Source organism: Acanthopleuribacter pedis (assembly GCF_017377855.1).
GTDB classification, from domain to species: Bacteria; Acidobacteriota; Holophagae; order Acanthopleuribacterales; family Acanthopleuribacteraceae; genus Acanthopleuribacter; species Acanthopleuribacter pedis.
Genome location: NZ_JAFREP010000002.1, coordinates 230,685 through 346,027, shown reverse-complemented (window position 1 = coordinate 346,027; position 115,343 = coordinate 230,685). Strand labels below are relative to the sequence as shown.

52 protein-coding genes (2 of these 52 cut by a window edge) are annotated in these 115,343 nt (G+C 59.5%); 28 read left to right on the top strand and 24 right to left on the bottom strand.

Annotated elements, in window-relative coordinates; translation table 11 throughout:
* Positions 1–600, bottom strand: the beginning of a protein-coding gene (locus J3U88_RS02925; RefSeq protein ID WP_207856634.1) for an aryl-sulfate sulfotransferase. It extends 636 nt beyond the left edge of the window; 600 of the gene's 1,236 nt are visible here — the first part of the coding sequence; it begins with the start codon at positions 598–600; its stop codon lies beyond the left edge, outside the window.
* A gap of 780 nt (positions 601–1,380) precedes the next feature.
* Between J3U88_RS02925 and J3U88_RS34920 the strand changes: the two genes are divergently transcribed.
* Positions 1,381–5,580 (top strand): DUF4114 domain-containing protein, encoded by a 4,200-nt coding sequence (locus tag J3U88_RS34920; protein WP_207856633.1) that lies wholly within the window; start codon positions 1,381–1,383, stop codon positions 5,578–5,580.
* 365 nt (positions 5,581–5,945) lie between these two features.
* Here J3U88_RS34920 and J3U88_RS02915 read toward each other — a convergent pair whose 3' ends face one another.
* The 3 genes from J3U88_RS02915 to J3U88_RS02905 all read right to left on the bottom strand — a co-directional run bounded on the left by J3U88_RS02915 (position 5,946) and on the right by J3U88_RS02905 (position 7,506).
* Positions 5,946–6,377 carry a hypothetical protein gene (locus J3U88_RS02915; RefSeq protein WP_207856632.1) on the bottom strand — a complete coding sequence of 144 codons (432 nt, stop codon included), beginning with the start codon at positions 6,375–6,377 and terminating at the stop codon, positions 5,946–5,948.
* A gap of 246 nt (positions 6,378–6,623) precedes the next feature.
* Positions 6,624–7,205, bottom strand: a complete 582-nt coding sequence (locus tag J3U88_RS02910) for a hypothetical protein (RefSeq protein ID WP_207856631.1) — start codon at positions 7,203–7,205, stop codon at positions 6,624–6,626.
* A gap of 130 nt (positions 7,206–7,335) precedes the next feature.
* Positions 7,336–7,506: a hypothetical protein gene (locus J3U88_RS02905; RefSeq protein ID WP_207856630.1), complete on the bottom strand. Its 171-nt coding sequence runs from the start codon at positions 7,504–7,506 to the stop codon at positions 7,336–7,338.
* 480 nt (positions 7,507–7,986) lie between these two features.
* On the opposite strand from J3U88_RS02905, the gene J3U88_RS02900 reads away from it, so the two are divergent.
* Complete coding sequence (locus tag J3U88_RS02900; RefSeq protein WP_207856629.1) at positions 7,987–10,578, top strand: collagenase; 2,592 nt, start codon at positions 7,987–7,989, stop codon at positions 10,576–10,578.
* 679 nt (positions 10,579–11,257) lie between these two features.
* On the opposite strand, the gene J3U88_RS02895 is transcribed toward J3U88_RS02900, so the two are convergent.
* Complete coding sequence (locus J3U88_RS02895) at positions 11,258–11,770, bottom strand: MarR family winged helix-turn-helix transcriptional regulator (protein WP_207856628.1); 513 nt, start codon at positions 11,768–11,770, stop codon at positions 11,258–11,260.
* Positions 11,771–11,884: 114 nt separating this feature from the next.
* Here J3U88_RS02895 and J3U88_RS02890 point away from each other — a divergent pair, with 114 nt between their 5' ends.
* The 6 genes from J3U88_RS02890 (at position 11,885) to J3U88_RS02865 (ending at position 17,530) form a co-directional block, all read left to right on the top strand.
* Positions 11,885–12,502 carry a nitroreductase family protein gene (locus J3U88_RS02890; RefSeq protein WP_207856627.1) on the top strand — a complete coding sequence of 206 codons (618 nt, stop codon included), beginning with the start codon at positions 11,885–11,887 and terminating at the stop codon, positions 12,500–12,502.
* The gene (locus J3U88_RS02885) at positions 12,499–13,467 is read left to right on the top strand and encodes a DMT family transporter (RefSeq protein ID WP_207856626.1); all 969 of its coding nucleotides are present in this window, start codon (positions 12,499–12,501) and stop codon (positions 13,465–13,467) included. The genes J3U88_RS02890 and J3U88_RS02885 overlap by 4 nt, the downstream gene beginning before the upstream one ends.
* 477 nt (positions 13,468–13,944) lie before the next feature.
* Positions 13,945–14,631, top strand: coding sequence for an SDR family NAD(P)-dependent oxidoreductase (locus tag J3U88_RS02880; RefSeq protein WP_207856625.1), 687 nt, complete (start codon positions 13,945–13,947; stop codon positions 14,629–14,631).
* On the top strand, positions 14,631–15,305 hold the full coding sequence (locus tag J3U88_RS02875; RefSeq protein WP_207856624.1) for a cupin domain-containing protein: 675 nt from the start codon (positions 14,631–14,633) through the stop codon (positions 15,303–15,305). The genes J3U88_RS02880 and J3U88_RS02875 overlap by 1 nt, the downstream gene beginning before the upstream one ends.
* A gap of 628 nt (positions 15,306–15,933) precedes the next feature.
* Complete coding sequence (locus tag J3U88_RS02870; RefSeq protein ID WP_207856623.1) at positions 15,934–16,404, top strand: type VI secretion system tube protein Hcp; 471 nt, start codon at positions 15,934–15,936, stop codon at positions 16,402–16,404.
* 481 nt (positions 16,405–16,885) lie between these two features.
* On the top strand, positions 16,886–17,530 hold the full coding sequence (locus tag J3U88_RS02865) for a hypothetical protein (RefSeq protein WP_207856622.1): 645 nt from the start codon (positions 16,886–16,888) through the stop codon (positions 17,528–17,530).
* A 32-nt stretch (positions 17,531–17,562) separates the two neighbouring features.
* Here J3U88_RS02865 and J3U88_RS02860 read toward each other — a convergent pair whose 3' ends face one another.
* From J3U88_RS02860 to J3U88_RS02845, 4 genes are all read right to left on the bottom strand, one after another.
* Entirely contained in the window at positions 17,563–21,516 is a 3,954-nt protein-coding gene (locus J3U88_RS02860) for an LVIVD repeat-containing protein (RefSeq protein WP_207856621.1), read from the bottom strand.
* 149 nt (positions 21,517–21,665) lie between these two features.
* Complete coding sequence (locus J3U88_RS02855; RefSeq protein ID WP_207856620.1) at positions 21,666–25,622, bottom strand: LVIVD repeat-containing protein; 3,957 nt, start codon at positions 25,620–25,622, stop codon at positions 21,666–21,668.
* Between the two features lie 408 nt (positions 25,623–26,030).
* On the bottom strand, positions 26,031–27,392 hold the full coding sequence (hisS, locus tag J3U88_RS02850) for a histidine--tRNA ligase (protein ID WP_207856619.1): 1,362 nt from the start codon (positions 27,390–27,392) through the stop codon (positions 26,031–26,033).
* A gap of 73 nt (positions 27,393–27,465) precedes the next feature.
* Positions 27,466–28,152: an ATP-binding cassette domain-containing protein gene (locus J3U88_RS02845; RefSeq protein WP_207856618.1), complete on the bottom strand. Its 687-nt coding sequence runs from the start codon at positions 28,150–28,152 to the stop codon at positions 27,466–27,468.
* A 145-nt stretch (positions 28,153–28,297) separates the two neighbouring features.
* Between J3U88_RS02845 and J3U88_RS02840 the strand changes: the two genes are divergently transcribed.
* The 3 genes from J3U88_RS02840 (at position 28,298) to J3U88_RS02830 (ending at position 30,548) form a co-directional block, all read left to right on the top strand.
* Complete coding sequence (locus J3U88_RS02840) at positions 28,298–28,690, top strand: translation initiation factor (protein WP_207856617.1); 393 nt, start codon at positions 28,298–28,300, stop codon at positions 28,688–28,690.
* 188 nt (positions 28,691–28,878) lie between these two features.
* Positions 28,879–30,273, top strand: a complete 1,395-nt coding sequence (locus J3U88_RS02835; RefSeq protein ID WP_207856616.1) for an MATE family efflux transporter — start codon at positions 28,879–28,881, stop codon at positions 30,271–30,273.
* Positions 30,273–30,548 (top strand): DUF1905 domain-containing protein, encoded by a 276-nt coding sequence (locus J3U88_RS02830; protein WP_207856615.1) that lies wholly within the window; start codon positions 30,273–30,275, stop codon positions 30,546–30,548. The genes J3U88_RS02835 and J3U88_RS02830 overlap by 1 nt, the downstream gene beginning before the upstream one ends.
* A 312-nt stretch (positions 30,549–30,860) precedes the next feature.
* Here the strand turns inward: J3U88_RS02830 and J3U88_RS02825 are convergent, their stop codons facing one another.
* The 6 genes from J3U88_RS02825 to J3U88_RS02800 form a co-directional block, all read right to left on the bottom strand.
* Entirely contained in the window at positions 30,861–31,244 is a 384-nt protein-coding gene (locus tag J3U88_RS02825) for a hypothetical protein (RefSeq protein WP_207856614.1), read from the bottom strand.
* A gap of 888 nt (positions 31,245–32,132) precedes the next feature.
* A complete protein-coding gene (locus J3U88_RS34140; protein WP_243435759.1) occupies positions 32,133–32,795 on the bottom strand; it encodes a hypothetical protein in 663 nt (220 codons plus the stop codon).
* A 223-nt stretch (positions 32,796–33,018) separates the two neighbouring features.
* Complete coding sequence (locus J3U88_RS02815) at positions 33,019–38,334, bottom strand: RHS repeat domain-containing protein (RefSeq protein ID WP_207856613.1); 5,316 nt, start codon at positions 38,332–38,334, stop codon at positions 33,019–33,021.
* A 1,153-nt stretch (positions 38,335–39,487) separates the two neighbouring features.
* Positions 39,488–40,456 (bottom strand): DUF2169 family type VI secretion system accessory protein, encoded by a 969-nt coding sequence (locus tag J3U88_RS02810; protein WP_207856612.1) that lies wholly within the window; start codon positions 40,454–40,456, stop codon positions 39,488–39,490.
* A gap of 67 nt (positions 40,457–40,523) precedes the next feature.
* A complete protein-coding gene (locus J3U88_RS02805; RefSeq protein WP_207856611.1) occupies positions 40,524–40,898 on the bottom strand; it encodes a hypothetical protein in 375 nt (124 codons plus the stop codon).
* Positions 40,895–45,556, bottom strand: a complete 4,662-nt coding sequence (locus J3U88_RS02800) for an RHS repeat-associated core domain-containing protein (RefSeq protein ID WP_207856610.1) — start codon at positions 45,554–45,556, stop codon at positions 40,895–40,897. Before J3U88_RS02800 ends, J3U88_RS02805 begins: the two co-directional genes overlap by 4 nt.
* Before the next feature lie 1,130 nt (positions 45,557–46,686).
* Here J3U88_RS02800 and J3U88_RS02795 point away from each other — a divergent pair.
* Complete coding sequence (locus J3U88_RS02795) at positions 46,687–48,147, top strand: sialidase family protein (RefSeq protein ID WP_207856609.1); 1,461 nt, start codon at positions 46,687–46,689, stop codon at positions 48,145–48,147.
* Positions 48,148–48,491: 344 nt separating this feature from the next.
* Here J3U88_RS02795 and J3U88_RS02790 read toward each other — a convergent pair whose 3' ends face one another.
* The 3 genes from J3U88_RS02790 to J3U88_RS02780 form a co-directional block, all read right to left on the bottom strand.
* Positions 48,492–49,565, bottom strand: a complete 1,074-nt coding sequence (locus J3U88_RS02790; RefSeq protein ID WP_207856608.1) for a hypothetical protein — start codon at positions 49,563–49,565, stop codon at positions 48,492–48,494.
* A gap of 68 nt (positions 49,566–49,633) precedes the next feature.
* Positions 49,634–50,149, bottom strand: a complete 516-nt coding sequence (locus J3U88_RS02785) for a TlpA family protein disulfide reductase (RefSeq protein WP_207856607.1) — start codon at positions 50,147–50,149, stop codon at positions 49,634–49,636.
* Positions 50,150–50,259: 110 nt separating this feature from the next.
* Positions 50,260–55,233 carry a response regulator gene (locus J3U88_RS02780; protein WP_207856606.1) on the bottom strand — a complete coding sequence of 1,658 codons (4,974 nt, stop codon included), beginning with the start codon at positions 55,231–55,233 and terminating at the stop codon, positions 50,260–50,262.
* Here J3U88_RS02780 and J3U88_RS02775 point away from each other — a divergent pair.
* From J3U88_RS02775 to J3U88_RS02755, 5 genes are all read left to right on the top strand, one after another.
* Positions 55,219–56,058, top strand: coding sequence for a hypothetical protein (locus tag J3U88_RS02775; RefSeq protein WP_207856605.1), 840 nt, complete (start codon positions 55,219–55,221; stop codon positions 56,056–56,058). The two genes, J3U88_RS02780 and J3U88_RS02775, sit on opposite strands and share 15 nt — an antisense overlap.
* Before the next feature lie 622 nt (positions 56,059–56,680).
* Complete coding sequence (locus tag J3U88_RS02770) at positions 56,681–58,054, top strand: radical SAM/SPASM domain-containing protein (protein WP_207856604.1); 1,374 nt, start codon at positions 56,681–56,683, stop codon at positions 58,052–58,054.
* A gap of 96 nt (positions 58,055–58,150) precedes the next feature.
* Positions 58,151–59,326, top strand: a complete 1,176-nt coding sequence (locus J3U88_RS02765) for an HlyD family secretion protein (protein ID WP_207856603.1) — start codon at positions 58,151–58,153, stop codon at positions 59,324–59,326.
* Complete coding sequence (locus J3U88_RS02760) at positions 59,323–61,959, top strand: ATP-binding cassette domain-containing protein (protein ID WP_207856602.1); 2,637 nt, start codon at positions 59,323–59,325, stop codon at positions 61,957–61,959. The genes J3U88_RS02765 and J3U88_RS02760 overlap by 4 nt, the downstream gene beginning before the upstream one ends.
* The gene (locus tag J3U88_RS02755) at positions 61,956–64,094 is read left to right on the top strand and encodes an ATP-binding cassette domain-containing protein (RefSeq protein ID WP_207856601.1); all 2,139 of its coding nucleotides are present in this window, start codon (positions 61,956–61,958) and stop codon (positions 64,092–64,094) included. The genes J3U88_RS02760 and J3U88_RS02755 overlap by 4 nt, the downstream gene beginning before the upstream one ends.
* On the opposite strand, the gene J3U88_RS35215 is transcribed toward J3U88_RS02755, so the two are convergent.
* On the bottom strand, positions 64,078–64,380 hold the full coding sequence (locus J3U88_RS35215; protein ID WP_423842028.1) for an IS66 family transposase: 303 nt from the start codon (positions 64,378–64,380) through the stop codon (positions 64,078–64,080). The genes J3U88_RS02755 and J3U88_RS35215 overlap by 17 nt on opposite strands.
* Before the next feature lie 132 nt (positions 64,381–64,512).
* On the opposite strand from J3U88_RS35215, the gene J3U88_RS34135 reads away from it, so the two are divergent.
* The 4 genes from J3U88_RS34135 to ltrA all read left to right on the top strand — a co-directional run bounded on the left by J3U88_RS34135 (position 64,513) and on the right by ltrA (position 71,509).
* Positions 64,513–66,618: a P-loop ATPase, Sll1717 family gene (locus tag J3U88_RS34135; RefSeq protein ID WP_243435758.1), complete on the top strand. Its 2,106-nt coding sequence runs from the start codon at positions 64,513–64,515 to the stop codon at positions 66,616–66,618.
* A 312-nt stretch (positions 66,619–66,930) separates the two neighbouring features.
* Positions 66,931–67,431 carry a DUF6283 family protein gene (locus J3U88_RS02740; protein ID WP_243435757.1) on the top strand — a complete coding sequence of 167 codons (501 nt, stop codon included), beginning with the start codon at positions 66,931–66,933 and terminating at the stop codon, positions 67,429–67,431.
* Between the two features lie 172 nt (positions 67,432–67,603).
* Positions 67,604–69,046: a pentapeptide repeat-containing protein gene (locus J3U88_RS02735; RefSeq protein WP_207856598.1), complete on the top strand. Its 1,443-nt coding sequence runs from the start codon at positions 67,604–67,606 to the stop codon at positions 69,044–69,046.
* A gap of 1,062 nt (positions 69,047–70,108) precedes the next feature.
* Positions 70,109–71,509 carry a group II intron reverse transcriptase/maturase gene (ltrA, locus tag J3U88_RS02730; RefSeq protein ID WP_207856597.1) on the top strand — a complete coding sequence of 467 codons (1,401 nt, stop codon included), beginning with the start codon at positions 70,109–70,111 and terminating at the stop codon, positions 71,507–71,509.
* A gap of 73 nt (positions 71,510–71,582) precedes the next feature.
* Here the strand turns inward: ltrA and J3U88_RS02725 are convergent, their stop codons facing one another.
* From J3U88_RS02725 to J3U88_RS02710, 4 genes are all read right to left on the bottom strand, one after another.
* Positions 71,583–72,089 carry a M48 metallopeptidase family protein gene (locus J3U88_RS02725; protein WP_207856596.1) on the bottom strand — a complete coding sequence of 169 codons (507 nt, stop codon included), beginning with the start codon at positions 72,087–72,089 and terminating at the stop codon, positions 71,583–71,585.
* Between the two features lie 122 nt (positions 72,090–72,211).
* A complete protein-coding gene (locus tag J3U88_RS02720; RefSeq protein ID WP_207856595.1) occupies positions 72,212–73,786 on the bottom strand; it encodes an MATE family efflux transporter in 1,575 nt (524 codons plus the stop codon).
* The gene (gene asnB / locus J3U88_RS02715; protein WP_207856594.1) at positions 73,779–75,671 is read right to left on the bottom strand and encodes an asparagine synthase (glutamine-hydrolyzing); all 1,893 of its coding nucleotides are present in this window, start codon (positions 75,669–75,671) and stop codon (positions 73,779–73,781) included. Before asnB ends, J3U88_RS02720 begins: the two co-directional genes overlap by 8 nt.
* A gap of 343 nt (positions 75,672–76,014) precedes the next feature.
* The gene (locus tag J3U88_RS02710) at positions 76,015–76,797 is read right to left on the bottom strand and encodes a class I SAM-dependent methyltransferase (protein ID WP_207856593.1); all 783 of its coding nucleotides are present in this window, start codon (positions 76,795–76,797) and stop codon (positions 76,015–76,017) included.
* A gap of 264 nt (positions 76,798–77,061) precedes the next feature.
* Between J3U88_RS02710 and J3U88_RS02705 the strand changes: the two genes are divergently transcribed.
* Both J3U88_RS02705 and J3U88_RS02700 read left to right on the top strand, forming a co-directional pair.
* A complete protein-coding gene (locus J3U88_RS02705; protein WP_207856592.1) occupies positions 77,062–78,342 on the top strand; it encodes a winged helix-turn-helix domain-containing protein in 1,281 nt (426 codons plus the stop codon).
* 79 nt (positions 78,343–78,421) lie between these two features.
* A complete protein-coding gene (locus J3U88_RS02700; RefSeq protein WP_207856591.1) occupies positions 78,422–78,994 on the top strand; it encodes a sigma-70 family RNA polymerase sigma factor in 573 nt (190 codons plus the stop codon).
* A gap of 244 nt (positions 78,995–79,238) precedes the next feature.
* Here J3U88_RS02700 and J3U88_RS02695 read toward each other — a convergent pair whose 3' ends face one another.
* On the bottom strand, positions 79,239–79,568 hold the full coding sequence (locus J3U88_RS02695) for a hypothetical protein (RefSeq protein WP_207856590.1): 330 nt from the start codon (positions 79,566–79,568) through the stop codon (positions 79,239–79,241).
* Positions 79,569–79,824: 256 nt separating this feature from the next.
* Here J3U88_RS02695 and J3U88_RS02690 point away from each other — a divergent pair, with 256 nt between their 5' ends.
* From J3U88_RS02690 to J3U88_RS02670, 5 genes are all read left to right on the top strand, one after another.
* Positions 79,825–80,454, top strand: coding sequence for a hypothetical protein (locus J3U88_RS02690; protein WP_207856589.1), 630 nt, complete (start codon positions 79,825–79,827; stop codon positions 80,452–80,454).
* 469 nt (positions 80,455–80,923) lie between these two features.
* Positions 80,924–89,236: a non-ribosomal peptide synthetase gene (locus J3U88_RS02685; RefSeq protein WP_207856588.1), complete on the top strand. Its 8,313-nt coding sequence runs from the start codon at positions 80,924–80,926 to the stop codon at positions 89,234–89,236.
* Positions 89,237–89,244: 8 nt separating this feature from the next.
* Positions 89,245–93,804, top strand: coding sequence for a type I polyketide synthase (locus J3U88_RS02680; RefSeq protein WP_207856587.1), 4,560 nt, complete (start codon positions 89,245–89,247; stop codon positions 93,802–93,804).
* Positions 93,801–102,905: a non-ribosomal peptide synthetase/type I polyketide synthase gene (locus J3U88_RS02675; protein ID WP_207856586.1), complete on the top strand. Its 9,105-nt coding sequence runs from the start codon at positions 93,801–93,803 to the stop codon at positions 102,903–102,905. Before J3U88_RS02680 ends, J3U88_RS02675 begins: the two co-directional genes overlap by 4 nt.
* A protein-coding gene (locus J3U88_RS02670; protein WP_207856585.1) for a non-ribosomal peptide synthetase/type I polyketide synthase crosses the window boundary here: on the top strand, positions 102,902–115,343 show its 5' portion. Its footprint extends 1,265 nt past the window's final position; 12,442 of the gene's 13,707 nt are visible here — the first part of the coding sequence; its start codon is at positions 102,902–102,904; the stop codon falls past the right edge of the window. Before J3U88_RS02675 ends, J3U88_RS02670 begins: the two co-directional genes overlap by 4 nt.

Genomic DNA, 115,343 nt, shown 5'->3' with positions numbered 1-115,343 from the left:
ATTCACATCAATGCGACGCGGGTTGTCGGCGGGATTGCCGAAATTGGGGCGGCGTTCCGCCACATCCTGCACGAGGTGGTCCCACACCCGCCAACGCCACACAATCTCACCGCCGCTTCCATTGCGGGCAACTTCAATAATGGTATCGGCCCAAATTTCACCGGCACCCAGGTTGGCGCGGGTACGGCCGGCGGCCAGCGCTTCTTCCTCGCTAATTAACTCCCAGGCAATCATTAAAATATTGCCGTTGGGCATGACCTCAATATCGTGGTGCAAGAGCCCGACAAACTCGGTCAATTCGAAGGACCAAACCACCTCGCCTTCCGGGGTGATTTCTTCGACGATCCCGCCGGCACCACCACCGTCAAAATAGGGGTCGTTGATTTTGCCGGCGCGCAAGATGTTGCCGTTGTCCAAAAGGTAGGCAATCAAACCGGCGCGGTAGGCGCTCTCCCAGGTTTGAACAATGTTGCCGTCATTGTCCATCAGGTAGGTGGTGGTTTCACTGTTGGGCGAAAAAAGGTTCAGGCCGGGCGCGGGTTCAGCCGCGAATGCAGGGATCAAAAACAAGCAAGCAACAAAAAAGGAACGAAGGTTCATGTTGGTATCCTCGGTAAGTGAAAATCGAAAACGAAACGGGGAAAAACCATCCGCTTCGTTGCAGGCTGACCGAGACAGTCGCGGCTTGGTTTATCGGTAACGCCGCAAAGGTAACCCATTTCACCAACCCCGAAATCACCTGTTAGATCACACGGCTTGCCGGCTCACGGATGATTTTTCGAGTATGAAAATGGGAGGGATCGCCAGAAGCCCACGGTCATGCATTTTTTTGCACCCCGCAAGCGGCAAAAGCCGCCCGATCTTACAGCCGTTTTGCCACATTCTCTTAACCCCCTCTATTTAATTCACTTAAAAAATGGCACACGATCTGCAAAAAGGGCTGGTGTTCGACCAATCACACCCTTCGACGGCGCACCTTCATGCAGGCCTCTAAGGCAACGCGCTTATAACCAAGGGCTTACAATGATCGGCTCGATCCCTTAATCCCTATTCATCACTTCGTCCTTTTGATACCCGCGGCCGTTTGCCTCAATCCATCGCAACAAACCCGGTATCACCGACATCCACGCCGCTACCAAAGCGCGTCCCGACACGACGGTTCAGCGTCCCGGCCAAGGTGTGTCCACTTCCCGACCCGCCTGTTCGCTTTCCGCCCAACCGATTCGTGACCCTAGCCGAATGCATCGGCATGGCACCGGTCTGCCCAGAAATGGGTAAACCGAGCCCCAGCACCCTTGTCTTCGTCTCAGGCCGCTGCTTTCCATCTCGATTGAACCCTATGGTTCTCATGCGGTTATCTTTTCATTCTGCGAGGTACTTGTGAATCACGCCACCCAAAACCTGCCGGTTTTTACCGCCCTCTTCCTGGCGGCCCTGTCCTTCTCAGCCCATGCCCAAATCAACAGCGACGATTGCAACGAAGTCACGGTGACTTACCATGAGGACGGTTTCAACCCCGACGATTTCCTCCGGCCCGACGCCGGGGTAGTCCTCGGCGACACGGTCCGCCTCAACACCGACCAAGAACTGAACACGGACGAACTGCTGCTCGGCCTCGACCAACCGTTTTTGGTTGATTTCCTCTCCGAGGGCGCGGGCGCCAACCACATGTTCGGTTTCTTTTTCCTCGACATCGACACCAACAAAGACGGTTTACCCGATTTCTTTCAGGTGGGTGACAACGACGATCTCGACGGCGACGGCATCCCCAACATCGACGATCTCGACGACGACAACGACGGCATCCCCGACGCAAGCGACCGCCAACCCAACAACGTTACGTCCGCGCCGGCCACGCTGTTTCGCAACGGCACGGTGGCCGCGGCGGCGGGCATCCACCCCGGCGATTACTGGCAGTTCGTTCCCAACAGCGTTCGCACGTCCGGTCCTTACGCGGGCACCTACGAACACCCCGGCGCGTACCTGTACGTGGACAACCACGGTCCGAACCAACTCAATGTACCCAACGGCGTGCCCGACATGCTGGAACGCGAGGATCGCCAAGATTTCGAAGGCAAGATCCCCCCTTACGTGATCGACCGCGGCTACAACGGCAGCAACGTGGCGGGCGGTCATCAACTGGGTTTCCTCGGGCATTTTGATTACGCGGGCACCCCGGCCGACAGCATCGGTGGTTTGTCCCACTGGACCGGTGCGACGATTTTCTACCTTGCCGACGATGATCCCGGATCCGGTGTGAACGGCCACTACAGCACGCACACCCCCTACGCTGACAAAAACATCGCCGACCAATCCGGAATCACCAACGCGGAACTGGATTACCACCTGTACGGCAGCCCCAACTTCGAAGATTCGACCGCACCCGACCTGCTGCGCAATCCCGACGGCACGCCCCGCGAGGCACCCAACGGCGACGAATACTGGAAATTCCGCTGGTACGAAAGCAATGTGTCCGGTGCCCGCGAACTGGTATTTTTCCTGACGGTTTTTTATTACGAGGAGGATCGCACCAACAACGACGACGTCAATACCTACTATTCGAAATCCGCGTTTAACCCCGATCCAGTTGACATGAACAACATCGCCTGTTGCCACGACGCCGACGATCCCAACCCCGAGCACAACACCACCGGCGACGCCTACGCGGGCACCGCCACCCAAAACTGGTACCCCGATTATCAGAGCGAAGACGGTCACAACGCGATTGCGGCGGCTGAATTCGGCGGGTCGACGGTTTGGTCCGACATTGCGACCGCGCCCGGCAACGGTGCGCCCCCGCAAGCCCATAACCCCGCCAACCAAGCCTGGGTCGACACCTGGGGCAACTACGACCAAAATCGCGTCAATCTCCAGTATCGCGCCCTACGCGATTGGTTCAGCGAAGCCGATATCGACGCCAACACGGTCATCAATGAACGCTACCGAATCAACATGGACGCGGAAAACGACAGTTCGGTGATCCGCGCGGTGAACGGACGCATGGTTCACCTGATGGTGGGCGCACCCGAAAGCAGTCGCGACGCCTGGCTGCTGGGCTGGGAGGACTTGTTCGGCGGCGGTGACCGCGACTACGAAGACGTGGTTTTTTACGTCAAACGCGAGGCGGGCGGCATTTTGCAATCCCACAACGTGGCCCGTGAGGCGGCCGAACGTTTTGACGATTTCACCATTACCCAGGTCAGTTTCGATTTTGTCGACAACTTCACCAGCGGCAACTGGGGTATTGAAGGGCGCTACATCACCTATTCCTACAGCTACGACGGCGACCACTGGATCCCCTTGCTCGGCACCGAGACGCCGGGCAACGAACACAATCCCGAAATCGACCGTTTCCGCCCGAATTCCGGCGGCGCAACCGATGACGACGGCACCCGCGTGCGGCGAACCCTTACGCTAACCATTCCGGTCCGCACCACCGAGGTGTACTGGCGGGTGGAAATGGCGACGGACAACGTCGACCTCTTTTCACCGGTTGTCTTCGAGGCCGAGGTGGGTTACCAAACCCTGCCCCACGATTTCTTTTACAACGCGGCGGTGATCTCCAGTTCCAACATGCGTTACGTGCCCGCGGCGGAAACGCCGTCCTACGATTGGGACGACCGCTTCCGCAACCGCGGCCACCTCTACGCGCAGCGCTGGTTCCTACACGGGCCGACCCCCACGCCGACCAGCTACACGGTCAACCCGGAATCGGCACCGGAGGCAGCGCCCAGCGATCCCCACATTCTTTGGGACGCGGGTATTGTGATGCGCGACCGGCTGGGAGTTCACGAACGCACCATCTACACCGGCCTGCCCAACGAAGGCGACGTCCCCTTCAGCAACAACCTAACCCGCTACGGGCTCGCCCGCGACAACACCGAGGCCGCGATCATCAACGCCTATGACTTTAATGACACCCGCATCGACGGTTTCTGGATCCACAATTTCCACGATCCAGCAGCCGATACACCCGACCACGCCTCGGCCGGTCTGTGGTTGCAGAACTGGTTGCACGGCTTCGGCGACCCGGTTGTTTCCGGCGGCAGCTTGGCGGCGGACGGCCCCACCCGCGAATGGGTGTTGGGCGGCATCAACCGCTCGGCGGTCGACGTGGTGCGCGCCCCCGGCATTCCCGCTTGGATGAACGGCAACGCGGTGCCGGCGGCCACGAAGCGCAGCTATTTCGAGTTCATGACCGACAGCGAACGCGCGAGCGAGCGCACCCGCTTGCTGGTCGGTTCCGAATCGGGTTTGGTCCACTGCATTGACGCGGGCGCATGGCGCCCCACGGTCTCAGCCACCGGCGACGCGCCCAGCGACGGCCACTACGCCGACGACGACTTCGGAACCGGTCGGGAACGATGGGCTTATTTGCCGGGGCACCTGTTGGACGATTTGAAGCACAATGTGGCGCGGGACAGTGACGTGACCGCCATGGTCGACGCCACCGTACATAGCCGCATCATTTACGACGGCGCCAACTGGCGCCGGATCGCCGTGATCGTACAGGGCTATCGCGCGGGTCGCGACAACGGCCCGAACGGCGACCGCACCGGCAACATCGTTACCGCCCTGGACATCACCGACCTCGACAACGAACCCATCCCGCTCTGGCAACGGCGCGAGGACGAGATGCAAGACATCGTGATGATTCCCAGCATCGGCTGGGTTGAAACCAGTGACGACGACCGCGTCTGGGCCGTGGCTTATTCCTCGGGGGCCACCCCGGTCACCGGCAGCGCGCCCTCCTTCCGCGTGCTCAACATCGCCACCGGTGCCGATTTGGGCCTGTCTCAGAGCGTGGGGTCAAGCAGCGGCAACCACGTGATGCTCGGCTCCCCGGCGATGCTGGACACGGACAAGAACGGGTTCATCGACCACTTGGCCGGCGCCACTTCCGAGGGCTTGTTGTGGATCAAACCCACCAAGGGAACGGCGCCCCTGGCGACCCAAGCCGTGGCCGGCGCACGGTTCTTCCACACCCCTAACGCGCGCGCCAACGGGTCGATCATCCAACTCTTCATCGCGAGCAGCGACTCCCCTTTTGTTTACGATGAAGATCAGTACGGCAGCACCAACTTCGTCAATCACGTCTTCAGCTACCAATTCGATACGGAAGCGGGCACCTTCGACGCCATGGGATCCAACGCCCTGCCCCCGCGCCACAAGGTATTCGGCCGGCCGGCGTTGGTCGGCAACCGTTTGATCGTGGGTACGGCTACCGGCGACACCACCAGCATTTGCGATTTCGACCGCGCCGACCCCGGCGACTTGTTTAATTTCGCCGCATCGCGAATCGGCGAGAACGACGCGGTGGTGGAAACCGTGGCCGACCTGAGCGCCCCCATTGTGGGTGCACTCATTGTGCGCGACGGCGCCTTGGAAGTTCACAGCAACATGCAATCCTCATCCCACGATGTGGACGACCCTGTCGCGGCGCTTAAACCACCGGCCCGCCCCGGTCAATCGCGGGTCATGAGCCTGAGCGGCGCCTCGGTGTTCGGCGTCCTCGGCTGGGAAGACCTGTTCCTAGGCCGAATCAGCCGACTGTTCCCGACACCCGCTTCAACCCCTTGACCCGCGTTTCTCACCAAGGATTCGTCGCAGAATTCCTTGTGTGAAATGCAGGTTCACCCAAACACGCCCATACCCAGGCCCCACCGGCCAAGCCCGTCAGGGCACTCCTCTGCCCGATCACCCCATGGTGGTCGGGCTTTTTTTAGGGTGGCTATGCGGGCCGGCGGCGGTTTTGCCGGCGATGTTGTAGAAGTCCGCGGCGGATGATGCCGTCCTTTCATCCTTTTTCAAGATGTTAGGCAGTGCATGCCGGCGCTTTCCCCGCGGTCTTTTTTTAACGGGGCCACGTCGCGAAACATGCCGTCACCTCGTTGGTCTGCTTTGGTTCGTCGAGACCATCAAACCCGGGTACACGAAATTCCCGCTTACGAAAGCGACGCCCTACCCTGATCAAAGAAAAGGTATTCAACCTCGCCTTTGTCGTTGGCGTGGATGTTGGCCAAGCCGTTTCCGTGGCACTCATCCAGTAATTTTTTGACTTCTTGGGACGGCATGTTGAGGTGCATGGTGGCCAAGGCAACCGTCAGCCTTCCGCCGTTATCGTGGGCCAGCCGCAACAAACGCCGCTCCATGACTTCACCCGAATTCTGTTTCATTCGTTTGCGCGAGGCCATGATCATCAAGCTGCCACCCACCATGGGGGCAATCCCGAACAGCGAAATCATGATCACGTTTTCGATGACTTTATCCGCCTTCTCCGGGTCATTCAGCGCAATCACCCCGCCGAGCGTGAGGAGCGATCCAAAACCAAACATGGCGACGCCGACCAGGATCAGCAACACATTGACTGCTTTCACAACGATCACCTGTATTTTGGGTAGTTAACCTGATTATACCCGATGCCGAGGTGAAACCCAGAATCAATCCACCGCCGAGCAGATCCGACAACAGTACCCCCTATCATAAGCATCTTATTCCATACAGGTTAACGCCAAAAAAAACGACAACGAGAGAAGCCCGAAGATTCCTAAGTTAGACCTACCAAACACAAAAAGCGGCATCCCACGGGGGAACACCGCTTCTTGGTTCTTTACCATCTCTTACTATGGGAATTCGCTAATTAGCGCCTGAAGGTCGAAAACCGAACCGCCTGAGGCGATAGGGTTGAAGGTGTCACCCCAACCTTCGCGGAAAACGCCCGCCCCGAAAATCCGCGCACCGCTCAGGTGGACCTCACTTTCGAAGGTTCGCCACAATTGGGCGCTGAAGCGAAAGGAATCACCACCCAGGTTGAAGACCTGAGCCATGCGGCTGTGGACGAAACCGTTGACTTCTTGGAACACCACCTCGGCTTCGCCGACGGTGTGGTAACCGCCCAGGTGATCGAAGGCGACACCGCGGTTTTCGATGCGCGTTTTGAGGGTACCCCGCTGAGCTTCCGCGTAACCGTTGGCGAACACGTGATGGGCCGCGGCCTCCAGAAAAAGTTGACGTTGCGCCTCAGCGCCGCCGGCGTGGTAGATGATTTTGCCCATCGCCAACGTAGAACCGGAAACGTTGCCAAAGGCGCCCCAACTGCCAAAGGCCGGAAAATCGTCTTGGCCGATGAGCGCGCGGGCATCCCAAGCGCCGTTGTGGTTTCGACCGTCGATGATGATGGTGCGGCGCCGTTCCGAGGCCGGCAACGCGGCCAGGTTGTTGGCAAAATTTTAATCAAAGCCGCGTCGGTTGCTGTCTCTGCTTATGTAGTGAACGCCCGCGCCGGGCCGACGGTTAAACACATGAACCTGGATGTCCCAACCGTCGGCAGCCCAATTAATTCCAACGCTTGTAAGCGAGGGTGCGCACCGAGGCGATTTGGCCGGCGGCAACCGTCAAGGTAACCGGGTTGGTCACGCGCTCGGGCGTGGTGAGACGCAGCACGGGTTGCGCGGCGAGGCCGGGAAGGATCAAAGAAAAATACAACAAGAAACGAAGACAAGACATGTTGGTAGGCATTCCTTGGGAATCGGGATAAAGCGGAAAAAAGGTGCGCGTGTCTCGTGGGCGAAAAAATCAAAAAACACAATCATGATGGGGCCCGGCAGGCGCGGTTAAGAAAAACAAACCGCGATGGACCGGATTCTGACACATACGTCATCTTTCACCAGGAAAAAAATCAACCTTCATTGCGAATGGTGAAATGATTTTTTCACCATAATCATTTTTTTCTTCTATCAAAAAGAGAACCTCATAAAAGTTGAGAGATTGTTTGTGAGTCCCATCTTTTTTCAATCCACTCAAATCGCTCAATTAAATAGGTTTAACTCTGTTTTTGGAATACAAGCCAAACGACCTCAATGGCGGCTTAGTTCACAAAACCAAAAAGAATGCTTGAAAAATGAAGCGGACCGCCAGATAATACGCCACTGATATATCAATTCAATCTCACGCTCCTGCTCCACCAACTTCCCCAGGAGAACTAAAATGCACCTTTCCGCTTTTGTCGTTTTACTCATATCGCCGTTTTCTCTTTTTTCATCGATTCCGCCGCACCCCGCGCCCCAAACCCAACACCATGCCTGTGCCGTCAAACAACCCACACCGAGCGCGAAACACCACAGCCCCGCGTCCTTTGCACCCCTCCCCCACCAAGTGGGCCCCGTGCGCAAAGGTGAGCTACCCTGTTCCCGTTCCGATTGGGCAGAACTGGAACCGGCCGCGGCCGCCGCGGCCATTGCGACCGCCGACGACAGTTGCCTTTATCCCCTGTGGACCTTCGACAATGATTTATTGGCGGCGGCGGCACCCGCGCGGATCACCGCCGTGCTCGACCTCATCGAAACCCATACGGCCGACCTGAGCAACCGCAGCGCGGAAATTCAAAAACTGCTCTATTTTCTTCAAATCGGCTTTTACCACGAATGGTATCAAGCAGCCCTCGAATACGACGACACACTGACCGCCCGCGCCGGCCAGGTCGTCGCCGCCGTGGGACTGCAGCCCGGATTTATCGCCGAATCAAGCGCGCTCACCAACCTGCGCTACCAATGGTCGATCACCATCGACAGCACCAACGGCAGCGTGCGCTGCCACGATGTTTTGTTCCAACTCATCGACCGTTTCCACCGCAATCCCGAACTTGCAAGTGACTGGTACGAACGCAGCGCGGCCTTTAACCTGTTTTTCACCCTGTCGCGCCAAATCACCATGGCCGCCGGGCCCAACAGTCCCTGGAACAACTTGATCACAGCCGAACAGTTGGCTCTGGTCGAAGCGGTCGCCACCACCACCACCTACAACGAAAACACCGAAGCCTTCATTAACAACGCCATTTACGCGCTCGGCAATTTCAGCAACCTCGACGAAACGACCGCCACGGCGGCCCACGCCGCGATTACCAACGCCTACCAAACCCAAGCGCGTTACAGCGGCCCCTGGTTCCGCGCGCTGCAGGACATCGACACCTACTACAACGGGCGCCTCGGCGACGGTACCCAACTCGACATGGACGCGGTCCGCGCCGAGGCCAAAAACTTCGCTTTACCCAACCGCTTCGTCTACGACGACGGTCGCCTGATTTTCGAAACCGCCGTCAGCCGCGCCCAGGCCGACGCGCTTTACGACGCCATGCAGGAAGTTGAAGCCCAATTTTTCCGCAAAACCACCTTCCTCGATCCCACGCCCGGCGACCCCAACGACATCCTGACCCTGGTCATTTACGGCAGCCCCGCCGACTACCAAACCTTCCAGCCCTTCCTCAACAACCTCAGCACGGATAACGGCGGCATTTACATCGAAAGCTGGAGCACCCTTTTCACCTACGACCGCACCCCCGCCGACAGCTACCTCTCCTTGGAAGAGCTGCTGCGCCACGAATACGTGCATTACCTGGACGGCCGCTACGTGGTCGTGCCCAGCTTCGGCGAAGGCGACATGTACCAGAGCAGCCGCCTCGATTGGTACGCGGAAGGTCTGGCTGAGTTTTTGGCAGGATCACGTCGCACCGACGGTGTTCTGCCACGCCGCATCTACGTCGACATCATCTCCCGCGACGAGGAACGCATGACCGTCGCGCAAATCGTGAACGCAAGCTACAGCGGCGGCTGGAAGTTTTACCGCTACGGCGGCCTGCTCTACAACTACCTCGACGAACACCAACCCGCGCTGATGATGGACTTGTTCAATCGCGTGCGCGGCAACGACGCGACCGAGGTCGACGCACTTTACAGCGCCATGGCGGCCGACAGCGCCCTACAGCAGGGCTACAGCGAATACCTCGACCGCATGGTCGCGGGCCTCACGGATAACAGCGTGGTTTTCGCCGAGGATATTCCCACCTCACGGGTACCGGCCGACCTGCCCTACGGCAACGAAACCCAATTAGAAACCTTCCTCAGCAGCAACCTTCCCGGCGCCTACCAATCCTTCACCACCTGGCCAGGTCGCTATCAAGCGGTGTTTGAATTAACCGTTGCCGCGAGCGGCACGGAGAGCGCGCAACGTCGGGCCTTGGCAACCCAACTCGACACCTACCTGGGTAACATCGAGGACCAAGGTCCCAACTACCGCATCGCGGCAGCTTGGTTCGGTAACCTCACCCAAGTGGAAAACGAGGTACGCGCCACCTGTTTGATTGAAGGCCCTTACTTGTCCTTGGACCAAGCCCCCGCGCCGACCATCACACCACGTGTGGCCGCCCAGGGTTTAAACCGGCTGAACTTCTCGGCACAGGTCGCCAACGTAGCCGGCTGGTCGTGGGACTGGCGCCTGCTGCCCGATGAGGTGCCGATGGGCGGCGGTCAAACCGACATGACCTTCGACATCTTTACGGAAACCACACGCATCGCGGTGGCGGTCAGCGACACGGAAACCGAGGTGCGACGCGCCGAAGCCTTGGTGCTGGTCGCGGACGACAGCCGTTTCAGCGACCTCAACGGCGACGGCTGTAACACCGCGGCGGATTTGCGTTTTGCGCTAAGCGCGTGGCGTGGCACGGACCTCGACGCGGACGGCGACCAACGCACCACGGTCCTTGATCTGTTCTACATCAATACCGACCTTGAGAACTGCCGTTAACGCTTGACTCGTTCCTCTGCGACCAAGGAACTTTGGCCGACAATGCGTGGGAATCGCGCGTTGTCGGCCCTTTTTCATAGGCATCCAGCACACCCCCGGCCGAGGCCAAAACCTTGCCGCGGTTCCATCAGCGTGAGGATTCAGTGCTCACCCGCATTGCCAACTACCTAAAGAAGCGCGGTAATTTTCGCGAAACCACTGAGAAAGATGATCTTGGTAATGGGAAGCAGCCTGATCTCGGGAGAACCCTGTCGCTGCTTGAGCGAAGGCGGCAAGAAACACCCCGCGGCAAGTTAACCTCGGTCTCTCGCCGACCTCAATCCCAACAGCATTGCCCCCTCAAAAGCCTTTCACATAAAGAAGGTTTTTGAGGAGAAAACCCACCCCCGCTGAACGCGGTTGTTGCATCGGCCGATCAGCCGGAATCTGCCCGGATCTAACAAAAACGGTGGAACCTCAGATTCCCCATGCAATCAAACCCAATACACACTTTTAGGACTGCACCGACCGGCAAAATGCGCAGGGCCGGCGAGTACTGACCCGCGCGACCCCGGCCCACTTTTTCAAGCCTAATCGCCCCAAAGCTTTAGCAAAAACCCCGCGCTTCAGCGCCGTTAGGGTAGGAACGCGGCGATCACAACGATCATCGCGCGGGAGCGTCCCTCGAGCGCATGGTGGGTTAAGGCCGGTCCGCGATTTTTTCGAGCAGTCGGCGCAAGGTGGCCCGCTCTTCCTCGTCCAACGCCCCCAGCATGGCTTCCTGGGCGGCGACGTGGCTCGCCACCAAACGGTCGGCGAGTGCAAAACCTTCCTCGGTCAACACAATGCGCAACCCACGCCGATCACCCGGATCACTGCGCCGTTCGATCAGCCCCTTTTTTTCCAAGCGATCCAACCGGTTGGTCATGGCCGAGGTGGACAACATGATTTCTTTTGCCAAACCCGAGGGCGACAAAGCCCGACCTTTGCCCTGACGGCGCAAGGTCAACAGCACATCAAACCCCGGACGATCCAAACCCGCCGGGCTGATGTTGGCCAATAGGCCCTGGCGCAAACGTTCATAGGCGCGCCAAACGGCACCGCAGACGGCCATGGGCGCGGGATCCAGGTCGGGCCGCTCGCGGCGCCACTGCGCGAGCAACGCGTCGAGGGGCACGCCGGCCGGGTTCGATGATTTTTTTCCTTGACTCATGGAAAACTCCAATATAGATTACGTCACATCAAATAGTTTGATATCAAACTATTTGATGTGACGTAATCCGTCTCTTGCTTTTCCCAGCATACCGCAAACACACCAGGAGTGCCCATGTCTGATTTACGCCGTCCCAATTTTCCGATTGAACCGTTGATCCTCAACCGTTGGTCGCCCCGCGCTTTTGTCCCACAATCCATGCCCTACAACGACCTCGCGACCATGTTTGAGGCGGCCCGCTGGGCACCCTCGGCCTACAACCAACAACCGTGGCGCTTTCATTACGCCTTGCGCGACGACGCCAACTGGCTCAGCTTCCTCGACCTGCTCGATCCCTTTAACCGCGGCTGGGCGCAGCATGCCTCGGCCCTGGTATTCGTTTTTTCGGCACGCTCCAGCCGCGGCCGCGACGACAAGGTACGCGCCATTCCGAGCCACAGCTTCGATACCGGCGCGGCCTGCACCTTGTTTTCACTCCAAGCAACCGCGCTCGGTTACCACGCCCACACGGTCGCCGGGCTTGATTACGAGGCCGCCCGCCAACAACTGGCCGTCCCCCAGAACATGGCGGTTGAGGTCGCCATCGCCGTGGGCCGTCGCGCCAACCCCGAAACCTTACCCACGGAACTGCAACAACGCGAGCGCCCCAGTACCCGCCTGCCCCTCAGCGAACGTTTTTTTGCCGGCCCCTTCGCCGGCGAGCCCCAAACCCAAAGGGAGCTTCCCCAATGATTCATATAATAATGTATGCAAAAAACCGTGCCGGTACGGCGCCCCTGTTTCTGCTTTTCACGACGGGCGCCTTACTCGGCGCCAACTTCCCACTCGGCAAAGTGGCCGCCACCCACGGCTTCAGTCCCCTGGCTTGGGCCTGGGTGGTTTCCATGGGCGCGGTCCTGTTCCTCGGCCTCACCCGTTTAGCCAGTGGCCGACCAACACGACTCAGGCGCGACCATGTGCGTTTCGTGGTGGTGTCCGGCGTGCTTTCCTTCGTTTTACCCAATCTGCTGCTTTTTAGTGTGATCCCCCACATCGGCGCCGGTTTCAGCGGCCTGATGTTCGCGCTTTCGCCGGTGTTTACGACGGTGCTCAGCGTCGCGGTCGGCTGGGAACGGATCAGCAAATTGGGTTTGGTCGCGGTGGCGCTCGGCCTGATCGGCGCGGCGCTGGTTTCTTGGTTCCGCGCGAGCGACCTGCACGGGCCGTCACCCGGTTGGCTGGCGGCGGCCCTGGCGATCCCGGTCATCTTAGCGGTGGGGAATGTCTACCGCAGTTGGGATTGGCCCGCCGGCGCGGAACCAGACCAACTGGCCCTGTGGAGCCAAATCCTCGCGGCCGTTTTGTTCACCACCTTGTTACTTGCCGATGGACAAACCCAAAACACCGTGTTGTTCGCCGCCCACCCCGTGCCGGTCCTGATGCAAGCAGCGGCGGCGGGCCTGATGTTTCCCCTGCTGTTCCGTTTACAGCAAGTCGGCGGCCCCATCCTGCTCAGTCAAATCGGCTACGTGGCGGCGGGCGTCGGTTTGGTCCTGGCGACGGTCGTGCTTGGCGAACGCTACCCGGCCCCCATCTGGATCGGTGCGGCCCTACTTGCTTTCGGATTAGCGCTGACCACGCTGGAACGCACCAAGCTGCCAGTGCGCTTGCGCAAGGCGGTTTGGCATAAAACGGCCTCAATCCGTTGTTTAAGCTAAAGTGAGCAATTCTTGGCGGCGGCCTCGCGCAACCTGCCGGGCTACAACGTGCATTTTTGCAGGCCGTTGCAGCCCAGGTTGGGTGTTGTGGATTTGATTGCAAGGGGTAACCTCAGGTTCCACCGTTTTTGTCAGATCCGGGCAGGCTGCGGCCTATCGGCCGATGCAACAACCGCGTTCAGCGGGGGTGGTTTATCTCCTCAAAAACCTTCTTTTTGTCGAAGGCTTTTGAGGGGGCAATGCTGTTGGGATGGAGGTCGGCTAGAGACTGAGGTTCACTTGCCGCGGTGCGTTCCTTGCAGCTTTTTTTCGAGAAGCGATACGGTTCTCCCGAGATCAGGATACCGCGCATTACCAAAATCATCTTTCTCATCACTGCACCAAAGGGTTCGCTAAAATCACCGCGCTTCAGCGCTTCTTAGGTGTTAGGCTTGAGGAATCCCATACCGACAGCATCCAACCTAATCAGGAGCACCCATGTCCGACATCATCGTGATTAGTGGCTTTAACCAAGGGCTCGGCAGTGAATGTGCCGCCCGCTTACTCGCCCGCGGCGACCGCGTTTTCGGACTCTCCCGGTCCGGTCGCACCCTCGCAACGCCCCACGCGCGCTTCCATGCCGAAACCTGTGACCTCACATCCGAAACAGCCGTCCAGGAAACCTTTTTGCGGATCAAAAAAGATTTCGGTGCACCCGGCGTGCTGATCCACAACGCCGCCCGCCTGCTGCTCGACGACTTTACCCAAATCGGAACCGAGGCCTTTGAAGCGGTTTTGCGCACCAACGTGACCAGTGCATTCCTCTGCGCCCAAGCGGTCCTGCCCGACATGCTTGCAGCAGGCAAAGGGACCCTCATTTTTTCCGGGGCGACGGCATCGGTGAAAGCCGGCGCTCGATCCGGCGCTTTCGCGGCTTCCAAGTTCGCATTGCGCGGCATGGCCCAATCACTGGCCCGCGCTTACCAGAAACAAGGTATCCACGTGGTGCATCCGATCATCGACGGTGTGATTTGGGGCGAACGGGCGGAAAAGGTGTTCGGCATGGACCGCAACGCCTGCATCGCGCCGGCCCACCTCGCCGACATCTACCTCAACCTCATCGAACAACCCCGGTCCTGCTGGACCCACGAACTGGATATCCGGCCTGCTCTGGAGGTGTTTTAATGGGCGACGTCAATCTCAACATGGATTTCAACCAACAGCTTGCCATCGAAACCACGGCCATGGCCTGGTCTCCCTCGCCGGCAGCGGGCGTCGAACGCAAACGCCTGGAACGCGAAAACGCGGAATCGGGACGGGCCACCAGCGTGGTGCGTTACGGTGCGGGCTCCTCCTTCCCCACCCACGTCCACGGCGGCGGCGAAGAATTTTTGGTGTTGGAAGGGGTTTTTTCCGACGAAAACGGGCACTACCCGGTAGGCTCCTACGTCCGCAATCCACCGGGCTCCAGCCACGCGCCCTTTAGCGACGGGGGCTGCACGATTTTGGTCAAACTCCACCAAATGGACGCAAGCGATCAAATCACGGTGGTCCATCGCACGACCGACGAACCCTGGTCAGCGGGTGAGGTGGCGGGCCACGCGCGCCAACAGCTCAACGACAACCCACGCGAACGGGTCAGCTTCGAAAAATTGGCGGCCGGTACGGCATTGCCACCGATCAAGGACCCCAACGGTCAAGAGTTCTACGTGGTTTCAGGCTCACTCAGGGTCAACGGCGGCGAACACCCTGCAGGCACCTGGCTGCGCTTTCCCCCCGGCGAAACAACCCGGATCAGCGCAACAACGGCGACGGTCTTCTGGCACAAACGCGGCCATTTGGCCGAGCCACCACGGTGATCAAGCCCGCATTTCTCACCAGAATTCGTCGCGAGGCCTTGAAATCGCGGTGAGGAAACAGGTTACGACCGATGGCAAACGCGGCGGGTCCGACCATTCCGGGGTCCGACCATTCAGGGATCGACCATTCGGGGTCCGACCATTCGGGGTCCGACCATTCGGGGTCCGACCATTCGGGGTCCGACCATTCGGCGTTGCAGCGCTACCGTGAAGGCGGCTCGACCGAGTAAGGCGGACGGCCGTCCCCTCGTCATCACAAGGCTTGCCCCGTAGCAGAATTCCTTGTGAGAAATGCGGGTTAACCCGAAAGAAGTCGGCTCAGATCTGTCCGGGATTGAAATGGGCGGTGTTCCAATATGAGACACCGCCCATTTTGCGTTTTTCCGTTATCAAGAACACCCTGTTTGACCCACCAAACAAATGCCGACTTTTTTGGCGAACAGACCATGAAAACAAGAGGAATGAACCGGCCCGTGAAAATCCACACGACACAATCCACGGTAAATAACCCTATAAAAATCATATGCTTAAATATTTTTAAAAATTTCCCAACGGGTTACACCAAAAGCCGGCACGCGGCCTGCAATAACCTCAAGCGTCGAAGCGAATCATACTAAGGAGACCTACCATGACCGTTTATTCTTTTATCAACTGCGGCGCCATTCCCGGCAAGGAAGCAGAAACCGGCCACGAGAGCCACATCCGCGTTCACGAATTGCAACTCAGCTCCAACCTGCCCGTTTCCGAGCTGGACAACAAAGTAAAGTCCAAGCGCTCACGTCAACCCTTGACCTACGTTTCCGAAATGGGCAAACACACCCCGGTTACCTTCCAACACCTGTTCAACAACCTTGAAATCCCCGACCTCGAAGTCCTGTTCTACCGCCCCGACATCACCAACGGCGACATGGTCAACTACTTCACCATCAAATTCAAACGCCTTAAAGTGGTTTACTCCGGCATCACCAAACGCAACGTGTACCTGCCCGAAAGCGACAGCTTCCCCGATGAGCACACCACCAAAATGGTCTACGGCAACGTGGTTTACAGCTACAACGAAGACGGCATCGAAGCCGAGGACGAAGTTAACGATCACTAGAAAACGGCGCGCTCGGCTGAGGCCACCCCATCCGAGTGAACCCTGCAACGCCGGCTTATCCTGAAACCGAATATCGGTCTCCCGGCGCAAGTGTTCATCCTATCTAAAAAGGTCCCACATCCGTGGGGCCTTTTTTCGTTTGGTCCAGGCCGTGGAGCCCATGGGAATACAAACTATTGCCTAAGAAGCACGATTAGCGTGAGGGATTTTGGTTAAAGATCTGGAGCGAAATGGCTTGGAAAAAGCGGACCGGGGTCGCGCGCGACCGCACCCGGTGGTCCTGAGCATTTTTACAGGCCGTTGCAGCCCAGATGTTTAGCCAAAATCGCCGCGTCAGCGCTTCTTAGGTTTTGACCCAGGGGTTGGCGGTATGCGATAGTGGCAAGCATTGTGTGTATCACACCAGGTAACGCGCGCAACAGCCCCGACGGAACAGCAGCGCCGCGGCCAATCGCGCCAATGGTGGGGAGCTTTCTTTGCCATGACCGATCAGCCGTCTTCTCCCTTTGACATACTCCAACAGCAGGTAGAAAAACAAAACCTAAGCCTCGACACCGATTGGTGCGGTTTTGATGAAATCTATCCCTATTTAGAGATGATGACCCTGGACGGCTGGGTGACCTGCCTCACCTGTGACCCACTCACCAATGAACCCGCCTACACCTTTAATTTGAGCCCCGGCAGCGCGGGAACCGAACCCATGACAGGGTACGCGGAAGAACGCGACAGCATGTTGGCCCAGGTGGTCGCTGCTTACCTTGTGACCCTTCCCGCAAACCATGCCGTGCCAACCACGCAACCATGGGACCCTCAACCCACGGAACTGCAGGCACGCGCCATGATGACACTCGCTCAAATTCAAGGCATTCCGATGTCCATGTACTGGCATGGGGTCAATGATCTGTGGCCTTTGATTGAGGCGGTCCGGGACGACGGCTGCAGCCTGTTTCTCAAATTCGACGGTCAACGCAATCGAAACCAGATGACCCTTCTCATCTACGGCGGGGCCTTAGGCGACGTGCGCCTGCGCCGCGACGGCGACAATCTTCTCGACACCCTGGTCCAATTGATGTTGGATTATGCGGGGGTAGTCCCACCGCGCTACCGCACCAATCCAAGTTACTAAATCGAAATCGATGCGTGCGCGATGGGCCGGGTTTAACGAACGCGGGTCGCGACAAGGCCTTGGGTGACGCTCCCGTTCCGTTCCAGCGCGATCACGGCGGTAAGCCGCGCATCCGTTTGGCCTTTAACGCTTAATGCGGTTGCCGCCTCACGCACGGATGTCTCGAAGATCGCGGCTAAGTCCAGCGTGACGGGTTGATCGGGTGACGGGGTGAAGGTGTGGCTTGCCGCACGGCCCGTCTCGCTCAACAGTTGCAGGGTGACCTTCCCCTCGGCACCGCGTTGCAGAAGGGTCACCGTTCCTGTTGCTTGGGAAAGCGGCAGCGATAGGTGCGTGCCCAAGGCCGCGTCCGGCACGGTCGGCAGCCAAGTCGCGGTTGCACTTTGCAGCCAAGCCGCGCTGGGTCGCACCGCATCCAGACGTACCGCCTCGGCAGACAGCGCATCGGCGGCAAAGACGTCGCGCCGTTGCGTTGACGGCAGCATTTCACCACCACCGGTCAGTTGGGTTTCAACCGCGGCACCCTGGTGCACTTCTAAGCGCAAGCCGGAAACCTGACCGGGCACCGGAACCACGTGGAATTGAGGTTGGGCGCGATCCCGTTCAAGCGCGACCAGTTCACCCGCGGCGGCATCAATCGCCCACAAGCGGTCGTCGGCGGCGGCGACATGGGAAGCCTGAAGATCGAGCAACCGATCCACGACGTTCAAATCGAAGGGGTTGCTCGAATCCACCAAGGCCAAGCCATTGTGCTGGTCCGCCACTAAGACGCTGTCAGCCAGTACCACCGCGGTGTCGGTTAAAAAGTGAGGGCTGTAGCCGTGGCCGTAATAGCTGTAATCGGGAAACCATGGCTCATGAACGCTTAACAAACCATTTCCCGGGTACAACCAAAACAATTGTTCCCCGCGTCGCAGCAGTTGGTGATAACCCCTGTTGACAAAAACGTTATAGCGAAGTTCCTTGACCCGGGTCACCACCGGGGCATCGCGTAAGTCCAAAACATCGATTTGACTAAAGTCCTGAAAAACGGAAAGGAACCCGTCTTCAAAGGAAAAGGACGACAGGTCCTGAAAATAATCTTCGGCCAACAGCCGCGGGACGGCGGGTTCACCTAAATCGTAGAGCTTCCACAGCGACTCGGCGTAAGGAGTGGAACAGCCGAGCACCATCCGTCGGTTCGGGAAGGTCGCGGTTTCGATTTGGATCACCCCGCTTTCCGGTAACGAAGCGGCGCGCTGAAGAACCCCTTGGCCGTCGGGCACAAAAAGCACCACGGCATCTTGGTCGGCGACGATTAAAATTTCATCGACCCAAGCCAGGTCGCCAACTAAATCGAATCCAGTCAGTGCGGATTCGGCGAGCACACCCTGTTCGGTGTGGCGGAACAATTGAACGCGGTCCCCGACGGCAACCGCGATCCGATCAGCTTGCGCCGCCACGGCAGCGACCGTCTCAGCCGAAGCCAGGGGCACCCGTTCGCTGACACGCAAGCCGCCCTGTTGGGCGTCGGCGGCATCAAAAGATTGCGGTAACACGCTTTGGTGGCTCAAATCTTCGCCGAATTGGAACTGTTCACCCAGCAACAGCTTGTCGGTTTCGGCTTGGAGACGGAAGCTGAAATCACCCGCGGGCAAAACCACCACATTGGGTTCAAGCGGGTCTAATTCCACGAGACGCTCACCGGCCACATCGCCGTTTTGGTTCAACCAGAACAAACGCGCATGGAACCCGTAAACGTCTTCCTGCAAAGGGGTAACCACCAAGGCACGGAACCCGTTTTGATCTTGAAACGCGGGAAACACCAAATCACTACCCAGTTGGGCCTCGGTTAACGCGGCGTGAATGACGGCCCCGGCGGGGTCGCGTCGTTCCAGAAAAACAGGCACCTTTTGGGTATCGCCCTCAATTTTTAGACTGTAACCGGTGGCACCGGGAAACAAATCAGCCGCATTCCACTGCTGGGCACGGTTGGGTGGCAGGGTCAAACGATGGGTTTGGGCGGGGAGGCCGCGTTTCAACGCGGTCAAGTGCAGGGTTTGCGGTACGGCGCTTTCGTTAACGAAGGTCAGCTTGCTTTCAAACGGCGGGTTTTGACTGACCCAAGGCAGGTATTGAGTTTCAACCGCGTTTTTGACCCGAACCACTTCCAGGCGACCGGTGTTACCGCCGGACACAAACATCAGGTTGCCCAACCACAGCGTATCGGCCACACCGCCCATGGGCAGGCGTCCGACTTCAGCGGGGGCATAAGGGTCGGCGGCATCCATGATGACCAAATCGCGACCCACAAGCACCACCCGGTCTCCCTTAATGGTCAGCCGTGTGGGTTCATTGGCAAAGGTCCCGGCCACGGTTTTCTGCGTGGTACGGCGCAAACCGTTCTGTTGGTCAAACAGCATTCCGCTCAAATTGCCGGTTACCCAATGGGTAAGCACCTGGTCGCCCATCACGGCAAAACCTTGGTGGAAGAGGTGCCCGGTGCCGCTGTACGCATTACTCAGCAGCGTCAAGCGCCGGCATTCGGATGACCAGTGGTAACGGGTCACCGAATCCATTTGCAGGGTCGTGAGCCGCTCGCCGTCAAAGTCGATGCCGACAGGATAATCCCGAATGCCAAAAACGCTGATAATCTGGGGCGATTGGGGCACGCTCAGGTCCAGCACTTCAATGCGTCCCTCGCGGCTGAGGTCGACGGCGGCGGCCATCAGCAGCTTGCCGGTTACCGGATCGGTGTTCACATCCACGGTGGTGTAGGCGGTCTCGATGGTCGCGCGCGGCGACGGCTGCTCGGGGTTCTGAATATCGAAAAGAAAACAATCATCACCCAGCACAACCAAAAGATCGCCGACGACGTGTAATTGGCGAACACGGGCGATTTGCAGGGTGGTGATGGGTTTCAAAGCAAAGGGATCGCGGCGGTCAAACAACCACAGGGCATCGCCCTTCACCCAGTAAAGAACATGGTCCTTCACGGCCAATTCACCGGCAATGCCACCCTGTTCGAGTCGGGCCGTCACCTCTTGACCGGCGGCGTTTTCCCGCCAAACCTGCACACCCCGAAAGTCGCCGGTTAACCAACCGCCGTCACCCAAATTCAAAACATCCTGGTGGGAAACCCCGCCGCGGCGGGCAGTCAAGGTCGGGGCCGCGTTGCCGGTACGTTCGAAGAACCAAAGGTCCTCGTCCTGGTCACCAACCACCAATTGGTCGGGGCCGACGGCGAGCAATTGCGGTGGGTCGGTATCGTCACCTAAGGACACGGGGGTGCCCAATTGCCAACCCTCGGGACCTCGGTCCCAATACAGCAATTGTCGGCTGTCCTGATCGACGGCATAGAGGCTTTGCGCCGTGTGACCGAGCCCGCCTACGCTGAAATCGGCGCCTTGAGGTACTTCCAAAGCAACAGCATCCTCGATGCTTTCAGCCGATGGGGGCAGGTGCAGCAGCCTGTCGCGATCCAAAATGAACAGGTCCTCGCCTACAAGCGCGAGTTCCCCGGAAGCGCCCGGCCAGTCAAAGCTACGCTGGAGGGCGATTTCGCCGCTATCACGTACCTGGTAAATGGCCAGGCGACCGAACGCGCGAACCACGAGCTGATGCCGCGTACCCGTCCATTGGCGGGCATCGCCTTGGGTGTCAAATTCGGCCACGATTTGAACCGATTGCTCGCCTAATTGAACCAAGCGCAAGGTAAAGCGGTCACCGACCCACATATAGGCGCCGTCGCGAACGACATGAAGAATGTGATGGTTGGTCAGATTCACCTGCCTGGTAACCCGTGGTTGGCCGGCCTCGTCCAGTGCCAGGAAATCCAAACCGTTCCTGGCCACGCCAATCAGGCCAACCGGACTGTCCTCCAAATAGCGATAACCGTTATAACCCCAAGTACTAAGGCGCTCAAGGCCAAGCTTACCGGCAAATAAAGCGCCGTTGGCAAGCCATAGCAGCAGGACAAATGTGGTTGCATGATGCAGTGTTTTCATGAATGACCCTTTCATTGAATAAATGTTGAAGGACGAGGTCTCTAATCTTAAACGCCCGGAAGCAGGGAAAATCCGTTCAATCTTTTTGCAAAATCGCGAAAAAACAGGAATTGCCGCCCGCACGCGCGGCAACGCCCATCGCCTTTTTATCAGCGACGCACTTCCGCCGCCATTAATTGCCGCAAGCTTCCGTTTTCTACACGATGAAGGACGGCCCCCAATCGTGAACCCCCGGGGCCGGACAGACGCAGGCCCCGCGCGTCGCTCAGTTCCGCCGCGTCGAAAAGCTCGGCCAGATCGACCGTTTGCGATGCGCCGGCGTCAGCGCGCACAAAACGCGCGTTGCCGAGGCCGTTCTCTCGCAGCAGCCGCAGTTGGAGCGACGGCACCGATTCAGCACCCACATTGACGATGGTCACGGCCGAGGCGGCGGCCGAAAGCGGGAGGTGCAGTTGGGAACCAAATTGGTTGTCGCGTAACCCGGGGGTGAGGTATTCGGGTTTATCGGCGAAAGGAAACCAAGCGTGGAGCGGATGATCGGCATCGAGCGCCAAGGTGGTCCACGGAAGGCTCTCCGCCCCTTCCTCGCCCAGAGTAAAGGAACCAAATCGATTTACCAGCATGCCTTCAGTTGCATTTCCGTTTTCCCAGATTCGGTAGCGGGTCGCCGTGGCACTGTTTTGATGGAGATCCAATACAGGCGTGGTGCGCCCTAAAGGAACGTAGGGGAACACAACCTGAGGCACGGTTTCTTGCGTAGGCCCCTGCACCTGAACCCTGCCGTCCCCGTCAACGAGCCACAAAACATCGGCGGCGGCGGCGATGAATTCGGACTGCAGATTGGGGGACAACGCGAGCGGTGTGAGCGGGTTGGGGCCGCCAATCGCGTAGGTTTTGAGACCGTTGCCACCGTCGGCGACAAAAACACGGCCGCCGCCAACCGCAACGGCCGCGGCGAGGGGTGCGTCGATGGGGCACAAAACGGCTGATTCGCCATCACGCTGCTCCAGCGCAAACAGGCCGCGCCCCGGTTCGAGCAAAAGCACCCAATCGCCCGACACCACCAGCTTCGGCTCAGCCGCGGTCAGCGGGTTTTCAAAATCGTAGCGCTTCAGCGGCAGCTGCCTTGCCGGATCACGCAAATCAAAAACATCCACCCTTTGTACATCGGTGATCACGGCGGCAAGACCGTCGCCAAGGCCGAAACGCGTTCCCGGCAACATGGCGCGGCGGTTCTGTAAACGGGGCGCACCCTCTTCGCCAAGGTCGTACAGGCCCCAATGATCGCCCGCGCCGACCACCAGGGAGGAAGCTTCACCCTCGAGGAGCGCGACCTGGACGGCACCGTCAATCGGCATCAGGGCGGGACGATGGGTGTCTTGCAAACCCCGGCGTGGGTAAACCAAAACCCCTTGCTCATGATCGAGGACCACCAACCAGGTTTCGTTCATGGCCAGATCGCGAATATCGGCAAAACCCTCGAGCCGGGTTTCAACCACAACCCCGTCGGCCACGGTGGTCAACAGGAACAGGGTATCGCTGCCCGCGAGCGCCAGGCTTGAACCGGATGCAGCGACGGCCCGCCGTTCCTGTTCGGGCAGCGGATGGTCCCATTGTGCGCGCGGCTCAAACGCGGGACGAGCTTGGCGAGAACGGTCGGGGGACCAAGCGTGTAGGCTGTAGTGTGAGAAATTGGCGCGAACGTGGGTTTCCTCGCCGAGCAAAGCCACGCCGGGTTCGGCGGTGATCCGGTAGCGACGCGTTCTTTCCGAAGTATTCTGGAAAACCGCGTTGGCTCGATTGGCTTTGAGGGTGATTTCGGAGGAATCGTACACCACGACGCCGTCGGCCGCATAAGTATCGACGCGAACGGTGACCTGCTCGCGATCAGGCGCCAGGGGCAGCACCACCATCACCCGTGATCGCAGGTGCGCCGCCAAGCTTGGGAAAACCAGTTCGGATCCGGCCTGATCCGCGCGCATCGCGGGCAACACCAAGGTCTCATCCCTAACCTGACGCGTGTAATACACGGTCACCGGTGGACCGGCCGAGGTGATTTCCAGGGCGTAACCATATTGAACGGGAAACAGTTCGTCGGCATCCCATTCACTTACGGAAAAGGCCGCAACCTCACGCTGTAAGGAATGCGAAAGGTTGGGATCGTCGCTTTTGGGTCGCAGGGTCACCAACGCGGGTCGGATGTTGGGATTCATGATTTTTAGTTTGGTGGTGTAGGGGTAACGGTTGCTGACCCAAGGCACATAAAGCGGTGCTTGCCGGGGCTCGGGTTGGTAAAGTCGCAGCAGGCCGCTTTCCCGTTCGGAAACCAAAAGGGTGGACCCGCTAAAAGCGAAACCGGCAACGCCGTCGCTGGGTACCACGCCGACAAGACGGGGTTCACCGAATGGCTGTTGGTCAAAAATGCGCAAATCGCGACCCCCCAACCACAGGCGATTGTCGCGAAGCCGGGGCCGCAACGGGGATGGATCGTCCGGTGTCGCATAGGCGCGATCCCAAACGGGAACCCAAACCCCATCGCTGTTGGCGGCAAGGGAATAAACGCCGCCGTTTTCGCGGCGAATCAGAACACCCGTGTCCTCAACAACGAGCCAGGCATTGTCGCCATGACGAGTGACAACAGCTTCAACGTCGTTAAATTGTTGCCGGTCGGCATCCCAGAGATCGAATGCGACCTGATCGGCACCCAACACATGCAGCCGGCGCCCGTCCCAAACGAGATCGCGCGGCGCAAAGGACAAAGGGAGACCCGCGATCAAGCGCGGCCCGCCGGCATGGCTCAGGTCGTAAAGGGCGAGTTGCCCCTCCCCCAAACGGTTCACCCCGGCCGCAACCAGGGTTTCCCCGGCGGTGTCGAAGGTGTCGAAACGTCCGCTTAACACGGACTGGAGTCGGGGTTGCGCGGGGTTCGAAACGTCGACCAGGTGCAATCCGTCACCCATGGCCACCAACAGATCGTCGGCCAAGCGCAACCGCGAAACGGTGCCGAGTTGCAGCGATGCAAGCACCACCGGCGCCGCGGGGTTGGCGATATCAACCACCTGTAACGCGCCGCCATGCAACCAAAAAGCGGTGTTGTCGCGACAGACCAGATCGCCACCCTTACCGCTCTCGGCAAGCACCGCAAGGTGCCCAAGCTGATTGGGGCCGGCCACGGTGGTGCGCACAACCTGTCCGTTTTGCACCATCAACCAAGTACCATCCTCAAGCGGCGCCAAGTCTTCGAACACACGTCGTGTCTGGCGCAACCGCAACACGGGCGGCCCCTCGGCGGGCAGGTCAAACAGCCATAAGGTATCGGCGGCGTCGGTTAAGGCGAGCCGGTGTTGGTCCAGGTAGCGAATGCGCACGGTGCCGCGCGCGCCGGTCAGGGGCACCTGTTGCGGTGGCTGCCAGGTAAAAAGCTGTTTGCGCCACTGGTAGAGCGCGTGGGCGCCCTGGTCGACGGCGACAACCGTCCCTTCAAATCCGCCAAAACCATCGCGTTCCCAGCGTGCGCCGGGCGCGGCTTCCAACTGGGCGGCTTCGGCGTCGGGTCGGCTGTTGACGATCTGGACGTGTAAGTGATCCCTGGTTTGAATGACGACATCGGAACCGGCAAGCGCGGAAGACGCGATGGGAAAACGCCAGGGAAAACGATAGCGCAGGGTCATTTCTCGGCGCCCGCCAGGTTCGTAAACCAAAAATTCGCCGTTGCCCCAAATCACCAAATAGGATCGGTTGCCGTGCCACCAACGGACCTCGCCGCGTTGGCGAAGGCTTTGCGGCACGGAGACAGTCTCGTCGTCAAAAGTGACCAACAGGAACTGACTGCCAAACTGCACCCAGGCCTGGTCGCCGTCCCGTTGAAAAGCGTCCAACCCGGCCAGGGACCAAGGCTGGGTGGCCGCGAGGTTGAGGCGCTCCGGTTCGGGACTTTGCAAAAAGCCGATCCGGTCGGGGGACAAAGCAACACCGCTGTCACCGGCCGGAACCACATACCGCCATCCTGGCTGTCCCACGCTGCCTAGTGTTTGATAAGTTTGTTCGCCTGCACCCAACAGGGAGGTGATAAAAAATAAGGGTAACAGGCTGAATCGATATAACATAAGCGCTCCATCTAAAAACAAGGTCTGGTTCACGAAAAAACAACACGGCTGGATGCACCGCTTCCTACCGGGGCGAACCCGTAACCAGAGACAGAAACAACGAAAAAAGAATTTTTCCGCGCGGGCTCAATCAAGAAGGTGCATTTTCTTGCCATCATGGGAAAGGGGCAAAATAAAGGCCGGCTTGGTTATTTAGATGAAAGAAAAGAAGGTTTTGGCCACCACGTCGGGTTTGGTCTCCCAAACCCGACGTCTCTTGTTAAGGGTGCCAACGGGGCATCACTTTCTAAATGAAAGGAATGCACAAACATGATGACAAGCGGGGAAGTCGCCACACAGGATCCTGGTTTGGTCCTGTACGGTGCTCATACGCCATCGATGTGCTAAAAAAAGGGCTAATTCAAACCGTTAGCCGTCGATCAAAGCTTGCAGGCGTGCCACCAGTTGGTCGCGGGGAATCTCGAGTTGCTCGCCCTTCGTCAAATCTTTGACCGTCACGTAACCCTCGGCTTTTTCTTTTTCACCCATGATCAGGGTGAAACGAATCCCGGAGCGATCCGCGAACTTGAGCTGTTTCTGGAACTTGCCACCCTCAACCATCAGTTGGGTATTGATCCCGCCGGCACGCAAGGCGGCGGTGATCTGCAGGTAGTCTTCCTGGAGCGAGGGGTCCATCTGGGTCACCAGCACCTTGACCGAGTTTTGCCCGAGGTTCACCAAGCCCGCGTCCATCAGCTGGAAAAACAGGCGGGTGGCGCCGATGGAGATACCGACACCCGGCAGCTTGGATTTGGTGTAGTAACCGGCCAAATTCTCGTAACGGCCGCCGGAACACACGCTGCCCAGCTTGGGGTGGTCGTCGAGCAGGGTTTCGTAAACGGTACCGGTGTAGTAATCCAGACCGCGCGCGATGGCAAGGTTGATGTTGACGTAATCCTCGGGCACATCCAGTTGTTCCAATTGGGTGATGACCTGGGTCAATTCATTTAAACCCACCAACCATTGTTCCTGCTCAATACCCAGTTCACGCAAGGCGGCCAAGGTCTCGCGGTTGGTGCGCCCCTCGCCGCTGCCAACGAAATTCATCAGTTGGTCAACGGTATCTTGCGCCAGAGAGAAGGGTTCGGCCAGCAGCGTCTCGACGACTTTGCCGCGACCGCGTTTGTCGAGTTTGTCGACCTCGCGCAGCACCAGCATTTGCTGTTGGGCGTCTTCAATCCCGAGGTGCGCGAAAAAACCGGCCAAGAGTTTGCGGTTGTTCATGTGGATGGTGAACTTGCCGAAATCCAGTTCGCGGAACAAGGTGTAAATGGCGGCGGGAATCTCGGCGTCGTAGTAGAGGTCGAGTTTGTCTTTGCCGATGACATCGATGTCGCACTGGTAAAACTCGCGGAAACGACCGCGCTGGGCGCTTTCACCGCGGTACACGCGCTGAATCTGGTACCGGCGAAAGGGGAAAATCAACTTGCGTTCGTGTTCGGCGACATAACGCGCGAGCGGCACGGTCAGGTCAAAACGCATCGCCAGCTCGGGTTGGCGCTCCTGTTGCAACGCGCCGGTCGATTGCGCAAAGTAAACCTGGCGCTCGGTTTCACCGCCGCTTTTGGTGAGCAGCACCTTGGTGTATTCCATCACGGGGGTTTCGACGGGCAGAAACCCAAAACGTTCGTAGGTTCGACGAATTGTGTCGAGCATGTTCTGGAAGGCAATTTGTTCCAGGGGCAGCAATTCCATGACGCCCGGCATTGTTTTCGGCTTAATCAAATCCATGCAAGAACCATCCTATGCAGTATCGCGTTCGAACCGATGATGATAGACCGGAGCGACCCGGTTTTCAAGAGGGTCAACCCACGGGCGCAACCGGCTCGAGGCGGCCGTCGACGAGGCGCATGCACTGCTGCATGCGCGCGGCCAGCGCTTCGCTGTGGGTGACCACGATCAGGATGTTGTTGGCCTCGCGGTGCAGTTCCAGCAGCAGGTCGCCCGCCTGTTGTGCGGTTTCGCCGTCGAGGTTACCGGTTGGTTCGTCGGCCAGCAGGAGCGGCGGGTTCATGATCTGGGCACGGGCCAAGGCGGTGCGCTGGCGTTCGCCTCCCGACAGTTTTTCGGGGCGGTAGTCGAGGCGGTGCCCCAAACCGACGCGGTCCAACAGGGATTTGGCGCGCGCCAAGAAGGTGTCGTTGACGTTGCCGAAGGCCAGCACGGGCAGCAACACGTTTTCCATAACGCTGTACTGGGGCAACAGGTGGTGGTCCTGAAAAACAAAACCCACCGCGTTGTTGCGGAACCGCGCCAGATCGGGTTCGTCAAGGCTGAACGGGTCGCGACCGGAGAGTTCCAAGGCGCCTTGATCGGGCGTGTCGAGGGTGCCGATGATGTTGAGCAAGGTACTTTTGCCGGAACCGGACGGACCGATCACGGCCAAGGAATCACCGCCGCTCAGGGACAAGTTCAAATCGCACAGCACCGGTTTGTCGGCGGATTCAAAGGTTTTGTGAATCGCGCGCACCTCAAGCTTGGCTTCAACCACGGGTCTCCTCCCCTGTTTGGTTTTTTCGGGATTCTAACCTAGCCCCGAGGCGACCGCGACAAGAAAGCGCGCGGTGATTCCCTGCTTGACGGGTGGAAAGCCGCCTCTTAGGCTAGGACAAGCATTTGAAAAGCGGGGTTGATCCATGGCGAAAAAGAAAAAAAAGGACGACGGGAAACTGGATTTTTCGGGGATGGATGAACTAAAACACAATCCCTTCGCCGCGCTCGGCCAAAGCTTGGGTGTGTCGCCCGAGGCAACCCCAAAGGACGCGGCAACCACGGCAGCCGCGTCGGCCAAAAAAGAACCGGAACGGGCCACTTTGTTGGTGCGTATGGAAAAACGGGCCAAGGGCAAGCAGGTCACCTGTGTGTACCACCTGGAACGGGATCACCAAAAAATGCTGAAACAACTGAAGGCGCAACTGGGCACCGGCGGTACCTTGCAGGACGACACGCTGGAAATTCGCGGTGATTTTCGCGAAAAAATCGGCAACTTTTTTCGCGAGAAAGGGTACAAAGTTCGTCTGGGGAACTGATTCGCGACGGATGCAGCGGCTTTTTTCTTTTTTCCCAATATGGGAAGATCCTTGGTTCAACGCGTGTTCTTGTTTGGACGTTATGGTTATACCTCCATTTAGAACTTAGGACCGGCCGCATCGCAACCGAAACACTTATTGATTAGGACCTGTCCACAAACGTCACCTTTTATCGCCAAGGGAGCCCTATGAGCCGTAGCTTCGACTCGATGTTAACCGAGGGGCCGGTTAGCACCCACCTGATCAAAATGACCGTGCCCATGGCCCTGGCGCTTTCAGCCACGATGGCGTTTAACCTGGCCGATACCTATTTCGTCGGCCAACTCGGCGACGCCCAACTCACCGCCCTTTCCTTCACCTTCCCACCGATTATGTTGTTGATCTCGCTCACCATCGGCATCGGCGCGGGCACCTCCTCGGTGATCGCACGCGCCATCGGCGAACGCAACGAACGCAAGGTGCGCCACCTCACCACCGACAGCCTGTTGCTCTCCACGCTGCTTTCGCTTTTTTTCACTGCCCTCGGTCTGTTCACCCTCGAGCCCGTGTTTCGCATGTTGGGCGCCGACGATACCACCATGCCCTACATTAAAGAGTTCATGATCATTTGGTATCTGGGTTTTATCACGGTGATGGTGCCGATGGTCGGCATGGCGGCCCTGCGCGCCACCGGCGACGTCAAAACACCCGCCACCATCATGGTGGGCGTGGCCATCGCCAACATGTTCCTCGACCCGCTGCTGATCTTCGGACTCGGCCCAATCCCCGCGCTGGGCATTGAAGGCGCGGCCCTGGCCACGCTGATCACCCGCGGGGTTTCCCTGATTTGGGTGTTTTACCTGCTCAGCGCCAAACACCACATGTTGCGCCACAGCCTGCCCTCCCTGGGCGACGTGGCGGCCAACTGGCGCGCCATCCTGCACGTGGGCCTCCCGGCCTCGGCCACCAACATGATCATCCCGCTTTGTATCAGCGTGGCGGTCGCCCTGCTGGCCACCCACGGCAACGATGCGGTTGCGGCGCACGGTGTCGCCTCGCGCGTCGAGTCCATGTCGCTGGTGATTTTTTATGCGATGTCCGCCATTATCGGCCCATTTGTCGGCCAGAATTTTGGCGCCGGCCGCTTCGACCGCATCCGAGAATCGCTGATCGGGAGTTTCCTGTTTTGCTTGGGTTTCACCGTGCTGCTGGCGTTGGCCCTCGGGTTCGGCGCCGATTGGACGGCTCGCCGTTTTACCGAGGACGAGGCCATCATCCACTGGGTCGTGGTGTACCTCACGCTGGTGCCGCTTTCCTACGGCTGTCACGGCATCATCATGGTGGCCAACGCGGCCTTTAACGCGCTCGGCCGCCCCTTCCCCGCCACCGTCATTTCCACGATGCGCATGGTGGTGGTCTACACGCCGGCGATCCTGATCGGCAGCAAGTTCTTCGGGGTCACCGGGATTTTTGTAGCAACCACCATCGCCAATGTCAGCGTGAGCATCGTGGCCTGGCTATGGGTGGTGTACTTCCTACGCCGGCGCCAAGAGGACAACCCCGAACCCACGGCGCCGACCGACACGGTCCCCGAGGCGGGTTAGTGAACCCGTCCAACCAGCCATTTGAAGCGGAACTCTTCCGTTATCCGGGCAAAGGCGGCTGGACCTTCGCGCCGGTACCCGACAGCCATTCGCCGCCGGTGACCCACGGCTGGGGGCGCACGCCGGTAACGGCGACGGTCGACGGCAAAAGCTGGGAAACCAGCGTGTGGCGCGACAAATCGGGGCAAACCCTGCTGCCGGTCCCCAAAAAAATACGCGGCAACAAAGGCGACGGCGACAGGGTCACCGTCAGCCTAAAATTACGCATGAGATGAACCCATCTTTTAAAGGCGGTCAACCGAATCAAGACATTGTCGAGAGAAAATCGATCCGATTTTTCTCCGACAGGAAGCAAGACGCGGGGCTAAAAGCCCCGCGTCTTGCTTGGCTGGGTCCTCCACCCCTGTGTTTTCGGGTGATGCTTTGTGTTTATGTAAATGGATGGATTAAGTAAGGAAGCCAAGACAAGCTTCTTCGTAATCCCATTTTTCTTCCAATACACCCTGGGGTTTTTTGCGCGCCGTAAAGAATCGCTCAATTTACGTGTTAGCATGTTTGTTTGGTTCGAGTCTCGGTTGTTCATTTTCTTAAAATGGAGAGCCCAGTAGTAAAGTTGAGCCAAGACGATGGATCGTATTTTGGCAGATATAATATGTTCTTTGATTGGTGGTTACTTTTTGTGAGCCCTTCTTAGCGAATCGAATTGCTTCTTTATACACTTTTTTAATTTGGCTAGATGTCTTAACGTGAGTTTCTCTCTCGTAATCCCAATAATTACCATGCAGACCAGGAAAGCCAGAGGGAAGGTAATTGCAATTTTTTTCTTGGAACTCTAAGGGGGCATACAAGTGAATAAAGGGGCCGCCACTTCTTTGCCGAATGAAATAGATAGATTTTCCGTCCTTGATGATGTTAGAAAGTTCAAGTGGCATCTCCAGCCAGCTCTCGTTTACAATAAAAAAAGCGAACACGCCTTCTTTTTGCGAATGGAAATAACTTCCTCAAGGTTATTGATTGACTCAACCTTTGGCTCGAAATAATTTAAATCAGGAACAAAGAAGCATGATTTTTTTAGAAAAAATTCAACAATGCCTCTAAAATCTTCCTCTTCGATGAAAAAATCACACTCTGCCATCTCTCTGTCCTTGTGCCAATCTTGGGAAATTTGACTTTTTGAGTCTTGTTTGCTAATTATAGACCATGGGTCTCGTTCTCGACTTTCAAGCTGTTGTATTCAGCTTCCCTTTTCTTATTTCGTTTGCTATTTGGCTTTCTCTCTGCCTCGAAAACCTTGCGTGTGTTGCCGCGTTTGTCAACGATTTGAACATCCGGTCGCCTTCGTGAATCATGACCACGAATTTTCTTTTCGGTTAGGACACGCTCTCCTAATACAGCTTCAGCTGTAGCCTTATCTTCCAGTTCACGAACCTTGTTCTGGTGTTCTGGCTTACCCTTGGATCCATATGGGCAATGCCGTTAAGTTAAAAACCAAAACGACAGGAAAATGGCCTAGCGGTTTGATTTGTAGCCAGGCGCGAAATTTCGGATCTTCACGATTTATCCGCCTGATGCTCGCCTCTTCGCCGTTCGGCCGGGGCCGCTGCCGGTAAAGGACTTCCGAAATATTTCGCTTAATCCCTTAATGAGGATGGGCCTCGGTGTGTTTCGTAAAAATAGAAGTGCTATCGTGTTTTTCATTTTTGCAAGCGCCTGCGTGAGAAAGAGTTAGTAATTGTTTAAGGTTCGGTCGTTGTAGGCATCGACATGCTCTTGCTCTTGAAGCAGGAGCGCCGAGGTTAGGGCTTCGGCGAAAATTTTGGCATGAAAGTCCTGGCGCGCGGCATCCGAGTCGAAACCGCTTATCTATTCAAATTTTCAGGCGTGCCTTTTTGACTTGAATGATTCTTCGATTTGCCATCGTTGATGGTAGAGCTCGATAAGGTCCTGTCGGCTGTATTTATATCTTTGTGTTTATCAAACGGGGCACCCAATAGTAAATTCTGACCAAGACGCTTATCCGCATTTTTGCAAACATAATACTTTCGATTTCTGGAGCGAATAAGCCTTGAGCTTTTCCTCGCGTTTTTAATTGCCGACTTGTACACTGCCTTGATTTGCTCAGGTATGTCTACAAGAATCTCTCTTTCGTAATCCCAGTAATCCTTATGCAGCCCTATAAAACCATGAGGTAACAGATTCTCTCCAGATTTCTGGAATTCAAATGGCGAAAATATATGAATGGATGGCCCACCATCACGTTGTGAAATAAAGTAAACAATCTCACTCTCTTTCTCTATTTTTATCAAATTGAGTGGCATCTTTATCCAATCTCTCCGAATAACAAAAAAAAGGGTGCACTCCCAGGAATGCCTGAAGTCTATAACCTCATGAATGCATGTTAGTTTCTTGAATTCTGGCTTTGAATAATGCATAGATGGAACTATTTCACAGCGCTGGCTGAGAAAAAAAGAAGCGATATCTTTAAAATCTGCTTCCTCCATAAAAAAATCGCACTGAGGCATATCTATCTCCATTAGAAACTTTAGTGATTTTGTTTTAACAACTTTATCGATGATGGTTCTATCCTAAGAGGCGCGATGAGAGCGAGGGGGTTTGGCTAAAAATCTGTAGCGAAACGGCTTGGGAAAAGCGGAAGTTCACCCACTAGGTTCAGTCAGCATTTTCACTTGCCTTGCAGCCCAGAGTTTTAGCCAAAACCACCGCGAGTTATCGCGCTTCTTAGGTCTATAGGCCGTGTGTTTCGTTTTCCAAACCTAAACTATCATAATCCGCTTCTCTTTTTCTATTCCTTTTGCTGTTTGGCTTGCGTTCAGCTTCAAAAACCTTCTTTGTTACGCCGTCCTTGTTAACTATTTGAACATCAGGTATTCGTCGTAAATCGTGACCTTGCAATCGCCTTTCTGTTAATACTTGATCGCCAGGCTTGATTTCTGATTCTGCCTTTAGTTCAAGTTCTCTTATCTTCTTCTGATGGTCTGGCTTGCCTTTTGAACCATATGGGTTTCTTGGGGACTTCTTTACCGTTTTGCTTGTGTCACTTGCTGTGTCCGCGGCAGAGGCGGCTTGTCGCGCATCATTCACATTGTCGGCAACTTTTGCCCCATCAGCTATTTTATCACCGGCCCGAACCGCTTTGATCGCCGCACCAGCCCCACCCGGCACAAATGGCGTTGCCGCCGCGGCCGCGTCGATAATGACCCCGCCCGCGTCAATGGTTGCGTCCAACCAGTTGCCTTCGCTTACGTTGTATACAAAGGATGCGACGCCGATGCCAATATTGGCCACATCCCAAGCCGTTTCCACCGCGTTCCCGTCAGGATCGTAGGCGTTGGCCGGGTTTTGGTACGTGTAGCTGTAGAGGTTGTAGCTGTTGGGTAGGAATGGATTGAAATCGCGCGCTTCATCGGGTTGCAGGAAACAGCCCATCCTCGGCTCGTAGTAGCGTGCCTTCATGTACACCAGGCCGGTGTTGTCCTCGTCGTGGCCGGTGAAACCGTGGGCGCCTTTGGTTTTTACTGATGAGACTGTTGGTGTTCCGTAGGGCTCGTAGAACTGAGATTCGGGTTGTTCAAGGTGCGCGTCCCAAGTAACTGCCGGGTTTCCTAAGCGATCATGGAAGCGGTAGGTTTCCTTGCGGCTCGTTTGCGTGCCTTTAGCTGAGAAGCTCGTTTCCTCGGTGTACACCGCTTTGCCGTCAAACAGGATGTACTGGCGCCGCGTTTCTAGTTGGCCTTGATTTGTCGCGGCGGTGCTGAAGTCTTCCTCGGTCAGGATGGCGCCGTTTAGGTCACGCACTGAATAGGTCACCTTGTTGGACGCGGTTTCCCATTTGGCGACCCGTTGGCCGAACGCGTCATAGAGGAAGTATTCCTCCCAATCGTCGGTCTTGGAGGCGCTCCGGCTCGTGGTTCCAGCCTGCTTCACCAATTCAAAAAAACCAGCGGCGTCGTAGTGATGTTCCGAGGCGACATTCCGTGTTAGACGCCCCACCCCGTCGTAGTCCATCCCGTCGCCGTCGTGATGGTATGGGTTTCCCTCACTGTAACTCGCTGAAAAGCTTGGCAGTTGAAGGGTATCGCCACCGACGTTTACGCTTAACCCGGATCGGGAAATCAAGTTCCCGCGTGGATCGTAGCGGTAATCAACGGTCGCCGAACCCATGCTGAGCTTCGCGAGTTGACCCAGCTCGGTGTAGTCGTAGAAAAACAAGCGCGAGCTGAACAGGTTGTCGCGCCGAATCAAATGGTCCACGAACCCGAAGGCGTTGTACTGGATGGTGGCTTCGGTAAAAAGAGCCTCGCCGGTCGAGAGGATGTCAAACAGGCGGTGGAGCCGGGGGCGACCGAGACTGTCAACCGCTTGGATCGCGAAGAAGGGTACGTTGGGATATTGGGCGAAGGATCGTGTGTTTTGCTCGAAGGTGGCCAGGTAGGCGTCGGTGGTGGTGAAGATCCGGCCGTCAAATCCATGGCGTTGGTCCAACTCGGGCGCCGCCATGGCGCGCAAGGTTTCGTTACAGCCCTTTGATTGGCAACGATCCAAATCATAGGCGGCGCTCAAGTTGTTGCCGTTGTAGGGATGAAACCGCGCCAGGTCGATGACTTGGGCGAAGTCCGGTCCTTGCGGGTGGGCCGGTCCAAAACCGTAAAACACCTCGAACGGTGAGGCATCGAATTCATAGCTGTAGCCGGTGAAGCCACCGTTGGCGTGTTTGATTGCCGACACGCGGCCAAGCGCCTCGTAATCCAGGGAAACCCGATATCGCCGTGAGCCACCCAGGTCGCGGTAAGGCACGCTGCTGAAATCGGTGTGTTCGATTTGGGGGATGAACACCTGGTATGTCTGTACCCGGTTGGCGCTGTCGAACGCGTCGTAGGTGATGGTCACCGGGTATTGGTGGTTGTTGAATTGCGTGGCCTCAATCAACCGACCCAGCGGGTCATAGGTGAACGAAGAGAGCGGCTGTAAAACACCGGGCGCTTCCAGCGTGGAACCCAACTTCTCAACCAAACGTCCGGCATCGTCGTAACGAAATACCCGCCGCATCTTTTTGTCATTGATCCCGCCGTGGTATTGCTCCTCAAGCAGGCCGTCCGCATCGTAGTCGTAATGAATCGGATGTTCGATTTCGGGATGGCTTTCAGCGACCAGGTCACCCAAGAGATTGGTGACGGTGACACGTTCCAAGGATGGGTCGTCATAAGGCCGCGTGGTGATTTCCACACCCTTGGCGTGCGGCGCATAGTCGAAAACCACCGGTTGTCCGTTGGTTTCGGCACGCACCAGGCGTGTGGCAAGATCCGTTTCACTGGTCCTGGTCACCGTGGAAACCCGCGTCGTTGGGAGTTGGGGTTCAATCGGCAGGCTGCTGTAATCTCGGGTTTGGGCCTCGGTGGTTTCGGTAACGACCGTGGCCCCGTCTGCTTTTGTTTCGTATTGGAAATCGGTCTTGAGCAACAACAGGCCGTCGCGAATGTCGTGGTGCTCGGCGTGGGTTGGTCGTCCATACACGTCAAGGTGGTAGGTCCAACGGCCGTTCTCCGCTTCCAGGGTTTCTTTGGTACCGAGTGGTGAATAGCCATGGGTTCGGGTGTAGATGTGGCTTGGCGAAGTCTGGCGCGTTTCCAGATGAACGCGGCCCCAATCATCCAGGGTCACCGTCTCAACCGGAACCCGTTCCGCGATGGTTCGCGTCGCAATCGGGAAAGGCTGATCCTCGGCCAGGCGGAGCCCTTGGCCCAATTCGTAAAAGGTCGCCACCGTGGTCGGGGTAACCCCTGGCGGCGAGAACTCGGTAATCAACGGCGCGGTCGCGGGTACCTGAACGCTGATCAAGCGAAGGTCGGCGTCGTAACCGTAGACGGTGGTGACGCCGTTGATGGTTTCGTTGGCGACGGTCCCGTCATAATCGACGGTGCGCGACATCGACTCGCCCTCGGGCAAGCTAATGCTTGAAGCCTGGCCATATTGGTAGCTGTTGTAAGTCGTCAGCCCGCTTTGTCCGAGGCGTTTGGCGGTGAGCAAACGCCCTCGATTGCTCCCTTTTTGGATGTAAATGTAGCGCTCGGTGCGATAGGTGGTGGCGTCCTGCCAATGCTCAACCTTGGTGGGGAATGGAAAATAAACGTCCTCGTAGCGGTAGGTTGTTCGATCAAGCAAGGTTTCCCGGCCAACCTCAACCAGCGTTTGTTGGTCGCGCGTGAGTAGCGCCAAGGCATATTGGTGGAGGGTGGTGTTGTGATCCCAGCCGAAATTGGCAACAAAGCGGTGGTCATAATCGAATTCACGGATCAAAGACAGGTTGCTGCCACGGGCCTGCCGGGTGATCTTGACCGGCTGGAGAAATGCCTCGCGGAAGTCGCCGGGTTGCCAGTTGCCGTCTTCGAACCAGGAATAGTCGTAATGGGTGTCGATCCATTGCCCGTCGATCTGCTGTGCGTATTGACGAACGGCGCTGACCGAGACGCTGTCGCCCCCGGCATGCGCGGCGATGCTCAGTTCCGGCGTGTAACGCCAGGATTCGTTGAGGGTCGTGTCACGGTAGGTGGTTTGCTTGGCGCGCGGACGGCCAACCAGGTACCCATCCGTGAAAACGCGGTAGTTGGTCTCAAAAAGTGGGGTGTTGATGTAGGTGGTGGTGCGCTGGAAGGCATGGGCGCCGTTCGTTTGGGTAACGGTCACGTCCAGTGCGCCTTGACCGGTTGCGCTTTGCCGTTCTTCCTCTACCGACCACTGGCGGTAATCGAAAGCGTAACGGCCGCCGCCGTGGCTGACCTCACTGACTCGGGTGAAAAACCGGTAGCGGGGCTCTAGCGTTACGCAATCATCGACGCGGCGGTTCGTGCAATCACGCGCATCCGGTTGGAGGTACTCAAAACGTTGGGTGTCGTATTGGTAGTGAACCGTGCCACCGGTTGGCAGAGTCAAGGCCGTCAGCAGCGGCTTGGGCTCACCGACGTCTTCCATGGTGAAAACCGTTTCGTAGCCCTCGGGCGTGATCACCTTGTGAAGCGTGGTGTGGGAAGTACCGCCCGCGAACACCTGGCGGTAGGCGAATCGTTTGAGCAGCTTGGTATTTTGTCCGGCTTCCAACGTGATGCGCTCAAGAAGAGCGCCCTGGTAATGGAACACCAAACTTCGGCCGTTTTCGTCCGTGACCCTCTCAATGCGGGGAAAGTCGGGGAGCGTACCGTCAGGATCGGTTCCGCCAACGTAATCAATGCGCAGCAACCGACCGCTTGGCGACCAGATCTGTGTGGGGTAAAAGGTCACACTGCTTGCATTGGCTGGATTGGTGACAAAACGTGTTGCCCGGTATTCTGTTTTTTGGCCGTTCGGGTCCGAAAGCACATAGGGGAAATGGGAAAACCCCTGCAAGCTCGTGCCATCCGAACGCCGACCGCGGCTGATCCGGCGGAGTTGGTCATCGATGAAATGGACGTCGGCTTGGTTGGGCACGCAGCCACCTGCCGTGCAGTGATCCGAGGCGCCACCGTCTTGCGGGTCCGCTTGGAAAACCGCGTCGCGGCCGAAGGTGGTGACGTTGCCGGCGGTGTCCACAAATCGCACCCGCTCCCAATCGCTCGAACCAGGGGCTCCGTAGATCGCGTTGCGCGCGATGATGAAGCCGAAATGAAGGTTCCAACCCTCGCCGAGCACGGAACCGGTGTCGGGTTCGTTCATCGGACACAGCCGAAACCCGCTTTCGTCGTTGCAGTGCTTCTGTTGGTAAGCCTTGTAAATCGGGCGAATGCTAAGCTCGGGAACACCAATCGGATCGAGGCTCACCTGAAGTTTTCCCGTGAACTCGTTGACGCTGGAATAGGGCGCGGCAATGTTGAGGCCCAGGTGATCCGCGTCGGAGGATAGAGGAATCACGCCGTCGACGGTGCCGGTGACGGCGGGATTTAGATTTTGGGTCTCACCTTGAAAGGCCAGGGTTGATTGAAGGGGGCAAACAAAAAGCAAAAGGGCTAACAGAAAACGGACGCGCGTGCATACAAAGGCACAGCGACGTTCAAAAATGAGATCGCGGGTCATAAAGACTCCTAGCAGGGATAGGAATATTCAAGTTTTGAAAAAATAGAAGGATGACACATGGCCAGGTTGCCCAAGTGACGTACAGGGGTATCTGGATCAAAACCCGCCGGTGTGTCCAAGGCTAGCGTTAGGAGGAACCGAAAAAAGAGCGAGGACTTCCAGCGGGCTGGGCTCGAATCGAGAACGTGCCTGACCGGGAAAAAGGACAAGGGCTTTTGGGGTGATTTCATTAGGAGATCGTTCTTTCCTTTGGCCGGCTCCAAATATTAAACACAAACAGAAAAAAAATAGGCTACGAAATTCACAGAAAGATCGTCGAAAGATATTTGCACACACATAAAAATATCTTTAGAACCCAATCTTAGCCAAGCTTTTCACTCGCTGCAGTTGGATTATTTTCTTCGCCTCTTTCGCGTACTAGCCGAACCATCTGCTTGGCGGCATCGCTGGTTTTTAGAGTCTCGTCGTTCAAAATACCACGAATGATCTCATCATTAAGCGAGTCGTAAGCGCCTCACGAGCAAAGCAGAATCCGATCACCTGACGCCAGGGTAATGGGCCCGACCATTGGCTCATGAAACGTATCCCCGCCCAGGAACTTGGTCAGCACAAGCTGTTGGATTGCATGGGTATTGGAGAGGGCTGTACCCTGCAAAGCGCATTTTGACACCAAAAGCGTTGATCACCGCTGGCATAATTTTTTGATTTCAGTGTTTCTTCGTGCCGAGCGTGATCTCACGATCCACGCATGTTGTGGTTTTCCTGAGGAGTCACCCAGATGTCACCAGCTTCTATTTTGGATAATTTCGATGGCGACATGGGTTTTCCTGTCCTGTAGCTACACTCGGAAGTCGTTATTTCTTCCTAACCGGCTTGTTTGTCTGGTAGATGTTTGCGAGCAACGGAAAGATGAATGAGCCCTCGGTGGTGGCCCACGCGAATCCCTCAGGATTTCCCCATCCTGAAGAATTCCGGCTTTTAACCCTATTCGGATCAGACGAATCTTCAATCATTCGTGGGCAAGCATTCCGCGCGGCGTTTTATGACTCGGCAAAGTTAAGCCGGGTGAAGCCGCTATTAAAAGATGGGGTTCGTCTCGTGCCTACCTGAAAATACGCGGTCCCGGCCCGGTGGGACCGGGCCGGCGGTAGAGTTACGAGGCGTTTTTCTCGGCGTTTTGTTCCATGCGGAACTCGAGTACGCGCACTTCCGAATTTAGCGAAATCGGGAGGCGCCAGGTGAGCTGGACTTCCATGTTGGGGACGTCGATGGCAATGGTGTCGAGTACCATCGCTCCGGGCAACATGCCGCCGTCCACGTAACGCACCAGGTTGATCATCTGGTACGGGGGTAATCCGAACGATAGGCGCCCCTCGGGGCTTAGGTTGGTGAGGGTGACCCAGGCGTCGGCCGGCACTTTGCCCGGGAACATCAAGCTGGGGTGGGCGCGGTTACAGGCGGCGTAAGGCGCGTCGTCGCTGTGCAAACCCCAATCCTCGTAGGTGGCACACAAGCCGGCCGGGAGGTAATCCCCGCCAAGCTCGGTGACGGGGTAACCTGGCATTTCGATTTGCGGGGCTTTGACCTTGTCGCCGTCACTGGGATGCGCCGGCGCAACAAAGCCGGTGCCCAGCGGGTTTTTGCCAAACACCTTCTCTTCCCCGTCGACCTCGCCGCGGCCCCCGTAGGCCTGCTCGTAACGCAGCGGCACGGTGGGCACAGGTTTGGGGTCTTCCAACATCCATCGGCTCTCGGCACCGGAATAAACCCAGTTGCGGCGGCCCAAGATTTTGTAGGCGGCGGTATGAATGCCCACCTGCACCTCGGCCAACCATTGGGCCTGGGGTTTGCCGCCGGGCGCGTGGGCCAACGCGTTGACAAAGACGTCGGTGCGCGGTTTGGCGGGAACGAAATCGGAAGGGCGCAAGATCGAAGAGGCGCCGGGTTCACCAAAATAGGTGTCCTTGGGCAGAACCGGCTTTTGTTCCTGCACCGGTTTGAGCACCTTGCCGTCTTCAATCTTGAAGGTGCCCTTGGCGACGGCCACCAGCAAAGGTCGCTTGCGGTTATCGCGGCAACGGTAGGAAGCATTGGGAAAAGGAAGGTAGTTGCGGGTTTCCATGATGATGTTCCTTGTCTCAACCGGGTGATCCGGCCGGTGGTTGGCGAGGGTCGCCCCGCCCTGTTGGTCAATAGGCGGGTGAGATCCGTTTCAGCGAGCCGTTTTTGGGATCAATGGCGAAATGCCAATCATACCATCCGTCGACCTTTTCATCGGCACCGCATACCACGGCGGCCGCGGCATCGGGATGGTTGGCTAAGTAGCTGATTGAAAAACCCTCGGGCGCCTTGACCTGAAACATCAGGCGCCCGTCGCGGGGATCAAAACAATCAACGTGGTGGGTATCGCGTTTGACCCCGTTCATCACCCCGACAAAACCGCCGGTTTCAAAATACAGGGCTGATCCATTCAAGGCATTGGCGCTTTCGGCCTCTACCCTTTTTCCTTGAAAACGCCAGCGCACTTTGCCGGCCGTTTCATCTACGTCAAGTTCTTCGATCATGTGCCTAGCTTCCTTACACTCACAACTTTCAAATAGTTCATGCGGTCTTTCGGCGCCACGGTCATTTCCAGCTGGTTCCCGCCGCCCGGCAAATAACGGCCGGTCGCCTCGTCGATTTGCGGACCGACCGGGCCTGTTTTGGCCGGGAGATCTTTCACGACCTCGTAGGTTACGACGCGGTCGACATCCGGCTTCCACGCTTGCTTTACGGCGAGATCGTCGCGCACAAAATCCATATCCTTAATGTAGTCCGGTGTACCGAAACCGCCGGGTCGATCAACCGGTTGCCCCGGTCCAACCGCCATTTCGAACTTGGTACCCGGCTTAAGTGTCTCCGTCTTAGGGGTGTAGCCGATGGGCCAGGGCGACTGACCGGAAACCAGATCTTGGTAGGCCTTGGATGCCTCGGAGGAATCCTTAAATTGGCCCTTGTGGGCTTTTTGGAATTCGTTCCAAGAGTTTTGTTTGCCTTTTTTACAGGACAAACCGGAGGGATCGGTCCAGCCAATCGGGTTGGGCGCGTATTGGTAGAGGTTGGTGCCGCCCGCGAACCCGATGGGGTCCTGGTGGATGAAACGGCCGACAACGGGGTCGTAATAACGGTTGTTGTTGTAGTGCAACCCGCTTTCTTCGTCGTGGTACTGACCCGCAAAACGCAGCGGGTTATGCACCTCTTCGGCGAGGTATTCGGCCACCTCGCCATAGGCACGGTAGCGCGCCGACCACACGATTTTGCCGCGTTCATCGGTCATTTCTTGCGGGGTACCCAGGTGGTCGTTGTGGTAGTAGTAGGCCTTGTCGTTTTGCAACATGGCAACCGGGGTCAGGCCGTCCACATCGTAGACAAAGGTTTTCCAGCCGTCCTCGGTGTGTTCGGCGGCAAGGGCGTGGTTGTCCCAGAAAAACGCGGTGCGTTTGCCGCCTTTGATTTTGGCGACGCGACGGTTAAAGGCGTCGTATTGGTATTCGGTGGTTAACCCGTCCCGTTCTACCCGAATGAGCTGGTTATCGGGACCGTAGGTCAGGTTGGTTTCCTCGGCGCCGGTCGGGCCTTGGTTGATGCGGGTCAGGTTGCCCGCGTCGTCGTATTGGAACTTGCGGTCGCGGAACACGCCGAGGCGGTCGCCGGCCACGGTGGTTTGAGCTTCGCCGGCGTCGGGATCGAGGATGTTGCCGGCCGGGTCAAAGGCAAAGGTTTCCTTGAGAAAACCGTCCACGGAACGCAAACGTTCGTTTTGATCGTAGCGATAGCGGGTGGTGCCTTTGGTCAGGTCGTCAATTTGGGCGAGCAAGCCCTGTTGGTCGTATTGGAAGTCGCGCTGAATCAGCGTTTCACGACGGTTGTTCACCGCCTGAATTTGTTGCAGGCGGCCGGCGGGATCGTAGTCGTGGTGGACCTGGACACCGTTGCCGAGGTGACGCACCCGCTCGCGGCCGGCCCCGTCATATTCGCCGCGGCTCAGCAAACGCTCGCCGTGGTGAATGTCCAGCAAACGACCCATGGGATCGTGGCTGAAGGAAAGGTTCGTTCCGCCGGGCAAAGACAGCGCGGTGCGGTTGCCGTTTTGGTCAAAGGCCCGCTGGATCACCTGGTTGTCCTGCCATTCTTCCAACAACTGACCGAGCGGCCCGTAGAAGAACCGCAGGTTGCGGGCGGGGTTGTCGGCGCGGGTCATGCGGCCGGCGGCATCGTAGGCAAATTCGCTGGTTTGCGCCAGGCCGGATTGCAGATCGCGGGCGGTTTTCTTGATCAAGGCGCCCAGCGCGTTGCGTTCGAAGTGGATCACGCGATGCGCGCCGTCGCGGTGTTCGATCAGCTTGCCGGCGGCGTCGTAACGGTAGTTTTGCTCGCGGCCGTCGAAACCGATTTCTTTGATCAGGCGTTCGTTGCCGTCGTAGAAAAATTGCGCGCGTTCGCCGTTTTCGTTGATTAAGGCGGTCAGGTTGCGTTCGGTATCCCATTCGTAGCGCAGTTCGCTGCCGTCGGGATTGACGCGGCGGGTGACCTCGTCCAAGCCGTCTTCATAGAAGTACTGGGTGGTGTTGCCCTGGTCGTCGATGTACTTGCTAACCATGTGGTTGGCATGCCACTCAAGCCGCAGCGTGGTCTCATCCGGGCGGATAATACGCGTGACGCGCCCCAGCTTGTCGTATTCGTAGCGGGTCACCTTGTCGCCTTCGATCACGGCGGTCATGTGATCGTACGCGTCGTATTGGTAACGAATTTCAATGCCGTCAACGCCGGTTTCAGAAACCAAGGCGCCGTTGGCGTTCCACACCATTTCGTGGACGCGGCCGTCGGGCCGGGTAATCTTCACCGGACGGCCCATGCTGTTGTAGGCATACCGCGTGGTGTTGCCGAGCGGATCAATATTGGCGATGAGGCGCTGTCCCGCATCGTACTCGCGACGCCAGACATAACCCAATTCATCGGTGTAGCGGACGGGTTTTCCGTGTTCGTTGTACTCGGTATGGTTGACGGCACCGGTGGGCGCGGTCCGTTTGGTGACCAGGCCCAAATCGTTGACCTTGCTCTCGTGAACAGCCCCGGTCGGATCATGCAACTTCACCATATGGCCGGCGCTGTTGCGCTCGAAACGGGAGACGTTGCCCTCACCGTCGGTTTCCGACAGCAGGTGACCCATTTCGTTGTACTGGTACAGGGTGGTGAACCCGCGGCTGTCGGTGATTTCGCTGCGATGCTGCTCGGGGAACCACTTGAAACGGACGTCGTAATTGCCGCCGTCGCCCCAGTTGTGCAGGCAGCGCGCGCCGGTGTCGTAGCGGTCCCATTCGAAGTAATAATTGAATCCGGTGCGCAGGGTACGCTGAATCAACACGTGGTTGCGGTATTGGTATTTTTCGCCGTGGCCGCTCGCATCGCGGTTGGCGATCAGGTTGCGATCCGCGTCGTATTCAAAGGCCAAAACGCGGTGATCGGCTGCCTCGGCGCCTTTGAGCAACAGATCCACGCCGCTGAACAGGCCGCGGTCGTTGGTTTCAAAACGCAGGCGGTTGCCGCTCTGGGAGACCACCTGGAACAGCCGGCCGTTGCGGTATTCAAAATCGACCTTTTGGCCGGTGCGGTTGCGGTACTGCGCCAAGCGCCAACGGCCGCCTTCCCCGCTAAAGACACGGGTAAAACCGTCGCGGTCGGCCAGTTCAAAACGATCCGTCTCAGGACGACTCAGGAACAAACCCTCGAGCACCTGGCCGACGGTTTCGCCGACAGCCGGGGTCGGGAAGGCCACGGAACGGGCCTCGTCGGTGCGGTAAATAAGCTCGCCACCTTCGCTGTGCAGGCTTTCGCAGCCGCTGAAGGTCCAGCCGCGACCCAAACCGACATCCTCGGTATGGCCGCTGCGGTAGGTACGCTCGAACACATAGGGCAAGGGGCCCGGCAACAGGTACTCGGTGAATTGCAGCAGTTCCTCACCGGTCACCATGCTGATCGGGCAGCCGCCGGTACAGGTTTCTTTGATCTTGCCGCTGGGCAAGCCGTTGTCAATTTTGCTCGCGGCCTTGGAAACCTTGTTAACCACACCCTCGCCGGCTTTCACCATCGCTTTGCCGACGCCGGTTTTTTTGGCGAATTTGGCAGCCGTGGCACCGGCACCCGCAAACGGAATCATCGCGGCGGCGGACAGGGCCGCGTCGGTATAGTTGCCCTCGGCGAGGTAAATCAGCGCGTTCAGGCCGTCGGCAACTTCACCCAAACCGGGTACCAAGCCGACAATGTCCAAGGTGGTATGGATCACATCGGAAAGTGAAATATTGGAAACAGCATTGGCGAGGCCGCTCCACCAACTGGATTCTTCTTCTGTCTCCGGGGCCGCGGGCGGATTGGTATCGCCGCTAATCGAACCGTCGGGACCAATGCTGGGACCGCTTGCCGGGGCGGGCGCGGGCGCCGGCGCATTGTCACTCGCCGCGGAACCACCGCCGCCGGAGCCACCAGATCCGCCGGATCCGCCGGATCCACCACCGGCACCACCACCGCCGCCGGCACCACCGCCACTGCCCTCTTCGTTGAGAACATCCTGGGGAATGAAAATGCGGTTGTTGAGTACGTTTTGCGCGGCGGCCCAGAATTCGGCACCGGTGAGAATGCCGGTACGCGGAATCGGATAATTGTATTCGGGCGGAATCTCAATACCGGATGCACGCACCAACTCAACCAGTTGCCACCATTCGTAACTGCCCTGGAACAGTTGCGGTGCATGACGGCCGGTGTAGGTGTAATAAAAGTCGCCGGAGACAATCAGGCCGTCAAAATATTTTTCCATGGTGTGGCTGTGAACCCAGGAGCGCAGCACTTCTTCGTTTTGGCGCAACTCGGTGCGCAGGCTTTCCGCGTATTGCAAGACGTAGCCGGGACTTTCGGCCAGTAAAATTTCCAGGCGGTAGCGTTCGAGCATTCTTTGCTTGCCGAGGTACTCGAACAAAAATTCTTCGCCGTCAATGTTGGGCACCGACACCTCGGCGGTGGTGACACTTTGCCGCGCGTGCTCCATCCACTTCTGAGCCTGCCCGACACGCGCCGCGTCATAACTAAAGGTGGGATAAAGGTCGGGCACTTTAAACGCGTAAAAGTTCTTGTCGTGCCGGAAGAAACGGCCTTTGAGCAAGGTGTCGGGACCACTACCTGGAAATGTCATAGGTACCTCTTTGTAATAGCGATAAGGAGCAGCGTGATTTCACCGGACCGGCACCATAGACAGCCGGAGGAAAAATCGTGCAACGCAACCCGCCCAAAGGTCACCTACTCAGTGCAGGGGTTTATACCGTCGGTCGCCTTGCGATTGCCGTGGTGTACCGCCGTCGGCGAATCCACCCATGTCCCGCGGAACAGCGCTTGTATAAGGATATCGGTTTTTCCAACCGCCTAGCTAAAGGCATACGTCCAAAAAACCGCCGTGTTTCTTCAGGACCGCGTGTTTTCGGGGTTACGTGATAGGCGTTACCGCGAGTCCACGCCGCAAACCCACCTCATAATGTGTGGCTCTGCACTGTCTAATATAGTGACTCCAGGCGGCGATGTGAAGTAATAAGGGTTACAAAAAAAAAATGCGCCCCGGGAAGGGGCGCGGGGGACAGATTACGTGGATGGTCTTAAGGCACGGCACCGTGACCCAATTGGTCCAGGCCGCGCCCCCGCTTGCAGGCACCCAGGTAACCCTAAACCCGCATTGCTCACAAGGGCTTCCGCGACAGGGCAAAAACCCCTGTGAGGAATGCGGGCGAAGTAAAGAATTCAGAGGAGAACCAGCGCGTTTGCCGCGTACCGTCGTAGCTGTTGGTACAGGGGGCGTCACTGCGTTCTGTGAGACAAAAGATAACGCACTCTCATTACCAGCACAAGTCTTTTTTTGATAATCTGATATCACCAAGCATGGTTTTGCGACCTTCCCCACCCTTTCTCAACGAAACACGGGTTCCTCAAATGGCCAAAACCCGCTTTGTTTCCTGATTTTGGGTCCGTGGCTCCCCATGGGTCGGCCCTTCGTTTTTTGACCTGGCCGTCCCGCATCGTTGCTTTTTTGGACCGCTTGGACAAACGAAAAGCCTTTCAAATAAATGGCCGTCACATCTTTGTCCAGGATCCCGCCACCCCAACTTTTCTTTCATGTTCCACCCCAAGTTTACCGACAAGACAAGAAACCAAACCTGACAATTTACCCACGACCTTCAGCCGGGAACCTTCCGTCTCGCGGTCCCGCAAACTGCTTGTTGTCCACGCCCAATCCCGAAGCCCCCGTTGAGGGGGACCTCGGCCCAGGAGGAAACAGTGAACCCTCTGCTCAAATGTTTGATGGTGATGTTCTTGTTGAATCAGCTTGCTTTCGCCCAAACCACGTGGGGCGACGCCGCCTACCTCAATACCAACGCCGAGGTAGACGCCGGGGGCGACAGCGAACCCAACCTCGCCGTGGATAGCCAGGGCCGGTGGATGGCGGTATGGAGCAGCACCGACAGCCGCGACGATACGGTGGGTACCGACTTTGATATCTTCGGTGCCGTCTCAACCGACAACGGCCTTACCTGGTCGCCTTCGTTTGTGATCAACAGCGCGGAAATGGATTCAGGACTCGATTTTGAGCCGTGCGTCGCAACCGACGGCAACGGCCGCTGGGTGGTTGTGTGGCGATCCAACGACCCCCAGGGTAATTTCGGCTCAGACTACGACATCTTTTACAGCATCTCCGACGACCACGGCGCCGGCTGGACCACCCCTGCCGCGGTATCCATCACCGCCTCTTCCGATACCGGCGACGAATTTTTCCCATCCATCGCCTCGGACGGTGGCAACGGTTGGATGTGTACCTGGCAATCCAACGATCCCAATGGCAACACCGGCACCGACAACGACATCTTTGTGGCCACCTCAGCGGACAACGCCGCGACCTGGACCACAGCGCTGCTGCTCAACAGTGACGGCGAAAGCGATAGCGGCCAGGACAACAACCCTGAGGTGAAAACCGACGGACGGGGTGTTTGGATCATCGTCTGGGCAAGCCAAAACATGATCCTCGCCCGTTCCGGTGGTTTGGATCGGGATATTGTGTTCTCCCGCAGCCAGGACTTTGGTACCACCTGGAGCGACCCCGCGCCTATTAACGACTACGCGTTTACCGACAGCGCCAATGACACCAACCCCGATCTTGCCACCGACGGCGCGGGCAACTGGCTGGCAGTATGGAGTACGGACCACGACCTCGGCACCAACGGCACGGACAACGATGTGATGTTCAGCCGTTCGATTGACTCGGGGGTTACTTGGACCTCGGCCCGCGCCATTGAAGGCACCACCGACGCGGTCAACGACGCGGTGCCGCGCATTCACTATGGCGCGGGTTCGTGGGTCACGGTTTGGGCGGGCAACAACGATCCCGGCGATTCCGGGACAGACACGGACATCTATTCCTCGGCGAGCACCGACATGGGTCTGGCCTGGTCAACCCGTACCCTGGTCAACGACTACGCCCTCACCGACAGCGCCAACAACTTCGACAATAGACCCCACCTGAACTACGGCGACGGCCGTTGGCTCTCTGTCTGGAGCGGCAGCATCACGAACGAGGACGGCGACATTGTGTTCGCGCTGTCGCCACCCGCGGGATGCACCATCCCCGATTCCTTCGCGCCCACGGTGGCGACTTGGCCAAGCTCGGTTTCGATTTTGAATTTGGTCCAAATCATTAATGAAGCGTGCGGGCTTGCTTCCGCCCTCGCCAAACAGGACGAATGAACCCAGCTACTAGAACCAAACAGGAGCCGCTGATTAAACGCCTGCCGGGCACCACACCCAAAGAATGGTTCCACGCCGTCAAGCAACCCGCGGCGGGTTAGCCCGTATGCTCACCAAAAGTTCTGCTCCGGCGCTGAAACAGCTTCGATTACTTAGGTTACTTGGTCGCACGATTGCAAACCAACGGTGGGACAGCCTCGTCGTAGCACTGCTACGCCGAGGGGTCGGCCCCGCCAAGGGTCGGCCCCGCCAAGGGTCGGCCCCGCTACGTTTGCCCGACCAGGTAACCTGTGTACTCACAGCGATTTCAAAGTCTCGCGATGAATTCTGGTGAGAAATGCGGGCTAGCTTGCGGCGAAGCGCTTCATCCAGAGAGCGACCTCTTCCGGCGTCAGAACCGATTCAACAATCACATTTGGGCGCAAGGCGTCGTGGTAAGGCGCAAAAAAATGGCCGTCCCAGGTACGTGCCATGAGGGGCGCGTCCAGTAAAAGCACCGCGTGATCTTCATAGCGGGCAATCCCATCGGGACGCACCTCACCCGGTACAAAAGCCAAGCCGTCCAAACCCCCGTCCGCGCGCGCCGCGTACCATGGCAAATAACCCCAAACCGCACGATCCATCAGGGCGGCGGGATCGCGGGCAACGCTTAAACCCCGCGCACAAGCAACCAAGGCCGCGTTCGGTTGCGGCCCGGCAACAATCCCTTCCTCAACCAAGGTCCCTTGCAGCAAGGTGAACAATTGAAACGCATTGCGAACCATGTCCAGCCGAACCCAGGCTCCCCGACCCTGGCCGCCATGGAGCACCAACAAACGCATATCATCCACCGCGGCGAGGGTTTCGTGGATGTAAAAGGCGTGGTAATCGGCGCGTTCCATTTCGGCCACCGCCGCGATCAAACCGGTGCGTCGCCGCGCCGCGATGCGCGCCGCCTTGCTTCGCGTCACCATCGCCATCGCGGCGGGCACCATGCAGGAAACGCCCAGCAAGGTTTTGGCGGCTTCCCAATCAACCCGCGCCAATACCTGAAGCTTGTGGTCGGTCATCGCGGAACTGTGTTGGATAAAACAATGCTGGTCAAGGATGCCCAACGCACGTCGCCAGGCCGGCAGCATTTCGGTCAAACGGTCCAACACGCCTTCCACAGCCAAATCGGGATCGCCGCCCCGTTCGACCACCGCACCCATCAACATCGCATGATGGGCGGCGATATACACGTCGGGAACGCTGAGGCCCCGCTGCATCCGCCGCAGCACCGCGTCGTAATGGTCGCGCGAGGAAAGCCCGTCAAGGCAGTTTCGCACATCCATGGGAACCGCGTTCCCAAAGGAGAACAGTTCCGCCAAACCCGGTAACAGGTCTTGGTTGGCGTCGATATAGGTGTCCAGGGCGGATAAATCCAAAGATTGAGCCATGGGAGCTACCTCATAAAATTCAGTCGGTTACCTCAAAAAAATCCCGTCAGGTGAAGCGAGCAGGCCGCCTAAAGTTCCCCGGCATAAATATGGATCTGTTTCCAAAGTTGTTCATGGCGCACGGTCATGGGCACCATCGCCACCAAGTTTTGGTGGCGGTCGAAAAACAACAACTGGGGATGGGGGCTCAAGGCAAGCTTTTTTCCTAAATTGGCATGGGGATCGTGCAGCACCTCGCCGGGAATTCCGTATTCCAGAAGCTGCTCGCGAAACTGGCGCCAATCGTTTTTTTCATTGAGAATCGACACAATGGCGATGTCCTCGTAGATCACCGAGAAACCTTGCAATTCCATCAATTTGGACAAACAAACGCCGCAGCCGCTGTAATCGCTGTAGAAAACCACGTAGCCGCGGTAACCCTTCTCAAGGCGAGCGGTGTTACCCAAGGTATCGGTAAAAGCCAGGCGCGACAAATCGAAACGATCACGACCGGAAAAATAGGCGCGAATGTCGCGTTCAAAGGCATAACCCACCACCACCGTGGTACATATCAAAAGCCAAACCAAAGTGCGTTTGAGTTGCATGCGACCTTCAGGACCCTCGCTTATTTCGTTGCAAACGGCGTAACCGCAACAGAATGGACGTGCTGTAAATGCACTACCTAGCATACGCGTTTCGGGTAAAGAACGGAAGGCTAACCCGCGACCTGGAGCGGTGTTTCCCGGTGTATGTTCGCGGGTAACCGCACCAGCAGGGTCACCCCGCGACCCGGCCCCTCACTTTCCACCTCAATGCCACCGCCGATTTCCTTGGCCAAATTGGCGCTGTTGTGGAGTTCGCCCGATTGGTTCTGGTCAAACAAGCTCTGCTGACGTTGCGCTGAAAGACCCCCGCCGCTGCAACGAAGCCGAACCACAACGTGCCCCGTGCCTTGCTCCGATTCAACGTAACAAGGGTGCACTTGCGCGCCGTTCTCCACCGACAGGAAGGCGAGGTAACGCATCAGCCCGGCGATCATCAACATGAACTTAATTTTCGGGACATAAAGGATGGGTACCGAGCCCTGACGCAGGGTAAAGTCGATCGGAAGACCGGCGATCTCCACGGCTTGCGCACAGGCCTGAAGCAAGGGGTTGATTTCAACCGGTTCGGGGTTTTCCGTCACACCGGACAACGCGTGCTGATCGCGCAGCACATCCAAAGATTGGTTGAGGTATTGCCGCAAACGCCGCAGTTCCTCCAACATGGCGGCGTCGCGGTGTTCAATGCGAATAAGCAGTTTGCTCAAGGTCTCCGTCAGTTGCGCGCCTTCCTCACCGCTGCCGAGCATGCCCTTAAAACGCGCCAAAAGGCGTTCGGCCAAGGACGGCCAATTGGATTGGGCCAACTTGTGTTCGATCACCTCACTGGAGATGTTAATGCTGTTCAGGCTATTGCCCATATTGTGCAGCACCGAACTCGCGTTCTCGGCCATGCCGACCAAATGCGCGGTTGCCACCCGCTCCCGCTGCTTGTCGACCAACTCGTTTAAGGTTTTCACGCGGCCGACGGCCACCACCGCGTGTTCGCGGAAACGGTGCAGGCGGGTGAACTCGGTTTTGGCAACCTCGCTGGGATTGGTTTGGGTTTGCAACAACATGACCCCTTCCAAACGGCCCTCAAAGACCAAGGCGATCATCAGGAACCAGCCCGCCACCACCCCACTCGAGTCGGTCAGCGGTAGGAAATAGGTCGCGTCATCCAACTGGTATTGATCGGCGAGAAACTGCTTGCGAACGGCGGCTTCGCTGTAATCACGGGCTTTAAGATAGGCCGTGCAGGCGTTTTCCACGGTGACGCGGAACTTTTGATCGCGGGTATCCCGCAGCAAAAAGGTGCCGCAGGAAACACTTTGGAACAACGCCATCGCCTGCTCTAACAGGGTCGGTAACAACCCCTCGGCACTCATCTCACGGTTGATGGTTTGCACAATGCGGTTGAGGGTTTCCAGTTCGTGGGTGTAGGCCTGGAGTGCCTGGGTGCGTTCGAGCACCTTTTGTTCCAGGTTGCGGTTGATATCCAACAGCTCCAGGTGGGGTTTAACCCGGGAGAGCAGCGAATCCCGCGAAAAAGGTTTGCTGAGGTAATCGTTGGCACCCAACTGAAACGCGGTGACGATGTCGGCATTTTGGTTTTTGGCGGTCAGGAAAATGATGGGCAATTCCTGGAGTGAATGGGTCTCGCGAATGCGTTTACACACCTCGAAGCCGGACATACGCGGCATCATCACATCCAGCAGCACCAAGTCGAAGGAATCGGTTTTGAGCGCTTCCAAGGCTTCGATCCCGTTGGCGGCCAGGACCACCTCGTAGCGGTGCACCTGAAGGAAGTTGGCCAAAATGCGGCGATTGGCGACTTCATCATCGACCGCCAAAATGCGAATCGCACGCCCATCGGGCAAACCCACCGCGTATTCACGGGGCGGGCCCGCCGCGCTTGCGACGGCCGGAAAGGAACCCGGAACCACCGCGGCAATGGGGTTTTTGACCTCAAGCGTGGATTCAGCCACCCGTCCGTCCACGCCGGTGCGGTACACGGTCAGGGTTTTTTCCCCGGAAATCGGCAGTTCAAAGGTGAACACCGCGCCGCGGCCGGGATAACCCTCGGCCCAAATGCGCCCCGCCATGCGTTCGATTAACTGACGCGAAATGGCCAGCCCCAGGCCGGTCCCACCATATTCACGGGTCGCCGATCCGTCTCCCTGCTGAAAAGATTCAAAGATTTTTTCCGCCATGCTGGGATCGAAACCGATCCCCTGGTCGTGAACCGCGATGCGCAGCAGGTTGTCATGGCGTTCTCCGACCAGGCGCACCTCGCCTTCTTCACTAAATTTAATCGCGTTGCCCACCAGGTTAAACAACACCTGTTGCAGGCGGCCCTCGTCGGCGTTGACGAAGGGCAACGATTCGGAAACATCGTTAATCAAGGTTACTTTTTTGTCGGCGGCCAAGGGCTGACACACAGCCAAAACGGCCTCAATCACCATGGCCGGGTCAACCGGTTGCAGGTTTAAAACCAGTTCGGCCTGCTTGAGTTTGGAGAAATCGAGAATATCGTTCACCAAATTATCCAGCCGCTTCCCGCTCAACACCATCAACTGAAGGTTGTCGGCCACCGCGGGCGATACTTCGCCTGCGTCTCCCGCCAACAAGGATTCAGCCAACCCCACCAAACCGTGGATCGGCGTGCGCAGTTCGTGGCTGGTATTGGCCAGAAATTCGTCTTTCAGCTCGTCAACCCGCATCAAGCGTTGGTTCATCGCCTCGGAGCGCTGCAGTTTGGCCTGTTGCCGCCGTAAATAAAAACCAACCGCCATCAACCCGGAAAAAAGGTAAAGGGCGTAGGCGTATGGGTTGGCCCACCACGGCGGTGTGACGGTAATCGCCAATTTACGGGTCTCGGGAACCCATTCGCCGTCGGCATTGGCAACCTTCATTTCCAGGGTGTAACGGCCGGGCGCCAATTTGGGAAAGGACACATCGCCCTTGTTGCCCAGGGGAACCCAGTCCGGCGTGAGACCGGGAACGCGGTAGGCGTATCGCAAGCCGCGCGGGCTGCGAAAATCAAGCGCGGCGAAATGGAACTGGATGGCGCGGTCGTCGTGGGCAAAGGTGACCTCTTGCAAATCGGCGGTTTCGCGGTCGAATTGCACCGGAAGGTTAAGCACTTCCACGTCGGAGAGCACAATCGGCGGATGAAAGGCCTGGGTTCGCAGGGCGCGGGGTTGCAAAAAGTTAAAGCCGTTGACCCCGCCGAAATACATGGTACCGTCGCGGGCCCTCAGGATGGCGCCCCGCCCAAATTCATTGGCTTGCAAATTGTGGGAGAGACCAAAGTTGCGAAACTGTTCGGTTTGAAGATTGAGACGACTCAAGCCGCGGTTGGTCGCGATCCACAGATCACCGTCACCGTCAAAGGCCAAGCCGAAGACCTTCTCATTCACCAATCCATGTTTGCGTGTATAGCGCTTAAACCGTTCCGTCTCAGGATCAAAGACATTCAGTCCGCCCCCGAGGGTGCCAATCCACAAGCGTCCGTCGGGACCTTCGATGATGGTGAGAATGGTGGCGTGGCTCAAGGCGTCGGGGTCGGCGCCGTCGGCGGGAAATTGCCGAAAACGGGACACGCCGTCGAATTCAAACAAACCATTGCCATAGGTGCCCAGGTACAAAGCCCGTTCCGTTTGGTGTGCCGCGAGGAGGAAGTTATGGGGCAAGGACTCGGGATTTTCGGGATCATGGACCCAAAAACGCCAGGAGCCGTCGCGGGGTTGGTAGGCGATGAGCCCGCCAAAGGAGGCCATGAAAATTTCACCATGGGGACCGTATTCTAAGTCCTGAATGCTGCGCTGCAGTTGGTTGTATGCGGCCCCTTCCGGGTCGGCCACATCCCGCCACCGCGGTTGTTTGGGATCGAACCACTTCAGCCCGGTGACCGTGCCGAGCCACATGCCGCCGTCGGCGGGCAGCATGTCCAGGATGTCGGGATGGACCGCATCCGGGTCGTTTGAGGCTTCTTGGGCGGGCACGACGGAACCGATGCCTGGATCATAAGTCAGCACCCCGGCCGACTCGGTGGCGACGTGCATCAAACCATCGTCGCCTTCGACAAAAGCAAACACGGCGTACTTATAATTGTTCACGCCCTCGAAATCCAAGCGCACGTGGCCGATGGTTTCGGAAGAGCGGTTGTACAGGTTAACGCCGCCACCGAAGGTTCCCAGCCAAACCATGTTGGATCGGTCCTCAAACACGGTGACGACGTGATCCTCGGAAAGGGTGCGCGGATCCTTGGCCTCGGCGCGTAGCTGGGTCAGCGTCTCGAATTGGGGATCGTAGAGCATGACCCCGCCTTTGGTGGGGATCCAAAGGATGCCGCGGCTGTCGCGGAGCATCCCTCCCCCCTCGCCGGGCCAAGAAGCTGACCCAAAATCCACCGGTTCGTAGTGTTCGGTTTCGGGATCAAACAAACCGATGCCGGCACTGCTCCTCAGCCAGAGTTTGCCCTGGCCGCTTGGCTGAATGGCGGTGAAAAATCGCGGCGGCAGGCGATTGGGATCGGTATCGTCGAATGCGTAGACTTTGAGAATACCCTGTTCAGGATGGTAACGCAGCAGGCCTTGGTTGGTCGCGATCCAGAGCGCATCGTCCCCGGGAAACCAAATCATCTCGGCGCTTTCCACGTCGCCTTCCGCCAAGGCCGAAAGGTCGATTTCATCGAAGCGGCCCGTCTCGGGGTTGTATTGCGCAAGGCCTCGATCATGGGAGACGAATAGGGTATTGCCGGGACCGGCCGAGACGCCGTTCAAATGTTGGCATTGGGGCGCCTCGGGAGCGCCGAGGGGAAACCGTTGAAACGTGCCTGTTTCAGGATCGAAACGACTGATGCCGGCGACATAATTAAGCGCCCAAATCACACCGTCTCCGCCAACCGCCAAGTGGGAAACGCTGTTGTCCAACAGCGTGGTTTCATCCTGAAAATCCCGGTAATAGGTTCGAAAACGCTGACCGTCGAAACGGCTTAACCCGTCGCGCGTGCCAAACCATAAAAAGCCGTGATGGTCCTGAACGATGGTAAAAACCCCGTTTTGAGAGAGGCCGTCGCGGGTAGTGAGGTGTTCGAACTTCACCCCTTCAAGGATCCTTTTCTGCTGCGCGGCCTGGCCGGAATCGGCAACAAGAAGGCCGCTCACCAGGAACAACCACGGCAACACGAAGCGGCGACCGGTTACGAGCGCAACAGCCCGGCGGAAAAGGAGCGGGACCAACACTTAGACGCCTTCTCGTCCGGCGGACCGTATGCACGCGAAGGAAGAACCCACCGGCAAACCATGCCGGTGAAGCGGCGTAAAAGCCGGATCATGATGTGTTTCAGCCACGTCCACCGTCCGAACCCAGATCGATTTTTCTCACGTGTGAACGCGCTAAGGAAGCAATTCCCCCGTATCCCAAAATACCAAACGCGGCGGGCAGACGCCGGATGCGGCGGGACAAGCGAACACGCACACGGTGGGCAAATTTTAACATTTCCCCGACGTGGAACGGCTTCAGTTCTCATAAAAATATTCATAAACGCGGTCGCCAACCGCAAATCGCCCGAATTCCCAACCCGGGCTGGGCAAACAAAAAACGGGACGACCCCCCAAGGCGTCGTCCCGTTTCTTCATCTCAAAGAGATGGGTTCAGGCACCTGGAAGGCACCCGCGGGTCGCGAGACCCCAGTTGAAAACGGCTTAGATGGTGATAACGACACCGTAGAGCGGCTGAGGGCAAGTGCCGGGAATGCATTTGCCGAAGTTGCCGGCTTTTACGGAAGTTTTTACTTTAACGCCGGTACCTTCGATCTCAGCAAGGAGGTCTTTGGCCTGAACAGCTTGCTTTTCAATGTTAACTTTTTTCATGATACGTTCTCCTATGAAGAAGTTAATTTCCGCCAATTTGCCGCGAAAATATGACATCCCACTAACAAACGGGGAAATTTCAAGCTCATTCTAGGTCGGTGTCCAGGCCCAGGTCAACCAAAATGACCTCATATTTTCAACTATTTAGGCGTTTTTCATCATTTCTCTATATATCCACCGCGGCGTTTTCCCGTTCTTCAGCCGACTACTTGACTTTAATTTTCGTTTCGATCAGGATAGAAGGCCTTACACGAGAACGCATTTTTCGTTTTTTCGTAAAACGCGTTCGCTGCTGGAAACCCAATCGCTTGCCTTAGACTTAGCTTGTACTTGCCTTAAGACTTCAATCTATGGTGCTTAGGCTTGGCTTTCTGTAACCTAGGTCAACTTCTCGCACCGATTTCTTGACCGCAGGTCGCCCCGCTCATGATGACGGCCAGCGAAAAGTTAAGGGAAAAATCACTTCAGAAGGACGCATACCGGACATTGGCGCGCTAAAAATACGCACCGAAAACAAACATCAGGCTCATTTTTACAACCGACAAAACAATGCCACCTTTACTGATATATGTGTTTTTTCTAAGGCTAACGTGTTCACACCACCCCCACCTTCTCCACCCTCGCGAACCGGTTCTCCCCGCGTTCCGCGCCAAAAATTTTGTTTCAAGGAGTCGTCATGGTTTTTACCGATCCCGTCGCCAACCCGGCCGCCGAGGCCGACACTTCCGGCAGCTACCAACGCACCACCTACGCGGTGTGGGAAATCACCCTCAAGTGCAACTTGGCCTGTGCCCACTGCGGTTCACGTGCCGGCGACAGCCGTGTCGATGAGTTGTCCACCGCCGAAGCATTTGACCTCATCCACCAGATGGCCGATCTCGGCATCAAAGAAGTCTCCCTCATCGGCGGCGAGGCGTTCCTGCGCAAGGATTGGCTCGATCTCGCCACCGAGATTACCCGCGTCGGCATGCGACCCACCATGACCACCGGTGGTTTCGGCATCTCCGAACGCACTGCCGAACGCATGGCCGAGGCCGGCATTCGCGGCGTTTCGGTTTCCGTCGACGGCCTGGAAGCCGTTCACGACAAGCTGCGCGGTCGTAAAGGCTCGTGGAAACAAGTCTTCCAAACCTTGGCCCATTTCCGCAAAGTCGGCATCCCCTTTGGTTGCAACACCCAAATTAACCGATTGAGCGCGCCTCAATTTCCCTTGCTGTACCAAACCCTGCTCGACGCGGGTGTTAGCTTCTGGCAAATTCAGCTCACCGTCCCCATGGGGAACGCGGTGGAATCCAACCAAATTTTGATGCAGCCCTGGGAACTGGTCGACCTTTACCCCATGCTGGCCTGGCTTTCCAAAACCGGCCACGCCGAAGGCCTCCAAATACAACCGGGTAACAACATCGGTTACTTCGGCCCCTACGAACGCGCCATGCGCGGCGTTCGCTTTAAGGACAATCAGAACGTCTTCTACACCGGGTGCAACGCCGGTTTGCAAGTCATCGGCATCGAGGCCGACGGCAGCATCAAAGGCTGTCCCTCGCTCCCAACCAACGCCTACACCGGCGGCAATATCCGCGAGAAAAAACTGGAAGACATTTTCTACAATGCGGAAGAACTCAAGTTCAACGAAAACGCCGGCACCCCGGAAGGAACCGACCATTTGTGGGGCGGCTGTAAAGGATGCGAATTTGCCGAATTGTGCCGCGGCGGCTGCAACTGGACCGCTCATGTCTTCTTCGGCAAACGCGGCAACAATCCCTACTGCCACCACCGCGCCTTGAAACAAGTTGCCAACGGTCAACGGGAACGTTTTTCACTCAAAACCGGCGCAGCGGGCCTTCCTTTTGACCACGGTATCTTTGACATGGTGACAGAACCCTTCAATGCACCCTATGATGATCCCCTTGCCTTCTCCCTGGACAAGGTCCAATTCCCCGAGCGTTTGGTCGCTTCCTACGAGGGCAACCTCCTGGCGGGTCTCAAAGAGCACCGCGATAAGTACCTCAAATACTACGCCGAACGGTTCCCACTCGCCCAACCCGTTTAAGCCGCGGGCGTTCGGTGACGGATCAACCGGTCCGTCGCCCCCGCAACGTGCGTCGCCCCGCACGTTGTGACAACGCAAGCCAAGGTCACCCCAACCATGTCTACCCCGTTTAAACAAACCACCCGCGCCCTCAACCGTGAACGACACCGATTGGTCGGCGGCCTTGCCGTCGCGCTTTTCCTGTTGGCCGGGCTTTGGATTTGGTGGTTTGGCGCCGGCGCCGTGCCCGTGCATCGCCAAGGCAATGCACGGGTTGTCGCCGTGGCCGAACCCCATGTGATCACCGCCCATCGCAACGGTCGGGTCGCCGAACACCAGCTCCAACTCAACCGCCGTGTGCAACGCGGCGACCTCTTGCTGCGGCTGGACCAGACCGCCGTTCAAAAAGCGCTGGAACAAACGGAAGCCGATCTGGACCTACACCGCCAGACCCTGGCGCAAATTACGGCCGCGGCGCAACGACAACAGGTGCTTGCCCGGAAAGCCTTGGAAAGCGCCGACTTGCGTTTACAACAAGCCAAACTCGCCGTTGAACGCCACGAGCTCCGGTTGCAGGCGGCGGAAGATAAGCTGGCCCGCTACCGCCCTCTGCGTCAGCGCGGTGAAATCGCCGAATTGGATTTTGCAGAAATGGAACAAGCCGCGCGCGAAGCTCGTCAAGAGGGCGACCAACTGCAGCTCACCCAACAACTGCGCGCGAGTGAACGGGCACAAGCCAAAACCGAGGCCGACAACCAGGCGGGCGAACTGGCACGCCGGCGCGACCAAGCCGAACGCGATATTCGCAGCGCGGCCTCCGAACAACAACGGCTGACCCACGAGGCGGCCCAATATGTGGTAACCGCGCCCGCGGACGGCGTATTGGCCGAGGTACGCCCCTTACAAAACGACGCATACGTGGAGGCGGGTCGCGAATTGGGTCGCTTGTTAACCGAGCAAACCCTCATGGTCCGCGCCTGGTTCCATCCCGCCGACGCCGTCGGCCGCATCAGCGCCGGCGACAGCGCGGAAATGCGCCTCGACGGTTTCCCCTGGCTGCAATACGGCAGCCTGACCCTGCGCGTGCGCGAGGTCGCCGGGGAATGGCGCAATGAGCGCGTGCGCATTGATTTCGACATCCTCGCAACCCCGCCGGGTATCCCGCTCCAACACGGGCTCCCCGGCCAGGTGCTCGTGCGTGGCGAAACCGTCACCCCGCTCCAGATGCTCCTGCGCACCGTGGGTGGCCGACGCGCCGCCCAACAACCCACCCGCTCGGAACCGCAACCATGAAGCGCCGTTTCTTGGTGCCGGAAATCGTCCAATCATCCCAAATGGATTGCGGCCCGGCGGCATTGTCGGCCGTGCTCAATGGGTTTGGCCTCGATGTGGGTTTTGGGCGCATGCGCGAGGCTTGCCAAACCAGCGTCGACGGCACCAGCATCGACACCCTCGAGGAAGTGGCCGTCGCCCTGGGCCTGCCCGCCGAACAAATGATGTTGCCGGACGACCATTTACTGCTGCCCGACACCGATCTCCTCCCCGCCCTCGCGGTGGTCTCACTGCCAGGCGGCGGCCATCACTTCATTGTGATTTGGCGCAGGCACGGGCGCTGGTTCCAAATTATGGATCCCGCCCACGGCCGCAAATGGGTCTCCGCCCGACAACTCAAGCGCCAACTCTACCAACACCGCCACGCCCTGAGCCACGCCGATTGGTTCGCCTGGGCGCGCACCTCCAAACATTTTGTTTTTCCCCTCATCCAACGCCTCACCGCGCTGGGGTTTAGCAAGGACGCGGCCCAGGTTCAGGTCGTCGAGACCCTGCAAAACGAGGATTACCGCCCGTTGGCGACACTCGACGCCGCCACCCGCTGCGTGCGCGCCCTCAAATCCGGTGGTGCCGTTCGCGCCAAGTCGGCCGCAAAACGTCTGATCAGCCGCCTCTACGAACGCGATTTGGCCGGGGACAGCCTGGGAACCTGCATCCCGGAAGCCTATTGGTCGGTGAACACCGCGCCGCAAGACACCCACCTGATGATGCGCGGCGCCGTGTTTATCAGCTTCCAACCGGGAACGCTTGATGAGGCCGAAAACGAACCCAGCGAAACGGATACCGCCTTGCGCCGCGCCGTCGGCGAGAAGGAACCCGCCGTCGCCGGCCTCCTGTGGCAAACCATCCGTGCCGACGGTTGGTGGGCCCCGCTCACCATTCTTTTTTTGGCGTTGCTGCAGGCCGGCGGTGTTTTGTTCGAAACCCTACTGTGGCGCGGCCTGATGGAGATCGGCAACGGGCTACCGCTGCCCGAGCAACGGCTCGCGGGCGGCATGGTCCTCTGGTTGTTTGCGGTCACCCTGCTCTTGCTGCAAATCCCGCAAAAAGTGGCCCAGTTACGCATGGGGCGAAACCTCGAAACGCGGCTCCGCGCCGCCTTTTTGGCAAAAATCCCCCGTTTGGGTGAACGTTACTTCCACGGCCGCCTGACCGGGGACATGGCCGAACGCAACCACATGTTGCACCACATCCGCGGCTTGCCGTTGATGGTCACCCGCCTGATTTCAGCCGTGTGTGCCCTGGTTTTCACCTGCGGCGGCGCTATTTGGCTGGCCCCCCATCTCGCCGGGCCCATTCTTCTGGCCGGCATCACCGCCGCCCTGTTGCCGCTGGGCATTTACCCCTTGCTCGCCGAACGCGACATGCGGGTCCGTGCCCACGAGGGTGCACTCAGCCGTTTTTATCTGGACGCGCTCAAGGGTGCCGCACCCATCCGCGCCCACGCCGCGCAAGGCGCCGTCACCCGCGAACACGAGCGCCGCCTGACCGCCTGGGTCCAAGCCGCTTACCAGCTGCTCACCGCCTCAACCCTTACCCGCCTGCAAAGCTTGGTCGGCGTCGCGCTCACCTTTTGGATCGTCAGTCGGCAGGTCCAGATTCAGCAGGACGGCACCTTGCTCCTGCTGATTTACTGGCTGTTGCAAATCCCCGACCTCGGCCAACAAATCGCCGCCGCCGTAAGCGCCTTACCCGCTTACCGCAGCACCACCCTGCGTTTTATGGAGCCGCTCGCCGCCCCCGACGAACACCACCAACCGACGGCAACCGAACCCCATCAGCCCACCGACACGCGCGGCCCCGCCCTGCGCTTTGAGGCGGTGGCCGTCACCCTCGGCCGCCAGGCCGTTTTGAGCGGGGTCAATCTCGACATCCAGCCGGGCGAACACCTGGCCTTGGTCGGCCCGTCCGGCGCGGGGAAATCCAGCCTGCTCGGTTTGTTGCTGGGCCGCTATCCCGTCAGCGAGGGCGCCGTTTGGGTGGACGGCACCCGGCTGGACAACGAAGGTTTGCCCGGTTTGCGCCGCGAAACCGCGTGGATCGACCCGGCCGTCACCCTCTGGAACGATACCCTGCTCAACAACCTCACCTACGGCAACGAACCCGAACCCGTCCCCTTGGAACCCGTCCTCGAGGCCGCCGAGCTGATGCCGATCCTCGACAAACGCAACCAAGGCCTGCAAACCCAGATCGGTGAGGCCGGCACCCGTCTATCCGGCGGCGAGGGCCAGCGCGTGCGCCTCGGCCGCGGCTTGCTGCGCCGCAACGCGCGGCTTATTTTGTTGGACGAGGCCTTCCGCGGCTTGGATCGCGCCACCCGCGCCGCCAAGTTGCGCATGGTGCGGGCATGGTGGCCGCAAGCCACGCTGATATACGTCAGCCACGACCTGGATTCTACCCTGTCCTTCGACCGCGTGTGTGTCATTGAAGGCGGCCGTTTGGTTCAGGACGGATCGCCCGAGCAACTGCGCAACCAACCCGGCCCCTACCAACGCCTGCTCCGCGCCGAACAGGAACTCATGGACAGCTTGTGGGCCGACCCCGATCAGCGCCGCCTCCGTTTGGTGAACGGTAAATTGGAGGCGCAACCATGACGCCCGATGAACTGGCCCGTCACGGTTGGCCCGCCGCCGAGTTGGACAACGCCGTGGCCGCCCTCGCCGCGCAAAGCGGCCTACCGCAAAGGCTTGACGCGGTAACGCTGGATGCGGCGGCCCTCGCCGGGAACGCCGAACCGGTCACCAATGAAAACCTCGACCGGATCATCCGCCAAGCCGCCGCGGGCCGCGGCCTGCAAGCCGAACGCCTCAGCGTCGGGTACGGTGACGTCGAGGACCTGCTGCGTTTCGCCGGGCCCGCCTTGTTTGTGTATCCCCACGAAAACCAGCCGTACCTGCTGGCCCTCGCCGGCGGCAACCACCGCTTTCTCAAGGTCTTGAGCCCTGACGGCCGCCTACTCAAGGTCAAAACAGAAAGCGTGCTGCCGCTGTTCGCCTGGAAGGTGGAGGCCCCCTTCCGCGTCGCCACCGAACAACTGCTTCACGAGGCCGAGATTCAAGGCGCCGACCGAGAACGCATCCAACAACGCCTGCTCAAAGAAACCTTGGCCGACTCGCGCATTCAATCCTGCTGGATGCTGCGCCTCAACGATACCGCGCCCCTTCCCGCCCGCGCCGCCGCCACGCGCCTGGGTTCGCGGCTGGCTTTGTTCCTAACCACCCACTTCATCCAATACTTTTTATTGATCCAGGCCTGGAAATGGATCGGCGGCGCCTCGCTCACCGGCCAAATCGACGCCGATACCCTGTGGCCCTGGGGTCTGCTGCTGCTGAGCCAAATCCCCTTAACCATGATGACCCTTTGGTTCCAGGGAACCTTTAACATCGGGGCCGCCCAAATCCTCAAACAGCACCTGCTCCAGGGCGCGCTGCACCTGGACGCGGACCACCTCAAAAAAATGGGTTCCGGGAACTTCCTCGCGCGCGTGCTCGAATCAGACGCGCTGGAGAGCCTCGTCATCAACGGCGGCTTGACCGCGCTGCTGTGTTTCGTCGACCTCGGCTTCGCCGCCTGGGTGTTGGCCCACGGCCCTCAAGCCGGCCTGCTCACCGCGTTGCTGCCGCTGTGGGTCGGGTTCGGCGGCATGCTCATCGCCCGGTATTACCATCGTTGCCGCCACTGGACCCATCTCCGCCTCAAACAATCCCACCAACTCACCGAAAAAATGTTGGGCCATCGCACCCGCTTGATCCAAGAGATCCCGCACCAATCCCACCAGCAAGAAGACCGCTTCTTGGCGGAAACCCTCGCCGCGGGAAAAGCCATGGACCGGATTTCGCTGTGGCTCGACCTGCTGCTCACGCGCGGCTGGATGGTCGCCGCCCTCGCCGCCCTGCTCCCCATCCTCTTCCAGCCGGGCCTCAACCCACTGGGTATCGCCGTCTCACTTGGCGGCATCCTTCTGGCCGTGCGCGGGTTCACCCAATTCAACGCGGGTTTCACGAGCTTGGTCCAGGCATGGATCGCTTGGCGCGAGGTGCGGCTATTGGTGGCGGCCCCGCCCGACGCGGTCCCCATCGCCGACCCACGCACCCAGCAGGCCGACACCAACCCAAGCGGCAACCTGGTCAACATGCGCGACATCCACTTCCGCCACCAACGCGCCCAAGCCGCCGTCCTGCAAAACCTCCACCTGCAGATCAAACGCGGCGAACGCATCCTCATCGAAGGTCCCAGCGGCAGTGGCAAGTCAACCTTCGCCGCCATCCTCGCCGGCCTGCGCGACCCCAACGGCGGCTTGTTGCTGCTCAACGGCTTCGACCGCGCCACCCGCCGCGATCAGGATTGGCACCGCCGCATCGCCTTGGTCACCCAATTCCACGAAAACCACATCTTCTCGGCCTCACTCGCCTTCAACCTGCTCATGGGCCGCGCCTGGCCACCCCAACACGCCGACTTACAGTTGGCCGACCAAATCTGTCGCGAGCTGGGCCTGGGCGACCTGCTCGACCGCATGCCGGCGGGCCTGCAACAAATGGTCGGCGACACCGGCTGGCAACTCTCCCACGGCGAGCACGCGCGCGTGTGCATCGCCCGCGCCATCCTGCAAGAACCCGAACTGCTCATTCTGGACGAAAGCTTCGCCGCCCTCGACCCGGAAACCCTAACCCTGGCCCACACGGCAATCTCCAACCGCATCGACACCCTCGTCCTCATCGCCCACCCATAACCAAGAACCAAGCAACCGAGCGACTTCGTGTTAGGCTGCTTTGGTCAATAAATGTTTGGGGTCCAGAATTCGGCAGCCCGCCACGCACAGCCCACATGTAAGACGGCGTGGTGTTTAATCGGTCTTTTTCACCGTAAACCCGGGGCGTTGTTTCATCGATTGGAACATCGTTGCTTTTGAGAAGGTCTTCCTTGAAAGCGTCGACCAAAGCGAGGCAACACTGAGCGACTTTTTGCGACCATTCATCCATCGTCGTTCTCGACAGGAGAATGCCAAGATGTGCCAACTGTTAAAAGAAGCGATTCGCGGCGCGCGCAAGGTCACCCCGCCCTCCCTTGGCTTTATTTTTATGACGCTACAAATGTCTTTTAGAGTAGCTTGATATACCCTGATTTATCATCTTGCTGAGGTTCTTGTTTTGTGGTATTTTTTTGGAAAAAACATCAAGCGGGCCCCTGTGATCAAAAATAACTTCAGAAAAATAAACTCTCTGGGCGACGTTCAAGCAGAGAGAGATTTTGAAATGCTAGATCAAGCTTTTTACGAAACCCCAGAATATAGAACTCTCATTGAAGAGCATACAAGGCGAGTGATTGTCGGTCGTCGGGGGACCGGCAAGAGTGCTCTATTCTACAAGCTTCAAAAACACTGGAGACTAGATAAAAAGGCGGTGATTGTAAGTATATCTCCTAACGAAACCGAAATCATCGGGCTTAGGCCTTTTGTTAATCTTTTTTCTGACAGACAGAAGCACCTAAGGATTGCTAGTAAAATCGCATGGGAATACGCTATTCTGCAAGAGATTATCCTTAACCTTGCATCGAACTATAAGATTCGATCCGACAATGAACTAGCACAGCTTTTAATTGAGGAAAAAGCATGGCGAAAAGAGGGTGATAATATTATAGATAGAATGTTAGGAGCCCTGGACACCCTGGTTGAAACTGACGTAGTTATAGAGAAAAGAATATCAACACTTGCCAGAACCCTTCAAATTAAAGACCTATATCAACTTGTCGCGAAGGCGCTAAATAAGAAGACCTTCTCTCTGCGCATAATCGCGGACAAATTGGACGAAGGTTATGAACCAGACCCTATTGGCATTTCTATTTTGACAGGTTTAATTTACGCTCTCGACAGCCTATCCAATCAACTCCCAAGAACGGCAACAACAATATTTTTTCGTGACAATATATTTCGGTCTATTCAGCTCCTTGATCCTGATTATTCCAGAAATGTTGAAGGTGATGTGCTTAGATTACACTGGGACGAATACCAACTTTTCAACATGATTTGCAACCGCTTAAGAGTAGCTTTTGGAATAACACAAGAGAAGAGTCTGAAAGTTTGGGATCAAAAGACGGCCCGAGATCTAAGAGGAAAACAAGGCTTTCGTCGATGCCTTCAATTGACACTGTACCGGCCCCGCGATCTTCTCGTTTTATTAAACAAGGCATTTAATAATGCTTATTCTCACAGTCGAGACGTTATAGTTAATGATGACATAGATAAGACATCAAGGCAAATTTCTTGTTCAAGACTTGAAGATCTCAAGAAGGAATACTTGGAGATCATCCCATGTATCGCGCGCTTGCTTTCGTTATTCTGCAACACAAAAACAACTCTCAACTATATTGAGATTGATGAAATTCTGGCAACGGTTTCTCTTGAATCACTTGAAAAATCAGAAGCCCAAGCGTTTGCCATTCTAAGCGACACAAAGACGATAATTCAGACCTTATACAGTGTAGGTTTCCTTGGTGTTTGGAAAGACAATGTATCTAGCTTTGTCTTTTGTCACGACGGTAAAGACCCTGACTTCTCCGTGAGTCATCAATCGAAGCTATTGATTCACCCATGCTATTGGATTGGTTTAAATATAAAACCTAATGAACACCTTGAAAACACTGAGGAGATCTACGACGAATACGATATACAAGTATCTTCTGAAACGACAGAAATAAGAAAAAGAAAACTTGGCGCAGTCATGCAGGAATTGAACAACATAAAACAAGGAAGGGAAGATGCCGGAGAGTTCGAGGAGTGGTGCCTAAAAGCTATCAAAATTGTTTTCCCTAAAGGGTTACAAAACCCTTCATTGAACCCAAACAAAAACAAAACTCAAAGGAGAGACATTGTTGGCACAAATACGGGCAGCACTGAGCTTTGGAGGCGAATCCTGGAGGATTATCAATCGAGACAACTGATTTTTGAAGTTAAAAACTTTGAGAGGGAACTCGGCCGAGATGAATACAGGCAAATGTTGTCATACCTGTGCTCGCAGCATGGGAACTTGGGTTTCATCATAAACAGAAGCACTAAAGCAGAATTAGAAAAAAACCGCGAACTAAAGTGGGTTCGTGAGCTTTACCACGAACACAAGAAGCTTATTATTAAGCTTCCTGTGATCAAACTTTACAAATGGTTGAGCAAGCTGCGTAACCCTCAAAAACATGATGCTGGCGAGAAGGAGCTTGGCTCAATCCTTGATCTTTATGAACGTAATTACATACGGCTGGATTAATAAAGGTCACCCATCATTCTCTGTGATTGCTTTTTTACAGCCAAAAAACTCGCCTCCTGAATTGCAAGCCTACCAACGAGCAGGAAAAAGCATCCCCTGAATTTCGGATAAGCTAGAACCACGTAAACGGTAGGAGAATCCCATCTTTTAAGATGGTACGAATGGGGTAGCCGGGATCCACCGGCAAAGGCATCGGGTCGTTGGTAACTACGCCAAGAGCCTGGGAGGGGTTAGGCAGTTTCTGGTGTTTTTCCGCCGTTTGTCGAGGTAGGATAGCCTCGTCCGACCCATGCTGAGAAAGGGGAATCAACGATGAAAAAATCACCGTGTAGCAACTGCCCTAGGCGAAAAGACAGTGATCCCGACGAATGGCCTCGGCAAAGGCGGCATGAGCTGGTCGCAATCATCGTGGGAGGGTTTCAAATGATGGCCTGCCACAAAACCAAGGAAGACCGGCCAAAGCCATGTGCTGGATATGTCGCGCAGGTCGGCATGGAACGCATCGGACTTCGTCTTCTGTCCACGAAGGGCCTCCTTAATCTAGACGTGTATGCACCCGGCGCGGCCAATCCCCATGAAACCTCCGGCGCCTTGCTTCGCGCCAAGGGCATTGACACGGAGGAAATCAACACCGTTCTTTCGAAAACTGAACGGCAGGGGCATGGGACCCCAAAAGCGCAATCAGCCTCGTTAGAGGAAGAGATAGCGCGGAGAACCGCCCCGGTCGAGGCACTGCTTCCCAAAGCTCCCCGCCTGCTAATTTTAAAAACGATGTTGAGAGCAGGCGGTACCTGTGAATTCCGATACCAGTAGATGGTCTTGAAATGGAAGCGACATTGTTTTCTATGACTACAAGCGAGATTTCCATGAGCTGGCAGGCAGCTACGTTCAACTTCACTTTTCGCTTATCTTGCGATTAACCCGTTCTTCTTAGCTTTCACTCTGAAACTTTAGAAAAGTTCAGACAGTAAGAAAAGGAACACCTTTGGATCAAGAAACAAAAACAAGTTCAAAGAAGTCATTATGGATGCGTTTGGGTTTAAAAGTCTCAAGCCCTGATTTGATTACAGGTGTATTTCTTGGAATTGGCTTAGTTATAACAGCTCAAGTGCTTTTTACTTTTGATATCGCTATTGATGTATTAGTGGTAGCCGCTGGCATTATCGTTGTTTTTTTTGTAGGAGCATTCTCCGGCTACTACCTGTTTAAGCACTATTCTTCAAAAGCGATTAAATCAATACCTGAAAACCCTGAAGAAATACAAGATTTAGTTTTTGAAATTGCGACTTTTTCGGCCAAGATATCTTCAGGCAAATATAATGAAAAAGATAAAGAACTTTTAAAAAAAAGGTTGAACAAAGGATCTCCATTTTTTTATTCTTTGTGCCAAGCAATTTGGGCTGCTGTTTTACGAGCGGTTGCATTTGGACGCCTTGTGGCAATCCTAGGTGGCGTGGTTAGTTTTTCAATATTTCTGGCGACCTATATGCAAGTCGAAAAATTAGAAATTCAAAATAAGTTAATTGAGACATCAAACCATCTTCAGGAAGCATCTCGACGAGCTTTGCTAGTTAGCGAGATCCAGGAAATCAATCTAGAGTTAAGTGCGTATTCTTCTAATGGTAAAGATAACATCAAGCTTTCTCTTGCGACATTAGAAAATATTGCTAACCTTTCAGCGGGACTTCGCCCATACCGGTTCTTGGAGTATGGAGAACCAGATTTCTACAAGTCAGTTGGGATTGTAACACCAATACAGGGGGCAGGACTTTTATCCAAAAAAGCATTGAGTCCCGAGAGAGGAAGGTTGTTGCTTCGGGTTCTACGATTAAATCCTGAAAACCTATCCGAATTTGCTGAAGTGCGACCAGATTTTTCTTATTCTGATTTTCGCGGGTTTCAAATATCCCATCTAAATTTCAGTGGCTTAGTAATGAACAGTTCTGATTTTCGAGATTCAGAAGGTTTTACAGCGGTTTTCAATAGTTCTCAATTAGACTATTCAAACTTCACTGGTGCCGAGTTAATTGGTGTTGACTTCACGCCATCAGAAAAACAAATATCTTCTCTTCGCTATCCGCACACAAATCTTCGTGGCGCAATTTTTGTTAACGCACGATTAAATCATGCAAAATTTGATAAGGCAGATTTAGAGGGTGCTGATTTCTCTAATTCAGTTTTATTTGGAGCAAGCTTTAATAATGCAAATTTGCGTAATGTTAACTGGGAGGGAGCTGCGGTTTTTCAAGCTGACACAGTAGATAATCAGGAAAAGGCAATTGACGATTTCGAACGAATAATTGACTTACTCCCATTAGAGGATCAAGCAAAATGGATTTACTCGTTTCGTTACCCAGATGCTGATCACAAATATCTCGGTGATGATGGAGATGACACAGTGTATTTATTTTTCTCAAAAAAAATGTAATGAAGAATTGAAATATAACAAGGCACTTGGTAGATCGGATGTTTTGATCAGCCCAGGGCGTTAACCTTTTTCTTCTACCCTTCGCGGTGTCAACAAGCTAACGGCCTGCATGTGCCCAGCAACCCAGCATGGCCGCCACTTACGCGGAAGCCTTAACCCAATCAACAATTAACTCTTGGGCCGGCGAACATACCGAGGTGCTGCGGGGGAGGGCTGTGCAATCTGCAGGCAACGCCCTTTTTGGCTTTGTGCCGCGTTCTTCGGGGAATTTCTTTCGCCGGTAACTGAAAGTGGCCTATTTGAGACAATGGTTTTCCCCGCGAGAACCTCGACGCCTCCCAACGTTGAATCCGTTGCTTCCATTGAGCCCCCTTCGGGCTGCTGGTTTCAAGCATTTCAGCTTCGCGCATGAGCAACCTCCTGAACGCCTTTTTTGACCAGGTCGCTTACCTACTAAAAGATGCAGTTCCCCTCGCGTTTACCATGTGAGTACCGGAGGCATAGCTCCTTTTGGCGGCTATCAAGGGTGAAACAACTTTTTTAAATTCGTGTCAGGGGATTTGGGTGAGCCGCCGTATCCGCTTCATGACAGGCGTTCCGCCTTTCAATGATTGCAAGCACCATTTATAGCGAAGGCCTCGGCCTTCGCTTTTTTTTGGTGTGCCCGGCAGGGCACACTCACTTGAGGGTTCAAGTCCCTTACAGGCCCGTCAGGGGGAACTGTTAGCCGAACGGCAAGGGTGCTCGTCGCGAGGCGGGATCTGAAGGAAGCCGAAGGCAAAACGCTGACCCGACGTACAGGAATCCCATCAGGCGGTTGCATGGGATGAGAAGGCCAATATCTTCAAAGTCCGATACCTGAACGGAACATGTCGCCGTAAATGCGGCGGGTATAAGCGTGGAGGTGGGTGTGCATTACCCGGGGAGGCCTGTCGATCTGCCTTGTGCTACTAATCTCGTAAGGGGTTGGGATGGATCGGCAGGAGTCAGCAGAAGGCATAGTAGGTCAGGCGACCTGACTGAAGGCCGGAACAGTTCATTTAGCATGGAGCCTTGATTTCGATGAAACGTGAAGCAACAGAATGTCGTGATGAGAAACACGACCCCACGCTGGAGAGTAGCGGCCGGAAGCCGCGAGGGCAAAGCGGCGGGGTGGCAAACGTGCCGGTACTCAGGGAATACTACATGCGGAAGGCAGAAGGACTACTTAAGAGAGTGGTCGCAAATGAGAACATGCAAACGGCACTGGCGCGGGTGAAGAAGAACAAAGGTGCGCCGGGCGTCGACAGAATGACTGTCGACGAACTGGACACCTTTCTCGCACGCAACTGGCCGAGCATTAAAGAAGAGCTTCTGGATGGGCGGTACAAGCCGAAACCGGTGAAAAGGAAAGATATCCCGAAACCGGGGGGCGGCACGAGGGTGCTGGGTATCCCAACCGTTTTGGACCGGCTCATCCAGCAAGCGATTCACCAAGTGCTCCAACCGATATGGGAACCGCTCTTTTCAAGTTCGAGCTACGGCTTTAGGCCGAGGAGAGGCGCCCACCAAGCGCTGATCGCGGCCAAAGCCCACGTTACAGCCGGGCACCGATGGATCGTGGATATGGACCTGGAGAAATTTTTCGACAAGGTCAACCACGACGTATTGATGGCACGGGTAGCGCGTCGTATCGATGACAAGCCGCTCTTGAAACTGATCCGTAAGTTTCTGACGGCAGGCATGATGGTGGGAGGACTTGAGACGCAACGGGTAAAGGGAACTCCGCAAGGCGGGCCGTTGTCGCCGCTGCTGTCGAACATCCTCCTCGACGATCTGGACAAAGAGCTTGAACGAAGAGGGCACCGGTTCTGCCGCTACGCCGACGATTGCAACATCTATGTGAAAAGTCGAAGAGCGGGAGAGCGGGTCATGGAAACGGTCACCTACTTTCTTGAGGCTAAGCTTCGTTTGAAGGTGAACCGAGAGAAAAGTGCGGTAGACCGACCCTGGAAACGGAAATTTCTCGGGTATAGCATGACGGCCCACAGGAAGCCGCGACTGAAAGTGGCCAAAGAAAGCATCCAAAGGTTCAAACAGGAACGGAAACGCGATTTCCGTAAAGGACGAGGACGCAACCTGGAAGCCTTTATGCGCGAATTAGCGCCAAAGCTTCGGGGGTGGGTCGCGTACTACAAACTGGCTGAGGTCAAGGGTGTCTTCGAGGAACTGGACGGATGGATTCGTAGGCGACTACGAACCATTCTATGGCGGCAATGGAAACGCCCGTTCAAGCGATATACGATGCTGCGTAAAAGGGGAATTCCCGAAGAAACGGCAAGGAAATCAGCTTGGAACGGACGTGGACCTTGGTGGAACTCCGGGAAAAGGCACATGAACTTTGCTTACCCGGCAGACTACTTTATTGGACGTGGGCTCATCTCACTTTCTCTGTACAAACTCAGTCTGGGAAGAATGAAATGAACCGCCGTGGTACGGAACCGTATGCCCGGTGGTGTGGGAGGACGGCGGAGGGCAACCCCGCCTCCTACCCGATTTACCAGAGGTCTTCGCCCTTCTGATCTCGGAAGGTTAAGTACAGGCGCAGATCGAACTCGAGTTGGTGGTAATCCGGCTCCATATGTTCGCACAACTGGTAAAAGGCCTTGTTGTGATCCGCTTCCTTAAAATGCGCCAATTCGTGAACCACGATCATGCGCAGGAAATCCTCCGGCACCTTTTTAAACAACGCATCGATCTGAATCGCGCGTTTGGCCTTGAGTTTGTTGCCCTGCACCCGACTCGCGCGCGTATGCACCCCCAGCGCATTGCGCATCACATCAATTTTTTCGCTGTACACCACCTTGCTCAAGGGGCCGGATCGCCGCATGTAGGTATTTTTCAAATCCAGGGTGTATTGCGACAACGCCTTGGGCGAACGAATTTGGTGCGCCTCGGGATACCGCTCCATTAAATAAGCACCCAACCGATCTTGGGCGATGAGCCGTTGCACTTTTTCCAATAAGGCGGGGGCATAACCGCCCAAATACTGCAGCGTTTCCATGATTTAACCTCACCCCGCCATTCTAACCCGGCTCGCGCAACCGCTCGAGAAAGGATTCCCGTGCAACCACCGCGGCCACTTAACAACCAGTCCACAACCTCACCCATCGCGCCGTATAAACATTAACCCGCTTGGTCCGTTCCCGATGTGAAACGGGCCAAGACCCGCTTTTGAATGCGACCCCGCAAACCCGCATCCACCAGCAGGAACCAGGAAGACAGGGCGTACAAACCCAGGTGCGCCGCAACGGCAAGCAGAAATCCCCAGGGCGCGGGTAGCGCCAAGGCACGCACTGCGAACAACCCGGCGACACCGCAACTCACCGGGCCGAGGACCCGCGCCAAAGGTGCCAAAATCTGGGCCGGCCGCGAGCCGCTCCAACGCGCCAGAACATAAACAAAGGCGGGTAAACCCAAGCACGGGTAAAACAGCGTGTAGGGAAAGCTAAGGCTGTAGAACCGCAACCATTCCGGGCCAAACAGCGCGAGCAACAGGGATGCCGGAATGCCGAACCCGGTAATCAGCAGCAGGGCGCGCGCGTAGCCGGCCGCGCGGCCGGCACCGATCAAGAGTTTGATCCAGCCGTCGGCGATGCCGGTAAACATGGCGCCGAACGCGAATAGCCGAATCAGGTTGGCGGTTAACCCATAATCGATCTCGGGATTGGCCTCGGCCGGCCCAATCCACAACTGCAGGATCTGTTGCGGATAGAGCATCAGCAGGGGGAACACCGACATCACGGCCCAGGTATGGGCCAAGCCGGCGTAATAGAGCAGCTTGCGAATGCCTTCGTCGCCGTGGGCCACGCCGAAACGCGCCGAGATGGTGTCCAACCCGCCGGCCATGCCGTGGGCGATGATGCGCACGTAGTTCCCCAACTGCAAGGCCAGCCCGAACATGCCGTTGGCGGTGAGGCCGAAAAAGCGGTTCATCAGGACCGAACTAAACACGGTTTGCACCATGAGCGCCACGTTGGCGGCGGTGTTCCAACCGCCCAGCAACAACATGCGTTTCACCACCGCGGTTTCGTACTCGGGATGGAACAACCGCAAGCGCGGTTCGCGGCGATGCACCCGAATCACGGCCGCGAGCAAGACCCCCAAAAACAGCAGTGTCGACAAAAAACCGTAGGCCACAATGCGGTCGGCCTCGCCGGAAAGGTCCATGAAGGTTACCGCCAATGCCGCGCTGGGGAAGGTCACGCGCTGGGCCACCATCCAGGTGTTGACCTCGGCGAAGCGTTCCCAAACGTTGAGCATGTTAAAACTCGGCGCGGACAGCGCAACGGCAACGGTTTGCAGGCCGATACACAGGGCCATAAAACGGGCGGCCCCGTGCAGAGCGGGCGGAATGTCGAACACGGCGTGTAACAAGGCGACAAAAAGGACGATCCCCAGCACCATCACCCCGGCCGTGATCAGGCCGACCCGAATCGCGGCGGCAAAAACGGAGACCAGTGCCTCGGGTTCCTCTTCGCGGTGGTAGGCGGAAACCAGTTCGTGAATGATGGATTGCTGCACCACGTCGGGGAAAAGCCGGAAATACCCAATGGTGGTGCCCAACAGAATCACCACGCTGTAGACCTCGCCGCCAAATTGGAGCAGCAGGCGCACCAGCAGCAGACCGAAAACAAGGTTGGCACCGAAGCGACCAAAGTTGGCAATCACACGCAGGAGGTTGTGGCGCAACTCACCCACAGGCAGCCACCGGCAGCGATCCTTTGATGAACTGTCGATGCCACAACACCATGCTGATCCAGCGGAAAATTTGCGAGGCGTAGTTGGCTTCACCGCGCACGTGTTCGCCGACCATTTTTTCGAGGCGGGCACGATCAAAAATACCGAGATCGCGACATTCCGGGCTGAACAAAATGGGATGCACCACATCCTCGCTGTGCTCGCGCAACCATTGCGCAATCGGCGAGGTGAACCCCATTTTGAAACGGCGGAACAGCACTTCCTCCGGCACATCCGGCCGCATCGCGTCACGCAGGATCTTTTTCCCCAAACCGTCGCGGAACTTAAAGGATCCGGGCAGGGAGAACATGAACTCAACCAGATGCACATCGAGGAACGGCAAGCGAGATTCCAACGCGTGGGCCATGGAAATCGCATCGCCGTAATGCAGCAGGTTCACCAAATTTTGTTCCATCTGCCGCCGCAAATCGCGGTTCACCTGGTCGTAATCGGGATGGGGTTGTTGGAAATCGGGAAAGATCGGTTGACGGTTCCAAGGCCCGATGTACAGACCGCCGTCACCACGCCACCGCTGATAAAGCGGTTGTGCCCAGGGCATCATGCCGCGCATGAAATTGGCGAAATAGGTCTTGGGCCCCCCGCTGCTGCCGATGGACTGCTCTTTTTTGGCGGTTTGGTAGAGGCTGCGCACATCCTGGCCGATTTGGCCGAAGCGGCCGCGACCGATTAAATCACGGAAGTGGGCAAACAGCAGGCGATCCAAATAACCGGCCAAAAGCTCGTCCGCGCCCTGCCCTTCCAGAAACACGGTGACTTTGCGCCGGGCGGCGCCGGTAATGTTCCAATAGGGCAAAATGGCGGGCGAGGCGTGGGGCGATTCGAGATGGTGCAAACACCGCGACAACACCTCGATCACATTTTTGCCTTCCATGGTGATGCCGTTGGCGCGCAGACCGACGGATTCGGCCAACTTGCGCGCATCGGGAAATTCGCTGCGGTAACCCTGCTCGTACACCGAGGTAAAGGTTTCGAGATTGGTGTGCACTTGTGCCGCCAAGCACGCGATCACCGAACTGTCGAGCCCGCTGGAAAGGGCGACCCCGACCGGAACGTCGCTGCGCATGCGCAAACGCACGGCGTTTTTCATGAGGCGGTTCACTTCCTCACAAGCCGCCTCATAGCTGATCTCGCGATTTTGGTGGGTCGGGTAATCCCAATAACGACGCAGCTTCACGCCGTCGCCATCCACGGTTAAATTATGGGCGGGTGGCAAGCGATGTACCTGGCGAAAACAGGTTTGCGGGGATTGCGCGCCGATGCTGCGCCGCATGATCAGGGAAAGCGCGTTCCAGTTGGGCTCGGCGAGGGACGGTTCCACGGCCAACAGCGACTTAATTTCGGAACCGAACAGGAAACGGCCGCCAACCTCGGCGTAATTAAAGGGTTTGATGCCGAAGCGGTCACGGCTACAGAAAAGACGTCTATTGCCCGCGTCCCAAATCGCAAAGGCCCACATTCCGTTGAGGCGATCCACCACGGCTTCGCCCCAGGCGTGGTACCCCTTGAGCAGCACCTCGGTATCGGAGGCGGTTTGGAAGGCGTAGCCTTGTTTCAGAAGTTCTTCGCGCAATTCGAGGTAGTTGTAGATTTCGCCGTTAAAGACCAGCGACAAACCGGCCTCGCGAAAATGGAACGGCTGATTGGAAGCCGCGACCAGATCAATGATGGCGAGCCGTACATGGACCAGCCCCAATTCGGGATCGGGCAAAAAGGTTCCGGCGCCGTCGGGCCCGCGATGGACCATGGCGCGTTGCATGAGATCGAGTTCGCGCTGCACCACGGCGCGGTCGCTGTTGAGGTTAAAAATACCGGCGATGCCACACAAAGTTTCCCTCCGCGCGGGCCAAAGAATGTTAAACAATGAGATAAATGATGGCCGATTATACCCGAGCGAGAATGGACATGGGCGACAATCTCCGATTTCAAAAGAAACGCCGGCTTCCCCACGGGGTGGAATGCCGAATGGGGTGGATTTGCCCTTCGTTTCACAGAAAAAAACCCTGAGCCGGCCGCCGCACGGACATCTTTCAAATTTTTTTTATTTTTTTTCGGACGGTTGGTCGCTTTTTGGTGAGTGTGTAAGTGGTAGAGCATTTTGAAGGGAGCTTGTAAACTCCTAACGCATTCGCGTTAACTTGCCGGTGGTTCATCAGAGCCACCGGCTTTTTTTATTTGGGCGTCCCAATCAAATAACTCAAGCCCAAGGGCGACTTGGGAATGGGCGCCACCCCCACGCGCCACGCGTAGTCCTGCCGGCCCGGCACCGTTTTAACCAGCGCATTGAGTTCGCGCGGTGAATAGACTCGCAGGACCGACACAATACCGTCGAAGAAAATGGCCAGGGGCAGGAGCGGCAAGATATAAGTGAAAAAGAGGCGTTTCCATGAGAATGGCTTTACGAACGGGATCACCAGAAACATCAGCGGCATAAACACCAGCATAAACACCATACCGAGCAGGCGGTTGGGATCGCCGTCCACCACGGCCACCCCGCGTTTTTGCGCCACGGCGTCGGCGAGCAGTGCCCGTGCTTGTGTCGGCTGAAGATGGTGAAAGCCGTTGAACATGGTACGGAAACCCTTCTGTTCCGGGGCCACCTTGGTTGCGTCCAGCGGTGTTTCCAGGCCTTGGATACGGCCGTCGCTCTCCCGCGCCAAACGCGCGAAGGCCCGATGGTTGGGGTAGAGATCGGAAAGCCGCACGTGAAGCTCTAAGTCGGCTTGCTCGCGAAACTGCTTAACCAGGCTCAACCAGCCCCCGCCGGCCCCGGACCCTAAATCGAGGATTTCGGTGCAGCCGGTGCGATTTAGCGCCTCGGCAAGGAGGGGCACCATCGGGGCAAACCCGTCGCCGGCCTCGGCCAGGAATTGTAAGGTATCGGTAATGCCGTCGCGAATGAATTGGGGACACCAGGGCAGGTCCGCGATTTCGAAAAAGTGAATACGTGCCATAACTACCTCGCTTTCAGATCCTTTTAGTTTCATAGGAGACGCCTGCAAAAAACCCATGTGCGCACCCTTGCCGGCCTGAGCCCGTTCAAGCACAACGTCGAACCCATGATACGGGACCACCACCGTCACCGATTCTGAATTGGATCTGAATTAAATCTAAACGGTTAAACCTTTGGTGGTAAATGTGTTGGCGATTATTCTAAACTTTGCGAAACAGGGTGCCGTCGTTAAAAGATACAGCCATGGTGCCGTCAGGAGGTTCCCATGCCGGAATTTAGATTCGGCCAATTCGTGTTCGACAGTGGGACGCGCCGCCTTTTTCGCGCCGGCCGCGAGATCCCGATTCAGGAGAAACCGGCCGCCTTGCTTCATTTATTGTTGAAGCAACCGGGCGATTTGGTAGACCGCGATGCGGTTACCGCGGCGTTGTGGCCCGATACCCACGTGGCCCTTGCCGATAATTTGAACACCACGATTAGCAAACTGCGCGCCTGCCTCCAAGACAAAGCAGCCAACCCTACCTTTATCGAGACCGTCCCCCGCCGCGGCTACCGTTTTATCGCACCCCTCCCCACGGGGGCGGCGGCCGCGCCCGAGGAAAACCCAAGCGTTCGCCGCCATTACGAACAGGGCCGCTACCATCTGGACCGACTCAATCCCGCCGCGCGCCAATTGGCCAAGGAACATTTTCAGGAAGCGCTAAAGCGCGATCCCAACAGCCATTTGGGCCACGCCGGTTTGGTGGAGGCGCTGCTCTGGGAAGCGGGCATGCTGGGCGATACCACCGCCGTCGCCCCGGCGATTGTCGCCTCCCTGGACGCCGCGCGCGAACACGCCCCCGTGGCTCCCGAAACCCAGCTTGCCGAGGCGCTCGTCGCCTTTTTGGTGCACTGGGACTATCCCCGCGCCGAACGCATGTTCGCCGAACTGGCCGCCGACGGCAACGAACCCGCGCGCGGTTGGTACGCCGCCTTTTTACTGGCCAACGGCCGCTTCGAGGAAGCCGTCACCCAGCTCAACACCGCGCTCGAAAGCAACCCCCTCTCGCAAACCTACCAACACCAAAAAGCCCTGGCCTTTTATTTTCAAGATGATCGCGCGCGCAGCCGTCAACAACTGAACCACCTGGCGCGCACCATGGACAGCGGCGACGGCGTCACCCACTGGTTGCGCTACCATCACAACGAACGCTGGCGCGAACCGGAAGAAGCCGTCGCGGCGCTGCAACAGGCGCTCACCGCCTGGGGTTTCCCCATCGAGGTCGTTTACCCGCTGGCCGCGTTGCAGCGTGAACTGGGTTTGGACGCGGTTCGCCGTCAACTGATCAACCTGCTCCAGCAAGCGCCGGGCATGCGCTTCACCTTAATCCTGCTCCACGCTCAATTGGATGAATGTGACCAAGCCTTTGCCCTTATTAACACGGCTCTCGCCTTACGCGACTGGAACCTGTGCTACCTCTCGGTAGAACCGCGGGCGATCAACCTCCGCGCCGACCCCCGTTACGCGGGCGTGTTGCAAAACCTGCTACGCGGCTACCTGCGCTAACCCCTCCCCCCACCTCGCCTGGAGCCTGCCGCGGCGTACCCCCTAACCTCAACCCAACGTCACCGCAAACGGAGTCTTTATGTCGGATCCAGACAAAGCGTCGATCACCCAACTCCTCATTTCATGGCAAGACGGCAACAGTACCGCGTTGGACGAATTACTGCCAATGGTGTATCGCGAACTCAAGGCCATTTCCCGAAATTACCTGCGCGGCGAGCGCAGCGGCCACACCCTCTCGGCAACTGCGCTGGTCCACGAAGCCTACGTGAAACTGATCGATCAAGACCGCATCACCTGGCAGAACCGCGCCCAATTTTTCGCCATCATCTCGACGCTGATGCGCCGCACCTTGCTGCAACACGCCCGCACCCGCAACGCCCAAAAACGCGGCTCCGGCGAGCAACACCTCACCCTGCGCGAAACCATCCATTTCTTCGGCGACACCACCGAAATCGACATCATCGATCTGGACAGCGCCCTCACCGAACTCACCAAAATGGACGAGCGCAAGGGGCGCATCGTCGAGATGCGGTTTTTCGCGGGCCTCACCGAACCGGAAATCGCGGACGTGCTGGAAATCTCCGAATCCACGGTCCGCCGCGAATGGCGCTCAGCCCGCGCCTGGCTGTACAAGGCGCTGCGCGCCAAGTAAAAGGCACTAGCGAATTTTGCCGTTGGGTAACCGCGGCTCCCGGCGAACAGAAGCGCAATAATTCAAACAACTTACCCGTTCCAGACGTAAAACCCCGGGTGCTTTTTGTTGTTGTTCCGGTCCCAAACAGTAACCCGTACCTTGTGCTCTCTAGCCCGCAATTCTCCCAAGGAATTCTGCTGCGAAGCCGAAAGCCATGCGATTACTTCGCTTACTCGGTCGAGCCGCCTTCGCCGTAGCGCTGCTACGCCTGTGCCGTCTCTCGGTCGTAATCTTCGTACTCACAAGGCTTTCTGCTTCTCGCGACGAATCCTTGTGAGAATTGCGGGCTAGGCGACGTTCTTCGACGCCCAACTTGATCGAAGTCTCCCCGCCAATAAACCTTCCCCAAGGGATAAGATTGGCGAAGGAGCTCTTTGTTCCCGTATTTTACAGATACTTTGTTAATCGATTCATCGCCTTCAACTTTGATTTGAATATCAATCGTCCAGCCCTCGACGTCAAAATCGCGCTCGAATGAAAAAATCATTAAACCAGCCATTTCATCAATATTGTTTTTGTCGGCAAGTCCCACAAAAAACTAAACGCCAACCCTTACCTCGCCTTTGCCCCGTGTCTTGGAGCCTCACAGTTGCGGCGTCAACACGGGTAGCCCGGACATGGAAAAGGTCTTTGCACGATCAATCGATCAGTATCCCGTCGCCGTCATGCTATGATTGGGCTTTCCGATGATATGAACAAACGATGTGAACGTTTACAAAGAGTGCCTTCGCCTGAACCAAACGACCGGAACGCGCTCGTTGCTTCGTGCCCATAAAAAGAAGGTGCCCATGAAGATCGTTGCCGCAATTTTGCTTGGCCTCGGCTTGGTCGGAATCCTGAACGCGGCTGACGAAAGTCAAGAACCCGAGCGACACTATGCACTGCACATCGACGGCAGGCGCCATGCCCTAACGCTCGATAACGCCATTGAATTGGACGGAACCTACACCAACCCGGAAGTGGTGCTCAGGGCCTCGGCGACACGTACGTTTACCTACGCCGGCCTGGTCTTCAAATACCCGGCTTCCTTCTCATGGGATGCCCAGATCATAGGACCCGACCACAAAGTGTGGACCATGGCCAGTCCCAATGTGCGTATTATCATCATCCGCTTACCCATTGTCATGACCCCGGAAGAACAGGCGGCGCAACTGGTGCGCGAGTTCAGTCAGGGAAACCCACGGATCACCGACGTGAGCCGATATTTTTCCGGCCGGACCCTGCGGGGAAAACGCGTCTCCGTTCAACTCGCGAGCGAACATTTTAACCTCGACACCTATGCCCTACCGACCAAAACCGGTTCCAGACTCATCATCCTCCACGACCAGCCGCCGGCGGGTAAACCCATCAGCGGCGAAGGCGAACGCGCCTTCCGAGACTTCTTCAAAACGCTAAAAGACACCGAGGGGCCGAAATAGTTAACGACAAGCACAAGCAAGGATTCCCCTACCTTCTTTTATCGCGGTAGGCGTAAGGATCAAACCGTTCACGGGTTGCATACAACATCCCTCGGCGATCAGGTTTCAATCGAGGTCGCTTCGCTCACGAAAACCTAACAAATCACAGCCAAATGAGAAAATGGTTACCCACCCTTCACCGCGAAAATTTGATGGGTCCACCGATGGGACCTGAACGCGCGTCGGGTTGGTCATTCACCCCGCGCTAACTTCTCGTAGGGGCGGCTAAGAAACTGCCTTAGAAAAACAACCGTCCGTCCGCAAGTTATTCTTTACTAGACCTCTTTAACATTCTTTTCACTTGGTAGGCCTTGCCGGGTCGTGATTAAATACCGAAACACCTCCTCTTTTCCCACGGCACATAGTTCTCAAAAATCCATCATTTCCCGATTATCGATACATCCTCTTTAATCAACACTGGGGCGATAAAATGAGCTTTCCCAACGTCACAGGCGGCGTGGACGTGGTCCGCCTGTCCGATCTTTGGTCTCACCTGCTACGCCAACGGCCCGAGATCTTTGAAGCACATGTCCTTGCGCGCGACGACCGCGCGGGCCGCAACCGTTTCACGGCCTTTCTTGTTCCTGCTTTTCCCTTTGAATCAGTTGCATTTATTCGAGAAGCGAACCACCAGAACCCGCATCTTCCCGCGCTCGACGCCGCGGTCCAGCTTCCCGTTTTGCCACGCGATGCGGCCGGCCGCGTTTGTACCGAAACCTTGAGCGATATCCCGGTTTTTGATCCCGAGGACCCACACCTAACCCATGCGCGGCTTGCGTTTCGCCCATCTCCCACGCAAACCACGAGCCATGAGCCGGCAGCACGCCAAGGAGCGTCCTCGGATAAGGGCGCGGCTATTTTTGCCGTCACGCTCGAAAATAAACACGTCCCCGAAAAACCACTTTCGATTTCACAGCTTTTACCTCATTTGACCCCCACCAAAAAAGCCAACATCAGGCGCAGCGCACCTTCTGAACAGCCCGCGTTTTGCGACGGCGGTCCCCTGACCCGACCGACCCGCCCGAGCCTGATCGCGTTATTGCAGGATGCCGCGCGGGACCCGCAACAAGGTTACCTTCACCTGTCTGCAACAGGCGCGACCACCTTCCAAAGTTATGCCGATACCCTCGCCGAGGCACGTTGCATTTTGGCCGGCTTGCGCAAAAAGGGCTGCCGCGCGGGCGAACCGGTCATCCTGCAAATCGACAACAGTCGGGCATTTTGGCCGACTCTCTGGGGCTGTGTGCTCGGCGGCATCATTCCTGTGCCGGTCACCGTGGCGCCGACCTATGATCAAGATACCGCGGTCCTCCGCAAACTCGTCCATGCCTGGGACATGTTGGACCAGCCCCCCGTTTTGGTTTCCGGTAAACCCGCCCAAGCACTACCCGAATACGCACGCCGCGCCGGTTTGGAAGCCATGGCCTGTGTCCCTGTCACCGACCTTGCCGCCCATCCACCCAGCGACGAAATCCATCCAGCCCACACCGACACCCCGGCCGTGTTTTTGCTAACCTCCGGCAGCACCGGCAAACCCAAAGCCGTGCCCTTGACCCACGGCAACCTCATGGCCATGACCGGCGGCACCATTCAAATGAATGGCTTTACGCGCGAGGACGTGACCCTCAACTGGATGCCGCTTGACCACGTCGGCGTGATCGGGTTCCTGGGCATGACCGCCGTCGACCTGGGTTGCAGCCAGGTCCATGTGCCGACGGATTGGATTTTGAAAGCGCCGTTGCGCTGGTTGGAATTGATTGAAACCCACCGGGCCACGATTTCATGGGCACCCAACTTTGCCTTTAACCTGATCAATGAACAGGCCGAATCCTTGGCCCAACGTCGCTTCGACTTAAGCTCGATGACCTTTTTGGTGAACGCGGGCGAGGCCAACGTGGCAAGCACCATGCGCCACTTCGTCAACCTGCTCGGTGAACACGGCTTACCCGCCGATGCCATGCACCCCGCCTTCGGCATGTCGGAAACCTGTTCCGGCATCACCTGGCGCGGCCATTTCGGCCCGGACCAAATGCGCGACGACCAACCCTTTGTGCGCTTGGGCCCACCGATCCCCGGCGCCCAACTGCGTTTTGTCAACGAGGACGGCACCGTTCTGCGCGAGGGCGAAATCGGCTTGCTCCAGGTTTCCGGCTCCTCCGTCACCCACGGCTATTATCGCAATGCCGAACAAAACCGCGAATCCTTCAAGGACGGCTGGTTCACCACCGGTGATTTGGGTTATTTAGAAGAAGGCGAGTTGGTAATTACCGGCCGCAAAAAAGACGATATTGTGATCAACGGTGTCAACTTTTACTGCCATGAAATCGAAGCGGTGGTGGAAGCACATGCAGATGTCACCGTTTCCTACACGGCGGTTTGCGCGGTTCGCGATGCGGATCGTGCCCAGGAAGATTTGGCGGTCTTCTTCAATACCAACCTTGAGGGCACGGCCCGAGACGGGTTGTTCCGCGCCATTCGCGGCGCGGTCGCCAAAAACTTCGGATTGGTTCCCAAGTACCTGATCCCGCTTGAGACCGAGGCCGTTCCCAAAACGGCCATCGGTAAAATTCAGCGAGGGTTGTTGAAGCAACGCTTTGAAGACGGCCTCTACCGCGACTTGGTCAACCAAGAACAGGACATCGACGATCAATTGCCGGACATGATGGTCCGACCGGTTTGGCGGGCGGCACAACAAGCCGCGGTGCCCCTGGTCGAAAGCGCCGGGCCCCTATTGGTCTTTGCCGACCAACAAGGTTTGGCGGACAGCATCGTCCCGCGCCTGATGGAAACCGGTCCCGTGATCACGGTACGCCGCGAACAGGACGCGGTGCAAGCCGACCATCACGTGAACCCAGCCGACGCCGCAAGCGTCACCGCCTTGCGCGCGGCCCTTGAGCAACAGGGCGCCATCCCAGCCCGCTGGTTGATTTTGTGGCCGGTCGATCCCGGCCCGGACGACCCAGCCGACACGAGCGACGGCCTGACCGCGTTGTTCACACTGGTTCGCGATCTCGTAAATCCCGGCACCCCATTGCAAATAAAAGTCGCGGCCGTCGGCGCGGACCCCGAGGGCGAGGCACCCTTTGAACCAGCCAAGGCAACGCTGGCGGGTTTCTTGGCGTCGTTGCCGCGCGAGACCGCCGGCAGCGCAACCCAACTGATTCACCTAGCGCGCGATGTTCAGAACCACCGCGACGCCTTGATAACCGAATGTCATGCGCCGATCACCGACCCCATCGTGCGTTTCCACAAGGGCGCCCGCGAAATCCAAAGACTTAAGAAAAGGACCTTCTCCGCCGACGAACGCACCCAAACGGGTTTTGTAAAAGGCGGCTTCTACGTAGTAACCGGCGGTTTGGGCGGTGTCGGCCGCCATTTTTGCCGCCGACTCATCGAACAATACGATGCCAAGCTGCTGATCCTCGGCCGCACAAACGCCGACAACCCGGAAACCCGCGCGGCACTTGAGGAACTCAAGGGACAGACGGCCTACGCCTCGGTCGACCTCGGCGACAACCCGGACCTGCATAACCTGATCACAGAACAAGGCGACCAATGGAACCAACCGTTAAACGGCATCCTGCACCTCGCCGGCGGCTACCACTTCCGCACGGTGGCGGAGGAGGACGTAAACGGCATCCACGCGGTTCTCGCGCCCAAGGTAACGGGCACCCTGGCCCTACACAAGGTGGCCGCGGCCCATCCGGGTTGCCTGTTCCTGGCGGTGTCCTCGGTGAACGCTTGGTTTGGCGGTGCACGGCTCAGCGCCTACGCGGCCGCGGGCAGCTTCCTCGAACAGTTTACGGCTTGGCAGCGCACGCAAGGCATCGACGCCCGCTGTCTCAGCTTCAGTGCTTGGACCGAAACCGGCATGAGCCAGGGGTTACCCATCGGCGAAACCCTCCGTCACCAAGGGTTCCAAGCGCTGACACCCCGCCAAGGTTTGGCGGCCCTGGAACTGGCACTTGCTTATGACGCGCACCACCTATTGGTCGGCGTGAACGGCAACCACCCGGCCGTGCGCATGTTCTGCGCGGAAGAAAGCCTGCCGCTCCACACGCCAACGGTGTTTGCGGCCCGCACCACCGAGGGAGAACCCGTGGCGCCCACGTGGATCGACCCCTTCGGAAACCGCTTCGTTCCCTCGGTCGTCACGGTAGAAGATCCACCCCTGAACGCGGACGGCACCCTGGACGTAACACGCCTGCTACAGGCGCACCGCAACCAAAGCAACAAACACCAGGCGCCGCGCAACGCGGTCGAAGAGACCCTGTGTGCGATCTGGCGCGACCTGCTCAAACAACCGATCAACAATGTGTTCGCCAACTTCTTCGAGCTGGGCGGCCAATCGATCAACGCGCTAACGATGGTGGCGCGCATCCAGGAACAACTCCAGGTAAGCCTGCCGGTCGACCGCATCTTCGCCAAACCGATTCTGAGCGACATCGCCGAATTGATCGCCGGCGCCTCGACAGAAAGCGAGCTACCCGCCTTGACCCGTGCCGACCGCACCCAACCGCTCCCCCTCTCTCCCGGCCAAGAACGTTTGTGGATCATCGACCGCATGGAAGGTTCGCGCGCCACCTATAACGAAACGCTCGGCTTACGCCTGCGGGGTGAACTGGACGTGGCGCGGCTGCGCCGCGCGCTCGGCGAGGTGGTCGCCCGCCACGAGATCTTGCGCACCGGCGGCCAAACCCAAGGCAACCAAACCGTGCAACTGATCGTGGACCGCACCGACCATGGTTTCACCTACTACGACCTAAGCGATCTCGCGGCCGGCGACCGCGATCAAGCCCTCGCCGATTTGAAACGCGAAACGGCACAAACCCCGTTTGACCTGAGCCAAGCACCGCTGTTCCGCGTCGCACTGGTCCGCCTCGGCGTCGAGGACAGCGTGCTGCTGCTGGTCGCACACCACATGATTATCGACGGGCACGCGCTCGGCCTCATGCTCTCGGAATGGTCGCGCTGTTACAACGCCTTGGCCGACGACGACAGCTTCAGCCTGGGCAGCGCGCCCTTTCAATACGCGGACTACAGTGTTTGGCTGCGCAACCAACTTCAGGGCGACCTGCTCGAACAACAGACGGCCTTTTGGCGCAAAACCCTGGCGGACGCACCCCCGTTGCTCCAGCTTCCCACCGACCACGTTCGTCCCGCGACACCGTCCCACCGCGGCGGCATGCTGCCGTTTACCCTGGACGCCGACCTGGTCACCCGCTTGCAAGACAAAGCACGCGCCGGGGAAACCACGCTCTACCTGACCCTCGCCGCCGCCTTTAACATGTTGCTGGCACGCCACGCGGGTGTCGACGATGTCGTCATCGGCGCACCTTTTGCCAACCGGCCCCGTCCCGAAATGGACGCCATCCTCGGCTTCTTCACCAATGTGCTGGTTTTGCGCACCTCGCTCGCCGACGATCCCGACTTTGACACGGTCCTGCGCCGCGTGCACAAGGTCGCAAGCGACGCCTACGCCCATCAATTGCTCCCTTTCGAAACCATGGTCGCCGCGCTTAACCCCGAACGGGATTTGGGTTTCAACCCCTGGGTTCAGGTTGTCTTTGAACTGCAAAACGAACCCATGCCCGTACCCGAACTCAACGGGATCACCGCCGCCGCGGAACCCTTTTTCAACCATCAGGCCCGCGTCGACCTGGAACTGCACCTGTGGCAAAACGAGGGGCGCCTCGAGGGCTGGTTCCTGTTTGCCCTCGACCTCTTCGAACCGGCGCGCATTGAAGCCATGGCGGCGCGGTTCCAAGCTCTGCTCCGCACCGTTTTAGAAGCGCCGCAACAACCGCTTTCCGCATTGACCATGCTGACCGAGGCGGACCACGCGGCCTTGGCCCACCTCGACCAATCCAAAGCCGAAACCGGCGAGCCCGTCTGTATTCACACCCTATTTGCGCGCCAAGCGGCGGCGACACCGACGGCCCCCGCGCTTACTTGGCAGAACGAAACCCTGGATTACCAAAGCCTCAACGCGCGCGCCGACGACCTGGCCGGGACACTGGCCGAGATGGGTGTCGCGGCGGAAACCACGGTGGCCTGCCTGCTGCCGCGCGGCGCCGATGCGGTGGTCGCCCTGCTCGCCGTGCTCAAAACCGGCGCCATCTACCTACCGCTCGATGCCAACCAACCGGAAGAACGCCTCAGCGGTATGTTGGAAGACAGCGAGGCCTCCTTCGTGCTGACCCTCACCGATTGGGAGGACCAGGTTTACCTGCCCTTCGGCATGGTGTTCTGCATGGATCGCGATTGGGAACCCGGCGGCGCGGTCGGCTTCGACGCCGAGGCGCACGCGGTCACCCCGGACGCACCGGCCTACATGATTTACACCTCGGGCTCTACCGGTCGTCCCAAGGGCACCCTGCTCGGCCACGCCGGTTTTACCACCATGATCCAACAACAAATCAAGACGTTCGGCATCGGCCCGGGCGACCGCGTCGCCTGGTTCGCCAACCCGGCCTTTGACGCGGCACTCTCCGAAATCACCATGGCCCTGCTCTCCGGCGCCTGTTTGCTGCCCGTCCCAACCGAAACCCAACAAGACCCGTCGGCCTTTGTCGCCTTCATGCGGGAACAACGGATTAGCGCGATCACCTTGCCGCCGTCCTACCTGCGCGGGCTCAACCGCCCCGCGTTCGACGACCTCAAGGTCCTGATCAGCGCGGGCGAAGCGGCCCAAGCGGAAGACGCGCGGTACTACGCGGAACGGCTGCAGTTCTTCAACGCCTACGGCCCCACCGAATATTCGGTGTGCGCAACCATCCACCGCGTCCGCGCCTCCGAAAACACCGAACAGGGGGTTCCCATCGGTCGCCCCATCGCCGGCACCCACGCCCTCCTGCTCGACGGCGACACCCCCGTGCCGCCAGGCGTCGTTGGTGAATTGTGCTTGCGTGGACCGGGCTGTGCCTTGGGTTATCACAACCGGCCCGAGCGCACCGAACACGCCTTTCCCACCGACGCCGAGGGCCGCCGTTTCTACCGCACCGGCGACCTGGCCCGCCTCACCGCGGACGGCAATTTGATCTTCGTCGGCCGCAAGGACCACCAGGTCAAGGTGCGCGGTTACCGCGTCGAGCTCGGCGAGGTGGAACACGCGCTGACCAGCCATCCCACCATCAGCCAAGCAAGCGTGGTCGCCACCCAAGACGCGGACGGCAACACCACCCCGGCCGCCTACTACACCTTCGGCTCGCGCCTAGAGCTGTGGCCGTCGGTGGCCGAGTTCTTCATCTACGACGACACGCTGTACCACACCATGGCCGCCCACGAGCAGCGCAACCAGTGTTACCAACGCGCCTTCGCCAAGGTGCTACCTGGAAAAACCGTGGTGGAGATCGGACCCGGCCCCGAGGTGATCCTTTCCCGCTTGGCCCTGGAAGCGGGCGCCACCCACGTCACCGCGATTGAGTATTTGGAGGAAACCTACCTCAAGGCCAAACAGCGGGTGGCCGAGTTGGGCCTCGAGGACCGCATCACCCTGATCCACGGCAACGCCATGGAAGTTGATCTCCCGGAAAAGGTGGATTACTGCATTTCCGAGATTGTCGGTTCCATCGGCGGTTCCGAGGGCGCCGCCAAACTGATCAACGACGCGCGCCGTTTTCTCCACAACCCAAGCCACATGATCCCCGAGCGCTCCGCCACCCGCATCGCCGCGGTTTCCCTGGAAGAAGGCCTGGACATGGCCTTCCCCAAGGCGGCCGCCTCCTACGTGGAGCGCATCTTCGCCGACAAGGGCTACCGTTTCGACCTGCGCCTGTGTCTCAAAAACGCGGGTCGCCGCAACCTGCTTTCCGACGACGGCATCTTCGAAGAACTGCAGTACACCGAAGAACTGCCGCTGGAACACGAACACCCAATCAAACTGACCTTCCACCGCGACGGCCGCTGTCACGGCTTCCTGGTTTGGCTGACCCTATTCCCGGACGAACAAAACGGCCTAGACACGCTGGAATCACAAGAATCCTGGCTGCCGCTGTACCTGCCGCTGCCCCATGATCCCATCGAGGTCGCCGCCGGCGATGTCTTCCGCGGCACCGTGCGCCGCACGTTGTGCGACAACGGCCTCAACCCCGATTACCGCGTCAGCGGCACGCTGGAACAGGCCGACGGCGGCTTTCAGCCGATTGAGGTGGTTTCCTTCCACCACAAAGCCGTGTACCGCGCCACGCCCTTCTACAAATCCTTGCTGGGCGAAGAGACGGTACCGGTGCGACCTACCTTGGCGGCAAGCGAGGTGCGCGCGCACCTCGCCAAACAACTGCCGGACTACATGGTCCCCGCCCACTTCATCGAACTGGCGCGTTTGCCGCTGACAGCCAACGGCAAAATCGACCGCAAGGCGCTGCCCTCACCCCGCCAAGCCGCCGCCGCGAGCCAGAGCTTCGAGGCACCCGCGGGCGCGGTGGAACAAACCGTGGCCGAAATTTGGTGCGCGGTGCTGGAACGGCCGCGCGTCGGCCGCAACGAACATTTCCTGGAGATCGGCGGGCATTCGCTGAGCCTGATCCAGGTTCACCAACAGTTGGAAACCCGCTTCGGCCCGACCCTTACCATGGTGGAAATGTTCCAATACCCGACGGTCCGCGCCCAAGCCGAGCAAATCGCACAACGCCTCAACGACACAGCGCCGCCCGAAACACCGGCAAACCCCGCGCCGCGCGGCCGCACCCGCTCCCTCAGCAACCAACGCAACCGACGCACGCGCAACCGCAATCGCGACTAGGCGGGACCATGACCGATCCTGAATCCTACGAACCCGGCGAAAATGACATTGCCGTGGTAGGCCTGGCCTGCCGCTTTCCCGGCGCGGCCGACCGCAACGCTTACTGGGACAATCTGCAAAACGGCGTCGCCTCGGTCACCGAGCTTAGCGATGAAGCGCTGCTGGCGGCCGGCGTCCCGCGCGCGGCATTCGAATCGCCCGACTACGTGCGCAAGGCGGCGATTCTGCCCGACATCGACCGCTTCGACGCGGCCTTTTTCGGGATCACGCCCGGCGAAGCGGAACACATGGATCCACAGCACCGGCTGTTCCTGGAAACGGCCTGGCACGCCCTGGAACATGCCGGTGTCGACCCGGACCGCGCCGAGGGTCCCATCGGGCTGTTCGCCGGCGCGGCCATGAACACCTACGGCCGCCTGCAAGCGGACGGCGGCATGCTGGACCTAACCCGCTTCTACGCCCACGCGCTGGGCAACGACAAAGATTTTTTACCAACCCGCACCGCCTACAAACTCAACCTCAAAGGCCCCGCGCTTTGCGTGCAAACCGCCTGCTCCACCTCGCTGACCGCCGTCCATCTGGCCTGCCAAAGCCTGCTCGCGGGTGAATCCGACCTGGCGCTGGCGGGCGGGGTGGCACTGATGGTGCCGCAAACCGTGGGCTACCATTATCAGCCAGGCATGATTTTGGCAAAGGACGGCGTCTGTCGGCCGTTTGACGCCGCGGCTTCCGGCATCATCGGCGGCAACGGCGTCGGCGTCGTCGCGCTGATGCGGGTTCAGGATGCCCGCGACCAAGGCAAACCCATGTACGCGGTGGTCAAAGGCATCGCGGTCAACAACGACGGCGCCGCCAAGGTCGGTTTTACCGCCCCCGCGGTGGAAGGTCAGGCGCGCGTGATTGACGAGGCGCTGGCCATGGCCGATGTCGACCCCGACAGCATCGGCCTGATCGAAGCCCACGGCACCGCGACGCCCCTCGGTGATCCCATTGAAGTGGCCGCCCTGACCAAGGTGTTCCGCGCCCAAACGGACCGCGTCGGTTACTGCGCGCTCGGTTCGGTCAAGTCGAATTTCGGCCACCTCAACACCGCCGCCGGGATTGCCGGTTTCATCAAGGCCGTATTGGCGCTGCACCACCGCACGCTTCCGCCCAGCCTGCATTTCGAAACACCCAACCCCAAACTCAACCTGGCCACCAGCCCGTTTTTCGTGAATACCCGCAAACAAGCCTGGCACACGGCGGCGGGAAAGCCGCGCCGCGCGGGCGTCAGTTCCTTCGGCATCGGCGGCACCAACGTGCACGCGGTATTGGAAGAGGCATCCAAGCCCAGGCCTTCGACGGCCGCGGGCGGCCCCTACCTGCTGCCGCTTTCGGCCCATGATCCGGCCGCCTTGACCGCGCTGGCCGCCACCACCGCCGCCGCGCTGGACCATCCGGCTTGTGACCTGAGCGCCGCCGCCCAAACCCTGAGTCTCGGGCGCAAACCCATGGCGCATCGCACCTTTGCGGTGGCCGCTAGCGGTCCCGACGCCGCGCTTCGCCTGCGCGCCGCCGTCCCAACCCACACCGACGCGCACCAAGGCGAAATCGCCTTTCTGTTGCCAGGCCAAGGCGCGCAAATGCCGGGCATGGCGCGTGATCTGAACGAATTCCCGGTTTTTCGCGAAACCCTGGCACGGACCTTGGCCGCGGCGCGCCCCCACCTGGACACGGATTTGGCCCCGCTTCTCTTCTGTGCACGCGACGACGCAGAGGCCGTCGCTTCGCTGCGCCAAACCCGTTTGGCGCAACCCGCGCTGTTCGCAATCGGCGTCGCCATGGCGGCCCAGTGGCGCGCCTGGGGCGTGGAACCCACCCTTTTGCTGGGCCACAGTTTGGGCGAATACACCGCCGCCTGCTTGGCCGAGGTGTTTTCGTTGGAGGACGGCATGGGTTTGGTTTGCGAGCGCGCACGCCTGATGCAAAACATGCCGCCCGGCGCGATGCTGGCCGTTCCGCTGGCGGAAATCGACGTGGCCGCCCATCTCGGTGCCGGCATCGAACTCGCCGCGGTCAACGGACCCAAATCAGCCGTGCTGACCGGCGAGCCGGCCGCGCTCACCACCCTGCAACAGCAGCTTCAGGCGCGCGGCCTCAACGCGGTCAAACTCCACACCTCCCATGCCTTCCATTCACACCACACCGAGGCCTTGCGGGCACCCTTCGCCGCGGCCTTGAGCAAGGTAACCCTGAAGCCGCCGCGCTTGCCAATGATGTGCAACCTCACCGGCAAACGCCTCTCGGACAGCGAGGCCGTTTCGCCCGACTACTGGCTGACGCAAATGCGCAAGCCGGTGCGGTTTAACGATTGCCTGCGGACCTTGCTAAGCACGCCGCGTTGTCTCCTGCTGGAAATCGGTCCGGGCGCCACCCTCGCCGGCTTGGCCCAAAACCACCCGCGTTTCGGCACCGGCCACACCGCCTTAGCAACCATGCCCCATGCCAAAAGCCAAACCGACGGTACCACTTTTGTGCTGGAAAGTTTGGGCAAAACCTGGTGCGCCGGGGTCGACCTCAACTGGGAGGCGCTGCACGGGGATCAACCGCGCCGCACCCTCGCCCTGCCCGCCTATCCCTTTCAGCGCAAACGCTTTTGGTGGCCGCAAGGTTCGCCCGCCCCAAGCACGGAAACCACCACCCAAACCACACCGAGCTATGATCTGTTTGCGCCGACCTGGACCAAGCTAATCGAACCACCGCAAGCGAACGCGAAACCCGGTTTGTGGTGGCTGGTGACCAACGGGCGCCGTCGCGCGCCGCGGTTCCTTGAGGACGCCGAAGCCGACGGGCATCGCATCGTGCTGTTCAGCCAAGGTGACGGCTTTCAAAAAATCGCCACGGACCGGTTTGCGGTAAACCTTGCGGCAGCGGGTGCACAAGACGCCCTGCTCGCAACCATGGCTCAGATCGGCACCCCCGAACAGATTGTGTTTTGCAGTGACTTGGACCTCGGGGCGGAACAGGATCCCACCGACCCCAACCACGGCCCGATGGACGGCGCCCTAAAGGTTTATGAAAACATGGCGGAATTATTGCGATCCGTTACCAACCTGCCAAAAACCGAACACGGCCATCCGACCCAAATCACCCTGCTCACGCGCGGTTTGGAAAACGTCACCGGCCGCGAACCGCTGTTTCCCCATCAAGCCCCTTTGATCGGTTTGTTGCGGGTGGCGGTACAGGAAGTCCCCGACCTAAAAGTTCGTTTTCTCGACCTGGATCCCGAGGACGACCGCGGCGAGCTGCTCTACGAACTGTTAAAAAGCCAGTCACCCGCGCGGCATCTCGCCCAACGGGGCCAAACCTTCTGGGCGCGTACGATTCAGCCGGCCCCCCCGCGACCGCAAACCCCTTTTCGTGCCGAACCCGGCCTCTACCTAATCACCGGCGGCACGGGCGGCGTCGGTGCCGCCTTGGCCGAGGTCCTCGCGGGTCCGGGCGTCACCCTGCTCCTCACCGGACGCACCGCCTTGCCCGGCCTCGACGGCACCACCCAAGCCGACGCCGACAGCGACGATCCCACCGCGCGCGCCTTGGCCGCGGTCAAACGCCTGCGCGACGCCGGCGCCGAGGTGGTCACCGCCCAGGCCGATGTCACCGACCGCGCCGCAATGACCCAACTCATTGAAGCCTGGGAACGCCGCGGCCGGAGGGTGCGCGGCGTCATCCACGCGGCGGGCGGGGCACGGGTCCAAACCATCGCGGCCGGAAATAGTGGCAACTGGGCGCGTGAACCCAAAATCGCGGGCACCCTGGTCCTCGGCGAACTCTTTGCGCGGCGCCCGCTCGACTGGATGGTGCTGTGCTCCTCGATGGCCGCCGAACTGGGCGGGATCGGGCTGGCCGATTACGCGGCCGCCAACGCCTTCCTCGACGCCTTCGCCGAATGGCGCGACAGCAGATTCGCGGGACGCACCATGTCCATCAACTGGGACGGCTGGCACAACACCGGTCAATCGCGCACCGCGCCGGGCACGCCGGTCGGCATGCCGCCGCAACGGGGCCAAGCCCTGTTCGCCGGCTTGCTGCAAAAACCGCTGACGCGGGTGTGGGTCACCACGACCGATATCGAACAACGCCGCAACCGCGCCGCGGCCGGTCTGACCCGCGACCCCGACGAAACCCCCGCTCCGAGCGCCAAACGCGGCAGTCATCCGCGTCCGCCGCTGGCCAACCCGTATGTGGCCGCGCGCAACCCGCTGGAAACCTTACTCGCCGACACTTGGGCCGCACAACTCGGTCTGGAACAGGTCGGCATTCACGACAACTTCTTCGACCTTGGCGCCTCTTCTTTTCTGGCCGTCCAAGTTCACGCCGCCCTGCGCGGTCCCCTGCAAAAGCTACCCACCCCACCCAAGACCTTGAGGGTCTCCGACTTTTTCGAATACCCGACCATCGCGCAACTCGCCGCCAACATCACCCCTGCCGAAACGCCCGCCCCCACCGCCGCGAACAAACGCGACCGCGGCGCCAGGCAACGTCAGGCGATGGCACGCGATAACGCCCGTCGAACGAGGAAATCATGACGCAACACGATAGCGATCTCGCGATCATCGGCATGGCCTGCCGCTTTCCCGGCGCCACCGACCTCAATACCTACTGGAGCCAATTGCTGAACGGCGCCCGCATCAACACCCGCCTCAGCGACGAGCAGTTGGCGGCGGCCGGGGTGGATCCGGCCGAGTCGGCCAAACCCGACTACGTGCGCGACAAACCCCTCCTCGCCGACATCGACCGCTTCGACGCCGGCTTTTTCGGGTTCCTGCCGCGCGAGGCCGAACTGCTTGATCCGGGCCACCGGCTGTTCCTCGAAACCGCGTGGCACGCCTTGGAACACGCGGGTCACGCCGCCGACGCCCCGGAGCAACACGTGGGCGTGTTCGCCGGTTCCGCGGTCAGCACCTACCTGATCAACCACCTGTTGCACAACCGCCGCATTCGCGAGGGCGAACCGCTGACCCGGCTGATTTACGCCACCGACAAGGATCACCTCGCCACCCGTACCGCCTACAAACTCGACCTCAAAGGTCCGGCGGTCAGCACCAACACCGCCTGTTCTTCGTCCTTGGTCGCGGTCCACACCGCCTGTCGCGCGTTGCTCGGTTACCAGTGTGACATGGCGCTGGCGGGCGGCGTCGCGGTGCAGGTCCCACAACATCGCGGCTACCGCTACCAAGACGGCGGCATGGCCTCACCCAACGGCGTATGCGCGGCGTTTGACGCATCGGCGCAAGGCACGGTTTTCGCGGACGGGGTCGGCGCGGTGGTGCTCAAACGCTGGGAAGACGCGGTTGCCGACGGCGATACGATTTACGCGCTAATTCGCGGCTCCGCGGTGAACAACGACGGTGCCGACAAGGTCGGTTACACCGCGCCCAGCGTCTCCGGCCAAGTCGCCGTGATTGAAGAAGCACTGGGCGTGGCCGGCTTGGAACCCGCCGACATCGATTACATCGAAGCACACGGAACCGGCACCCGATTGGGCGACGCGGTCGAGGTGCGCGCGCTCAACCGCGCCCTGGGCGGACCCGACACCCCGGTAGGTTCGATTCCCCTGGGTTCGGTCAAAACCAACATCGGCCACCTCGACGCCGCCGCCGGGATCAGCGGTCTGATTAAATGCGCGCTGGCGCTGTACCACGAGCAATTGCCCGCCAGTTTGAACTTCACCACGCCCAACCCCGAGATCGACTTCGACGCCGGCCCCTTCTACGTGCACACGGAAACCACGGCTTGGCCGCGCCAAGACCGGCCCCGACGCGCCGGCGTCAGTTCGTTTGGGCTCGGCGGTACCAACGCCCATGTCATCCTCGAACAAGCCGATCAGCCGGCAGCGCGGCCCGAAACGAACAAACCGCTGCCTTTTGTGGTATCCGCCAAAAGCGAGGCGGCCCTCGACCGCATGACGGAAGCCTTGGCCGAACACGCCCGTTTGCACCCAAACCAAAACGCGGTGGACACGGCCTTTTCCCTGGCGGAAGGCCGCAAATGCTTCCCCTACCGCCGCGCGGTCATCGCCCAAAACGCGGCCGAAGCCGCGCACGCCCTAGCGCGCCTGGGCACAGCCGCGGCCGCCCCGTTCGAGCCACCACCCCTGGTTTGGCTTTTCTCCGGTCAGGGCGCGCAATACGCGGGTATGGCCGCCGATTTGGCCGAACACGACGCCGACTTCCGCGCCCGCGTTGAAGAAACCTGTCGCCTGCTGCTCAAGCAAGGCGGCCCCGACCTGAGCGGGTTGCTGTTGGAACGCCAAGTCGACGACGGTCAGTTAACCGACACTGAATGGGCGCAACCCGCGCTGTTTATCGTCTCGTTTTGCTTGGCACGCTGGTGGTGGGAACGCGGTGTCCGCCCCACCGCGATGATCGGCCACAGCATAGGTGAGTTGGCCGCGGCCTGTTTCGCCGGGGTCTTTTCCCTACAAGACGGTTTGCGGCTGGTCCTGCAGCGCGCTCGCCTGATGCAGGCCCAACAACCCGGTGCCATGCTGGCCGTCGCCGAAGAGGCGACCCTGCTGGAAAGCCAACTCGGTCCGGGTCTGACCATCGCCGCCTACAACGGCCGCGAGCGCAACGTGGTCGCCGGCCCGATTCCCGCCATTGACGAACTGGCGACGAAACTTCAGAACGCGGGCGTCTCCTGCCGGCGACTGCACACCTCGCACGCCTTCCACACGGCCATGATGGAACCGGCCTTGGCGCCGTTCACCGCCGCCTGCGCCGCGGTAACCCTCAACGCACCCAGCATGGCGGTCATTTCCAACCGCACCGGCAAACCGCTCACCGCCGAGCAAGCCCAGGACCCCAATTACTGGGCCGAGCACCTGCGCCGCCCGGTTCGCTTCGCCCAAAGCCTCGATCACGTGGCTTCCCCCGACACCCGCTACCTGGAAATCGGCCCCGGCCAAAGTTTACAGCAGTTGGTCGCCCACCACCGTCCCGAGGCACGCGGGCGCGTGTTCGGTTCGCTGCCCAGCACCAAACAAGCCGCGCAAGGCTGTCCTACCGCGTTGAACAGCGCCGCCGCTTTGTGGACCCAAGGGGTACCCGTAATTTGGTCCGATTGGTTCGAACCGACCGGCACCGATTCAGGCCCGCGCCGCATCGCGCTGCCCGGTTATGCCTTCGAACCAACCCGTTTTTGGATTGAACCGGATCCCGCCGTCGCGGAAGCCGAGCCCAAACCCGCCCCTTCAGCCGAGGAACCGCCCGCCGCCGTCGAAAACCCATCCAAACCCCAAACCGGCAATACCCGCGCACGGGTCGACCTGCTGCGCGCCGAACTGCGCACCGTGCTCAGTAACGCGGCGGGCATGGATGAACACCAGATCGATACCGCGCAAACCTTCCTGGAACTGGGCTGCGATTCGCTGCTGCTAATCCAAATCAACCAAACCGTCAAAACCGAGTTCGGCGTCGACGTGCCTTTCCGCCGCCTGTTCGACGACGTGCCCACCATCGACGCCCTCGCCGCACTGCTCGACGTGGAACTAGGCGAGGATGTCCAATTGGCGGATCCCGAGCGCGCAACCACACCCGTCGTCGCGGAGGGCGCGAACCCGGCCCTCGACGCCATTAGCGCCCAACTCGCCGAAATCGCCCGCCAAGTAGCCGCCCTGCGCGGTGAGCCACAAGCACCTGCCAAAGCCGCGCCGCCGCCCAAAAAAGCCCCCGTCAAAAGCGCGGAAAAGGTCAAGCTCGGTCCCTACCGCCCCATTGAACGGGAAGAAAGCGACGAACTGACCCCACGGCAGCGCGCCTACCTGGACGTCTTCAGCGAACGTTATCTGGCCAAAACCAAAGGTTCGCGCGATTTCACCCAAAAGAACCGCGCCACGCTGGCCGATGTGCGCGCGTCCCTCGGTTACCAAGCTCTTTGGAAAAACCTGGTGTATCCGCTGGTCATCGAGCGCGCCGAGGGCTGCCAGGTCACCGACCTGGACGGCAACCGCTACATCGACATGGTGATGGGTTTTGGCGTCAATCTGTTCGGTCACAACCCGGCCTTTGTCACCAAGGCCGTCAGCGAGGCCCTCGCCGGCCGCCCGCAAATGGTGGGCCCGCAAATCTCGCTGATGGAAAACGCGGTGCAGCGTTTCCGCCAACTCACCGGCATGGACCGAGTCACCTTCTGCATCACCGGTTCCGAGGCGGTCGCCACGGCGATGCGTTTGGCCCGCACGGCCACGGGCCGCAACCGCGTGGCCCTGTTTAAGGATTCCTACCACGGCAACTTCGACAGCGTGTTGGTGCGGCGCGGCGCCGCGGGCAACAGCCTGCCGGTCACGCTCGGCATCCCCCAACACATGGTCGACGACATCGTTGTGCTGGACTACGGCTGCGACAGCGCGCTCCAATTCCTCCGCGAGCAAGACGACATCGCCGTGGTGCTGGTCGAACCGGTGCAATGCCGCAACCCCGAATTGGAACCCGGCCCCTTCCTGCGCGAGCTGCGCAAGGTCACCGCGGCGGTCGGCACCCTGCTTGTTTTCGACGAGGTGGTCACCGGGTTTCGCGTCCATCCCGGCGGCGCCCAGGCGGTCTTCGGCGTGCGCGCCGACTTGGCCACCTACGGCAAAATCGCGGGTGGCGGCATGCCACTCGGCATCGTCGCGGGAAAAGCCGAATACATGGACGCGATTGACGGCGGTTTCTGGCAATACGACGACAGCTCCTTCCCGCCCGCCAACCAAACGGTCTTCGCGGGCACCTTCTGCAAACACCCGCTGGGCATCGCGGCCGCGGCGGCGGTGTTCCAACACCTGCTCGACGAAGGCCCCGCGCTTCAAGAAACCTTGGCCGCGCGCACGACCCGTTTCGCGGCGGCCCTGAACGCGGTCTTCGAGGAAGCCCAGGCCCCGATTTTTGTCAAAAACCACGCCTCGATCTTCGCCTTCGCGGCCCGCGACGATTACAAGTGGTTCGAACTGCTCTTCTACCACTTGCGCCTGCACGGTGTTTCGGTTTGGGGTGAACGGCCCTACTTCGTGAGCACGGCACACCGCGACGAAGATTTGGACGCGGTGGTTGCGGCGGTGCGCCGCGCCGTCGCCGACATGCAACGCGGCGGCTTTCTACCCGATCCGAGCCAACCGGAACGCGCCCCGCTGACCCCGGACCAGCGCGACATCCTAACCGCCTGCACGATGGACCCGGCCGCGACCCACGCCTACATTACCCCGGCGGCGATGCGGCTGCGCGGCCCGTTGCAAAGCGACGCTCTCGCCGCCGCCTTCAAAAAGGTGGTCGCCCGCCACGACGCACTGCGCACCACGGTTGACGCGGACACAGGCGAAAGCTTGGTCCATGCGCGCATCGCGGCCGAATTGACCCGCGTTGACCTGCGCGACACCCCGCAGCGCCTCGCCGACCTCCTCGACCGCGAGGAGTACCGCGCCTTCGACCTCAAACGCGGCCCGCTGGTGCGCGCCACGCTTTACCAACTGGCCGAGGAGGAACACGTCCTTTGCGCCGCCACCCATCACCTGGTGTGCGACGGCCTCTCGATGGACACCCTGCTCGGCGACCTGCTCCAGCTTTACAACCAACAGATCGGCCGACCGACCCCACCCCTACCCACGCCGCAAAACCCGGCCCAATACCTGGCCTGGCTGGAAGCGCCGGCCCAGGTCACGGCGCGTCAAAACAACACGGCTTACTGGATGGAACGCTTCCAAGACGGTGTGCCCGCCTCGGCCTTGCCACTCGATTTCCCGCGACCGCCGTTGAAAACCGTGGTCGGCGCACGGGTGGTCAGCACCCTCGAGGCGCCGCTGGTGGCCCAACTCAAAACGCTCGGCCAAAAACAGGGCGCCTCCTTGTTTGTCACCCTCGCCGCCGCGTTTAAGGTGCTGCTCTACCGCTTAACCGGCGAGGATCGCCACGTCATCGGCGTGCCCGTCGCCGGCCAAGCGCTCGCGGGCCTCGACCCCTGCATCGGCCATTTCGTTCACCTGGTTCCCCTCCTCAGCGAACCGGGCGAAGCCGCCCATTTCAGGGCCTACCTTGCCGCGCTGAAGCAGCACTTTTTCGCCGCCCACGACCACGCCCAATTCCGCGCGGCCGACCTGAAAACACGCAACAGCGATCCGACCCGCGCGCCGCTGATCAACATCACCTTCAACCTGGAAACCGTGCCGGGCAGTCTGACCCTCGGCGATCTCCAGGTTGAGAAGGTGGATGTGCCCAAACATCACGTTCCCTTTGAGTTGGTCGTCAACGCCTACCTGGACGGCGAACAGGTTCACATCGAATGGGACTACAACCGCAACCTCTTCGCCGCGGCCACGCTCCAGCGCTGGACGGAACACTTCAGGCTGCTGCTGGAAGCGTTGAGCAGCGATCCCAACCAACCCCTCGACCGGCTCGCCATGCTCACCACGGCAGAACGCCGCCAATTGCTTAACGTGCGCGGCGACGCCGCCCCCCGTGTCGCCACCACCGGCGCCACCCTGGTCGCGAGCGTGGAAGCCGCCGCGGCCCGCTACGGCGCGGCAACGGCGGTGACCCTGCCGTGCGAAAACGGCGAGGTGCAGCACCTGGATTACGCGGGCTTAAACCGCCGCGCCAACCAATTGGCCCATCTGCTGCGCGCCCAAGGCGTGGGTTTGGAAACCCCGGTTGCACTGTGCCTGGAACGCGGACCGGAACTGATCATCGCCATGCTCGCCGTGATAAAAGCGGGCGGCTGTTACCTGCCGCTGGATCCTACCCACCCCACCGCGCGGCTGCAGCACATGGTGCAAGACGCCCAAGCGCCGCTGTGCCTCAGCCAAACCGATCTGGCGGGCACCCTGCCCGCGAATCCATCCTGTCGCGTGCTGAACTTGGATCAACTGGACGCGGATTTGGCCGCGCAACCCGACCACAATCCCGGGATTGCCGTCGATCCCGCCAACCTCGCCTACATTATATATACATCGGGTTCGACCGGGACGCCCAAGGGCGTGGCCGTCAGCCACGGCAACGCGACCCGTTTGTTCGAAAGTTGCACCGCCTGGTTCGACTTCCAACCCAGCGACACCTGGAGCTTTTTCCACTCGGCCGCCTTCGACTTTTCGGTGTGGGAGATCTGGGGTGCCTTGTGCCATGGTGCCCGCGTCCTGACCGTGCCCTACTGGGTCAGCCGCAACCCCGAAACCTGCTACGACCTGTTGCAACGGGAAGGCGTGACCCTGCTGAGCCAAACCCCGTCTGCCTTCTACCAACTGCTGCGCGCGGAAGAGAACCGCGACCGCCTGGTGCATCCCCGCTACCTGGTCTTCGGCGGCGAGGCGCTGAACATCGCGGCGCTGGAACCCTGGTTTAACCGCCGCGAAACGGACGAAACCACGCTGATCAACATGTACGGCATCACCGAAACCACGGTGCACGTGACCTACCGTCAGGTGACCCGCGCCGATCTCAAAACCGCGATGAGCCCCATCGGCGTGCCGCTGCCCGACCTCAGCCTGGAAGTGCTGGATGCCCACGGCGAGCCGGTCCCGCTCGGCGTCGCGGGCGAATTACAGGTGGGTGGCGCCGGTCTGGCGCGCGGCTACCTGAACCAGCCGGCACTGACGGCCCAGCGTTTTGTGCCCAACCCCCACGGCCCCGCCGGCGCGCGTTTATATCGAAGCGGCGACCTCGCCAAACGGCGCGCGGACGGCGAACTCGTCTACGTCGGTCGCCACGACCACCAGGTGCAATTGCGTGGGTTCCGTCTGGAGTTGGGCGAAATCGAAGCGCGTCTGGTGAAACACCCGGCCGTGCGCGAGGCGGTGGTGCTGTTACGCGACGACGCAACACGGGGCGAACACCTCACCGCGTGGTGGGTCGGTGACGCCGCCGCGGCGGAGGAACTGCGCCCGATGTTGCGCGAGGTGCTGCCCGCTTACATGGTGCCCGCTTATTTCGTTCACATGGAGCACCTGCCGCGCACCGGCAACGACAAAATCGACCGCCGCGCCTTGCCCGATCCCAAACCGGCCGGGCACGACGCCGAGGCCGCGGCCGCGCAACGCACCCCGGCCGAAACCACCATGGCCGAGATATGGGCCTCGGTTCTGAACCTCAAAGAAATCAACATCCACGATCACTTCTTCGACCTGGGCGGTGATTCGATCATCGCCATCCAAATCGCGGCCAAAGCCAAGGCCGCCGGGATGCGCCTGACCCCGCAGCAGATTTTCCAACATCCAACCGTGGCCGAGTCAGCCGCCTTCGCGGCGACCCAAGATCGCTTCGCCGCGGTTACCGAGGTCGCGCCCCGACCCGAGGGCGCGGTGCCGCTGGGTGCCATGCAGCAGCGTTTCTTCGCGGCCAACCCACCGGTTCCCAACTACCACCACCAATCCTTGATGTTGGATGTCGCCGCGGGGGTTGGTGAGACCCAGATCCATGCCGCGCTGAACGCGCTGCTCGACCACCACGACGCCTTGCGGCTGCGCTTCATCCGCGAGCAGGGCGCCTGGCGGCAGCACTACGCCGCGCCGGGCGAGCAGGCACCGCTTCAGGTTACGGACTGCCGCGACGGCGACGCCGCGGCGTGCGCCGCGCGGTTGGCCGAAGCGGCGAGCCAGGCGATTCACCTGGGTGACGGCCCCTTGCTGCAAGCCAACCTGTTGCTGGGCGCGGGCGCCGACGCGACCCACCCCAACAGCTTAATGGTACACATCCACCACCTCGCGGTGGACGGCGTATCCTGGCGTATTTTGTTGGAAGACCTGGAAACGCTGCTGGCGCAACAGGCAACGGGCCGGTCCCTGCAACTGCCGCCGCGCACCGCCTCGGTCAAAACGCTGAACAGCGCGGGCCAAACCTGGGCCGATTCACCCGCCGGCCGCGAGGAACGTGTTTTTTGGGAAAACCAAACCCGCGCGGCTTCCGCCTTACCGCGCTGTTCCGACGCCGAAACAACCACGGGTAACCAACAAGCAACCTACCGCACCAGCTTGGATCCGTCGCTCACCGATCTGCTCACCCAAGTTCCCACGCGCCGCCGCATCGCGGTTAACGATCTCCTGGTAACCGCGGTCGCAACCCAAATTGCCGCCCTCACCGGCAACAGCCAGGTCGTCCTTGATCTTGAGGGCCACGGTCGCCAAGACTTGGGGGCATCCCATGACAGCACGCGTACCGTGGGTTGGTTCACCGCGATGTACCCGGTCAACCTGACCTTGCCGGAGGAAAGCACGGCCCAGGTTCAAGCCGTTGCCGAAGCCCTGCGCGCCGTGCCCAACGGGGGCGCCGGTTACGGGTGGTTGTACCCGGATCGGCGCGCCGGCGCCGAGGTCCTGTTTAACTACCTCGGCCGTATCGACGGCAAGGCCGACGGCAGATTGGTGCGGCCGCGGCCCGCGCCGGGACCCGACAGCCATCCCGACAACCCGCTGAGCCATCCGTTGGAAATTGACGCGCTGATCAACGACGGTCGCCTGGAAATGCACTGGCGCTTCACCGCCGAACACTTCCGCGCCGAGACGGTATCGGACTGGGCCAACGATTGCCTCAACCATTTGGTGTGCTTGATTGACGCCTGCTTGTCGGAAACGGATGCGGCCCCGGTGATGGACGCAAGCGGCTTGGACGCGGACGACTTGGAAAAGGTATTTGCCGAAATTGATTTGGCGGGGATGGGTGAAGCATGAGCCGCAAAAACATCGAGGCCATTCTGCCACTGTCCCCGGCGCAAGAGGGCATGTGGTTGGAGAGCATGACCCAAACGGGGTTGCACCTGGAACAAAGCCACGCGCGTCTGCGTGGCCCGCTCGATGCGGCGGCCCTGGAACGCGCCTGGCAATGGCTGGTGCAGCGCCACGAAATGTTGCGCACGGGTTTTGTCGGCAAGGATTTACACAAACCGGTACAGGTCGTTTACCGGCGGCTCTCGGTCTCCCTGTCGCACCTTGATTTGCGTGAAGGCGACGGCGAAACGGCTTTTCAGCGGTTTTTGGCAGAAGACCGCGCCGCCGGTTTCCACCCGGCCCGCGCCCCGCTGATGCGGTTTACCCTGTGCCGCTTCGGCGCCGAGGAACACCGCTTGGTGTGGACCCACCACCATCTTTTGATGGACGGCTGGTGCATTTCGCTGATCTTCGGCGATCTGTTCGCCGCCTACCGCGCCTTCCGCGCGGGCCGCGATCCCCAGGCACCGCCCGCCCCGGCCTACCGCGATTATTTGGCGTGGCGCGCCAAACGCGACACCAGCGCAACCGCGGATTACTGGCGTTCGGTGCTACAGGACGTCAGCGAACCAACCCCCTTGGCAACCACCGCCGAACCCGCGCCGGCCGATACGTCCCATGCCCTAGACGACCGCCGTGTGCGCCTGTCGCCCGAAAAAACGCGGCGACTCCAAGCGCGCTGCCGTCGCGCCCGCATCACCCTCAACTCCTTGTTCCAGGGTTTGTGGGCCGTTCTCCTGGCCCGCTACAGCGGGCGCCGCGATGTGCTTTACGGGATCACCGTCTCAGGGCGTCCCCCCGAATTGGACGGCGTCGACCGCATCCTCGGTTTGTTCGCTACCACCCAACCGCTGCGTTGCCAACTGAACGAACGCTTACCCTTTTTCGATCAACTGAGCCGTTTGCAGGCGGACCAACTGGTCGCACGCAACCACGAGGCCCTGGGCGGCGGCGCCTTGCAGCCCTTCAGCGGGGTGCCCACTGGCACGCCCCTGTACGAAAGCGTGTTGGTTTTTGAAAACTACCCAATGGATCCCGACGCGGTTGCCGACCTGGATTTCACCGTGGAAGCCGACACCGAAAACGAATCCGGGGCGCGTACCCACCACCCGCTGGTGCTGATGGTTGCGGTTCAACCGGAAGGTTTGGCGCTGCACCTGGTTTATCAGCAATACCGCCTCGACGGCGAGGCGGCCGACCGCGTGCTCGACCACCTTACCCACCTGCTGGGTCGTTTGGAACAGGACGAGGCACCCGAGGTCGGCGCGCTGATCCAAGCCTTGCCGGAACCGCTGCCGCGCATTTTTGCCAACGCGCCGGTCGCGGGCGCCGATTACACCGCGCCACGCAACCCACGCGAAGAAGCCGTGGCCGCGATTTGGTGCGCCATACTGGGCCGCGAGCAGGTCGGCGTCACCGAAAACTTTTTCCAGGCGGGCGGGCACTCTTTGCTCGCGACCCGCCTTTTGGCGCAACTGCGCAAAACCTTTCGCATCGATCTGCCCTTGCGCGCCTTGTTCGACAACCCCACGGTTGCGTTACAGGCCGACCTGCTCGCGCCGGATTGCACCCGGGGCGCGGCGCCCATCCCGCGTCAAGCGCGCAATCAGCCGTTGCCGCTTGCCTTTACCCAAGAACGCCTGTTGTTTTTGGATCGACTCGCCGAGGGCCGCGGCCAGGCCTACCACGAACGGGCCGCGGTGGAACTGGGCGGCGTGTTGGACCGCGCCGCGTTGGAAGGGGCATTGGAAGATTTGGTCGCCCGCCACGAGGCCTTGCGCACCAGCTTCCGCGACGGCGAACAGGGGCCGGTCCAGGTCATCGCCGCAAGGGTCGCCACCCCGTTGCGCTTTGCCGACCGTCCCGACCTGAATCCCCTGCCGGTGGCCGAGGCGGTCGCGCGCATCGCGGCTGAGGCGCCCGCTTTCAATTTGGCCGAGGCACCTTTGTTCCGCGTCAGCCTGGTGCGGCTCGCGCCCGAACGCCACTTGATGCTGCTCCACATCCACCACATCATCACCGACGGTTGGTCGCACGCGCTGTTCATGCGTGAATGGCAAACCCTGTACGCGGCGCGAACCGCGGGGCACAACGCTGATTTGGCGCCGCTCCCATTGCAGTTCGCCGATTACGCGGCCTGGTTACGGCAACGCTTTGCCCGGGGCGACTTGGCCGAAACGGTTCACTACTGGACCGAGCAACTTAAGGACGCGCCGCCGCTGTCAACCATCCCCACCGACCGACCGCGCGGCGAGGCGCTTTCCGGTCGCGCCGCCACCGTGAGCTTGCAACTGAACCAACCCTTCACGCGCCAACTGGCGGCCCACGCCCAACAACACAGCGCCACCTTATTTATGCTGTGCTCCGCCGCGATGCACCTGCTGCTGGCGAGACTGACGGGGCGCGACGACGTGCTGCTGGGCATGCCCCACGCCGGCCGTGACCGCGCCGAGCTGGAACCGGTGTTCGGCTTTTTCGTCAACACCCTGGTCCAGCGCGCCCGCATCGACGGCAACGCCGGGTTTAACCACCTGCTCGAGCAGGTGCGCAATTGCTGCCTCGACGCCTTCGCCCACGCGGAAATGCCTTTTGAAAAGTTAGTAGAAGGCTTGCAGCCGCAACGGGCGCTGAACCACACGCCGCTGTTCCAGGTGTTCATCAACATGCTCAACCACGAGCCGGTTCGTCTGGAGGCCGAGGGTTTGCGCGTGGTCGAGATTCCCCTGCCCGAAACCGAGGCCATGTTCGACCTCACCTGGTACATCCGCGAAACCGCGACCGGCTTGCACTGGGAACTGCGTTACAACCGCGATCTCTACGACGTCGCAACCATGGACCGCGTGCTGCACCAGTTGGCGCACCTACTGCGCGAGGCGATTCGCGACGGCGAACAGGCGGTGGCGGCGCTAGCGCTCGCGCCCGCCGCGCCGGCCTTGCCCGAGCCGCCGGCGGTGGTCGGCGAACCCATCCACGCCGCCTTCTTGCGCACCGCCGCCGCTTCACCGAACCGCATCGCGCTGCGCACCGAAAGTGACCCCATCACTTATGCCGAATTGGAACGCTGGTCGGCCGGGTTGGCGGCGGCGCTGCAACGCGAAGGCGTTCGCCGCGGCGAGATCACCGCGATTTACGCCGAACGCGGACCGGCACTGGTCGCGGCCGTGTTGGCGTCCTTACGCCTGGGCAGCCCTTTTACCATCCTCGACCCCGCTTATCCCGCCGGTTCCCTGATCAACCAGCTCGAGGCCGCCGACCCCAAGACGCTGCTGCGCGACCCCAACGCACGTCCCGAGCCCCCCGCCTTGGCGGCCTATTGGGCAAGCAAACGCCGGCTCACCATCACCTGCAAGGACGACGGTTCAGAGACGCGGTTCTCGGATAAAACCATCGATGCCGCCGCCCCCGCGTATATCATGTTCACCTCGGGCACCGCGGGCAAACCCAAAGGTGTCGTCGGCAACCACGCGGCGGTCACCCACTTCCTGGCTTGGCAACGGCAAACTTTTAATTTAACCGCCGCCGACCGCTTTATCCTGCTCGCGGGCCTCGGCCACGATCCGTTGCTGCGCGACCTGTTCGCCCCACTCAGCATCGGCGCCACCCTGACCATGCCGGCGCAAACGGCGCTGGAATCGGGGCCGGCCTTGAGCGCGGCGCTTGCCGCCAACCACATCACCACGCTGCACCTGACCCCACAACGGCTGCGGCTGCTCGGTGGTGAAGCAGCGTCACTCCCCGACCTGAAACAGGTTTTCTGCGGCGGCGACCGGCTGTTTGCGGCCGACGTGCGCGCCTTGCGGCGGCTTTCGCCCAGGGCCACCGTGGTCAACAGCTACGGCACCACCGAAACCCCGCAAATCGCCGCCTGCCACATCATCCCACCCGAAACACCGGCCGCGGTGATCGGTGTCGGCGCCGATGGGAGCATCCCCATCGGACGCGGCACCGCCGGCGCCCGGCTCTGGATTCGCAACGCGGCCGGCAACACCGCGGCGCCCGGTGAACTGGGCACCATCGTGGTGCGGAGCAACGCCCTGTGCTTGGGTTTTCTGGGCCAAAGCACCCGCATCGGTCCCGACTACGTTACCGGCGACCTCGGCCGCCGCGATGACGACGGCACGGTCCGCTACGAAGGCCGTGGCGACCGCCAATTGAACCTTCGCGGCAACCGCATTGAACCGGCCATGGTCGAACACCAACTCCAAGCATTGGCGGCGGTCGCCCGCGCCCACGTCGGCTTGCGCCGCGATCCCAACGGCAACGACCGCCTGATCGCCTGGTGGGTTCCCGCGGCAGGCCGGGGCGACGCGGCCCCTGTGCGCGCCGCGCTGTGCGAGCAGCTGCCACCGGCGATGGTACCGGAGGTGTTCGCGGCCATCCAGGAAATCCCCTTAACGCCCAATGGTAAAACCGACAGCCGCGCCTTGCCCGAACCGGCCTGGCCCACGGCGCACGCGGCCTACGAACCGCCGCGCGACAGCCTGGAACACGACCTGTGCAGCTTGTTCGCGGCCGTGCTTGAGGTGGAGCGTGTCGGCCGCAACGACGACTTTTTCGAACGGGGCGGGCACAGCCTGAAGGCGATGCAGTTGGTGGGCCGCCTGCACGCCGAACTCAGCCTGGTCATCCCCCTGCGCGCGATCTTTAAAAACCGCACCCCGGCGGCCCTGGCCCGCACGGCCCAACACGCGGGCCGCGCCGCGCTGCAGGCCGTCCCCGTCGCCCCACCCGCCGACACCTACCCGCTTGCCCACGCCCAACAACGGCTGTGGCTGTTGTGGCACCTCGACCCCGCGGCGACAACCTACCACATGGGTGATGTCCTCTGTTTGGAAGGGAAGCTCGACCGCGACGCGCTCGGCAAGGCGCTTGAAGGCGTGATTCAACGTCACGCGATCCTGCGCACCCACTTCCCGACGGTCAACGGCGAACCCCGTCAGCGGATTCTGGATCCGGCGCCCTACCAACCCGCGTTCATCGACCTGGGCGAAAACGGCGATCCCCGCGCCGCGGCCGAGGAACAGGCCCAAACCCTGCTCACCGAACCGTTTGACCTCGCCGCTAAACCGCCGGTGCGGTTTACCCTGCTCCGCCTCAACGCCGAAACCCATTGGCTGTTGTTCAGCATTCACCACATTCTCTGCGACCGCTGGAGCTTGGGCCTAATCGCCGCCGAAACGGCCACCCGCTACAACGCCGCCAAACGCGCGGAAGGCTTCGCGCCGACCCCGCTGCCGATCCAGTACCACGATTACGCGGCTTGGTCGCGCCAGGACATCGACGGGCTCGCCGAGGGTTTGGCCTATTGGCGCGGGCAACTGAGCTCGGCCCCGGCCCCGCTCGAACTCCCCGCCGACTTCACCCGCCCCGCGCTGCTGCGCCACGACGGCGCCATGGCACGGGTCCCGCTCGCCGTGTCGCGCGCGCTGTGCGAAGGGGTCGGACGCACGCACGGCGCGGGCTTGTTTATGGTGTTGTCCGCGCTGGTCAAAGCCCTGCTCTACCGCGTCACCGGGCGTACCGATTTCAACCTGGGCACCCCGGTCGCGGGCCGCTTCCATCCCGATCTGGAACAGCAAATCGGCTGTTACGCCAACATGGTGGTGCTGCGTCAGCCCTTGCAACGGGGCATGACCTTCAGCCAACTGCTCGCCGCCGTTCGCGAAACCGCCGAGCAAGCCTATAGCCACCAAAACGTCCCTTTTGATTTGCTGGTGGAGGAACTCAACCCGCAACGGGACCTGTCGCGTTCGCCGTTGTTCGACGTGGTCGTGGTGCTCCAGGAAGACGCGCACCCAGCCGAACTGGACGGCCTGCAGGTCACCTCGCTTCCCCACCCGCACCGGATCAGCAAATTCGATTTGAGCTTTATTTTCGAAAAAGCGGGCGACGACCTGTTGTGCCACCTGGAGTACCGTACCGATCTCTACCGCGCCGAGCGCATCAACCGCCTCGCCGACCAACTCAACGTGTTGGCGGGGGCGCTGCTCGCCGAACCGGGCCGGGTCATCGACCGCGCGCCGCTGATGAGCGTTCCCGAGCAAGCCTTGATCGCCGCGCCCAACCAAACCGAGGTCGGGTATCCCGAATGCGACCTGGTGACCCTGTTCGAACAACAGGCGGCCCGTCACGGCAACCGCCGCGCGGTGATCGGCAGCAATGAAACCCTGAACTACCGCGCGCTCAACCGCCAAGCCAACCGCTTGGCCCACACCCTCAAACAACGTCACGGCGTGGTTCCCGGCGCCATGGTCGGCTTGTGCCTCGACCGCTCGCCCGCGATGATCATCGCCCAATTGGCCGTGCTCAAAACCGGCGCCGCCTATGTGCCGCTCGACGCAAGTTACCCCGACGCCCGCTTGCAGCACATGCTGGCGGCGACCCAACCCGTCACCGTGCTTTGCGAGCCCGGGCAACGGACGCGTTTGGCCGAACTGGGCGCTTCAAAGCTGTTGGATTGGGGCGCGCCTCTGGAAGAAAAGGACACCAACCTCGGTTTGCCGCTGTTTGCTGAATTGCCCGCCTACGTGATTTTCACCTCGGGTTCCACCGGCTTGCCCAAGGGTTGCGTGTTAACCCACCGCAACCTGGTCCGCCTGGTGCAAAACGACCAGCACCCCTTTGACCTCGGACCCGACGACGTCTGGGTCTGCGCCCATTCCTTCTGCTTCGATTTCAGCGTGTGGGAAGTGTTCGGCGCCTTGCTCCACGGCGCCGCGGTGGTCGTTGCCGAAACCGAGACCGTCCGCGACATCGGCGCCTTTTACCAACTGCTGCGCCGCGAGCAGGTCACGGTGCTCAACCAAACGCCGGCCGCCTTTTACAACCTGATCGAGGAGGACGGCAAACACCCGGCCGCCTTGGGTGACCGGCTGCGTTACGTGATTTTCGGCGGGGATCGGCTTGAGCCGTTCCGCCTCAAACCGTGGCTGGCACGCTACGGGGCCGACACCCCCGCGCTGATCAACATGTACGGCATTACCGAAACCTGTGTCCACGTCAGCTTCGGACCCATCACCGCCGCCGACGCGGAACAAGCGGGGCGTTCGCCCATCGGCGGGCCGCTGCCCGATACCCGCATGTGGTTGTTGGACGAACAGGGCGAAGCGCGGCCCGTTGGGCTGCCAGGGGATATTTACGTGGGCGGCGGCGGTTTGGCCATGGGTTATTGGGGTCAGCCGGCGTTAACCGCCGCGCGTTTTGTGCCCGATCCCCGCGGGAACGGCGCCCGCCTGTACTGCAGCGGGGATGTAGGGGTGTTGCGCGCGGACGGCGGTTTTGACCACCTCGGCCGCAACGATTTCCAGATCCAATTGCGCGGGTTCCGGGTTGAACCGGGCGAAATTGAAGCGGCGCTGTGCCGCCACGCGCGGGTCCGCGAGGCCTTGGTGCTCGCCACCGGCGCGGGCGAAACCCAACAATTGCACGCCTTCTTGGTGAGCGAGGGCGGCGTCGGGCCGGCGGCTTCCGAATGGCGCACCTTGTTAAAAGACCGTCTGCCCGACTATATGGTGCCGGCCACCTTCACCCATCTGGCGACCTGGCCGTTAACGGCGAACGGCAAAATCGACCGCGGCGCCTTGGTCAAAACCCTCGCAAAAACCGACAGGACCGCGGAAACGCCGGCAAGCGCCGACGAACAGCTGTTGCGCGCTTTGTGGCGCGAGCTGCTCGGCCACGACGCTTTCGGCGCGGACGACACCTTCTTCGACGTCGGCGGTAACTCGCTGCTGTTGGTGCGCCTGCGCGCCGCCTTGGAGAAACAGTTCAACCGCGAGGTGCCCATCACCGAGTTGTTCCGCCACACCAGCATACGCGCGCAAAGCGCCCTGCTCGGCGATGCGCCGGCGGAGAACACGCGGCAACGCGCGACCGCCGCGGCTACAGACCCGATCGCGGACGCGGACATCGCCGTGATCGGCATGGCGGGCCGTTTTCCCGGCGCCGCCTCGGTCGCCGAACTCTGGCAAAACCTGCTGGACGGCGTTGAATCGGTCACCTTCTTCAGCGCGGACGAATTGCGTGCGGCCGGCGTCCCCGACGCACTGATCGAGGATCCGGCGTACGTTCCCGCCAAGCCGGTTATGGCCGACGCCGACCGCTTCGACGCCGCCTTCTTCGGGTTCACCCCACGCGAGGCCGAGGTGACCGATCCCCAGCACCGCATCTTCCTGCAATGCGCCTGGAACGCGCTGGAAGACGCGGGCATCGACCCGAACAACAGCGAGGCGCGCATCGGCGTTTTTGCCGGCTGCGGCGCCAACGGTTACCTGCTCAACAACGTGGTTCCCAACCGCGAACAGCTGCGCAACCTCGGCGATTACCCGCTCCTGATCGGCAACGACAAGGACTACCTCGCCACCCGTACCGCCTACAAACTCAACCTGCGCGGTCCGGCGATCACGGTCGGCACGGCCTGTTCCACCTCACTGGTCGCGCTCCACCTCGCGGTGGAAAGCCTACGCCGCGGCGAGTGCGAGGCGGCGCTGGTGGGCGGCGTATCCATCAAGGTGCCGCTGGTCGAAGGTTACGCTTACCAACAAAACGGCATCCTCTCGCCCGACGGTCACTGTCGCGCCTTCGACGCCGCGGGCCAAGGCACCATCGGCGGCAGCGGCTGCGCGGTGGTGGTGGTAAAACCGCTGCACCTGGCCGTGGCCGACGGCGACCCGGTCGTCGCGGTCATCAAAGGCAGCGCGGTCAACAACGACGGGCGCGAGAAAATCGGCTTTACCGCGCCCGCGGTCGACGGCCAAGCCGCGGTGATCGACGCCGCGCTCAAACGCGCCGGGGTCCATCCCGAACAGATCGGTTACGTGGAGGCCCACGGCACCGGCACGGCGCTCGGCGATCCCATCGAAATCGCGGCACTGACCGAGGTCTACCGCCGCCACACCCAGAAAACGGGCACCTGCGCCATTGGTTCGGTCAAAACCAACATCGGCCACCTCGACGCGGCGGCGGGGATCACCGGTTTCATCAAAGCAAGTCTGGCGGTGGCCCGCGGGCGCATCCCCAAAAGCCTGCATTTCGACCGCGCCAACCCCGAGATTCCTTTTGAAACTAGTCCCTTCCGCGTCGCCGCGCAAACGCGGGACTGGCCCCTGGCGGGTCGACGCCACGCGGCGGTGAGTTCCTTCGGCATCGGCGGCAGCAACGCCCACGTGATCCTGGCCGAAGCGCCGGTTCAGGCAAAACGCCCGGACACGCCGAAGGGTCCGCGGCTGCTGGTGCTGTCCGCCAAAAGTGAGGCGGCCCTTAACGCGGGCGCGCAATCGCTGGCCGACCATGTGGCGCGCGCGCAACCCGACCTCGACGACCTGGCCCACACGTTGCAATCCGGGCGCGCGTGCTTCCCGTACCGCCGTCACGTCGTAGCCGAGGACACCGCCCAAGCGGTGACCCTGTTGCGGACCCCCGCAACCGGCGTGGTTCCGGCCCCGGCGCAACATCCGAAGGTGGTGTTCCTGTTCCCCGGCCAAGGCGCGCAACACGTCGGCATGGGCAGGGAACTTTACGCACAAAACCCCTTGTTCCGCGCCCATTTAGATGCGGCGCTGCAACGGCTGACCCCGCTGCTCCAACGGGATCCCCGGGCCCTGCTGTTCGGTGAGGATCCCGAGGCAGAGGCACAGGTCGGCCAAACCGAATACGCGCAACCCCTGCTGTTCGCCGTGAGTTACGCGGCGGCCCGGATGTGGCAGGCACGCGGTGTGAACGCACACGCCATGCTCGGCCACAGCCTGGGCGAATACGTCGCGGCCTGTTTGGCGGGTGTGTTCAGCCTGGACGACGCCTTGCGGTTGGTGGTCGCCCGCGGACGCTGCATGCAGGCGGCCCCACGCGGCACGATGCTGGCGGTATCGGCGGCGGAAACGCGCGTGCGTCTGCTGCTGCCGGCCGAATTGAGCCTGGCCGCGATCAATGCGCCGGAACGCATCGTGGTTTCCGGCCCACAAGCCCCAATCGACGCCTTTGCCGCCGATTTGACCGCACGCGACATCGCCCACCGCGCGCTCCACACCTCACACGCCTTCCATTCACCGATGATGACCGAGGCGGCCAAGGCGCTGCACGCGGTGCTGGACGAAATCGAACTGACCCCGCCCAAACAGCGTTACCTCTCCAATCTGACCGGCACCTGGATCACCGACGAACAGGCCGTCGATCCCGGTTACTATGCGCAGCACATCTTGCGGCCGGTGCGCTTTAGCGACGCGGTGACCTTACTTGAAAGCGAGGGCGATCCAGTCTACTTAGAAGTTGGGCCGGGCCAAACGCTGACCACCTTGGTCGGTCAGGCCGGGATCACGCCCCTCCGCCGCATCCCGACCCTGCCGCATCCGCGCCGCGCGGAGGATGCGGTCCGCGTTTGTTACGACGCCTTGGGGCGCCTGTGGCAAGCCGGGGTCGGGGTCGATTGGCAAGCGGACCGACCCGCGCGACCGTTGCGCCGTATCAGTTTTCCCGGCTATGCCTTTCAAGGTGCACGTTTTTGGTTGGATGCGGGAACGGGCGCGAATAGAGTGCCGACAACCAGCGAACCCGCCGCGACAGAGAAAAACAGCGACCTCTCCCGGTGGTTCTACAAACCCGATTTCACCGCCCGTGCGCGCACGGGTTCCCCCGTTTCACTGGACCGTGGTTTGTGGCTGGTATTCCACGAACCCACCTGGAATTTGAGCATCGCCGACCAACTCAACGCCGGCGGCGCCGCGGTGGTCACGGTCGAAATCGGCGAAGGTTATCAGCGCCGCACCGAAAATCGTTACCATGTACGGCTCGGCGTACACGCGGACATGACCGCCCTGATTGGCGAGATACTGAAACGCGAACCGCAACAGCTTCACATAGTCCACGCCTGGAGCGGCGGCGATATCGCCAAACGAGAACGGGGTTATGGATCCTTATTGCACCTCGCACGGGCACTACAAGAGGCGGCATGCGAGCTGCCGATCCACCTTCAAGTCGTAACCAAAGAACTCTGGACCGTGGCCGGGGAAAACGAGGTCAACGCGGAGACGGCGCTGCTGCTGGGTCCGTTGCGCGTGTTGCCGCAGGAAATGCCCAACTTGCGCGCCCGCGTGATCGACATCCACCAGCGCGGCCCCCGTTTCTCGCCCGCGCGACGCGCCCAACTCCACGCCGAACTGCTGCACCTGGAAGGGGCGCGCTCGGTGTTGTTGCGCGACGGCGACCGCTGGGAAGCCGGGTACCGCGCGCTTCAACTACCCGAGGTGAACGCCGCCGAGGTATTGCGTCCCGGCGGCACCTACCTGATCGCGGGCGGCCTGGGCGGGATCGGCCTGTTGCTTGCCGAATGGATGGCGCGCGAGGCCAAGGCCAACCTGGTCTTAATCGGTCGCGGTGGTCTGCCGGCCCGCGAAACCTGGCCGCAATGGCGGGACGCGGCGACAGCGACGGCGCCGGCGGTGCGTTTCCTCGCCGAACGGGCGACGGCCAACCGCGCGGTACGCCTCGATTTGGCTGAAATCACGCCCGGCCTGGAAGCGGACGCGGCGCACATCATCGCGCAAACCGGCGGCGACAAAACCCTGGATCCACGCCTCATCGCCACGGTCGACACCCTTTGCACCGCCTACCTGCGCGACTTCTTCCGCGAGCGCGGCGTCGACCTTTCGCCAGGCACAAGGCACACCCGTGCGTCCGTGGTCGAACAACTCGCCATGCCGCCGGCCTACGCCAAGTTCGCCAACCTGATGCTGCAAACCACCATCGCCCGCGGCCTGTTCGCCGAGGAAAACGGCTTAACCGTCACCGATCTGGAACTGCCCGACGCCGGTTTGCTGAGCCGTCATCTCAAGGAAACCCACCCCCACATGGCCGGTGAATTGGCGTTCTTGGAAACCTGTGTGCGCCAATACGGCGACGTCTTCGACGGCCGCACCAAGGGCGTCCAGGTCTTGTATCCCGAGGGCGATACCCAGTTGGTGCGCGGCAACGCCGAACAGACCGACCAATCCGAGGCCACCCGCCGCCGCATGGCGCTGCTCACCCGCCTGATCGACCGCATCCTCGCCGCGGCCGACCAACGGCCGGTACGCATTTTGGAAGTCGGCGGCGGCAACGGCCTGATGACCCGCATGCTGGCCGCGCACCTGCGCGATCACAACGTGCGCTACACCTTCACCGATATCGGGCGCGCCTTTGTCCTGGGCGCCCAACGGGAAGCGGCCGAACGCGGCGATGATTTTATGGATTTCGGCGTCTTCGACATCTCACGGGATCCGGCCGCGCAAGGCTTTGAACCCCATCAATACGATTTCATCCTCGGCCTCAACGTGGTCCACGCCACCCCAATCCTCGACCAAACCTTGACTCACCTGCAGTGCCTGCTGGCACCGGGCGGCATGCTGGCGATGGTGGAAACGGTCAAGCTCC

Coding starts and splice junctions, on each gene's coding strand:
- J3U88_RS02690 (WP_207856589.1), top strand. CDS start 79,825: ATGAAGATCGTTGCCGCAATTTTGCTTGGCCTCGGCTTGGTCGGAATC.
- J3U88_RS02680 (WP_207856587.1), top strand. CDS start 89,245: ATGACCGATCCTGAATCCTACGAACCCGGCGAAAATGACATTGCCGTG.
- ltrA (WP_207856597.1), top strand. CDS start 70,109: ATGAAACGTGAAGCAACAGAATGTCGTGATGAGAAACACGACCCCACG.
- J3U88_RS02705 (WP_207856592.1), top strand. CDS start 77,062: ATGCCGGAATTTAGATTCGGCCAATTCGTGTTCGACAGTGGGACGCGC.
- J3U88_RS02860 (WP_207856621.1), bottom strand. CDS start 21,516: ATGAAAACACTGCATCATGCAACCACATTTGTCCTGCTGCTATGGCTT.
- J3U88_RS02905 (WP_207856630.1), bottom strand. CDS start 7,506: ATGTCTTGTCTTCGTTTCTTGTTGTATTTTTCTTTGATCCTTCCCGGC.
- J3U88_RS02785 (WP_207856607.1), bottom strand. CDS start 50,149: ATGCAACTCAAACGCACTTTGGTTTGGCTTTTGATATGTACCACGGTG.
- J3U88_RS02870 (WP_207856623.1), top strand. CDS start 15,934: ATGACCGTTTATTCTTTTATCAACTGCGGCGCCATTCCCGGCAAGGAA.
- J3U88_RS02805 (WP_207856611.1), bottom strand. CDS start 40,898: ATGATCGAAGAACTTGACGTAGATGAAACGGCCGGCAAAGTGCGCTGG.
- J3U88_RS02840 (WP_207856617.1), top strand. CDS start 28,298: ATGGCGAAAAAGAAAAAAAAGGACGACGGGAAACTGGATTTTTCGGGG.
- J3U88_RS02885 (WP_207856626.1), top strand. CDS start 12,499: ATGATTCATATAATAATGTATGCAAAAAACCGTGCCGGTACGGCGCCC.
- J3U88_RS02865 (WP_207856622.1), top strand. CDS start 16,886: ATGACCGATCAGCCGTCTTCTCCCTTTGACATACTCCAACAGCAGGTA.
- J3U88_RS02675 (WP_207856586.1), top strand. CDS start 93,801: ATGACGCAACACGATAGCGATCTCGCGATCATCGGCATGGCCTGCCGC.
- J3U88_RS02770 (WP_207856604.1), top strand. CDS start 56,681: ATGGTTTTTACCGATCCCGTCGCCAACCCGGCCGCCGAGGCCGACACT.
- J3U88_RS02800 (WP_207856610.1), bottom strand. CDS start 45,556: ATGACATTTCCAGGTAGTGGTCCCGACACCTTGCTCAAAGGCCGTTTC.
- J3U88_RS02685 (WP_207856588.1), top strand. CDS start 80,924: ATGAGCTTTCCCAACGTCACAGGCGGCGTGGACGTGGTCCGCCTGTCC.
- J3U88_RS02700 (WP_207856591.1), top strand. CDS start 78,422: ATGTCGGATCCAGACAAAGCGTCGATCACCCAACTCCTCATTTCATGG.
- J3U88_RS02895 (WP_207856628.1), bottom strand. CDS start 11,770: ATGAGTCAAGGAAAAAAATCATCGAACCCGGCCGGCGTGCCCCTCGAC.
- J3U88_RS02710 (WP_207856593.1), bottom strand. CDS start 76,797: ATGGCACGTATTCACTTTTTCGAAATCGCGGACCTGCCCTGGTGTCCC.
- J3U88_RS02880 (WP_207856625.1), top strand. CDS start 13,945: ATGTCCGACATCATCGTGATTAGTGGCTTTAACCAAGGGCTCGGCAGT.
- J3U88_RS02835 (WP_207856616.1), top strand. CDS start 28,879: ATGAGCCGTAGCTTCGACTCGATGTTAACCGAGGGGCCGGTTAGCACC.
- J3U88_RS02890 (WP_207856627.1), top strand. CDS start 11,885: ATGTCTGATTTACGCCGTCCCAATTTTCCGATTGAACCGTTGATCCTC.
- J3U88_RS02875 (WP_207856624.1), top strand. CDS start 14,631: ATGGGCGACGTCAATCTCAACATGGATTTCAACCAACAGCTTGCCATC.
- J3U88_RS02900 (WP_207856629.1), top strand. CDS start 7,987: ATGCACCTTTCCGCTTTTGTCGTTTTACTCATATCGCCGTTTTCTCTT.
- J3U88_RS02725 (WP_207856596.1), bottom strand. CDS start 72,089: ATGGAAACGCTGCAGTATTTGGGCGGTTATGCCCCCGCCTTATTGGAA.
- J3U88_RS02810 (WP_207856612.1), bottom strand. CDS start 40,456: ATGGAAACCCGCAACTACCTTCCTTTTCCCAATGCTTCCTACCGTTGC.
- J3U88_RS02815 (WP_207856613.1), bottom strand. CDS start 38,334: ATGACCCGCGATCTCATTTTTGAACGTCGCTGTGCCTTTGTATGCACG.
- hisS (WP_207856619.1), bottom strand. CDS start 27,392: ATGGATTTGATTAAGCCGAAAACAATGCCGGGCGTCATGGAATTGCTG.
- J3U88_RS02760 (WP_207856602.1), top strand. CDS start 59,323: ATGAAGCGCCGTTTCTTGGTGCCGGAAATCGTCCAATCATCCCAAATG.
- J3U88_RS02755 (WP_207856601.1), top strand. CDS start 61,956: ATGACGCCCGATGAACTGGCCCGTCACGGTTGGCCCGCCGCCGAGTTG.
- J3U88_RS02855 (WP_207856620.1), bottom strand. CDS start 25,622: ATGTTATATCGATTCAGCCTGTTACCCTTATTTTTTATCACCTCCCTG.
- J3U88_RS02765 (WP_207856603.1), top strand. CDS start 58,151: ATGTCTACCCCGTTTAAACAAACCACCCGCGCCCTCAACCGTGAACGA.
- J3U88_RS34140 (WP_243435759.1), bottom strand. CDS start 32,795: ATGCCTCAGTGCGATTTTTTTATGGAGGAAGCAGATTTTAAAGATATC.
- J3U88_RS02790 (WP_207856608.1), bottom strand. CDS start 49,565: ATGGCTCAATCTTTGGATTTATCCGCCCTGGACACCTATATCGACGCC.
- J3U88_RS02740 (WP_243435757.1), top strand. CDS start 66,931: ATGAAAAAATCACCGTGTAGCAACTGCCCTAGGCGAAAAGACAGTGAT.